We start from the raw sequence: 112,198 nt of genomic DNA, 5'->3' as shown, positions 1-112,198 counted from the left end.
CCGAGGCGTTTGATGGCCGCGCCAGCCCGCAGTCACTGTTCATGACCTTGCTGGGTGGCCTGATGTTCTTCTTCTTGCTGGAGAAGGCCGAGTTGTATCGCCATACCCATCACCATGAGGGCGACGGCCACCACCATCATCACCATTTCGACAGTGAGCAGGCGGGCAAGGGCGGCGTCAGCGTCCTGGTCGGCGACAGCATCCACAATTTTTGCGACGGCATCATCATCGCGGCGGCGTTCTTGACCGACCCTTATCTGGGCCTGGTGACCTCGCTGGCCATCATCGCGCATGAAATCCCGCAGGAGGTGGGTGACTACATCGTGCTGCTGAATGCCGGCTTCTCGCGCTCGAAGGCGCTGCTGTTCAACGCGCTGTCGGGCTTGGCTGCGGTGATAGGCGGCGTGGTCGGCTACTTTCTGGTCGGGCCCTGGGAGAGCCTGTTCCCCTATTTGCTGGTGGCCGCCAGCAGCAGTTTTATCTATGTGGCGGTGGCGGACTTGATTCCGCAATTGCAGCGCCGCCTGCCTTGGCGCGAGACGGCTGCGCAACTCGCCTGGCTGGGCGGCGGGCTGGGCCTGGTGGTGATGGTCGTGGCGGTTTCACACCACGGCCATTGAGTCACACCCGTTTGCGCTTAGCGGACCACCAGCACAGGCGTCGTGCAGTGCGTCAGCACTTTTTGGGTTTCGCTGCCGAGTAGCAGCGCCTGCACGCCGCGCCGGCCATGCGAGGCCATCACGACCAGATCGCATTGATTGCTGCTGGCATGTTCGATGATGGCTTCCCAGGCGTGCAAGGCCTCGATGGTGTGGCCTTCGCAGGCTACATCGGCGGCTTTGGCGGCGTCCATGGCTTCCTTGACGCGCGCCGAGGCAATCCGCTCTTGCACATCAAAGAACTCCTGCGGCGGGGTCGGCTGCATCTCGGATACCGCGCTGTAGGGGAAGGGCTCCTTGACGCTGAGCGCGTACAAGGTGGCGCCGTGGATGCGCGCCATGCCGATGGCGGTGTTGAGTGCCTTGGCGCTGATTTCAGAGCCGTCGGTCGGAACAAGAATTCGCTTGAACATGACAATCCTCCGTTGAAATAGCCTTCAGTGTCGTGCGGCGATGGCGGGTCGATCTTGCGCTATGTCAAGGGCGCGCGCCAGCCCCCGCTTTTGGTTTGCTAGCCTTTGGCGACAGGTCTGGCCGGGTCGGCCGACCATTCGCTCCACGAGCCGGGGTAGAGCATCGAGCCGTGCAAGCCCGCATGGGCCATGGCCAGCAGGTTGTGGCAGGCGGTGACCCCGGAGCCGCATTGGTGGATGACGTTTGTGGCGTCATGGGGTGCGATCAAGGCCTCAAAGTCGGCCCGCAAGTCCTGCGCGGGCTTGAAGCAGCCGTTGGCCTGCAGATTGTTTTTGAACAGGCGGTTGCTGGCGCCGGGGATATGGCCGGCCTTTTTGTCCAAGGGTTCGACCTCGCCGCGAAAGCGCTCGGGTGCGCGGGCATCGATCAACCTGAGTTGACCCAGACGCGGCAGCAGTTCATCCGCGCTCAGGCTGACGACCAGGCTATCGGTCGGCTTGAAGTTGCCCGCATGTACGGCAGGAAGCGCGTCGGTGAGGGTGAGGCCCGCGTCGAGCCAGGCTTGCTGCCCGCCGTCCAGTACGGCGACGTTGGCATGACCGAGCCAGCGCAACATCCACCAAAGCCTGGCCGCGTACATGCCGCCCTGCGCGTCGTAGCTGACCACTTGCCGCCCGGGGCTCAGCCCTAACTCGCTCATGCGACGGGCAAAGTCGGTGCGATCGGGCAAGGGGTGGCGGCCGCGAAATTGGCCATTCGCGTCGAGCTTGGGCCCACTCAGATCGCGGTCCAGATGCAGGTAATGGGCGCCGGGCAGGTGTGCCGCCTTGTAGGCGGTTTGGCCGGCGTCGGTGTTGGCCAGATCAAAGCTCGCGTCGATCAATAGCGGTGCTTGGCCGCTGCGATTCAACTCGTCGAGTTCGCTGGCACAGACAAGGGTTTGATAGCTGGTTTGCTTCATGATTCATTGACCTGATGTTGACTGTCGGGTGGTGTGCTGCTGGCGCGTAACAAGGTGGCGGCCAAGCCGGCGATGATGATCAAAAGCATACCGCCTGCCGCCCAAACCGTGATGGGGTCGCGAAACAGCCAGGCGCCGTAGATGAAAGAGAACACGATGCCCAGGTATTGCAGGCAGGCGATCGCCAGCGTCTTGCCCTGGCCATAGGCGCGCGTCATCAAGAGCTGCGCGGCGGTGGCCAGCAGGCCCACGGCCAGCAGCAGGCCCGCACCTTTGAGACTGTGGCCATGGGTGCCGCCCCAACCCGCCAGGCTTTGCGCACCGGTGCTGAGCGCGCCGGCCAAGGCGCCGCCGAGCGAAAAATAGAAGACGATGCGATCTTCCGGTTCGCCCGCCCGGCCCAGCGCCGTGACCTGCAAATAGGCCATGGCCGCCAACATACCCGAAAGCAGGCCGGCCAAGCCATGCCAGAGTTGTTGCTGATCGAGCGTGGGGCGCAACACCAGGGCCACGCCGACAAAGCCCAGCAAGACCGCCGCGACGAGCCTGCCGTCAATGCGGGCGCTGCCCAGCATCACCGCGCCACCGATCAGGAACAAGGCCATCCAGACCGAGGACATGTAGTTCAAGGTCATCGCGGTGGCCAGCGGCAACTTGCCGATCGCATAGAACCACAGCGAGAGCGCCGTCACGCCGGACAGGCTGCGCCAGAAATGCATGGCCGGCACGCGGGTGCGCAGGCTGCTCCTGCGCGCCATGGTCAGGCCGGCCAGCAACAGCGCACCGATGGCGCCGCGGTACATGACGATCTCGCCGGCGTCGTAAAACTCCGAGGCTAGCTTAACGCACACACCCATGGTGGCGAACAAGAACGTGGCGGCGATCATCAGCAAAGGTGCAGGCATGGCCGGCATTATGGCCAGCCCATGAAAAACGCCCCGATCGGCATTCACCGAGCGGGGCGTTGGGCTTCGAGCTTTGGCTCAGCCTTTGAAGTTCATTTCGCGCCGGTACCACTCATGGAAATGCTGCATGCCGTCTTCCATCGGACTCTGGTAAGGGCCGACCTCGTTGTCGCCGCGCTCCATCAAGGCGCGCCGGCCGGCATCCATGCGAAGGGCGATCTCATCGTCCTCGACACAGGTTTCCATATAGGCGGCCTGATGGGCCTCGACAAAGTCGCGCTCGAAGGCCGCGATTTCTTCCGGGTAGTAGAACTCGACGATATTGGCGGTCTGTTGCGGGCCCTTGGGGAAGAGCGTCGACACCACCAGCACATGCGGATACCACTCGACCATGATGTGCGGGTAATAGGTTAGCCAAATGGCGCCGGCCTTGGGGGTCTCGCCGTCGCGAAACTTCAGCAATTGATCATGCCAGCGCTGGTAGACGGCCGAGCCGGGCTTGGCCAGGTCCTTGTGGATACCGACCGTTTGCACCGAGTGGTTGCGACCCATCTCCCAAGCCAGATCGTCACAGCTTACAAATTGACCCAGGCCGGGATGGAAAGGCCCGACGTGATAGTCCTCCAGATAGACCTCGATAAAGGTCTTCCAGTTGTAGTCGCATTGATGGACGTGGACCTTGTCCAGCACATAGCCGGAAAAATCCAGCTCGGCGGCGACACCCAAATTGGCCAACTCGGCCGCGACGTCATGGCCGTTGTCTTCGAACAGCAGGCCGTTCCATTCCCGCAACTTGTAGCGATTCAGGTTCAGGCAGGGGTCTTGCTCGAAATGGGGTGCGCCCAGCAACTCGCCCTTGAGGTCATAGGTCCAGCGGTGTAGCGGGCAGACGATATTGCTACGCGTATTCCCGCGGCCGCGCAGCATCACGGCCTGGCGATGGCGGCAAACGTTGGAGATCAGCTCCAGCCCTTGAGGCGTACGAACCAAGGCGCGGCCTTCGCCTTCTTGCGGCAGGGCGTAAAAGTCGCCAACCTCTGGCACCGCCAAGGCGTGGCCGAGATAGCGGGGGCCGTTCTGAAAGAGCAAGGCCTGTTCTTGGCTGAACAAAGCCTCGTCAAAATAGGAACTTACCGGTAACTGCGTCTTGCTTCGTTCAAGCGCTGAGAGGGAAATACTCAGGTCGGACATGATCCAGTCGGTTCTCCGAGAATCCAGTCACCTTGTCACTCGCGCCTGCTTGGCTGAGTTTACGGTCGACCCGTTTGCGAAACGGAAGGATTCCTGTGCCGGCCTTGCGTCAATCAGGTGCCGGGTTCGCGAAAAAGAAACTGGAGACCCATCAAAGGTGAATCCAGAAAGGGCGCGATTGTACCCAGGAGGGCTATCCCTGTTCTGTCCTGTGTCAATACAGCCGTTCGGGCGAACGTGGCGGCCTTGTGACAGTGCCGATGGCCTCACTGACTACAATCGCCGCTTTCGCAGAATGTAATGACCAGAGCCAGCAGCCCCTCCAAAGCCGCGTTGAAAGATGCGGAACACGCAGTCGCCACCAGCTACGAGCATGCGCTCGGCGAGTTGGAGCGGCTTGTCGCCGATATGGAAGCCGGGCAGTTGCCGCTGGATCAATTGCTGGAAAGTTATCGACGGGGCGCAGAACTGCTGGGATTCTGCCGCTCGCGTCTTCAGGCCGTAGAACAACAAGTCAAGGTGCTGGAGGGCGAGGAATTGAAACAATGGGGAGAGTCCTAAGCGTGGATGCCGGTGTGTTTGAACAATGGATGCAGCGATCACTCGTTGCGTGTGAGGCGGCGCTTGATGGCTTCGTGCCGATTGATGCGCCGGTCGGTCTGGGTGTCGCGATGCGTTATGCGGTGCTTGACGGCGGCAAGCGATTGCGGCCGCTGCTGGTGCTGGCCACTTGCGAGGCGGTCGACGGCGACCCCGAGGCCGCCATGCGCGCTGCCTGCGCGGTCGAGTTGATTCATGCCTATTCGCTGGTGCATGACGATATGCCCTGCATGGATGACGATGTGCTGCGGCGCGGCAAGCCGACCGTGCATGTGCAGTTCGGCGAGGCGCAGGCGATGCTGGCCGGGGACGCGATGCAGGCCTTGGCCTTCGAAGTCTTGACGCCGGACAGTGGCGTGGTGCCTGAGCTGCAAGCGAGGCTTTGTGCGCTTTTGGCCCGTGCGGCCGGCCATGCCGGCATGGCCGGTGGCCAGGCCATCGATCTGGCCAGCATAGGACTGCTGTTGGATGAAGCGACCTTGCAAGATATGCATCGCCGCAAGACCGGCGTTTTGCTGCAAGCCAGCGTGATGATGGGTGCGGCTTGCGGCCCGACCTCTGCGACAGCCACGGCGGCATTGGCCGAGTACGGTGCGGCCTTGGGCCTGGCGTTTCAAGTGGTCGACGACATTCTGGATGTCACCCAGGATTCGGAGGTCTTGGGCAAAACGGCGGGCAAGGATCAGGACGCCAATAAGCCGACCTATGTCAGCGTTTTGGGTTTGGCTCCGGCTCGCGAATTGGCCCAACAATTGCGTTGCCAGGCTCAGCAGGCCTTGAGAGACAGCGGCTTGAACAACACCGCTTGGCTGAGCTTATTGGCCGATATGGTCGTCGAACGCGACAACTGAAAGCGGGCTCAGCGATGAATTACCCCCTCTTGCGAACCATAGACAGCCCGGCCGATTTACGCCGTTTGCCGCGCACCGAACTGGTCAAACTGGCCGGTGAGTTGCGCGCCTATGTGCTGGACACCTTGTCCAACTCCAAGGTCGGCGGGCATCTGGGCTCAAACTTGGGTACCGTCGAATTGACCGTCGCCCTGCACTACGTGTTCAACACGCCCGAAGACCGGCTGGTCTGGGATGTCGGTCATCAGACCTATCCGCACAAGGTGCTGACGGGGCGGCGCGAACAGTTGGCGACGATCCGGCATCTGGGCGGCATCAGCGGTTTTCCGCGCCGTGACGAGAGCCCTTACGACACCTTCGGCACCGGCCATTCCAGCACATCCATTTCGGCGGCGCATGGCATGGCGATGGCGGCCAAGATCAAGGGCGAAGACCGCCGCGCGGTGGCCATCATCGGCGACGGCTCGATGACGGCCGGCATGGCTTTTGAGGCGCTCAATAATGCCGGCGTGCCGCATGGCGGCCTGCTCGGCAATATGCTGGTGATCCTGAACGATAACGATATGTCGATCAGCCCGCCGGTCGGTGCTTTGAACAAATACCTGGCGCGCTTGATGAGCGGCAATTTCTATTCTTCGGCCCGCGAGGGTGCGAAGTCGGTGCTGAAGAACACGCCGCTGTATGAGTTTGCGCGCCGCTTCGAGGAGCACACCAAGGGCATGGTCGTGCCGGGGACGATCTTCGAGGAGTTTGGCTTCAACTATGTCGGCCCTATCGACGGCCATGACCTCGACGCCTTGATCCCGACCTTGGAGAATCTGCGTGCCAAAAAAGGTCCGCAATTCCTGCATGTGGTGACCAAAAAAGGCCAGGGCTACAAGCTGGCCGAGGCCGATCCGGTCAAATACCATGCGGCGCCGGGAAAATTTGACCCGGCGGTTGGTTTTGTCAAATCGACCACGCCGGCCAAGACCACCTTCACCCAGATTTTTGGCGAGTGGCTGTGCGATATGGCCGAGCAGGATTTGCGCTTGGTCGGCATCACGCCGGCGATGCGTGAAGGTTCGGGCATGGTGGATTTCCACAAGCGTTTCCCGACCCGCTATCACGATGTCGGCATTGCCGAGCAACATGCGGTGACCTTTGCCGCTGGCCTGGCCTGCGAGGGTTTGAAGCCGGTGGTGGCGATCTACTCGACCTTTTTGCAGCGCGCTTATGACCAGTTGATTCATGACGTGGCGCTGCAGAATCTGCCGGTCGTTTTCGCTTTGGACCGAGCCGGTCTGGTCGGTGCCGATGGCGCAACCCATGCCGGCAATTACGACATCGCCTTCACCCGCTGCATTCCGAATATGGCGCTGCTGACGCCGGCCGACGAGAACGAATGCCGGCAAGCCTTGTTCACCGCCTATCAGCACAAGGGGCCTGTGACGGTGCGTTATCCACGCGGCGCCGGCGCCGGTGTTGCGGTCGAGAAAGAAATGACGGCCTTGGCCTGGGGCAAGGGCGAAATACGCCGCGAGTCCGGCAAGCCGCAGGCGCGCTCGGCACAGGAGGCGCCGCGAATCGCGATTTTGAGCTTTGGCACCTTGCTCTATACGGCAATGCAGGCGGCCGAACAGTTGGATGCGACGGTTGCCAATATGCGTTTCGTCAAGCCGCTGGATCACGCGATGGTGGCCGAATTGGCGCGCACGCATGATGCGTTCGTGACGCTGGAGGATGGCTGCGTGATGGGCGGCGCGGGTTCGGCCGTGATGGAGGCTATGCAGGCAGCCGGTTTCAATTTGCCGGTCTTGCAGCTCGGTTTGCCGGATGAATATATCGAGCATGGCGATGTGCCTAGCTTGATGGCGTCGCTGGGTCTGGATGCATCGGGGATCGAGCAATCGATCTTGAAGCGTTTTGGCGCGCGGCCAAGTTTGGTGCGGCCGGCCGCCAATCAGTGAGCAGTGACAAGCCCTTGCCGGGACAAGGCCAGGCAGTTGCTGGCATGCTAGAAGCCCAGAATTAATCCAGTTTCCACGGGCCGCTTGGCCCGTTTCCAATCAGCATGAATCAAGTCACCAGCGCCCTGCATATCCCCGACACCCAAAGCGAACGCGATGAGCGCCACTTGATGATCCAACGCGTCGGCGTCAAGGATGTGCGCTACCCGCTGCAGCTCCAGGTCGGCAAGCAGGCTCAAACGACCGTCGGCTTGTGGAGTTTGGATGTGGCGCTGCCGGCGGAGAAGAAGGGCACCCATATGTCCCGCTTCGTCGCTTGGCTGGACGCCTTGAACGCGCCGATGACGGCGGATTCCTTGCGCGAGCTGCATGGCCAGATGTTGAGCAAGCTGGAGGCGCTTGACGGCCGCATCGAGGTGCGGTTTGCCTTCTTCCTGCGCAAGCGTGCGCCGGTGTCGGGCATCGAGAGTTTGTTGGACTATCAAGGCGCCTTGATCTCCGAGACCCGCGGAGGCCTCACCTCGGTGTGGGCCGAGGTGGCGGTGCCGGTGAAGAGCTTGTGCCCTTGCTCCAAGGAGATTTCCGACTATGGCGCGCACAACCAGCGTTCCTTGGTGACGATCCGGGTTGAGTTGACGGGCGCGCCCATCAGTTGGTTGGAGTTGGTCCGTTTTGCCGAAGAAAGTGCGTCGAGCGAACTCTGGCCGCTGCTCAAGCGCGCCGATGAGAAATGGGTCACCGAGCATGCTTACGAGAACCCCAAGTTCGTCGAAGATCTGGTGCGCGACGTAGCGCTGCGTTTGAATGCTGACGCGCGGATCGGGCGTTATGCGGTCGATGTCGAGAATTTTGAGTCGATTCACAACCATTCGGCCTACGCGCGCATTGAGCGCACGTAGGAGGCGCGTCGCGCCTGCGCCCCTTGGGCGCTCGAATGGTTGGGCAACGAACGCATCGCACTGCGATGCGTTCGTTGTCACAATCACAGCGCTTGCGCGCGCATAGAGCGCACATAGGCCCGCGCCTTGCGCGGCTTTGCGTGGGAACGCCAAGGCTGTGATTGGACAACGCCTATACCGCGCCCAGCCTGCTTTGCAATCGTAAGGCCTCGGCTTTCAAGCACTCGATCAAATGCTCCACCAAGGGTTGCGCCGGCCGGTACAAGGGCATCAGCGCATTGACGCAAAAGGGCACCGAGACCGTGAAGCGCCGCAAGTGCAGCTGCGGCCCGGCCATGCTCAAGGCGGTCAGCGGATTGATGATGGACAGGCCCATGCCGGCGCTGACCATCGCGCAGACCGCCACCGCGCTATGCGTTTCCAGGCGCAGCCGTCGATTCACCCCCTGCTGCGCAAAAATGGCGTCGAGCTGCGCCCGGTAAGGGTCCTCGGCCGACAGGCTGACAAAGTCCTGCGCTTCAAAATCAAGCGGCGTCAAGACAGACTTGCTCAACAGGCAGTGGCCGGCCGGCAATACGCAGACCTCATCCAGCGCCAAGAGCGGCAATAGCTCGGTGCCCGCCACCACTTGCTGGCCCTGCTCGGTCAGCCCCAGATCAAAGCGCTGGGCGCTCATCCACTCCTCCAAAAGCGGCGATTCCTGCGGCGTGATGGACAACTGCACGCCGCTGTGCCTGGCCATGAAATCGGCACAAGCACCGGGCAGCAAGGCATGACTCAAGGCCGGCAGGCATAGCACCGACAAGCGCACCGCCTGCTCGGCGCGGCCCAGCGCCCGCGCGTGCCCCGCGATGTGATCCAGACTCTGGTAGCTGCGCAGCACCTCGTCAAACAAGGCCAGCGCGCGGGCATTGGGCTTGAGGCGCCCGCGCAGGCGCTCGAACAAGGCGTAACCGAGCAGGTGCTCCAGCCTTGCCAACTCGCGGCTGATGGTCGGCTGCGAACTGTGCAGCAGGGCTGCGGCTTCGGTCACGCTGCCGGCCGTCATGACGGCGCGAAAGACTTCGATATGCCTGTGCGTGAGGCGCTGGCTCGGGCTGCCGATCGGATCATTGCTCATGCCAAACCATATCAGATATGAATTGACTCAACAAAACAAAGCATTTGTATGAATGCCTGGCGGCTGGCATGCTGCGAGGCTTGTTTGCATCACCTGTGCTGGAACCCGACCTATGCCCGCTGCCACCTTGACCCCCGCCCGCATCCAAGCTTTGGCCGCCACCTACGGCACGCCGCTCTGGGTCTATGACGCCGCCACCATCCGCGAGCGGATCGCTGCCTTGGCCGCTTTTGACACCATTCGCTTTGCCCAAAAAGCCTGCTCCAACACCCATATCCTGCGCTTGATGCGGGAGCAGGGCGTCAAGGTCGATGCGGTGTCGCGCGGCGAAATTCTGCGGGCGCTGGCGGCTGGCTTTGTGGCGGGTGGGGAGCCGTCCGAAATCGTCTTCACCGCCGACCTGTTCGACCACGCGACGCTGGCCACCGTCGTCGAGCATGGCATTCCGGTCAATGCCGGCTCGATCGACATGCTGCATCAATTGGGCAAGGCATCGCCCGGCCACAAGGTCTGGCTGCGCATCAACCCCGGTTTTGGCCATGGCCACAGCAACAAGACCAATACCGGCGGCGAGCACAGCAAGCATGGCATCTGGCATACCGAGTTGCTGGATGCCTTGGCCGCCGTGCGCGCGCATGGCTTGACGCTGGTCGGCCTGCATATGCATATCGGCTCCGGCGTCGACTATGGGCATCTGTCCGAGGTCTGCGGCGCGATGGTGGGCCTGGTCAAGCAGGCTCATGCGGCCGGCCATGATTTGCACGCCATCTCAAGCGGCGGCGGTTTGTCGACGCCGTACCGGGAGGGCGAGGCAAGCGTCGATACCGCCCATTACTTCGGCCTCTGGGACGCGGCCCGCAAGCAGGCCGAAGCGCTGCTTGGCCATGCGCTGGCGCTGGAGATCGAGCCTGGGCGCTATCTGGTCGCCGAGTCCGGCGTCTTGATCACCGAGGTGCGCGCCACCAAGGACGCCGGCAGCAATCATTTTGTGCTGGTGGATGCCGGCTTCAGCGAGTTGATGCGGCCGGCCATGTACGGCGCCTATCACGCGATGAGCCTGATTCCGTCCGACGACTCGGAGCGCCCTGTTCGCGCCTCGGTGGTGGCCGGGCCGCTGTGCGAGTCCGGTGATGTGTTCACCCAGGGCGATGGCGGCGTGGTCGAGCCGCGTGAATTGCCGCAGGCCAAGGTCGGTGATCTGCTCTTGATTCACGACAGCGGCGCTTACGGCGCCTCGATGTCCAGCAACTACAACAGTCGGCCCTTGACGGCCGAGGTGATTGTGGAGGGCGGCAGCGAGCGCCTGATCCGCCGCCGCCAGACGGTGGAAGAGTTGCTGGCCTTGGAAAACTTGTGAGGGTTTTGTGGCTATCGCCTGCGCGGGATGAATAGTCACCCTCAATAGGCTCAGGCAATGACGGCGATTTGAATTATCAAAACTGCGAACCGGCACTTGCTCTTATGATTCGTCCATAGCAAGTTTTCTACCGTGTCTTTCGTTCGTTAGTTTTGTTTTTCAACCCACAAGGAAATCGTCATGTCCCTGATCAATACGCAAGTCCAGCCCTTCAAGACCGAGGCCTTTCACAATGGCAATTTCGTTGAAGTTTCCGACGCCAGCCTGAAGGGCAAGTGGTCGGTGCTGGTGTTCATGCCCGCCGCATTCACCTTCAACTGCCCGACCGAAGTTGAAGACGCGGCCGACCTGTACGGCGAGTTCCAAAAGGTCGGCGCCGAGATCTATATCGTCACCACCGACACCCATTTCTCGCACAAGGTCTGGCACGAGACATCACCCGCCGTGGGCAAGGCCAAGTTCCCGCTGGTGGGTGACCCAACCCACAAGCTGACCCGCGCTTTCGGCGTGCATATCGAAGAAGAAGGCCTGGCGCTGCGCGGCACCTTCGTGATCAACCCGGAAGGCCAGATCAAGACCGCCGAAGTGCATGACAACGCGATCGCCCGCGACATGAAGGAAACCCTGCGCAAGCTCAAGGCTGCCCAGTATGTCGCGAGCCACCCAGGTCAGGTCTGCCCTGCCAAGTGGAACGAAGGCGCCAAGACCATTACGCCTTCGCTGGACCTGGTTGGCAAGATCTGATGACCCACCCCCGGAGCGCCTGCGGCGCTCCCCCTCAAGGGGGCGAGCCCTGTGGCCCGGCGAAGCCGGTTCCACGGGCTCTACTCGGTAAATACCTCCGAGCTACGCTGAAAGTGTCCTGATCCTCGCGGGCTTTTTCAGAGTGGCTTGACGCATCACGCCTGAATAAACCTACGAAAGGATCCGCCATGTTGGACAGCCATCTGAAGACCCAGCTCCACGCCTATCTGGAGCGCGTCACCCTCCCGTTTGAAATCGAAGTCAGCCTCGATCAGCGGCCCGAGTCGGCCGAGCTTCTGAGTCTGCTGCAGGACATCGCCTCGATGTCCGACAAGATCACGCTGAAGACCGACGGCCGGGATGCGCGCCGCCCGTCCTTCAGCCTGAACCGCACCGGCTCCGACATGAAGCTGCGCTTTGCCGCGATCCCGCTGGGCCATGAATTCACCTCGCTGGTGCTGGCCCTGCTGTGGGTCGGCGGCCACCCGCCCAAGGTCTCGGACGAGACGATTGCGCAGATCAAGAGCCTGGACGGCGAGTTCAGCTTCGAGGTCTATATGTCGCTGAGCTGCCATAACTGCCCGGATGTGGTGCAGGCACTCAGCCTGATGGCGGTGTTGAACCCCAAGATCAAGACGGTGGTTGTTGACGGCGGGCTGTTCCAGGCCGAGGTCAACGAGCGCGAGATCATGGCCGTGCCCAGCATCTATCTGAACGGCAAGGAATTTGCGTCCGGCAAGATGAGCGTGGAGGAAATCGTCGCCAAGCTCGATACCGGCGCGGCCGCGCGTGACGCCGCCAAGCTGAGCGAGAAAGCGCCCTTCGATATGTTGATCGTCGGCGGCGGCCCGGCCGGCGCGGCGGCGGCGGTGTATGCGGCGCGCAAAGGCATTCGCACCGGCATTGCCGCCGAGCGTTTTGGCGGCCAGGTCAATGACACGATGACGATAGAGAACTATGTCTCGGTGCTGGAAACCGATGGGCCGAAGTTCGCCGCCGCGCTGGAAGCTCACGTCAAGGAATATGAGGTCGAGATCATGAATCTGCAGCGCGCCGAGGCCTTGATTCCGGCCGCCACGCCCGGCGGCTTGGTTGAGATCAAGTTGGCCAATGGCGGCGCGCTGAAGGCCCGGACGGTGATTTTGTCGACCGGCGCGCGTTGGCGCCATGTCGGCGTGCCCGGTGAGCAGGAATACAAGAACAAGGGCGTTGCCTATTGCCCCCATTGCGACGGCCCGCTGTTCAAGGGCAAGCGGGTGGCGGTGATCGGTGGCGGCAATTCCGGTGTCGAGGCGGCAATCGATTTGGCCGGCATCGTCGCCCATGTCACGCTGGTCGAATTTGGCGATGCGCTGCGCGCCGATGCGGTCCTGGTCAACAAGCTGAAAAGCCTGCCTAACGTGACGATCCATGTGAATGCCCAAACGACCGAGTTCACCGGTGCCGCCGGCAAGCTCAATGGCCTGAGCTACACCGACCGGGTCAGCGGCGAGGCCAGGCATGTCGAACTGGAAGGCGTGTTCGTGCAGATCGGCCTGGTGCCCAATACCGAGTGGTTGAAGGGCGTGGTCGAGCTGAGCAAGCAGGGCGAGATCATCGTCGATGCCAAGGGTCAAACCTCGCTGCCCGGCGTGTTCGCGGCCGGCGACGCGACAACCGTGCCTTTCAAGCAGATCATCATCGCTACCGGCGACGGCGCCAAGGCGGCGCTCGGCGCCTTTGATTACATGATGAGGTTGCCGGCGCTGGCTTGAGCGGGTCAGGCTCGGTGGGTCAGGCAACTTGCCGGCCGACTCACTTTTCTAGCTCTCACTAAGCCACCCGCCGCCCCCGTACAAACACCTCGCGCACCACCGACTGGCCGGCGACCTCGCGCACGCGGACAAAGTCGCCGCGCAAGCCTAATCCGATTTCTCCACGGTCTTGCAGCCCGCAAGCCAAGGCCGGCCTTCGGCTGACGACGGCCAGCGCTTCGGGCAGGCTGAAACCCGCATCGCGCCGCAACAAGCAGGCCGATTTCAACAGGCTGGGCGGCACATCGTCGGAACTCAGCGCATCCAGCACCCCCGCGCGCAAGCCGTGAGGGTCAGGTTTCAAACATATAGGCAAGACCTGACGCCGAACCCGCTCCAAGTCCTCAAGATCCAGCTGCGCGCAGCTGATGCAATAGCGCGGTCGCGACATCATCACTTGGGTCGAGTTTCAGCGCATGTTGACAGTTGATGAGGGCCTCCGCCTGCTTGCCCGCCGCCAAATAGCCCTCGGCCAATCGAGCATAGGCTCTGGCCGATTGCGGATAGGCCTCAACGTTCAGGCGCAATATGCTGATGGCATCATCCAATCGATGATCGGCGCTCAGTTTCTTCGCCAATTTTCTCAGCTCACTTTGATCGAAGTTGTAGAGGGTTGGCGCCGAAGCCTTCAATTCATGATACTGAATGAGCGCTTGGTCGATGCCGCCGGAGAGCAGGGTGGCGGAAAGCGTGTCGGCGATAGAAATTCGCTGATCATGCATCGCCTTGACCGAAGGAATCCATGAAAACATCGAAACGCCGACGGTGCCAATACCGGCCAATGCAGCCGCAATAAACAAGGTGAATGCCATGATGAATTTGCGCTGAGCGGCCGCAGCCGGTTTTGTACGCAGGAAAAGCTCAAGCACGATCAAAGGAACAAGGTAGCAGCCAAACGACCAGAATATGACGACTGGTCCGTCGAAGTTGGCGCCCATGCCGACCGGCCCTTGATTGACGACAAGCCAGGCGAATAGGCCGACACGCGTGAACCACTGCGCGTTCGAAACCAGGTACAGGCGCAGCGCCCACCGGCGATGAGCTGCGATGTCATGCCCGATGGCCGAGCGTAGGGCGAGCCCGCTGAAACCGAGTATGAGCAAGGCATTCAGCGTGATGGCGATATTGGCAATCGACACATGGCTGCTGCCGCGAAACCAGATCATGTACAGCCCGGTGATGCTGAGGCAAAGCGCCGTCAACATAAACGCGCGTCCGTTCCATCGATGGAAGGCCGGCGCCGCCTTGCGTAGTTGAGGGATCAGTTGCAGCGCGCCGCCAAACGCGATGATGGCGGCCAGCAAAGCGTGTGCAGCAAAGGCTAGATTCCCTGCCGTGTCACCGGCCACATAGCCTTTTGTCAGCAAGGGATTCTTGGCCCAGAGCTGAAAATTCCCGCTCAGCGTTGATGGCGTGTAGAAGCCCAAGAGGTAGGTCAAAAACACCCACTGGCCGATCACGGCGACCACAAACCAGGTGCGTGTCGCCATGTTCAACACCTTGTCGGCGATCGACTTTGAACTTGCGGCGCCGTTTGATTTTGCGGCCCTTGCTGCTGACAGTGCTTTGCTGTTGATGGTCATTGCATCGACTCCGTATATGCCTATTGCTGCTGCCGCTGCTGCTGTTGCTGCAGCGTTTGACCGGCACTGTGCTGGAGGCCGGATGCGCCGGCCGCGCGACTCCGACGAACAACGGTGCCGGCGGGACGGGCGACGGTATGCGCCGATGTGCTTCCTTGGTTTTTTCGCATCGGATGCGAGCTTTCGACCTGGCTTGCGGCAATGCCGGCCTTTCCCTTGTGGCAGAGCATCTGCTGAAAAGCCCGGCTGATTTCTGTTTTGGCGAGCGGCGAAGAACCAAGCCGCAAGTCTCGCGGCTATTCGTCGTATGCCACTCGCCTGCACTGTGCAAGCACCTCGCATGTCACGGGTTGACCAGCCAATTTACGTTGCACAGGATGCGATTTCATTGCGGTGATGGGAAGATCAGGCCAAGTTGCCGGGACAGGCGACGCTGTCGTTAGGCGTTGAACGAATTGCGCTTGGGTAGCTAGCCTTCGGTTCATCTTGCTTGGCGCCACGATGCCGGGAGTTCGCCCCGGCGGGCGACCCTCTTTCTTGTGCGCACAAGAAAGAGGGCAAAGAAAGCGCCCCTGCCGCATGGCCCTGCGGGTTCGCTCGGATGCTCAAATTTACCGGGCCGCGCCCAACTCACTGCGCTACGCTCCGTTCAAACAAGGGGCGCGAAACCAGTTCTTGAAGTCGCTGCGCGACGCCCGGCAAATTCTCCGCTCCTCGCCCATGCAGAAGGGGGATTCCAAAGAACACGGCTCGCTGCGCGTCGCCTCGAAGGGTGCGTGCGCTGCGCGCTTGCACCTCGCGAGTCGATGCCGGTCACGTCTTGCCCATTTTCTTGGACTCCCGGCGTTTTCCGGAAATTAACGATTCAAGACTTGAACCCCGGAAGAGTTCGGCTACCACTTGGCTATAACGTTACGGCGACGCATTCTTTGTCAGCACTGAGGCAGGGCAGGGCTGGGGTCACAGTTCAGGCCTAACGCTTAAAAAGTGTGGCAACATCCCACAATTGTGACAACACAATTTCGTTTGGCTCTAATTGGCCATTTGTAACTAACCGCTTGAGTGGACCTCCGCCAGCTGGCCCCGGCCCCTCAGTTTCGTTAGGCGTCGGCATCATCACCCTAGATAAGCATCACTGAGATTTGTAGCGCTAGTCCCTGCCACCCTGGAGGGACTTTGATATCGCCACAGAGTTAATTCGGGAGTTCGCAGCGTGGAAGTTCGATGCAGCGGCTGCCCGTCAGTACCTATCTGACCTTGAAGAGCAGTTCACAGCCAAAAGTGTTCTCGAACCTTGGTAAAGAAACCTAACCCATATTTAAAACTGACTCGCTACGGCAAAAAGCCGAGCAAAAGCCGAGGGTCAAGTCTTTAATCGTTAATTTCCGGCAATCGCCGAGGTCCCAAGAGAATGGGCAAGACTTGACCGGCGCGGCATCGACATGCGAGGCGCATGCGCGCAGCGCAGCACCCATCGAGGCGACGCGCAGCGAGCCGAGTTCTTTGGAATCCCCCTTCTGCATGGGCGAGGAGCGCAGAATTTGTCGGGCGTCGCGCAGCGACTTCAAGAACTGGTTTCGCGCCCCTTGTTTGAACGGAGCGTAGCGCAGTGAGTTGGGCGCGGCCCGGCAAATTTGAGCACTGAGCGGACCCGCAGGGCCATGCGGCAGGGGCGCTTTCTTTGCCCTCTTTCTTGTGCGCACAAGAAAGAGGGTCGCCCGCCGGGGCGAACTCCCGGCAACTCACCGGCCATCATGCGTTTCGTAAACGGCCTAGCCGCGTGAAGTTCAGACAGGCTCCCGTCGCGGGCACCCGCCTGACTCAAGCCACCCGCCGCCCCTGCACAAACACCTCACAAACCACCGGCTGCCCCGCCACCTCCCGCACCCGCAGCAAATCCCCCCGCAGCCCTAACCCAATTTCCCCACGGTCGCTTAGCCCACAAGCCAAGGCCGGCCTCCGGCTGACGACCGCCAGTGCCTCGGGCAGGCTGAAACCCGCATCGCGCCGCAACAGCCAGGCCGATTGCAAAAGACTGGACGGCACATAGTCCGAACTTAGTGCATCCAGCACACCGGCGCGGGCCAGATCCAGCGCCGAGACATTGCCCGAATGCGAACCACCGCGCAGCACATTCGGCGCCCCCGCCACCGTGCACAGGCCGAGCCCATGCGCATGCTGCGCGGCGGCCAAGGTGGTCGGGAATTCGCTCATGCCGGCACCCAGCCCCAAAGCCTCGTCCACATGGGCCAGCGTCGTGTCGTCATGCGTGGCCAAGGCGACCGAATGGGTGCGCGCAAAGTCGGCAAACCAGGCGCGATTCGGCTCCGCATGCTCGGCCTGGCGCTGCGGCGCAATGCTCACCTCCCGGTCCCAGACCGCATCGCTCCAGCCTTTCTTGCCGGTGTAATAGGTCTTGGCATGGGCTAGATTGGTCCATTGGCGCTGGCCCGGCGTGTGGTCCATCAGCGAAATCAGGCGCAGACGCGGGTGCCTTGCAAAGGGCTCGAACAGCTCGCGCGCATTCGGTGCCGGCAGCTCGCAGCGCACATGGATCAGGTGATCGGCCTTCAACACACCGGCCGCCTGCATTTGATCCAGCACGTTCAACAAGGCACTTTGATCGCGGGCACGAAAGCCGTCGCCATAAGGGTCGCCGACGCCGATCGCGTCCAGCACCGTGGTGATGCCGGCCGAGGCGATCTCGGCGTCATGCGCTTGCACGGCACCCAGCATCGGAAAAAAAACCTTGGGCCTGGGCATCACATGCCGCTCAAGATTGTCGGTATGCACCTCGACCAGGCCCGGCAGCACAAAGTCGCCGCCCATGTCGATAGCGCCCGCCGCCGCGCTGCCGCCTTGACCGATCTCGGTGATCACGCCGTCCTGCACGCGCAGGTGGCCGACGATCACTTCCTTGCCCAGCACCAGCTGCGCATTCGTCAACAACAGGTCATTCTTCATACAAGGATTCTCTCTGGCTGAGCGGCGGGCGGCAGGGCGACGCAGCGGCTGGCCACCGCTTCGCGCACTTCTTCATCGTGGAAGATGCCGACGATGGCGGTGCCGGCCGCCTTGGCCGCCGCAATCATCTCAATCACGACGCGGCGGTTCATCGCATCCAGCGAGGCGGTCGGTTCGTCCAACAAGAGTAGGCGCGCCGGCTGCACAAAGCCGCGCGCGATATTGACGCGCTGCTGCTCGCCGCCGGAGAAGGTGGCCGGTGGCAAATCCCAAATCGCCTCTGGCAGATTCAGGCGCGCGAACAGCTCGGCAACCCGCGCCCGCGCGGTCAGTTGCGCGGCTTGCCAGCCGGCATCGTCGACTTGACCGGACAGCAGCAAGGGGTCGGCCTGCAGCAGCCGCTCAGCCACCACATCGAGCGCACCGACACGCGGCAGCGCACGCAAGAACTGGCTGACATAGGCCAGCTCGCGTCGGCGCAGATCCAGCACCTGCTGAGCCTGGGCCTGCGCCAGATCGACGGGCGCGCCGCCCTGTTCGCTGGCAAACAGGATGCGGCCGCTGTCGACACCGTAGCTGCCGTACAGGCATTTGATCAAGGTCGATTTGCCCTGGCCCGAGGCACCCACCAGGGCCACGCATTCGCCCGCATGAACGTCGAGCGAGACGCCGTGCAAGACCGGCAGGGCCTGGCCGCTGCGCAGATGCAGCGTGAAATGCTTGCGCACATCTTGCACGCTCAAAACCGGCATTATTGACTTCATCATCATCATGGCGCCACCACCGAGGCGACCAGCAGCTGGGTGTAGGGATGCTGAGGGTCATCGAGCACGCGGTCGGTCAGACCTTCTTCGACGATGCGGCCCTCGCGCATCACCAGCGTGCGGTGCGCGAGCAGGCGCGCCACGCCGAGGTCATGGGTGACGATAAGCGCCGACAGATGCATGCGCGCGACCAGCAGCCGGATCAGGTCCAGCAGCTTGGCCTGCACCGACACATCCAGCCCCGAGGTCGGCTCGTCCATCAGGACCAGGCGCGGCTTGGTGACCAGATTGCGGGCAATTTGCAGGCGCTGGCGCATGCCGCCGGAGAAGCCGCGCGGCGAGTCGTCGATGCGCAGCGGGTCGAGTTCGACCCGACTCATCCAGTCCTCGCCGGTGGTGCGCAGCTGACCGTAATGGCGCAGGCCGGCGCCCATCAGGCGCTCGCCGATATTGGCGCCGGCGCTGACATTCATGCGCAGGCCGTCGGCCGCATGCTGCTCGACAAAGCCCCATTCGGTGCGTGCCAGCAGGCGGCGCTGGCGCTCGCTGATGCGGTGCACATCGACCACTTCATCCGCGGCCGTGCGGTACAGCACTTGGCCGGCGGCCGGTTGCAGGCGGGCGGCAATGCAGTTCAGAAGCGTGCTTTTGCCCGAGCCGGACTCGCCCACAATCGCCACCACCTCACCGGGGAATAGGCTCAGCGAGGCCTCGCTGACGGCCGCACGGGTCTGCCCGGCGGCGTTGAATTGATGCGTTAGGCCGCTGACTTGCAGTAGCGGCTGAACTGGGGTCTGACTGATGCTCATGTCTTCATCTCAATCTGGAAACTCTTGCCATGCTGGGCAAAGCCGAGTTGCTCATAAAAGGCATGGGCTTGGGCGCGGCGCAAATTGGATGACAGCGCGAGTTTGTAGCAGCCGGCCGCCGCCGCCAGGGCCATGGCGTCTTCTACCAGCGCGCGGCCCAGGCCGAGACCCTGCAGATCCGCGGCGACGCCGACGCTCTCAATCACCGCCGAGGGTGTGCCCTGATGCGAAAGCATGGGCAGAATGAACAGCGTCAGCGTGCCGACCAGGCGTTCACCGGCTTGGGCCACGCGCACCCGCGCCAAGGGCATCGCCTGCAGTTGCAGCCAAGCCTGTTCAACCTGCGCCAGCGCCGTTGCCGACATCGGCTGCGGCTCGTCCAGGCCGCTGCTTTGATAGAGCGCCAACAAGGCCGGCAGGTCGCCGAGCTGCGCGTCGCGAATGGCTATCGGATGATCATTCATCGTTGTTCTTTCGCTCCAGTTGCGCGGCGCACCAGTCGCTGTCCGAGCAGGTCCACAGCGTTTGCCCGCCGCCTTGCACCACCTCGTCGAGAAAGCTGGTCGTGCAGCCGCAGAGTTCGCAGGCCTGGCTATGCGGCTTCACTTCAAAGGGATGGTCCTCAAAATCGAGGCTGCGCACCGAGGTGTAGGGCGGCACGGCATAGAGGCGCTTTTCGCGCCCGGCGCCAAACAGCTGCAGCGCGGGCATCCGGTCCATCTTGGGGTTGTCAAAGGCGGGGATCGGGCTGGGCGCCATCACATAACGGCCATTCACCAGGACCGGGTAGTCATAGGCCGTCTCGACCCGGCCCCATTGCGCGATGTCTTCGTACAGCTTCACATTCATCAGCCCATATTCCTCGGCCGCGTGCAGGCTCTCGCATTCGGCCCGGTTCGGCTCCAGCCGGTACAAGGGCTCGGGCTGCGGCACCTGGTAGACCAAGACCTGACCCTCGCGCAGCGGCGCCTCGGGGATGCGGTGGCGGGTCTGGATCAGCGTCGCGTCTACGGTGCGGGTGGTGGTGGCCACGCCGGTCGTGCGGGCGAAGAAGTCGCGGATATTGACGGCGTTGGTGGTGTCGTCGCTGCCTTGGTCGATGACCTTCAAGACATCGGCCGCGCCGATCACGGCGGCGGTGACCTGGATGCCGCCGGTGCCCCATCCATAGGCCAGCGGCATCTCGCGCGAGCCGAATGGCACCTGGTGGCCGGGGATGGCCACCGCCTTCAACAAGGCGCGGCGGATCATGCGCTTGCTGCGCTCATCCAGATAGGCGAAGTTATAGCCTTCGGCGGTTTGCGGCATGGATGGGCTCATGGCTGCTCCGTTTTGAGTCTGTCGCTGCGCTCCTGGCGCAGTTGGCGTATCAGCTGCAGCTCGGACTCGAAGGTCACGTAATGGGGCAATTTGAGATGCTGGACGAAGCCCGAGGCCTCGACGCTGTCGCCCTGCGGCAGCGCGAACTCTTGTTGCTGTGCCGGGCTGCTGATCTGCTCGCCGAATTCATCGGCGCGCAGCGCGCGGTCCAGCAGCGACATCGCCATCGCCTTGCGCTCGCCATGGCCGAACACCAGGCCGTAGCCGCGCGTGAACTGCGGCGGCGCGCCGTCGTTGCCGACAAACTGGTTCAGCATCTGGCATTCGGTCAGCTCGATCTCGCCGACCTCGATCTCGAAGTCCAGCTCGTCCGGCTGCAAGGACACGGCCACCGCGCCGAAGCGGATGTCGCCGGCAAAGGGGTGCGTAAAAGCGTAGCCGCGCTGGGTCGAATAGGCCAGGCCCAAGACCCAGCCCTCGTCGGCGCGTGCCAGCATTTGCAGGCGGCCGCAGCGCGGCAGCGGGTAGCGCGGCGGGTCGCGGGTGATGTCCAGTGGTTCGGGGTCGCCGTCGGGCGGCAAGGCGGGCTCGATCAGGCCTTGGGCAGATAGTTCGTCCAGCGCATTGACGATCAGGCTCGGCGCCTCGGCCAGCGCGTCGCAGGGCGGCGCGCTGGCAGGCGCATCGCCGCGCAGCAAGCCGAAGTCGAGCAGGCGCTGGGTGTAGTCATAGGTCGGCCCCAGGACTTGGCCGCCGGGCAGATCCTTGAAGATGGCCGAGATGCGGCGCTCTGGGCGCATCGCGTCGCAATTGAGCGGCGCGCTGAAGGCCAGGCGCGGCAAGGTGCTGCGGTAGGCGCGCAGCAAGAACGCCGCCTCGATCGCGTCGCCCTGCGCCTGCACCAAGGCCAAGGCGGCCAAATCGGGGTCGTAGAGCGAGGCTTCGGCCATCACCCGCCCGACCAGCAAAGCCATTTGCTCGCGCACCTGCGCCACGCCGATGGCGGGCAGATTCAGGTCGCCCCGGCGCGCGGCGGCCAGCAGGTCGCGCGAGGCTTTGATGGCTGGCTCGCCACCCTTGACTGCGATATACATGGCCTCAGCTCTCCAGCGTGATCAGGGTGGAACGGGGAATTGCCGCCAAGCGCGAGCCGCAGCAAAGCATCAGCTCGATGCCGCGCGGGAAGGCGGGCAACAAGGCTTGGCGCCAGCGCCAGAACTCGGGCGGCAGCCCTTGCACCGCCAGCGTCTGCTCGCTGGCAATGCCAGGCCCGCGCAGCGTCAGCAGGGCCGCGCCGGCCAGCGCTTGTTTTTCATCCAGCCCGCTAACTTCCAGCAAGAGCGTGCCGCCAAGCTGGGGCTGCTCATCGCTGCCCAGCGGCAGCGCCTGCCAGATTGGGGTGCCGAGATTTGGGGTGGCAAGATCGGCCGCCTGGACGGCGGTGAACTGGGCGAGCCCCGGCTCGGCCAGCTTGGCGCCGCAGTGAAAGCGGAAATAGGCCGCGGCGGCCTTGCTGCCTAACTCTGCGGCCAGATGGAGCGGGCTTTCCGCGTCCAGCAGCGTCAACAGGCTCAGCGTCATGGCCAGGCCGAAGGCCTTGGTGGGCAGTTGCACGCCGCTGTCGACCGCCGCCAGCTCATGCACCCGGCCGGGCAGCGCCATCGCATCGAGCAGCTGCCTGAACACCTGCTGCGCGCCGAACACCGGCTCGGTGAAGCCGCGCTTCATGGCGGCCAGGTCATGGTTGCCGTCTAAATGGTTGGCTAGGTTCATGGCATCGTCTCCGCCTGCAAGGTGTAGAACTGCACGCGGCTGGCCGCCGTTTGGCCTGCCTGCTGAGCGCGCCTTGCCTGCGTCACGGCCCGCAGCGGCGCAATCACTTCGGCCTGCAGGCGCTCGCCCCAAGCCGGCTGCTGCAACAAGGCATCGGCCTGCGCCACCCAGCTCGCGCGCTCGATGTCGCGGCCCAGCACATAAGCCACGCCGACGCTGGCGGCTTCCTCGCCCTTGAAGCGCAAGACGCAGCGGGTCAGCGTGGCCTCGCCCAGATTGAAGCGCTCGCCGCTGTTGCCGGCGCGCCCACGCAACATGGTCAGGCCGACCTCCGGCGTGCGCAGCGGCTCGAATTGCAAGCCTGTCATCAAGGGGCAAAGCAGTTGTTGCAGACTTTCGCGTGGCGCATGGGCCAGCACGGATAGCCATTGTTGGCGAGCGCTGGGCGGCAATTCGGCGGAGGAGTTCATGAGGATGTCATCTAGACGACTTTAAGATGCGCCCAGTATCACAGCGGCCGGTGACAGTTTCTTGACCAAATCAAATCATGTTGAATGAAGAGCCCGAGTTCTTGGCGCCCAGCCCGGCTGCCGCGCCGCTGAGCAAGCGTTGGGAAGCCATTGCGGCGGCGCTGCGCGCCGAGATTGTGCAAGGCGTTTTTGCGCCCGGCTCACGCTTGCCGAATGAATCCGCCTTGGCCGAGCGATTCCAGGTCAACCGTCACACGCTGCGCCAGGCGATGCAGGCGCTGGCACGCGAAGGTTTTGTGCAGGTGCGCCATGGCAGCGGCACCTTTGTGCGCGAGCTGGTGCTGGACTATGCCTTGCAGCGCCGCACCCGCATGAGTGAGAACCTGGCCGAGGCCGGCGAGCAGGGCAAGCGTGAACTGCTGGCTCAGCAAGAATGCGCCGCCGGCAGCCGCTGGGCCAGTGGGCTGCGAGTTAACCCGCGCACGCTGGTGCTGCAGATGAGCACACGCGCCTTGGTGCGCGGCCGCCCGGTCAGCCTGAGCTGCGCCGCCTACCCGCTGCCGCGCTTGGGGGCTATGGCCGAAGCCTTCGCAAGACTGGGCAGCATCACCGCCGCCCTGGCCGAACTGGGCGTGGCCGATTACACCCGCGCGCGCAGCGTCATCTCCGCCCGCCTGCCCAGCCAAGAAGAAGCCGATGCCTTGGCCCGCCCGGTCACTCAGCCGGTGCTGGTGGTGGACTACAGCAATGTGGACGCGGCCGGCCAGCCCGTCGAGGCGGGCCATACCTTGTTCGCGGCCGATGCGGTGCAGCTGACGGTCGGGCCGGACGGCTGGGAGCGGCCATGAACGCCGGACCCGCAAGCCCGCTTCGTTATGCCATTTATTGGGCGCCCGAGCCCGCGCATGCGCTGGCGCAGCTGGGCGAGCAATGGCTGTCACAGGACCCATCCGTCGCACCGATCAGCGAGCCGGCGCTGTATGGTTTTCACGCGACGCTGAAGCCGCCGTTCAGATTGGCGGAGGGTTGCAGCGAGGCCGAGTTGCTGCGGGCAACCCAGCGCCTGGCCTGGGCTCATCGCGCTTTCGACATGCCGGTCTTGCGGGTGGCGAGGCTGCAGGGCTTCGTGGCTTTGCGGCCGCAGCCCCAGATTGCGCCCGCGCATCCGCTGTGGCGCCTGGCGGATGCCTGCGTCAGCGAGCTGGACGGTTTTCGCCGGCCACCCGCCGAGGCCGAGCTGCTCAAGCGCAGATCGGTCGGGCTGGACGCTGAGCAAGAGGCTCTCATGCAGTGCTGGGGCTATCCGCATGTGCTACAGCGCTGGCGTTTTCACATGACGCTGACTAACTCTGTTTTTGAGCAGCAGGCACAACAAGGCCCGCAAGCAAGCCCGCAGGCCGAGGCGCTGCTGGCGCGCTTGCAGGCCCTGTTCGCGCCGGCGCTGGCGCAGCCGCTGCGCTGCGATTCGATCTGCATCTTTGAGCAGCGCGAGGCGGGCCAGGCATTTCGATTGAGCCATCGCTTTGACTTGGCGCCGTGAGCGGCTGTTTGAGAAGCCAGCGCACCCTAAAATTGAAAAGCAGATATTTACATCAGGAGCTGCTTATGTTGACAACGTTCGGGCGCTTGGCCCTGGCCCCATTGTTCGGTCTGTTGCTGACTTCCTGCGCGACCATGTCGCCCGAGGAATGCAAGGTCGCCGACTGGGGGCAGATTGGTCAGCGAGACGGCATGGACGGTCGAACCTTGGGGCAACTCAGTGACCGGGCCGCTGATTGCGCCAAGGTCGGCGTCAGCGTCGACACCCAGGCCTATCAAAAAGGGCGAGATCAAGGTTTGCTCAGCTACTGCCGCCCTGATAACGCCTTGCGTGTCGGCCTGAGTGGCGGCTTTTATGGCGGTGTTTGCCCGCCTGAAACACATGCCGAATTTTTGCAGCGTTATGAATCAGCACGCTATGTCTGGGATTTGCGCAACGAGGTGTCTAGCCTGGACGGGCGGATTGAAAACCTCGAGCGCCGGCTGCGCGATGTCAACCGCAGCGAGGAAAAGCGCCTGGCGGATGCGACGACCGATGAGCAGCGCAAGGCGATTCGCAAAGCGATCGACGACGAGCGCCGTGATATTCGCAACGACCTCAGCGAGACCGATCGCCGCCTGCGCCGCAAGCGCGACGAGCTGCGTTCGGCCGAGTTTTCGTTGAGTAATCTACGTTAAGGCCGTCGCAGCCAAACCCAGCGCCGCGCAGGCGCCCAGCAAGGGCAGCACGCCAAGCTTGAAGCGAAACAGTGCCAGCATGGCGGCCAACGCGATCAGCGCCGACATCGCGTCGAAGGGGCCGCTAAATCCCTTGGGCCAGAGCACATGGTAGGCAAAGAACAAGGCCAAGTTGACGATGACGCCGACCACCGCCGCCGTGATGGCCGACAGCGGCGCGGTAAAGCCGAGCTTGCCATGGGTGGCTTCGACCAACGGCCCGCCGGCAAGGATGAAAACGAAGGACGGCAAAAAGGTGAAGTAGGTGACGACGGTGGCCGCCACGGCGCCCGACAAAAACAAGCTGTCGGCGCCGAATACCGGCTGCAGCCAGGCGCCGACAAAGCCGACAAAAGCGAGCACCATGATCAGCGGGCCGGGCGTCGTCTCGCCCAGCGCCAGGCCGTCGATCATTTGCGTGGCGCTCAACCATTGGAATTGCTCAACCGCGCCCTGATAGACATAGGGCAGCACGGCGTAGGCGCCGCCAAAGGTCAGTAGCGCGGCCTTGGTAAAGAACCAGCCCATCTGCGTCAGCAAGCCGTCCAGACCTTGCGTCAGCAAAAGCCAGCCCATGCCGGTCAGCCATAGGCTCGCACCGATGGCTAACACCCGAATCAGGCGGCTGCCGGTGAATTGCGCATGCACCGGTGTAGGCGTGTCGTCGTCAATCAGCGCCGGGCCGTAGCCGGTCTTGGCGGCAGCATGGCCACCGCCGAGCGCAAATACCTGGGGCGCCCAGCGAGCCCCCGCGCCGCCGATCAGGGCGGCCACCAGCACGATGACCGGGAAGGGCGCGTCGAAGGCAAAGACCGCCACAAACGCCAGCGCGGCAATGCCCCACATCCAGCGGTTTTTCAGCGCTCGGCCGCCGATGCGGTGCGCTGCATGCAGCACCAGCGCGGTGACGGCGGGCTTGAGGCCGTAAAAGATGCCGGCCACGACAGGCAGCTCACCAAAGCGCATATAGATCCAGGACAGCGCGATCAGGATGAACAGCGAGGGCAGCACGAACAAGGCACCGGCGACGATGCCGCCGCGCGTGCGGTGCATCAGCCAGCCGATATAGGTGGCGAGTTGCTGTGCCTCTGGCCCAGGCAGCAGCATGCAGTAGTTCAGCGCATGCAGAAAGCGCTTTTCGCTGATCCAATGGCGCCGCTCGACTAACTCGGCATGCATGATGGCGATCTGCCCGGCCGGGCCGCCAAAGCTAATGAATCCCAGCTTGAGCCAGAAGGCGAAGGCTTGCCAGAAACTGACCGGTGCGGGTAGCGCGAGGGACTGGGTGTTTTGGGTCGTCATGGTGAGAGTTTCGCAGCAGCCTGGCCGGGGCTTGGCCGGACGCAAGCATTCACCGACAAGCCTGCCTCGCGCTTCGGTTATTCTGTCCGGCAAAGGAAGCGCAGCCGCCGATGTTGAACCGACCTTCATCATTTTCTCGAGAAGTCTGGCGATTGGTGGGCCTGCTCTTGGCTTTCGCCTTGGTCTTCGGCCTCTATGTGCGTGCGGAAAAGCAGATCGATCTGGCTAACGCGCGGCGCCAGCAGTCTTTCTTGCTTAGCGATGAGTTGCGCCGCTCCTCCGATGACCTGACCCGCATGGCGCGCTCCTATGTGGTCACCCGAGAAGCCAGATACCGGCAGTATTACCAGGAGATTCTGGACATCCGCAGCGGCAAGAAGGCCCGTCCGGCCCACTACGAGTTTGTCTATTGGGATCTGGTGCTGGCCAATGGGCCGCGCAGCGAGGGTGGCGAGGGTGTCGCAAGCGCCCTGCAGCAGCGCATGCTGCGGGCCGGTTTCACTGAACAAGAGTTGCAAAAGCTGGCACTGGCCGAGGCCAACTCGAACCGTCTGGCCGAAAGGGAAATCGCCGCGATGCGCCTGGCCGAGGCCGGCGGCGCCGAAGCCATCCCGATGTTGTTTGATCAAGCCTATGTGCAGGCCAAGGCGGCCATCATGCAGCCGATCCAGGACTTCCAGACCATGCTGGACGAGCGAACGCTGATTTCGGTGAGTTCGGCCGAACGCGTGGCGCTAGCCCTGCGCTTGCTGGCGATCACGGTCGGCCTGGGTCTTATCTTCATGCTGTGGCGGGCCGGCAGGGTTTTGCGCAGCACCCTGGGCGGGCCCGTCGAGGAAATCCACCGCCACCTCAGCCGCATCGGCAGCGGCGACTTTTCCGGCCGCATCGAGTTGCGCGATGAGAGTGAGAACAGTGTGCTCGGCTTGTTGGCGCAGACCCAAGGCGAACTGCAGCAGATCGATCTTGAGCGCAAACTGATCCGAAACGTCGAGCAGTTTCGCAGCCATATATTGGAATTGCTGGCGGGCAATCTGAGCTTGCCCGCCATGCTTGAGGCACTGGTGCGCGGGCTTGAACAGTTGCACCCCGAAATGCTTTGCAGCGTTTTGTTGCTGGACGAAGAGGGCCAACACCTGGGCCAGGTGGTGGCTCCCAGTCTGCCGGTGTTTTATAACGCCGCACTGGAGGGCGTTCAAATCGGCCCGGAGGTGGGCTCATGTGGCGCGGCGGCGTTCAGCGGCCGTTTGGTCGTGGTTGAGGACATCCAGAACCACCCGTATTGGGCGCCGTACAAGTCCCTCGCGGCCAGTGCCGGTCTGGCGGCTTGTTGGTCGCAGCCGATTCTTTCCTCGTCCGGCCTGGTGCTGGGCACGCTTGCCATGTACCACCGCCAAGTGCATAGACCCTTGCCGGCCGACCTGCTTTTGATTGAGCAATCCGCCCATTTGGCGAGCATTGCCATCGAGAAGCATCAGGTGGCGCAAAAGCTGCTCGAGAGCGAAGCGCATTACCGTCTATTGACCGAAGACGTCTCCGATGTGGCCTGGAAGCTCGACCGCAACAACGTCTTCACCTATATCAGCCCCGCCGATGAGCGTATGCGCGGCTTCCCCGCCGAAGAGGTGATTGGCCACCATGTGTTTGATCTGTACACGGAGGAAGGGATCGCGGCGGTCACCAAATTGTTTCGCCAGCGCGCGGATACAAAAGAAGCCAGGTCCAACACGATCAGCTTCGAGGTGCAGCAGCGCTGCAAAGACGGCAGCCTGATCTGGACGGAAATACTCAGCACGCCGACGCGCGACGAGCAGGGCTGCACCACCGGCTTTCACGGCATCACCCGCAATATCAGCGCCCGCAAGCTGGCCGAAGAGGCGCAACGGATTGCCGCCACCGCCTTCGAGTCGCAGGAGGGCATCTTCATCACCGACGCGGACAAGCGCATTCTTCGGGTCAATCGGGCCTTCACGGAAATTACCGGCTACAGCGCCGAGGAGGCGCTTGGACAAAACCCCCGGATGCTCAAGTCGGGCCGCCACGACGCTGCCTTCTACGCCGCCATGTGGGCAAGCCTGGGCGCCGATGGTTTCTGGCAAAGCGAAATTTGGAACCGGCGCAAAAGTGGCGAGATCTTCCCGCAGTTGATCACCATCACGGCGGTGAAGGGTGATACCGACCGGGTCACGCATTACGTCGCCACCTTTACCGACATCACCCTGCGCAAGGTGGCGGAGGAGCAGATTCGCAGCCTAGCCTACTTTGACCCGCTGACCAAATTGCCGAATCGCCGGCTGCTGTCGGACCGCATGACGCAGGCGCAAGCCCAAGCTGCCCGGCATGGCATGGAAGGAGCCTTGCTGCTGATCGACCTGGATCATTTCAAGACCCTCAATGACGCCCTCGGCCATGACAAGGGCGATTTGCTGCTGCAGCAGGTGGCGGCGCGGCTGCTCGGCTGCGTGCGTGAAAGTGACACGGTCGCGCGTTTGGGGGGTGACGAATTTGTGGTGATCCTGGCAGACCTGAGCGATTCGGAAAACACCGCTGTGGGCCAAAGTGAGCGCGTGGCCGAAAAGATCCTGAGCGCACTCGACTGGACCTTTTTGCTTGACGGCTTCGAGCATCACAGCAGTTCCAGCATCGGTATTGCGCTGTTTTCGGATCACAGCGAGAGCTTTGATGAGTTGCTGAAGCGGGCCGATCTGGCCATGTATCAGGCCAAGGCCGCCGGGCGCAACACACTGCGCTTTTTTGACCCGCAGATGCAGGCGGTGGCGAGCGCCCGCGCGGCGCTCGATGCCAGATTGCGCGAGGCCATCCGTGACGAGCAGTTCAGCCTGCACTATCAAGCGCAGGTCTGCGGCCTTGGTGCGGATGGCGCCGAGCAGGGCTGGCGCATCACCGGCGTGGAGGCCTTGCTGCGCTGGCTCGACCCCTTGCATGGCCCGGTGTCACCCGCCGTCTTCATCCCGCTGGCCGAGGAGACCGGGCTGATCCTGCCGCTCGGCGCCTGGGTGCTGGAGGCGGCTTGCGAGCAATTGGCAAGCTGGGCCAAAGAGCCGGACTTGGCGCATCTGACGGTGGCGGTGAATGTCAGCGCGCGGCAGTTTCATCAGCCCGATTTCGTGAGCCAGGTCTTGACCGTGCTGGCGCGCACCGGCGCCAATCCGCAACGGCTCAAGCTCGAGTTGACCGAGAGCATTCTGGTCGCCAATGTGGAAGACATCATCAGCAAGATGACGGCCTTGAAGGCGCAGGGTGTCGGTTTTTCGCTGGATGACTTCGGCACCGGCTATTCCTCCTTGTCTTATTTGAAGCGGCTGCCCTTGGACCAACTCAAGATCGACCAGAGTTTTATCCGCGATCTGCTGGTCGATGCCAATGACGCCGTGATCGCCAAGATGGTGATTGCGCTGGCCGGCAGCCTGGGTCTGTCGGTGATCGCCGAGGGCGTGGAAACCGAGGCGCAGCGCGACTTTCTGGCCGCACAGGGCTGTCATGCCTATCAGGGCTATTTGTTCGGCCGGCCCTTGCCGGTGGCCGAGTTCGAGCAGCTTGCGCTGCGGCAGGCTTGATTGCCTGCGCTTACGTCTACGTCTACGTCTACGCCCGCGTCAGGCTGTCAAAGTTCAGCAGCACCGCCCCGCGCTTGCGGCCGGTCTCCACATAGGCATGGGCCGCCGCCGCCTCTTCGAAGGCGAAGCTGCGGTCGATGACCGGCTGCAAGACGCCTTGTTCGGCCAGGCGAGCGAGTTGCTGAATGTCGGCCGGCAATTCCGCTGCCGGGCCACCGATCGAGCGCTTGCTGCCCCGAGGCCGCGCGAGCAGATCGGGCAGGCCACCGGCCACCGAGAGGTAGCGCCCGCCTTCGTTCAGGACCGGGCAGCAGGCGGCAAAGTTGCTAGCGCCTACCGTGTCGGCGATGACGTCGAAGCGTCCGGCTGATTGCGTGAAATCCTCGTTCCGGTAGTCGATCACCCGGGCCGCGCCCAAGGACCGCACCAGATCGACATTCGCGCCGCTGCACACACCCGTGACCTCGGCGCCCAAGTGGCGTGCCAACTGCACAAAGGCCGTGCCCACCGCGCCCGAAGCGCCTATCACCAAGATCTTCTCACCGGCCTTGAGTTCGGCCTTGCGCAAGTAGTGCAGCGCCGTCATGCCGCCGAACAAGAGGCTGGCGGCCTGCTCAAAGCCGAGCTTGGCCGGCTTCAAGACGAGCGGCTTTTTGCGCGGATCCAGGCACCGGTACTCGGCATGGCAGCCCATCGCCGCGCCGGCAAAGCCCATCACCGCATCGCCCGGCTTGAAGCTTGTTACCTCTCGGCCGACCGCCTCCACCACGCCTGCCAGGTCGGTGCCCAGCACCGGCTGGCGCGGGCCCGTGAAGCCCAATGCCAGGCGCCCGATCAGGCCAAAGCCGCGCGGCAGTTTCAGCGTGCGCACGCGCACATCGCCGGAAGCCACCGTGCTGGCGTGGATTCTGATCAGGACTTCATGATCGCCGGGCTGTGGCAGCGGTCGGGTTTGCAGGGCCAGCACTTCGGGGCCGCCATAGCGCTGGCAGACCCAGGCTTGCATCGTCAGCATGGGCTTCGTCGTTGTCTTGTTCATGGCTTGGTCTTTGCTGCGATACTTACGCTGTATGTATGAGGTTGCTATAGTCGCACTTACGGTGTAAGCATGTCAAGAGAAATCAAACCCGGCAAGACCTTGGGCTCGCCAGCTGCGAGCAAGTCCAAGCAGGGCGCCGAAGAAACTGCACGCCAGCCCCTGAGCCGCGAGCGCGTCTTGCTGGCCGCTGTTCGGCTGGCCGATGAGGCCGGCATCGAGGCGCTGTCGATGCGCAAGCTGGCGCAGTCCTTGGGCGTCGAGGCGATGTCGCTGTACAACCATGTGGCGAATAAAGAAGCGATGCTGGACGGCATGGTGGAGCTGGTGGTGGCCGAGATCGCGCTGGCTCAAAATGGTGGCGACTGGCGGGCGCAGATGCGCCTGCGCGCCGTGTCGGCCCACCGCGTGTTGATGAGTCACCCTTGGGCGACGATGTTGTTTGTGGCGCGCATGAATATCGGTCCGGCCATGTTGAGCAGCATTGACGCCACGCATGGCTGCCTGCGCGAGGCCGGCTTTTCGCATGCGCTGGCCGACCATGCGCGCAATGTCATCGACAGCCACATCTATGGCTTCACGCTGCAGGCGCTGCTGTTCCCGATCGCCGCCGGCACCTATGCCGAAGCGGCGCGGAGCTTTTTGCCGATGCTGCCGGCCGAGCGCTACCCGCATATGCGGGCCTTGGCCGAGCAGGTGATTGGCGGCCAGTACGACGGCCAGCAAAGCTTCGAGTTCGGCCTGGATTTGATTCTGGACGGCTTGAGCGCTCTGCTGGCCCGGACTTGACGCTATACCAACTGCCTCGCCAGCATGCGGCCCGCCAAAGCCCCCTGGCGGGCGAGTAGAAATTCTTGCAAACGCTGCGGGTAGTCTGGCTGCGCCGCAGCGACCACCGAGGGCCGGGCGGCCAATTGCCGGCGCCAGCGCTGCAGCTTTGGCAGGCCAGTCCAGAAGCCAAAGTCGGCCGCGCCGGCTATGTTGTCGAACACGTCGAAGTAACGCAGTATCGGTGCGAACACCGCGTCGACGATGTTGAAACTGGCTCCTGCGAAGTACGGTCCCTCGGTGAGCTGCGCCTCAAGCTGCTCAAGACGCAGCCTGATCTCGGCGGCACGGGCGGCCAGCGCGGCCTCGTCCTGCGCGCTGTAGAAGCCCGCAATCGTTTTCAGCAAGGCCGAGCCGAACTCCATCCAAGCCCGGTGCTGGGCGCGTAGCAAGGCATTGCTGGGGTGCAGGCGGGGCAGGGCGGTCTCGTCCAGGTATTCGCAAATCACTGCCGATTCGAAGATGGCCGCGTCGCCGTCCAGCAGCAGCGGCGTCTTGCCCAAGGGCGATAGCTTCAAAAACCAGTCGGGCTTGTGGGCCAGATCGATGTCGCGCCGCTCGAAGGCGAGGCCCTTCTCGGCCAAGACGATGGCCACGCGTTGCACATAGGGGCAGAGCAGGTGCGAGACCAGCAGCAAGGGGCCGCTCATTTCGTCGCATCCATTGCGTCACCGAAGATGAAAGCCGGCAGCAGCGCCGGGCTGCGTTTGAGCGCGGCGGCGCCGTCACCCAGCAAGTACAGCGCGACCGACGCGGCCATCAGAAAGACCGGGTACTCCCAGCCGCCGCCGGCGCTGGTGTGGACCCAGCCATTGGGCAGATGCACCCAGGCGGCCACCGCCATCACCGGCAGCAGGGCCAGCGCGACCTGGCGAGCGTAGAGGCCGAGCAGTAGCGCGACGCCGCCCAGCAACTCGAAGGCAAAGACCGGGTAGGCGAGCCAGCCGGCAAAGCCGATGCTGGCGAAGTATTGGGCGGTGCCGGGCAGCGTGAAGACCAGCAATTTGAGCAGCGCGTGCGAGATCCACATGGCGGCCAGGCTGAGGCGCAGGACGGTGATGCCGAGTTGTTGTGTGGCGTTTGATGTGTTCATGAAGAAACTCCGGGTGGGTAGACAGGGCTTCACTGTAGGATTGCGCAATTGAAATGTTAATAGGCAGGGTGGCAGTAAATGATTGCAAAGACGCAATACAAAATGACGCCGGCCGACTTGGCCGTGGTGCTGGCCTTGGTGCGCGGCAGTAGCCTGGCCGGTGCCGGCGAGCGCGTCGGCGCCGATGCTTCGACGGTGTTCCGCTCGCTGCAGCGCATCGAGCGCGGTTTGGGGCGGGCCTTGTTCGAGCGCTCGCGCGCCGGCTATATCGCGACCGAGTTGGCGGCGCAGTTGGCCGAACATGCCGAGCAATTGGAGGCGACGCTGGAGGCGGCGCGCAATGCCGTCGAGACGGCGCCGTCGCAAGTCTCCGGCCTCGTGCGTATCAGCAGCACCGACACCATCTTGCACGGCCTGGTGGCGCCGGCCTTGCGCAGCTTGCAGCTGCTTCATCCCTTGCTGGGCTTTGACTTGCACACCGGCAATGAGTTGGTCAGCCTGACCAGGCGCGACGCCGACATCGCCGTGCGCGCCACCAAGCGCCCGCCCCAGCATTTGGTGGGCAAACAGATCGGGCCGATCCGGGTCGCGCTGTATGCGGCCAAGGCCAAACAGGCCGCCAAGCCCAACATCAAACTCGCCGATGTCGAGGCCGGCCGGGTCGACTGGATCGCGCCCGACGAGGCGCTGCCCGAGCATCCGTCGGTGGTTTGGCGCAAAAGGAACTTCCCCAAGGTCCTGCCGCGCTACCGGGTCGGCAGCATTTTGTCGGTGCTGGAGTTGGTGGCGCTGGGCATGGGTGTGGGCATCGCTCCCTTGTTCCTGGCCGAAGGGCGCAGCGATGTGATCCGCTTGACCGAGCCGCTGGACGAATGCGAGACCGAGCTATGGTTGCTGACCCATCCCGAGTCCCGCCATCTGCGCCGCGTCTCAGCCGTCTATGGTCACTTGGCGCTGACCCTGCAGATGCCCTGACATAGATTCAAGGTTTGCCACTCAAGGCGCGGACCGGATTGAGGGTCGTTGCCTAAGCAAATAGTCGTTAGACCAAGGGTAAATACCAGAGTAAAAACCCGCACTCAACTTGAGGGGGTGACGTTTCACATGGGTGAATTAATTAAATATAGTCGGATGCCTGAATTGGGGAGCGGCAATGACTTGCCAATCCTTTCTGCCCAACCCCTAGCCCGACGGACTGCAAGCAAATGAAAAAAATCAACCTCCTGAACCTGATCGCGGCCGCCGCGGCCGTCGTGTGCATGGCACCGGCCGGCGCAGCCAATATCGTTTTGCACGACACCAGCAATAGCTTCGCCATCGCCCCGAATGGTGCGGATGCGCTGCTGGCGTTCCAGAAGGCCGCGAACTACTGGAACAAGACGCTGACCAACGACGCGACGATCAATATCAATATTTCTTTCGCCGCGCTGGACGCGGGTGTCCTGGGCCAAGCCGGTAGCGCAGGTCAGGCGGTGAATGTTGCCGATGTCTATGCCAGCCTGGCAGCCACCGGCAATAGTGCGCTGGACAGCATCGCCGTCAAGAACCTCTCCAAGCTCAACGAGTACGGCAGCCTGGCCATGCGCGTCAATGGTTATCTCGACCCGGCCAAGAGTTTCGGCGTCGATGTGGGCGGCGCGAGCCGACTATCAAACGGCAATAACGGCATCAATCAAGCGCTGTGGGTCAACCAATCGGTCGTCAAGGCGCTGGGTCTGCAGCTGGACCCCCGGGCCGAGCGTTATGACGCCAACATCACCTTCAGCTCGAGCTTTGGCTTCGATTTCAACCCGACCAACGGCATCGGCGCGGGCCTCTATGACTTCACCGCCGTGGCCGTGCATGAGTTGGGCCATGCGCTAGGCTTCGTCAGTGGCACCGATTCATTTGACGCGCTCGGCCGCAGCAAGAAGGGCCCAGGCCCGGCGGCCGACGCCTTCGAGGCCGGCGCCTTCGGCACCACCAATATCGATGACTTCGCGATCGGCAGCACCCTCGATCTGTTCCGTTATGGCAATGGCTTGAATGCCGATGGCAGCCGCCAGTTGCAATGGGGCGCCGACCGCACGGCCTTCTTCTCGATCGACGGCAATAAGGTCTTCAACCTGCCCGACAACGATCAAGAAGCCGCCTTCTTCTCGACCGGCCAGTTCAACGGCGACGGCAGCCAGGCCTCGCATTGGAAGGACAATCTGGGCGCGCTGGACGGCGACGGCATGTGCTTCCAGTCCTCCCGCGCGATCGGCATCATGGACCCCACGGCTTCACCTTGCCACACCGGCAATGTGACGCAGAACGATCTGGCGGCCTTTGACGCGATGGGCTGGAATCTCGATGGCGATGTGCTGCAGAAGAAGAACTACAGCATGGACACGGCGCAAATTTACGCGATGGACGGTGTGGCCACCGTGGTCGCCGTGCCCGAGCCAGCAACCTGGGCGCAATTGCTCTTGGGCTTTGGCATCATCGGTGGCTTTTTGAGCCGCCGGCGCGGCGCTCGCGCCTAACCGTAGAGCTTGCCATTGGGGCAAGCCGACCCGCCATTGCGGCGGGTCTTGCCGCCATCGAACTCAGCCCGCGCCGCTCCAAACTCCAGTGCGGCGGGGCGGGCAAGGCGTGATTGGTCTTGGCTCAAGCGCCGAGATTCAACTCCGCCAGTAGTTGGTAGGAACGCAGTCTGGCCTGCGCGTCATGCACCGCGCAGGCGACGATGAACTCGTCCACGCCGGTGCGCGCCTGCGTCGCCCGCAGGCCGGCGGCCACCGTGGCGGGTGAGCCAAGCAGCGACTCGGCCAACATGCGCTCAACGCCGGCCTGCTCCGCCGCGCTCCACAAGCCCGCCATGCTGTCTACCGGCCGCGGCAATAGGCCGCGTTTGCCGCGCTGCATGCCCAAGAAGCGCTGTTGCAGCGAGGTGTATAGGTAGCGGGCCTCGGCGTCGCTGTCGCCGACGATGATGTTGATGCCCATCATCGCGTAGGGCTTGGGGTGGCTCGGGCTGGGCCGGTATTGGCTGCGGTATAGCTCCAAGGCCTGCATCAGCATCTCCGGCGCGAAATGCGAGGCGAAGGCAAAGGGCAGGCCCAGATAGGCGGCCAGCTGCGCACTGTAAAGACTAGAGCCGAGCAGCCAGATCGGCACCTCGGTGCCCTGACCGGGCACCGCGCGCACGACCTGACCCTCGCGCTCCGGCGCCAGATAACTCTGCAACTCGATGACATCCTCGGGGAATCGATCTTCGCCCGCACGGTCCAGATGACGGCGCAGCGCCCGCATCGTCGGCCCGTCGGTGCCAGGCGCGCGGCCCAGGCCCAGATCGATACGGCCGGGGAAGAAGGTGGCCAGCGTGCCGAACTGCTCGGCAATCACCAGCGGCGCATGATTGGGCAGCATGATGCCGCCGGCACCGACCCGAATCTTCTGCGTCGCGGCCGCCAATTGACCGATCACCACCGCCGTGGCCGAACTGGCGATGCCGTCCATATTGTGGTGTTCGGCGACCCAGAAGCGCCGATAGCCTAAGGGCTCGGCATGGCAGACCAAGGCGATGCTATTGGCCAGGGCAGCGGCAGCGTTGCTGCCTTCGACGATGGGGGCAAGGTCAAGAATGGAGAGCGGCGTCATGGCGGCAGTCTAGGCGCTTCAGAATGATTTCGCTGGCGCTCTGAACATGCCATGCGGCAGAGCGCGGACTACAGCTCTTGCGTCGGGCTATCCGGCTCGATGCGCGGCCATAGCAGCGCCTGTGCAACGATGACGTCCTGGCCGTTGAAGGTGGCCGCAGGCGACCCATAGAGCTTGTAGCCGAGCGCGATGGCCTCACTGACGCGGCGACAAAAATTGGCGTCGTCTTTGCCGGTCAGCAGCCGGTAGATTGGAAGACCTTCGGGCGGTGTGTTCATTCTCTGCGCGGGGTTTGAGTATTCGGCTTGGCGCGCAGATTTTGAATAGTCCGCTCTGACGCCGAGCGTATTAAACCAGCTGCACATCCTTGGCTGCCAGGCGTTTGGCCAAACCGGTCGCCATCCTGGCGGCCTGCCCATAGACCGACAACTGTGGGTTGGCGCCTATGCTGGTGGGGAAGACCGAGCCGTCATGCACGGACAGGTTGTCGAGCTGCCAATGTTGGCCGTCCGGGCGCACCACGCCCCGCCCGGCGTCCGCCGCCATCCGGCAGCCGCCCATCACATGGGCGCTGCCTACGGTGGTGATGAAGGGTTTGTAGGGCAGTTGCCGGATGGCCTCCTTGGCCTCGGCCCATGAGCCATAGTCGCGTGCCAGTTCATGCACCGGCCGCACGGTTTTTGCCCCGGCGGCGAACTGGATCTCGGTCATGCTCAAATGCGCGCGCCGCGCGCCGTCGAGCAAATAGGCGTTCAGCGGGTAGTTCAGCTGCGGGCTGCCGTCGCTTTTCAAACTGACCGCGCCGCCGCTTGATTCCGCATGGAAGCCATCGCGCAGCAGCCCAATCATCACGTTGGCATAAGGCATCAGCTTGGCGCGCTCGGCCAGCGTCGGCCCCACACCGCCCAGATTGGTCATCGCAAAGCCGGGGTGAACGGGTGCTACTTCCAACTTGTAGCCGATCGGCCCATCAACCGGGCCCTGGTGCAGGAAATGGTCGGAGAAGACGCTCAGCGGCGCGCCGGCCCAGCCTTCAACCGGTGCTGGCATCTGGGCGTGATTGGCCACGGTCGGGTGCAGAAACGTCCGCTTGCCGAGCAGGCTGTGAGGGTCGGGTGCGTTCGAGCGCAGCAGCAGGGCGGGCGAGTTGATGGCGCCACCGGCGATGACGAAATGGCGGGCCGTGATGCGCAGTTCCGGGCCATTGGCCGAGCCATCCAGATCGATCGGCTGGCACAGCAAGGCTTGCACGCTGCTGCCCTGCAGAAGCAGGCGCTGGGCCCGCGTTTGGACCAAGAGCGTCGCGCCAAGATCCAGCGCCGCCGGTATGGTGGTCACCAGCATCGACTGTTTGGCATTGGTCGGGCAGCCCATGCCGCAGGAGCCCAGGTTCCAGCAACCCTTGACGTTACGCTGCACGACCTTGCTCGAAATGCCGAGCTTGAGCGTGCCCCGGCGCAAGGCGTCGTTATTGCCATTCGGCTCGGCGAGCCAGTCGCTGATATTGAGGCGCTTTTCGACCTGTTCGAACCAGGGGGCGAGCTTTTCCGGGCTGCAATCGCTCAAACCGAACTCCTTGACCCATTGCGCCAAAGCATCGGGCGGCGTGCGGAAGGAGCCGGTCCAGTTGACGGTGGTGCTGCCGCCGACGCAGCGGCCCTGCAGGATGTTCATCGCCTGGTCGGTGGTCTTGCGCCCGGCGCCTTCCTGGTAGAGCTCGGCGTAGGCGGTGGCTTCACGCTGTTTGAAGTCGGAGCTGGAGCGCAGCGGGCCTTCTTCAACGATGATGATCTTGAGGCCGGCCTTGGCGAGCAATTCGGCCGTTATGCCGGCGCCGGCGCCGCTGCCGATGATGACGACATCGCAGTCGAATGCGGGCGGCAAGGCAGCATGGCCCGCACCCATTACTTTCCAGCCGCGCTCCAGCCCTTGCTTGATGGGATCAACAATACTGCTCATGGAATTTGTCTCGGTCCGGGGTAGCCGGTCAGCGACCAATGGTCGGGCTCGGTGAAGAAGGCGATGGTGTTGAGATCGCGCAGCGCGTGGTAGATCTGCTGGCGTACATCTAGGCTTGAGAGGCGCAACTCATTCAAGGTTTTTTGAATCTCGGCCGCGCTGGCCTCTCGCCAATCCTGGCTCATGCCTATCAGGGCCAGTCGCCCGCCACTGCTGCCCAGCAAGGCGAAGAGCTGCGAGAGCTCGGCCCTTACGGCCGCAGGATAGCCGCCGATATTGGCGTCAACCCGGTCCAGATGGGCTTGCACGGCCGCGTCTCGGGCCGGCCCTTCGGTGGGCCAGAGTCCGTCCATGACGCTCAGCGCCACCGCACGCATCAGTTCGCGCGCGGACGGGCTCATTTGCTTGCCCACCAGGCCAGGGCGCAGCAAGGCCATGCCACCGCCGACCACACCGAGCAGCACGGCGCCGCCCAGACCCAATTTCAGCAGGCTTCTTCTCTTCATACGATCTTCTTCAGCAGGTTCAAGAGCGTGGCGAAGGTCTTGCCGTAGGGCGGGTAGAACAGCTGGGTGCCGGCAAAGCGGGCCTGCGTGAAAACCGGCTTCTCTTTGCTGAAGGTGCGAAAGCCCCATTCGCCGTGATAACTGCCCATGCCACTGGCGCCGACACCGCCGAAGGGTTGCTCCTCCTGGCCCAGATGCCAGATGCAATCATTGATGGTGACGCCGCCCGCATGGCTGTGCTCCAGCACATATTGCTGCGCCGCCGCATCCTGGCCAAACCAGTACAGCGCCAAAGGCCGCTCATGCTTGTTGATGTAGTCCAAGGCCTCCTCGACCCGCGTGTAGCCGACGATGGGCAGCAGCGGGCCAAAGATTTCTTCGCGCATCACGGCCATTTCGTCCGTGACGTCGAGCAATAGATGCGGCGTCAATTTGCGGCCGGACAGCGTCTCTTGATGTGTGGGCAGCAGGCGCGCGCCGCGCGTCTTGGCGTCGCTGAGCAGGCCTTGCAGACGCGTCAGGTGGCGCTCGGCGGCGATGCTGCTGTAGTCGGGGTTGCCTTCCAGCGTCGGGAACAGGCGCTGCATCGCGGCGATGATCTCTTGCGCCAGCGGCTCGACCATCTCCTTGGGCACCAGCAGATAGTCGGGGGCCACGCAGGTCTGGCCGGCGTTGAGCAGTTTGCCGTAGGCAAGACGCTCGGCCGTCAGCTTCAAATGGCAGCTGCGGTCGACGATGGCCGGGCTCTTGCCGCCCAGCTCCAGCGTGACCGGGGTCAGGTTTTGCGCGGCCGCTTGCGCCACATGGCGGCCGACGGCGGTGGAGCCGGTGAAGAAGAGGTGATCAAAAGGCAGCTGTGTGAAAGCACGGCCGACCTCGGCGTCGCCGGTGATGACCTGCATTTCGTCCGGCTTGAAGAATTCGGCCACCATCTTGGCCATCAGGGCCGAGGTCGCCGGGGTCAATTCAGACGGCTTGATCATCACCCGATTGCCAGCGGCCAAGGCGGCCAGCGCCGGCGCCATCGCCAGGTAATAGGGGTAGTTCCACGGCGAAACAACGCCGACCACGCCGAGCGGCTGGCGCATTAGCTTGTTGCTGGCGGGCAGGTAATGCAGGGCGGTTGGCATGCGGCGTGCACGCATCCAAGCTTTCAGATGCTTTTGCGCATGCTTGGCGCCCGATTCGACGGTGAAGATGTCGGCCAACAGCGTCTCTTGGCTGGCCCGGTGGCCGAAGTCGCTGGAAATGGCCGTCACCAGGGCCTCGCTGTATTTGGCGGTCATCGCTCGCAGGCGTTGCAGCCTGTCCAGGCGCACGCTCAGGCTGGGGCTCATTTCGGCCCGGAAAGCGCCTCGCTGCAACTCGAGCGTCAAGTGCAGTCGCTCATGCAAGGTCTGATTCATTGCGTCTCCTAATTGTTCTTGGCCTAGGCTAACCGCAAGTGCCGCGCAGGCCAAGCGTATTGGCCCTTGGCTAGAGAGCTGCGTCTAGTCCCCGAGGTGACAGCTTGCGCCGGGATGCTCAGGCCAAAAATGGCTTCACACGCGCCAGCAGCCGCTCGACATAGGCATCCTTCTCCCCCACCGGCGCGACGTAATGCAAGGCCTCGCGGGTGGCGGTTTCGCCGGCGCGCTTGAGCATGACCCAGGTGGCCAGGTATTGCGCTGCCAGGCAGCCGCCCGCCGTGGCGACCTCGCCGCGTGCATGGAAGGGCTCGTCCAGCACCCGCGCGCCGGCCTCCACCACCCAAGGCTTGGTGCTCAGGTCCGTGCAGGCCGGCATGTCGCCGAGCAGGCCCAGCCGCGCGAGCAGCAGCGTGCCCGAGCATTGCGCACCGATCAACTGGCGCACCGGATCGAGCTGCAGCCGGTCCAGCAGCGCGGAGTTCTCGGCGATGGCGCGCGTGTAAATGCCGGAGCCAAACAAGACCACATCGGCCTCGTTGGCCCATTCAAGCGGGCGCTGCAACTGCACGGTGACACCATTCATCGAGGTCACCGCGTGGCCGGGGCCGCACAACTCGGCCGTCCAGCCCAAGGGGCGCAGACGGTTCAACAGGCCCAGCGCGATGAAGCTATCCAGCTCATTGAAACCATCAAAGCTCAGTATGGCGACCGAAACCGAGGCAAAAGCAGGGGAGGGGGTGTCTTCACTCATGGTGGGATTGTGAACCGGCAGCTACAGTGCGCGCCATCCCCTTAAATATTCCCCGCCATGGCCGCTTCTCAGCAAGTTCAGCAAGTCCATCAAGACCCGTCAGAAGCAATGATCGACACCCGCCGCTGGGCCTGGTTGCCGCCGGTCGGCTCGGCCGGCTATTACGGTTTGTTGGGCGCGATCGGCATGTTGGTGCTCGGGCCGCTGGGCGGCGTCACCGCCGCTTTCATGAACTTCTCGATCGGCTTCTATGTCGGGGGGCAGGTCTTGGCCGGCATTCTGGGCTCCGTCGTCACCTTCGGTTACGGCAGCGAGGGCAAGCATGGCGCCAACTACATCCAGACCACCGCGGCCTCGGTGGCCGGCATGATGGCGATGAGCACCTTGATCCAGGCAATGACCTGGATGGGCATGCCGCAGCCGCCGGCCTGGCAACTGGTGACCTATATGTTGTGCATAGGCATGATGGCCGCCGGCATTGGCATGTTGTACACGCCCATCCTGGTCGAGCGCATGCAGCTGGTCTTTCCTTCGGGCCTGGCGGTCGCCAACATCCTGCGCGCGCTGACCGACCCGGTGCTGTTGCGCCAGTCGGTCTCGCGTTTGTTCGGCGGCATGGCGGCCGGTTTGGCCGGTGGCTTGGCCGGCGCCAAAATCGCGGCCTTGGGTGCCATCGAGTTGTCGACCTCGACCTTCGGCGCCGGCCTGATCGTCGGCGCCCGCGTCGGCATCCCGGCAATTGCCGGCGGCCTGGCTTTCTGGGCGCTGGCGCCTTACTTCATCAGCATCGGCTGGTTGAAGGACGGTGAGCCCTTCCGCAAGATTGCCTTCCTGATCGCGCTGGGCATGATTCTCGGCGCCGCCGTCATCGATATGAGCCTGATCATGTGGCGTGCCGTCGCGCGCCTGCGCGATCCGGGTGAGCGTACCGTCGTGCCCGAGGAGCAGCGCACCGGCCCGCGTGCCAGCCTGCCGCGCCTGCTGAGCTGGGTGGCGGTGTGGACGGTGGCTACGGTGGTGGCGGGCGTGCAGTTCTTCAATGAGCCGGTGCACTACATGCTGATCGCGGTGGCGCTGGTCTATGTGTTCGCCATCGTCAACGGCATCTCGCTCGGTCTGACCGATTCGAATCCGATCTCGTCGGCCTTTGTGGTGACGGTCTTGTTGCTGGCCGCCATCGGACTGAAGGACCCGGTCTTGGGCCTGATGGCCGCCAGCGTGGTGTTCATCTCAAGCAGCGTGGCCGGCGATATGCAGCAAGACCGCTCGACCGGTTGGCGCTTGGGCACGAATCGGACGATCCAATTCCGCTTTCAGGTCGCCGGCATCTTGCTAGGCGCGGTGCTGGCGGTGGCGATTGCCCATCTGTTCATGAGCGCCTATCCGGTGCTGAAGCTGGACCAGACGGTGATGTCGGCCGAGCAGGTGCCGGCCCAGTGGACCTCGGCGATGACCTATAAATTCGTCGGCGTGTTGAGCACCTTGACCGAGCCCAAGCCGTTTCAGACCACGGCGATCTTGATCGGAATGGCGATCGGCCTGGTCACCGAGGTCTTGCGCAAGCTGATCAAGTCTAACGCCGTCTATCGTCGGTTTGTGGCCCGTGGCAAGCTCGGTTTCAGCGTTGACTTCTGCCTCGATGCCTTGATTCTGCCCAGCCCCTATGCCTCGTCTTTTGGCGGCTTCGTCAACCTGCCGACCTCGGCCTGGTTTGCGGCCGGTGGGGTGGTCTCGAGCCTGATCAATACGCTCAAGCCCAAGCCTAAAGCGGGTGAGCAGGACTTGCCGGAGGACATGAGCAGCACCTCGCTGGTCGGTGGTGGTTTGATTGCCGGCGATGCCTTGGCCGCGCTTGGCCTCGGCCTAGCGGGCTTGATGGCCTTGGTTTGAGGCTTATCGAGCTGGCGGCGACGAGGCCTTAAAACAGCCTTGCCTTCCGCAGGGTCAGGCCCGCAGCGGTGTTGATGCCCCTGCCAAGCTTGAGGTCAAGAAAAGCGGCTCAATTTTCCTTCGGCGCCAACAACCATGATCTGACTTCATTGATAGCTGCGTAGGATCCGCTCGATCTGGCCGGCCTTTTGCAGCGCCTCCATGGCAGCTTGCAGCCGCCTTATCGACTCGCCGCTGACACTCTTGCTGGCGTAAAGCACGTAACTCTTTTCATTGACGGCAAACGGGCCGGCGAACTGGGTTGCGTCGACGCCGGATTGTTTCAACGCATAACTGAGCAGGTAGTCGGACGAAATCACCGCGTCGAGGCGGTCCAGCGCCAGCATGCGCACACCTTGAAAGGGGTCGGCGACGCCGAACTTGCGGATGCTCTCATCCTTGTTGATGCTGTCGTCATAGAAGGCGCCGCGCGCCACGCCCAGGAGCTTGCCCTTGAGCTGGGCGGCGTTCTGGATGCCAGAGCTCTTTTTCGTCAAAACGACGAATTTGAAGGCGTGAATGGCGGCGACGCGTTGCGCGATCGAATCCAGCTCGGGGCCTTCAACGCCAAGCACAAGGTCGGCGCTGCCGTCCTTCAGACTCAAGGCCAAACGCACATAGACGGCGGAGCCGATTGTTACGGGCAGCGCGGCTTCGCGTGCCAGGGCCAGCATGATTTCATGGTGCATGCCGGGCCGGCCCGCCTCACCGTGCAGTGTGTAAGGCGCTACATCGTTGAGCAAGATGCGCAGCGGCAAGCCAGTAGCAGGCGCAGCCCATTGAGCGGCAGGGGCCGGAGTTTGAGCTTGTGCTTGAGTGCCGGCCGCCAGCAGGGTGGCAAACAAGCTCAAGCAAAGAAGCGCCAAACAAAGTTTGGCCGCTCTGCGCGGGCTGAGCGGCCTTGATATTGGCTGGGTGGAATAGGGCATGGACGAAGTCTAGCGAATGGGCAGAGGGCCAAGGGTCAAAGCGCTGGCATTCTCACCAGGTCTTGATGTTTTTTAGGATTCTGGTCGGGCGGGTCTTTGCGATCAGCCATCAGGGCGGCGAGGAAATCCAGCAATTGCCGATCACCATGGATGAGATCACAAGGCAAGCCGCAAGATGGCGAGGGCGTCGGCATGATTGTCGCGGGCCGCTGAAATGGCTTGGCGCATGGCGCCATGGCGCAACAGCGAGTGATCCATTTGGCCTAGGAACCCGCATTCGATGTCATCACCGCATCACCGCGAGCGCCAAGAATGCCACCCCGAAGCGCGGACTTTCTGCGCATTGGGAGTAGTAAACATGATGAACAAGTCAAATTTGAAGAACAAGGCCAAGCCAGCCGTGCTGCGCTTGATCGCGGTCGCCAGCGGCTTGGCACTTGCCGCCCCGGCGTTCGCTGCCGGCGCCACGCTGGAAGGCTGGGCGTTGATGCCCGCCAATACCTTTTCTGAAGGTCCGACAACCGGCCAATTCGCCAACGGTGCGGGCGGCAATGCCTTGCCGTTGTTGAACAAGCAATCGGTGCAAGGCTTCTCGGCCGTGTTGAATGGCCCGGTCGCCGGCAGCTATTTGTTCATGCCCGATAACGGCTTCGGCACCAAGGGCAACTCGGCCGATGCCTTGCTGCGCATGTACGCGGTGACGCCTGATTTCAAGACCGCCATCGGTGGCAGCGGCACGGTCAAGGCCGCCAACTACAACAGCGGCGCGGTGATGTCTGGCTTCAATGCCGGCAGCTACATCAACCTGGCCGATCCGGACAAAAAGATCGGTTTTGCGATCCAGGCCGATTACACCAATTACTACAACAACGCCGCCAATCCGCTCGTCGATGCCAGCATCCGTTCGGGCCGCTTGCTGACCGGCGCCGATTTCGATATTGAGTCGGTGCGCAAAGACAAGAATGGCAATTTGTGGTTCGGCGATGAGTTTGGGCCCTTTTTGGTCAAGGCCGATGCCAGCGGCAAGGTGCTGCGCGGTGAGGTCGGCTTGCCCGGCGTGATGTCGCCACAAAACCCTTATTTGAATGGCGGCACGGCCAACTTGAACGGATCCAACGGCTTTGAGGGCATGGCCATCAACCGCGCCGGCGACAAGCTGTTCACGCTGCTGGAAGGCACGGTCGCCGGCGACGACGCCAGCCGCAAGACGCTGCGCATCAATGAGTTCAGCATCGACGCCGAGGCCTATACCGGCCAGCAGTGGAAGTACAAGCTCGACGTGGCCGGCACCAATATCGGCGACATGACCGCCCTCAATGACCATGAATTTCTGATCATCGAGCGCAACGGCGTGACCGCCACTTCGGCTTCGGGTACGCCCTTCAAGAAGATCTTCCGCATCGACATCAACAAGCTCGACGCTGAAGGCTATGTGGCCAAGTCGGAGGCGGTCGACCTGATGAATATCGCCGACCCGGATGACCTCAACGGCGACGGCAAAGCCACCTTCACCTTCCCCTTCGTGACGATCGAAAGCGTGTTGGTGCTGGATGAGAACACCTTGCTGGTGGCGAATGACAACAACTACCCCGGCGTCGGTGGCCGTGATCTGGGTTCGGACAATACCGAGTTCCTGAAGATCCGCCTGACCAGCGCGGTACCGGAGCCCAGCACCTATGCGCTGCTGCTGGCGGGTCTGGGCGCGATCGGCTTCTTTGTGGCCGGGCGTCGCAAGCAGGACCGATAAGCGGCTAGCGTAGAAATAGTCGGACATGACTTGCCGCCCGGCTAGCTGAAGATCGAGGTTTTTTTCAAGACAGCTTGGGCGGACGGCTACGATGCAAGGTCACCCAACTCAAGTCTGATTGTGAAACCTATCCTCCCTTTGCAATTGCTGTTTGCCCCTTCTCCGAATGACCCGCAGCCGCTGATTCTTTATCACGGCAAAGGCTGCTCCGACGGCTTTGCTGCGGCACTCGCAGCCTGGATCTTCTACCAGGGGCAGGCCGAATTCATCGGGCTGGATCATGGCCAAGTTCAGGCTTTGGCCGACTTGCCGCCTGTGGCTGGCCGTGCGGTCTATATCCTCGACTTCTCGTTTCCGGCAGAAATTTTGCGAGGCATTGAAGAATCCGCTGCCAAGTTGGTGCTGCTGGATCACCACAAGAGCGCGGCCGAAAAGCTGTCGGGCTTCAATTGCCGCTGCGGGGTGGTGCACTTCGACATGAGCAAGTCCGGCGCGCGGCTTGCCTGGGAGTTCTTTCAGCCCGAACAGCCCTTGCCCGATCTGGTGCGTTTCATCGAAGACCGGGACATCTGGGCCTGGCAATACGCAGAGAGTGGCGCTTTCCTGTCGGCGCTGGACATGGAGGCCAAGGAGTTTGTTCGCTGGCAAGAAATCGCGAACTTTGGCACCGATCAGGTCGCCAACTTCATGGCCCGTGGCGCGGCGATGGACGAAAAATATCGCAAGCTGTGCGCCGACTTGGCGGAGGGCGCTCAGCCGCTCACATTCAATGGCGTCGAGGGTTTGATGGTCAATGCGCCGGGCATGTTCCACAGCCTCGTCGGAGATCTGCTGTCGGCCAAGTCCGGCACCTTTGCCTTGATGTGGAGCGCCGGGCAGGGCGGGGCGGTGAAATGTGGGCTGCGCTCACAGCGCAACTTTGATTGCATTGTGCTGGCCGAAAGCATGGGCGGAGGTGGGCATGCACAGGCTTGTGGTTTCAGGATGGGGGTGGAACGCTTGCCTGAGTTGCTTGGCGGTGTATTTGCTGCACGAAGCGGCGGAGATGCCAGGCCCGCAGGCTGAAAAATCATAGGGAGCGGATTCAAAGCCTGCCCGCTCCCCACTCGAAGATCATCTACAGTCGCTCAAGCCATGGCTTGATGTCCATGTCAAGCAGCCTGCACCATGAGAACACCATGATCACTGCCCCGACTCCCGCGAATGAAGACGATAGGCTGAACGCCTTGCGCCAGTTGTTGATTCTGGATACGCCGCTAGAGGAGCGTTTTGATCGCATCGCCGCCTTTGCTGCCGATGAGTTCGATGTGCCGATTGCCGTCGTGTCGCTGGTTGATTCGGAACGAACTTGGTTCAAGTCCCATTGCGGACTGGATATCTGCGAAGCGCCCCGCGATATTTCCTTTTGTGGCCACGCCATCATGAGCGATGAACCTTTCATCATTCCAGATGCCTTGCTGGACGCGCGTTTTGCAGACAACCCTAACGTGGCGCAAGAGCCGCATGTCCGTTTTTACGCCGGGGCACCCTTGAAACTCCCGAGCGGAGAGAACGTGGGCACGCTGTGCCTTTTTGACTTCAAGCCAAGGGAGATGGACAGGGTTGCTTTGGCGATTCTGGGCACGCTGAGAGACTTGGTGCTTGAGCAATTGTTGATCAAGTCGGCGCAGCCATGACTGGCCAGGAAAAGCCACGTGGCGGCGTCAATAGCCCTGAGATATTGATCATTGAGCACAGCGCCATGGTCGGCAACATCATCGTGTCGACGGCGCGGCAGTTGGGCTTGCACACCTTGAGGCTGGTCAGCAATGCCCGTAGCGCTCACCACTTCATGGAACACCAAGCCTTTGTTGGCTTGATTGCCGCGTTGGATGATGAAGAAGAAGCGCTCGCGCTAATCCAAAAACTACGCACAGGCAAGTTCAGAAGTCCCGAGAACATGCCGGTGGCGATCACCACCGGGTTTTGCGGCACGGATCTGGCCCTTCGCCTCAAGGCCTTGGGTCCCCGCCGAATACTGATCAAGCCGTTCAAAATTCGTGATCTCGTGACAACCATTGAAGCGCTGACTGATCAGCCCTAGATCATTTTTTCCCTTTGGTTAGCAACTGAAAGCTCGCCTTCCCTGCCTGCAAGTTGCCGCCGCACCCTTTACCGACACCCGCGCCTAAACCATCTCCACTGCTGTGCCCCATGGTGTTCGCAAGGTGAAGATGCGCGGCGATCTGGTCGGCTGGGTGATGGCGGGCCATAAGCGGTTGGTGACGCCGGCCGGTGAGGTTGACTATGCGGCAGGCAGGGTGTTTGTGATCCCGCGCTTGATGCAGTGAACATGGTCAACGAGATCAGAGCGGGAGGGCGTCATGAGGCGCGGTTGATCGCGTTTGCGCCGGCGCTGAGCGGGCGCTTTCATGAGCAGTTCGGCCAGTTTGCCGGCACGCCGCCGGTGCAGGGCTGCGCCAGCTCTGCCGTCGATGAGAACTTCACCGCGGCCTTTGGTCTTGCCATGTCGGCGCTCTTGGCAAGGGCCGCCCGTAGAGTTGGATCAGGTGCTGAAAAAGCTGGCGCCCAGCCCGCTTGAAGCGCCGCCGAGTCCGCAACAGCGTGCGCCGCTGCGCTGGATCAATGCCTCGGTCGGGCAGACCTTGCGCCTGCTGACCGTTGACGAGACTTTGTATTTTCAGGCCGACACCAAATACACCCGCGTGGTGACACGCGACGCCGAGGCCTTGATTCGCAAGCCGCTCAAAGAGCTGGCGGAGGAACTCGATGCCCATCAGTTCTGGCAAATCCATCGCTCGACGCTGGTCAATGTCGCGGCCATCGCCGGCGCCAGCCGAGACTTTCGCGGGCGCTTGCAATTGAAGTTAAAAGATCGGCCCGAGTCGCTGCTGGTGGCAGAGAGCTATACGCATCTGTTCAAGCAGATGTGAGTGCGGCCTCAAGTGCGTCCTTATGCGCAGACTGGCTGCTCCAACATCCTGCCCGCGGACAAGCTGATCTGGCGTCCGCAGCGCGCCGCCAGCCCCTGATCATGCGTGACCATCACCAGGGTCGAGCGATGCTCGCGGGTCAGGTCGAACATCAATTGCATCACGGCCGCGCCGGTGGCTGCGTCCAGACTGCCGGTCGGCTCATCGGCCATCAACAGCGCCGGCGCGGTGACAAAAGCGCGCGCCAGCGCAACCCGTTGCTGCTCACCGCCCGACAGGTATTTGGGGTAGTGGCGCAGGCGGGTAGCCAGACCCACCCGGTCCAGCATCGCGCGCGCCTTCTCGCCGGCCAACTTGTCGCCGCGCAGCTCCAGCGGCAGCGACACGTTTTCCAGCGCGTTGAGATGGGGCAAGAGCTGGAAAGACTGAAACACGAAGCCGAGCTTGTGCTTGCGCAAAATTGCGCGGCCGTCTTCATCCAAGGCAAAGATGTCCTGACCCTCCAGCCAGACGCTGCCTTGGCTGGGGCTGTCCAGGCCGGCCAGCAGGCCCAGCAAGGTGGACTTGCCGGAGCCCGACGCCCCGAGCAAGGCCAATGTTTCGCCTTGCTGCACCGTGAATGAGATGTCTTGCAGAATCGTCAGCGCGCCACCGGCATCGGGGACTTGTTTGCCCAGGTTTTTGACGCTGATGGCCGCAGGCTGCGCTGTTGCCGGCTGAGAATCTGTGTTCGAGTTGTTCATGTTGAGGGTCTGTAGGTAAGGAGTTATGGCCTAGACGCCACGCAAGCTGAGCAGTGGTGCTTGTGTGAGGATCTTGCGCAGGCCCAGCCAGCCGCCCAGCACCGCGCAAACGGCGCCCAGGGCCAGGCCGGCCAGCCAGAGCTGCGGCGAAAGGCTCCATGCGAGGTGGAAGACAAACTTGGCCAGCGCCCAGCTGATGGCCGCTGCGCCGCTCGCGGCGAGCAGGCCGGCCAGGCCGCCCATCAGCAGGTATTCGAGCCACTGTGCGCTGCGCAGCTGCTGGCGCGTGGCACCCAGGGTTCGCAGCAGCGCCGCTTCTTGCATGCGCAGGTCTTGCGAGCCGGCCAGCGCCGCGTACAGCACCGCCACGCCGGCGGCCAGCGTGAAGGCAAACAAGAACTCCACCGCCATCGCGACCTGATCCAGCATCTCGCGCGCTTGTTGGAGCAGGGTGCCAAAGTCGAGCACGCTGAGATTGGGGAAATCGTGCAGCAGCTCGGTGATCAGCCGCTGCTCGCCGGCCGGCAAGAAGAAGTTCGTCAGATAGGTGCGCGGCAGATCGACGCTGCTGTCGGGCTTGAGCAAAAAGCTGAAGCTCAGGCGCTGGAGCTGCACTTCGTCACTGCGCAGGCTGGTGATGCTGGCGCTGTAGGTCTGGCCGGCCAAGGCAAAGCTCAGGCGGTCACCCAGTTTCAGCCCCAGCCGCTTGGCGACTTGCGCGTCGACCGATACCTCGGCCTTGCTCGACTCATTGGGGCCTCGCTGCTGCTGGTGCTGCTGCTGCTTGTGCCAGCGACCGGCCGTGATTTTGCTTTTCGGCGGCAGTCGGTCGGTGTCGGACAGCTCGAACTCCCGCTCGGCCAGCGCCTGTGCCTTGGCGTCGCTGAACTTGATGTCGGCGACATTTTTGCCGTTGATTTGCGCCAAGTGGCCGCGCATCTGGCTTTGCATTTCGGGCGCGCCAAACTTGGCCAAGCGGGCGCCGATCACGGCGGCTTGCTGCGGCATGATGTTGAAGATCACATGGTTGGGGGCGTCGGCCGGCGCGCTGTCTTGCCAGGACTTCATCAAGTCATTGCGCACCAGGGTCAAGAGCAGCAAGGCCATCAATCCGATGGACAAGGCGACGATCTGGGTCACGGTGGCGGCCGGTCGGCGTTGCAGCGCGGTGACGGCGAAGCGCCAAGTGGGCAGGGTGGGGAAGGCCCCCGCTGTCAGCTTGAGCGCCCGCAGGCTCACGACCGCAGCAGCAGCGAAAAGCGCAAAGCCGAGCAGGAAGCCGACTACGCTCAAGCCGGCCAGGCGCACATCACCGGTCTGCCACAGCAGCAGGCCGACAAAGGCCAGCAGGCCCAGGCCGTAGCTGGCCAGGGTCAAACCCTTCATCGGCAGCGGTTCTTGGCGCATGACGCTGACCAGCGGCACATGGCGCAACTGCAGCAAGGGCGGTAGCGCAAAACCCAGCAGCAAGACCAGGCCGCTGGCCAGACATTGCAAGGCCGGCAACCAGCTTGCAGCAGGCAGCTCCTTGCCGAGCAGGTTTCCCAGCCATTCCAACAACACGAAATGGCCGGCGTAACCGATGGCCACGCCGGCCGCGCTGCCGAGCAGACAGACCAGCAGGAACTCGATAAAGAAGACCGCACCGAGCTGGTTTTGCGTCAGCCCCAGCACGCGCAGCATCGCGCTCGCGTTCAGGTGACGCAGCATGAAGCGGCGCGCCGCCATCGCCACCGCCACCGCGGCCAACAGCGCCGAGAGCAGGCTCACCAGGGCTAAAAATTGCTCACCCCGCTGCAGCACTGCGCCCAGTTGCGCGCGGCTGGAGGCCAGCGAATCGACTTGCAGGTTCTTCAGCTTGCGTGCCTCGGCCTTGGCTTGCAGCTCGGTCTTGAACGCCTCCACCGACGCGGGCGCACCGGCCAGCAAGAGCCGGTAGATCGCCAGCGAGGCCGGCCCGATCAACTGGGTGGCGGCCAGATCGGCCTGCGCAATCATCACCCGGGGCGCGAACCTGCGCATGGCGCCGCTGCTGTCGGGCTCACTGCTGATGATGTGCGTGACCCGAAAGGTCTTGTCGCCGAGTTGCAGCGGCTCACCCAGCTTGAGCTTGAGCTCGCTCAATACCAGCTCGTCGACCCAGGCGCTGCCCGGTGGCGGCGTTGAAGGCGTGCCCTGCGCGGCCACGGCGAACTCCCCAAGCTTCAAACGGAGCTCGCCGCGCAGCGGGTAGCCGGCGCTGACCGCCTTGACCCCGACCAGGTGCGAGCGGGTGTCGATACCTTGGCCGGCCATGGCCACACTGAGGGTTTCAATCGTTTCGGCCGTCTGCAGGCCGCGCTGCAGGGCGGCGGCCTGCCAATCTTGGCCGAGCGGCGTGTCACTGGCGACGCGCAAGTCGGCGGCCAGCATCTGGCCCGCATCGCGGTTCATGCCGGCGCGGATGCGGTCGACAAAAAAACTCACCGAAGCGATCGCCGCGACCGACAGCGTCAACGCGATCAACAGGAACTGCAATTCACCGGCACGCCAATCGCGCAGCGTCATCGACAGGGAAAACTTTGGGGTGTTCATGGGCCTCCACCGGAACTGGGTGGCCCAATGTAGAAGTCCAGGCGTGGCCTGGCAGGGGGCTTGCGACCAAGCGCGCTTTGCGTAGGATCAAATCAGCCAGGACGGCATGAAATTTACCCAGGCCCGAATGGCAAGACCCTGTGCCGGGCGTTTCAGCTGGCGCTGGTGGACAATCTGGCTCCATGGATTTACCTCTCAATGCAGGCGACGCACTCGACAACGACCCCATGCCGCAGCCGCCCGAAGCTGCGGACCTCGATGCCTGTTGCGGCAATGGTTGCGAGCCTTGCATCTTCGATTTGCACGACCTGGCGATGGACCAATACCGCCAAGACTTGCGCGCCTGGCAGGCGCGGCAGGCCGGGCAGGGTATTGCGTGCAAGCGCCAAGCCTGAATCCCTCTGCACCACCCAGAAAGCCGGCACGATGATCACCTTGTATGACTGCGCCACCGCGCCAAGCCCCCGCCGCGCCCGCATCCTGCTGGCCGAGAAGGGCGTCGCGCATCGGACGCTGGCGATTGATCTGCGCAGCGGCGAGCAGCTGAGCGAAGCGTTCCGGCGGGTGAATCCGCAATGCACGGTGCCGGTGCTGCGCATTGAAAACGATGATGACGATGACAAGGCGCTGCTGTTGACCGACAACGCGGCCATCGCCGCCTATCTGGAGGCGCGCTTTCCTCAGCCGCCCTTGCTGGGCAATTCGCCGGCGGAAAAGGCCGAGATCGCCAGTTGGAACTGGCGCATCGAGTTCGAGGGGCTGATGGCGGTCGCGGAGGCGCTGCGCAATAGCGCGCCGGCCATGGCCCAGCGGGCGCTGCCTGGGCCGGTGGACTATGCGCAAATTCCCGAGTTGGCGGAGCGCGGCTTGGCGCGGGTTCAACAGTTCTTCACGACTTTGAACGAACGCCTGGACGGGCGTGATTTCATCGCCGCCGATCATTTCAGCATTGCCGACATCAGTGCGGTGGTGACGGTGGACTTCGCGCGCGTGCTGCGACTCAAACCGTCCGAGCTTGCTCACCCCCATTTGCAACGCTGGCGGTTAGCGATGGCCCAGCGGCCGGCAATGGCGCTCTAGACATCCTGCCCCCCGGTCTTGGTATCACTTGGTCTCAGACCGGAGCTTCGCGCAGGCGCACGCTCAGGCAGGTCACGCAGCCCTCAAGCTTGATGTACTCGCCAATGTCGACGAGCACCGGCTCATAGCCGCGGGCGCGGAAGATCTCGGCACTGCGCGGTGCGTCCGTCGACATCAGCAGTCGCTTGTCGTCGAGCAGCACGACATGGGCGCCGGCTTCTTCCGGCATCGACAGGTAGTTGGGGAACAGCGCGCTGTCATCAAGCCCGGCATCCCAACCGATGATTGAGCCATCGGGCAGCGCCGTCACCGCCGACTTGAGGTGCAAGACCTTGCTGAGCGGGACCGTCACCACGCTTGCGCCCAAGGCTCCGAATGCCGCCGTCAACTGGGCGATGCCTTCGTCGTTGGTGCGGCCTCCGCGGCCGACATAGATGGTGTTGCCGACCTTCAGTACGTCGCCACCATCGAGCGTGCCAGGGGCTTCGATCGCCACCGTCCGGTAGCCAAGCCGTCGGACCGCATCGGCCGCGGCCGCCACTTCCGGCTTGCGTGCATCGGCCCCAGGGTTGGCGAGCAGCGCCACATCCCGGTACACCACCAGCGTGTCTTCGACGAAGACCGAGTCGGGGCAGTCCGGCGCGGCCGCTACTTCATGCGTGCTCCATCCGTGAGCCTGCAACGCCCCGACGTAGGCCTCCCATTGCCGAAGCGCCAGTGGGTAATCGACCGGCGAACGGTCGATATGCGTGACGATGCCCTCGGCAAGCCGGGGGCTGGGACGCCGGATTAATGCAATCTTGCTCATCTGCGTTTTCCGATCAATTTGTCGGGGAGGGCAGCGCTAGACGCACACCCGAGCGTACCGAAGAGGCCTACTTCTCGAACTTCAACAAGTCACTTGGCAAGACCCTGATCGTGCTCAGGCACTTGCCTTTGGACTCGGTGAACTTGTTCAACTCACCCATTTCGCAGCGGTCGGCGCCGGTCACTTGCAGCTTGGCGATTTCGGTGCAGGCAATGCCGGCGAACTGAATCGAGCGGTTGCGCGACTCACCCGGCTTGACCGCCGCAAAACTGCTCAAGGTGCTGCCGTAGACCGCCCCGTTGCTGCGCAGCGCAATGAAGTCGGGCACCAGATTCTTGACCTCATGCGGCAAGTTGTTGGCCAGACTGAGGTCAAACCGGCAGCCGCCCGGCGCATCAAAGCGGCGCAGCAACTGCAACTCGATCAGGTTGTCGGTGTTGAGCTCGACCTTCGCCTCCGGGGCCGACGCGGCACCATCTTTGGGCTCAATAAAGCGCCAGGTACCGTTGTCTTTCAAGAGCACGCGGCGGCCTTTTTTGTCGGTCAATTCAAAATCGGCGCGCGCAATGCTGATGGCCCCAAGCGTCAGGGTGAGCATCAACAAACTGGTCTTTAAAACGTGGGATCGACGCATGCTCAAAATCTCTCGGAAATGCTGCTGGGTGTGAGGGGCAAATGCTGTGCCAAGTGCCGGTATTGTGCCGTCGAAATCCGGTTTGAAAGCTGGGCTCGGCTAGGCTCTTGGCGTCGGTAGCCTGGCCTGTTGTGGAGCGCCAGCTTGGCCGTCGCGAGCTCGCTCAGGTCAGCATGAAGCTGAGGCGGGCGTCGCCATGGGCGCCCATGCTGTTGAGTCGTAAATTGAAGTCGGAACGGCCCGAGTTTGCTTCGATCAAGCCGACGAGTTTGTCCGGCGGCTGGCTGCTCAGACGTGCGGCGTTCAAGCTCGGGGTGTCGCTGGGGGAGCGTTTTTTGAGCAGCGGCGCCACCGCGCGCATGAAGCGGGAGGCCTGCTCGATCTGTTTGGCGCTGGGCTTGCCTTGATCGCGACTGGTCTTGATTTCTTGTGGGCTGCAACCGGCTGCGAGCCCGCCTATCAAGCAGCAAGCCGATAGGTCGAGCAAACCGATTGCGTAGGCGCCCCTGCGGCCGTGGCTGCCGTAAAGGGCGATCAGCTGCGGTGTGTCTTCAATGAAGCGACCCCGGCCCTCGCTGCGCGTCAAGTCAAACCCACGCATGCCCAGATGGGCAAACAGCGCCTGCTGGGTCAGCGCCAGGGATTCGATGGCTTGCGTTTCGGTGTTCGGCCCCGGCCTGGCTTTGGCGCTGCTCTCGCCGGGAGCCGATGCCGATGCTGTTGTTCTGGCTGGGCTTGGCCCGAAGGAGCTGCGGCCCAGGCCCAGCGCCACGGCGCTGCGCAGGGTGCGGTCGTCAAAAGGCTTGTTGAGCACAAACAAGGCGCCGTTGCTGCGCGCTTGCGTCCTGCATTCGGCCGCGGTGTCGGTGGTGATGAAACCCACGGCAATATCGTCGTGGCCGGTTTGCCGGAGTGTTTGCAGCATCTCTATGCCCGAGACACCCGGCATATGCCAGTCCGACAAAACCAGGTCCGGCTTGAAGGACTGCACCTTGTCGAGTGCTTCGGCGCCGTCATGGGCGGTTTGGAAAAGCAAGCTGCCTAGCTCTTCGCACTCAAGCGTGCGGCGAATGATGGCCTGGATGGCCCGGCTGTCGTCGACGATCAAGATGCGCTTACTGCTGGCGTTAGCAAAGGCAGACATCGGTTTCCCTCGCGGCCCTGTATTGACGTCGGGCCTGTTCCTACTGGTATTGCTGAGCTCCCCGTGACCATGCCGCATTTTTTTTGGCGTGCTGGCTGATTGCCCTTGACTGCAGGGCTTGTTCGGAGCGGAGTTTCAGTGTTTCAAGTTGATGCGTTCACCGGAATACCGGTCTGAATACCTGCCAGATTCGCCGTTAGGACTGGCGGAGGTCCGAGGCCGCGACATAGTGCGCAGATTGCCCGGTGTCGGCCTAGGTGTTTACGCGGAAAGGGGTCTTGCACCGCACAATCATGCGATGGAACAGATAGCCGAAAAAGTCGATGCGGTAGTGATTGGGGCCGGTGTGGTGGGGCTGGCGGTCGCGCGGGCCTTGGCCCAGCGTGGGCTTGAAACCATGGTGCTGGAGCGGGCCGAACGCATCGGCAGCGGAGTCAGCTCGCGCAGCAGCGAGGTCATTCACGCCGGGCTGTATTACCCGCCCGGCTCGCTGAAGGCGCGCCTGTGCGTGCAGGGCCGCGACATGCTGTACGCCTATTGCGAAGCCCGGCAGGTGGATCTGCGGCGTTGCGGAAAGCTGGTGGTGGCCACCGATGCCGCTCAAATGAGCGGTTTGCAGGCCTTGGCGGCGCGAGCGCGGAGTAATGGCGTCAACGATCTGAGCTGGCTCGACGGCGCACAGGCCAGGGCATTGGAGCCTGCCTTGACTTGCGTGGCTGCGCTGTTGTCACCAATGACCGGCATCATCGACAGCCATGGCCTGATGCGCTCGCTGCTGGGCGATCTGGAGTCGGCCGGCGGCGCCTTGGCCTTGTGTTCGACCGTCAGCAAGCTGCGGCAGCACGCCGAGGGTTGGCGGCTGCAGGTCTTGGCCGATGGCACCGAGATGGAACTGCAAGCCGCCATTGTCGTCAACGCGGCCGGCCTGTGGGCGCCGGGGCTGACGCAGGAAACCGACGGTCTGCCGCCTGAGCGGCGGGCTTGCGCTTTTTACAGCAAGGGCAGCTATTTCGCCCTGGCCGGCAAGGCGCCATTCAGCCGGCTGATCTACCCACTGCCGCAGGATGCCTGGTTGGGCGTGCATCTGAGCCTGGACTTGGGTGGGCAGGCCCGTTTTGGCCCCGATGCCGAATGGCTGCAAGGCCTTGCCGGCCCGGAACAGATCGATTACCGGGTTGATGCCGGCCGAGCCGACGCTTTCTATGCCGATGTGCGGCGCTACTGGCCGGCCTTGCCGGACGGCGCCTTGCAGCCGGCCTATAGCGGCGTGCGGCCCAAGATCCACGGCCCGCAAGAGCCGGCTCCGGATTTCCGCATCGACGGCCCGGCCCAGCATGGCTTGCCGGGCCTGGTCAACCTGCTGGGAATAGAGTCGCCTGGGCTGACCAGCAGTCTGGCGCTGGCGCAAGAGGTCTTGGCGCGGCTGGAGCTAGTTAAAGCTTAGTCAAACCTCGGCGCTCGCCCATACCCCGTCTCGCAAGAGCTGATAGGGCTTGAAGTCGGTCTTGTAGGCCATCTTGGGGCTCTCGGCGATCCAGTAGCCCAGATACAGATGGGTCAGCTGCAGATCGCGGGTTTGTTGAATCTGCCAGAGCACGTTGTAGGTGCCATAACTGGTCTTTGCCTCGGGCTCATAGAAGGTGTAGACGGCGGACAGGCCGTCGCTGAGGATGTCCAGAATAGACACCATCTTGAGCGCCAAGCTGCCATCGGCCTGCGGCTCGCGGAACTCCACCATGCGCGAGTTGATGCGGCTTTGCAGCAGGAATTGGGTGTACTGATCGACGCTGTCGTGATCCATGCCGCCGCCCGAATGGCGGCCGGTCTGGTAGCGCAGATAGAGCTCGTAATGCTCCTGGCTATAGCCCAGGCGCATCACCTTGGCTTGCAAGTTACGGTGTTGATGCCAAGCACGGCGCTGGCTGCGCGTGGGCGAGAAGCCGGCCGCCGGTACACGCATGGGCACGCAGGCCTTGCAGCCGTCGCAATAGGGTCGGTAGGTGAACAAGCCGCTGCGCCGAAAGCCCGCCGCCACCAATTTCGAATAGGCATCAGCGTGAATCAGATGGCTGGGCGTGGCCACCTGCGAGCGCGCCTGCCGGTCGGGCAAGTAACTGCAAGGGTAGGCGGCGGTCGCATAAAACTGCAACTCGGCCAGCGGAAGCTCTTTCGGGTGTGTCACGTTTGGCTTCGGATTTAGTCTTGATCCAGCAAGGCCCAAAGCGCTGGATGATAGGACCAGTCACTCGGGCCGGGCTCGGTTACCGCCAGATGCACATGGGCCTCAAACGCTTTGCGCGGCACTTCCGCCGCGCCCAGCGAGGCCAGATGGCCGGTATTTTGCTGGCAGTCTATCCATGTGATGCCATGCTTGCGGCACAGGCAGACCAGGGCGGCCAGCGCGATCTTGGAGGCATCCGTGCGGCGCATGAACATCGACTCGCCGAAGAACATGCGGCCGATATTCACACCGTAGAGTCCGCCGACCAACTCGCCGTCCATCCAGGTCTCGATGCTGTGGACCGCGCCCGGCTTGCCCTCCGACGGTGCGGCCCAGGCCAGATAGGCCGCCTGCATCTCGGGCAATATCCAGGTGCCGGCTTGGCCCTCGCGCGGGGCGCCAGCGCAGGCGCTCAGCACCTCGGGCAGGGCGCTGTCAACGCGGATCTCGCAATTGGCCGAGCGCCTGAAATGGGCGACGGTTTTGCGTAGCGAGCGAGCGAGTTTGAAGTCCTTGGTTTGCAGCACCATGCGCGGGTCGGGCGCCCACCAAAGCGGCGGCTGGCCGGCCCCATACCAGGGGAAAATGCCGCGTGAATAAGCCGCTTGCAGCCGCGCCGGTGTCAGGTCACCGCCGGCGGCCAGCAGGCCGGGGGCATCCGAATCCGCACCCAAGGCTTGCGCGCTGGGCGGGAATTCCAAGTTATTGTCATCAAGCCAATCGATCATGCCCGCCATGGTAGCGTGTGGGCCATGATTACCGTTTATGGCATTCCCAACTGCGACAGCGTCAAACGCGCGCGCGCCTGGCTGACCGAGCAGGGTCTGGCCTACCAATTCCATGATTTCAAGAAGGCCGGTGTGCCGCCCGAGGCCTTGGCCGCCTGGTGCGAGCAACTCGGCTGGGAGCGGGTCTTGAACCGGGCCGGCACGACCTGGCGCAAGCTCGATGAAGCCACCCGCAACGGCGTGGTCGACAAGGCTTCGGCGCAGGCGCTGCTGCTGACTCAAGCCAGCGCCATCAAGCGGCCGGTGCTGCAATGGGCGGATGGGCGGCTGAGCATAGGATTCTCGGCTGAACTGTTTTCCAGCCACCTCTGACCTGTTTTGGTGCGCGGCGGTATGGGCGTGCGCACCTGAATAGGGTGTTGCCGCCGCTCTCTGGGGCGATTTTGTGAGCGACGGGGTTTTTCGCTCGCCCCAAAGCGGGCATATTTCTTGCTGAACTGGTGCATCTATTCCCGAATCGGTGCGCCGAAGTCGGGGCTCGCTTAATCGATCATTGCCAGAGCATTGAAACGCCCACCAGGACGCCCGATGGATAACTTCAAACAAAGCGCCGATGCGCTCTTTATTTTGCTGGGCGCCATCATGGTGCTGGCCATGCATGCCGGCTTTGCCTTTTTGGAGCTGGGCACGGTGCGCAAGAAGAACCAGGTCAATGCGCTGGTGAAGATATTGGTGGACTTTTGCGTGTCCACCATCGCTTACTTTTTGCTCGGCTACACGGTCGCTTATGGTGCGAATTTCTTCACCGGCGCCGAGACGCTGGCGCTGAAAAATGGCTATGAGTTGGTCAAGTTCTTCTTCTTGCTGACCTTCGCGGCGGCGATTCCCGCCATCATCTCCGGCGGCATTGCCGAGCGCGCTCGTTTCGGCCCGCAGTTGGCCGCCACCGCCGTCATTGTTGGCCTGATCTACCCCTTGTTCGAGGGCGTGGCCTGGAACCAGGCCTTTGGCCTGCAGGCTTGGTTGAAGGCCAGTTTCGGCGCCGAGTTTCACGACTTCGCCGGCAGCGTGGTCGTGCATGCGGTGGGCGGCTGGATTGGTTTGGCCGCCGTGCTGCTGCTGGGCCCGCGCTTGAACCGCTACCGCAAAGACGGCGCCATCAGCGCCCATCCTCCGTCGAGCATTCCCTTTTTGGCCCTGGGCGCCTGGATTTTGACGGTGGGCTGGTTCGGCTTCAATGTGATGAGCGCGCAGACCTTGGACAAGATGAGCGGCCTGGTGGCGGTGAATTCGCTGATGGCGATGGCCGGCGGCACCCTGGTGGCCGTCTTGATGGGGCGTAACGACCCCGGTTTCGCCTATAACGGCCCCTTGGCCGGTTTGGTGGCGGTATGCGCCGGGTCTGATCTGATGCATCCGCTGGGTGCCTTGATCGTCGGCGGCGTGGCCGGTGCCATCTTCGTCAAGATGTTCACGCTGACGCAAAACCGCTGGAAGATCGACGATGTGCTGGGCGTGTGGCCGCTGCACGGCCTGTGTGGCGCCTGGGGCGGCATCGCGGCCGGCATCTTCGGCCAGCAGATCTTCGGTGGCTTGGGCGGCGTCAGCCTCGCGTCGCAGTTGATCGGGACCTTGGCCGGCGTCGCTTGGGCCTTGCTCGGCGGCTTCACGGTCTATGGTCTGCTGCGGCGCTTTGTCGGCCTGCGCCTCTCACGCGAGGAAGAGTTCGACGGCGCCGACCTCTCCATTCACAAGATCGGCTCGACGCCCGAGCGCGAGGTCAGCTGGTAAGCTGCCGCCTTTGCGCAGCTTCAGACTCCAGCGTCCATGTTCACAGGCATTGTTCAAGCCGTCGCCCGCGTGGCGTCCATCACCGATAGGCCCGGCCTGCGCAGCTTCACGCTGCAGTTTCCGCCCGGCTTTTGCGCCGGGCTTGAGGTCGGCGCCAGCGTGGCTTGCGACGGCGTTTGCCTGACCGTAACGGCCTTGGGGCCCGAGGATCGGGCCGACTTCGATGTGATGCAGCAAAGCCTGAGTCTGACCACGCTGGCCGGGCTCACGCAGGGCAGCTTGCTGAATGTCGAGCGCGCCGCCCGCGACGGGGCCGAGATCGGCGGCCACCCGCTGTCCGGGCATATCGACTTCATGGCCACCGTGGTGGCGATCCGCCGGCCCGAGAACAATGTTTGTGTCCGCATCCAGGTGCCGGCGCCCTGGATGCGCTACATCTTCGCCAAGGGCTATATCGCCATCAATGGCGCCAGCCTGACCGTTGCCGAGGCGGAGCGCTCGCGTGATGGCAGCGGCTGCTTCGAGGTCTGGCTGATCCCCGAAACGCTGCGCATGACGACCTTTGGCGCCAAGGCCGAGGGCGCTTTGCTGAATATCGAAATCGAGCGCCAGACGCAGGTCTTTGTGGACACCGTGCGCGCGGCCATCGACGAGCGGCTTGGCCCGCTATTGCCGGCCTTGGAAAAGCTGCTGGCCGCGCAGGGGCAAAGCCTTGACGAGTTGGCCAAACCGCCGGCCGGGCTTGGCTAGCAAGCTCCTGAGCACTCTTGCTGAGCTGGATCAAGACTGCTCGGGAAAAAACCGCGAGTTTTGAAGGGAATAGTTTTCCCCAGGGTTATCCCTCCTAAACTGCGTGCCAGTCGAGCGGCCATGGTGTTGCCGGCTTGATAGGGACACTATGAAACAGCCGTTGACTCCGATTGAAGCCTTGCAGCTCTGGCTGGCCGCGCAAAGCCCGGGGGCGGCGCTGGCTGCGGTGCCTGTTGCGGTCTTGCTTGAGCATTTCTTGCAAGCGAGGGCCCAGGGTCTGCCATCGGCCGGCCATGAGTTGCAGGTGCTGGGCGTTCTGGTTGATCACTGGCTCAAGCGCATGCGAAGCGATATCGACAGCTTTCCGCTTGAAGCCGTGCCGGTGCTGCAAGAACAGAAGAAGTCCTTGCAAGCCATGCACTTCGCCTTGACCGAGCTTCAATCTTGCTTGCAGTCCTTGCAACCGAGTCAAGCCCATCCCTTGCCGGGGGCCAAGCGGGTCCGGCAAAGGCCGGCCTCATGGCAGGCCAGGGCGCCTATTCTGCAGGCCAAGCCACAGCAAGTTTGAATCACGCGCGGCCATGCAATTTGGCATGCACGCGCCTTGTCGCTCGCCACACCGCCCACAGCACCAGCGGTATCAGCGCTCCCACCGAAATCTCGGGGTTCACGGCTAGGCCGGCCGACTTCAAGGCCTTGGCGCCATAGAGCAAGAGGCTCACCACATAGTAGGAAATTGCCGCAATCGAGAGTCCTTCCACGGTGGTTTGGAGGCTCAGTTGCAGATCTTGGCCGCGGGTCAATTTGGCCAGCAATTGCTGGTTCTGCTGCTCGGTGGCGATATCGACCCTGGTGCGCAAGAGTGCACTGACCCGCTCGATCCGCTGTGACAGCGAGGCCAGTCGCTGGGCGGTGGCGGCGACGGTGGCGATCGCCGGCGAGAGCCGGCGCTGCATGAATTCACCCAAGGTTTGCGTGCCCGGAATCGGTTTTTCGCGCAGCTCGGCAATGCGCTGGCGCACCAGCGTGTCGTAGGCCTGGGTGGCGGCGAAGCGGTAGGCATGCTGGGCGGTGGCGCGCTCGACTCTTGCCGCCACATGAATCAAGGTGTCGAGCAGCTCACTCTCGGAGGCCTGCCTGCCTTCGAGTTTGAGCGTGACCTCGGCCAAGCCGGCTTCCGCCTGCGCCAGCACCGGCGCGATGTCTTTGGCCACCGGCAGGCCGCGCAAGGCCATCAAGCGGTAGACCTCCAACTCCACCAGGCGCTGCGAGATTCGGCCGACCCGCGTCGGGCTGCTGCCGGGAGGGGCGATCACCAGCATGCGCTCGAAGCCGCTCGCCAGCAGGCGGAAGTTGGTCACCACCATCGAATGGCTGCCATGCTCGGCATTGCCCATCATCGAGGCAACGACCGTGCGGCCACCGAACCATTGCTGGCCGAGGGCCAGCGCCGCATCGGGGCGGCTGATGTCATGTTCAAGCATGACCAGCTTGACCGCGGCGACGGTGCGACCCGGCAGCATGCGCAGCCATTCGGCATCGACCATCAGGGCCGACAGCAACTCCGGTTCGGTGGCGCCCAAGAGCGCCCGCTCGGGCAGCGGCTGGACGATGGCATAACGCGTGAACTCGCTGTGGCGCTCCCATTTGACCGTATGGCCGGGGCAGCGCAGGCGCAAGAAGTTGCCCAGCATTGCATCCACCTGCAAATCCTGGTGGCCGGGCAGCAGGCGCAGGTGCTCGCACTCGGTCTCGCGGCTGATGCCTTCGTTGAGCAAGGCCACCGAGACGACCAGGGCCGGCAGGCGGATGCGTGCGGAAGGGCGGGCATGGACCTCGTTGTGCAGCACATAACGCAAGGCGTCATCGGGCGGCAGGATCGAGTGGGGCAGGGCTTCGGACAAGTTCGGCATGGCTTGAGGCATAGGAGAAGGAGGGGAGCAGGTGGCGCGGCGCCGATGAACGCATGCAGAAAACATGCCATCGACGGTGCCCGAACATGAGCGCGCCGGCTGGATAAGCCGGCGCGCGAGTTCAGGTGGCTTGCTCCGCCCCTCGTCTTGCAGGGGGCCGAACTGTTGAGCAGCTTAGCTCAAGTAACTAACTCAAGCCAAATTGCGCAGTTCCCGCAGCGCGACCGACAGCATCGCCAGATCCACACCCTTGGCGTCGCTCAATTCGCCCAGCAGCTTGTGGGCGCGCTCGAGTGCATCATGGTTGCGCGACTGCCAACCGGCGAGCAAGTCGGCCGAAGTTTGGGTTCCGCCTTGGCCCAGCACATCCAGCGCAATCGAGCGCTGCAGACCGGACAGGTCATCGCCCAGCGCGGCCTTGGCCTGGGTCTGCCAATAGCTGTCGGCCGGCAGCGCATCGATCTGCTGGCGCAGCCGCTCCAGACCCAAGCTCTGACCCAGCTTGGCATGAACCTCGCAGACGACTTCCAGCGGGTGCTGGGTGGCATCGGCGATCTCGGCAATATCGAGCGCCGCAAACAGCTCCTCGGCATGGCTGACGGCCTGCGCGATTTCGATCGGCACACCCGCCGCGACCCTTGCCGCGGCCCGCGCCGACAGATCGTTCTGCTGGGTCAAGGTGGCGCGCAGGGTCTCGACCGCCGGCACGAAGCGTTTGATCACCTGATCCATAGGCTCGGCCAAGCGGCGCGAGCGCAGGAACCAGTTGGTGGCATGCGCGCCCAAACGGCCCAGCTCGTCGATCATGTCGGCCTGCACCGCGTCCGGCACCAGATTGTCCAGCGCCTCGATCTTCAGCCACAGCGGCACATAACCGAAGACCTCGCGGGTGGCCAAGTAGGCGCGCACGATCTGCGCCGGTTTGGCCCCGCTGGACTCACTCAGCCGGTGCACAAAGGTCGAGCCGACCCGGTTCAACATGCTGTTCAGCACATGGGTGACGATGATCTCGCGCTTGAGCGGGTGGCGCGGGATGTAGGACGCGAACTTCTCGCGCAGCAAGGCGGGGAAGTAACGCTCCACCGCCGTGCCAATCCAGCCGTCTTCGGGCAGATCGGAAGCCATCAACTCATCCGACAACCACATCTTGCTATAGGCCAGCAAGACCGCCATTTCCGGCGTCGTCAGGCCCACGCCGCGAGCCTTGCGCTCCTTGATCTGGTCATCGGTGGGCAAGAACTCGATTGCTCGGTTCAAACGCCCACCGCGTTCCAGGAAGCGGATGAAGCGCGCTTGCTGGTCGATCAGCGCCGCAGCCTGGCGGTTGGCAATCGACAAGGCCTGGGTCTGGAAATAGTTGTCGCGCAGAACCAGCGAGGCGACCTCGTCGGTCATCTGCGGCAGCAAGATATTGCGCTGCTTCAGCGTCATCTCGCCGTCGCCCATGGCCAGACCCAGCAAGATCTTGATGTTGACCTCATGGTCGGAGGTGTCGACGCCGGCCGAGTTGTCGATCGCGTCGGTGTAGATGCGCACACCGGCAAGCGCCGCCTCGACCCGCCCGCGCTGGGTGCAGCCGAGGTTGCCGCCTTCGCCGACGACCTTGCAGCGCAGCTCGGCGCCGTTGATGCGCAAGGCGTCATTGGCACGGTCGCCGACATCCGCATGCACCTCGCTGCTCGACTTGATGTAGGTGCCGATGCCGCCGTTGTAGAGCAGATCGACGGGCGCCTTCAGGATCGCACTGAGCAACTCGTTAGGGGGCAGTCGGTCGGCGGTGATGCCGAGCACGGCCTGCGCTTGCGGCGAGATCGGGATCGACTTCTCCGAGCGGGCCCAGACGCCGCCGCCGGCCGAAATCAGCTTTTCGTCATAGTCGGTCCAGGCCGAACGAGGCAGCTTGAACAGGCGCTCGCGCTCGGCGAAAGAAACGGCCGCATCCGGGTTCGGGTCGATGAAGACATGGCGGTGGTCAAAAGCGGCCAGCAGGCGGATATGCGGTGACAAGAGCATGCCGTTGCCGAACACATCGCCGGACATATCGCCGACGCCGACGACGCTGAAGTCTTCGCTCTGCGTGTTGATGCCGATCTCGCGGAAATGCCGCTTGACCGACTCCCAGGCACCGCGCGCGGTGATGCCCATCGCCTTGTGGTCATAGCCGACGCTGCCGCCCGAAGCAAAGGCGTCGCCCAGCCAATGGCCATATTCCAGACTGACCGCGTTCGCGTAGTCGGAGAAGGTGGCGGTGCCCTTGTCGGCCGCGACCACCAGATAGGGGTCGTCCTCGTCGATGCGCACGACCTGTGGCGGAGGCACGACCTGACCCCCGGCATAGTTGTCGGTCAGGTCCAGCAGCGCGCGCAGATAGTCCTGGTAGCAGCTGATGCCTTCCTTCATGAAGGCTTCGCGATCGGATTGCGGCGGCGCCTTCTTCAAGACAAAACCACCCTTGCTGCCGACGGGGACGATGACGGTGTTCTTGACCATCTGCGCCTTCACCAGGCCCAGCACCTCGGTGCGGAAGTCTTCCGGCCGATCCGACCAGCGCAGGCCGCCGCGCGCGACCTTGCCGCCGCGCAAATGGATGCCTTCGAAGCGTGGCGAATAGACCGAAATCTCGTACAGCGGCCGCGGCTCGGGCAGGCCGGGGATCTTGGCGGAATCGAGCTTGAAGCTTAAGTAACTGCGGCGCGGGCCGGCAGCACCCGTGTGGCCGACGCCGGTGCGCCAGAAGTTGGTGCGCAGCGTGGCCTGAATCAGCGCCAGCAGCTGACGCAAGACGCGGTCTTCCTGCAGATTGCTGACCTTCTCCAGCGCCTTCTCGATCCCGTTGACTTGCGCGTTAGCACCGAGTGGGTCATGGGCGGCCGGATCAAAGCGCAGCTTGAACAGCGTCACCAGCATGCGGGCGATGCGCGGGTGCGCCGCCAGCGTGGTTTCGATGGTCGCTTGCGAGAGCGCAAAGCCGATCTGGCGCAGATATTTGGCATAGGCGCGCAGCACGACGATCTCGTCATTGGCCAAGCCGGCGCGCAGCACCAGGCGGTTGAAGTCGTCGTTCTCGACCTCGCCGCGGAACACGCGCGCAAAGCTGTCCTCGAACAAGCGCGCCAGGGCCTCGGGCTCGATGTCGTCGGACACCGTGGCCTGCAACTCAAAGTCATGCAGCGAGACGCTGCTGCTCTGGTCGTCGGCGTCAAGAATGCGGTGGTTGTGCTCGCCCAGCACGCGCACGCCCATATGTTCGAGCATGGGCAGGCTGTCGGACAGCACCACCGCTTGACCCAGGCGGTAGACCTTGAAGCCCAGCGTGCCGGGCTCGGCGCCGAAGGGGCGGTACAGCGCCAGCGCCAGTGGCGACTCCGGCGTCAGGCTGGCCAGCTTGACGACATCGGGCACCGCGGCGCGCGCGCTGACGCGCTCGCGGTAACCGGCGGGGAAGCCCGCCGCCCAGCGCTTGAACATCTCCAGGCCGCGCGCCTCGCCCTCGGCGTCGACCAAGGCGTCGCGCAAGTCATCGTCCCAGCGGCGCGCGGCGGCCGTCAGCCGGGCTTCCACTTCCTTGCGATCAAACACCGGCACCTGGCCCGGCGTGGTGCGCACGGTGAAGTGGATGCGCGCCAACACCGCGTCGCTCAGCTGCACATCAAACTCGGCGCTGGTGCCGCTGAAGACCTGCATCAGGATGGCCTGGAACTTGATCCGCATATCGGTCGAGTAGGCCTCGCGCGGCACATAGACCAGGCAGGAGAAGAAGCGGTCAAACGGGTCGCGGCAGACAAACAGGCGCAGCCGCTGGCGCTCGCCCAGACCCAGGATGCCCAAAGCGGTTTCGAACAGCTCGTCGTTGGAGATCTGGTAGAGATCGTCGCGCGGATAGGTCTCCAGAATATGCTGCAGCGCCTTGGCCAAATGGCCGCCCGGCGGCAGGCCGGCACGCTGGGTGATGGCGTCCACGCGGCCGCGCAAGAGCGGCGTCTCGGAGACGCGCGCGCTGTAGGCGGTGGAGGTGAACAGGCCGATGAAACGGTGCTCGCCGGTCACTTCGCCGGCGGCGTTATAACGCTTGACGCCGACGTAGTCGGTATAACCGGCGCGGTGCACGGTCGAGCGGGTGTTGGCCTTGGTGATGACCAGCAGCGGCGAGGGCGCACGGGCCAGCGCGCGGGCGTTGGCCGGCAGCACCGAGAAGCTGCTGGAGAGCTTTTCTTCCGAGCTCTCGCGCAGCAGACCCAGGCCGCTGCCCGACACCAGGCGCAGCGCGTCGGCATCGCCCTCGGTGACCAGCTCATGGCAGCGGTAGCCCAGGAGCGTCATATGGTCATCGGCCAGCCATTGCAAGAAGGCCAGGCTTTCTTGCACCTCGGCCTTGTCCAAGGCGGCCGGCGCTTGCTCCAGCTCGGTGATGGCGGCGCGCAGTTGCCCGACCATCGGTTTCCAATCTTGCACGGCGGCCCGCACATCGCCGAGCACGCGCTCGATGCCGGCCAGCAGCTCCTGGCGCTGCCCAGCATCGATGATGCGGTCCACCTCGATATGCATCCAGGATTCGCGTTTGAGTTCGGCGGCGTCGCCGGTCTCGCTGCGCGGGCGGATCGACAGCAACTGGCCGTCGGCGTCGCGCTCGACGCCGTAAATCGGGTGCACGATCAGGTGCAGGGTCAGGCCTTGACGGTTGATTTCTATCGTGGTCGTGTCGACCAGAAAGGGCATGTCGTCATTGATGATGTCGATCACCGAATGGCGCGAGGCCCAGCCATTGTCGGCAACGCTGGGGCTCAAGACCCGCGCCAGGGTTTGGCCGGGCTGGCGCTTGGCGCCAAATTGCAGGTGCGAGAGCAGCGCGCCGAGCAGGTCTTCCGGCGTGCGCGCCAGCAGATCCTCGGCGTCAACGCGGCGGAAATACTCGCGCCCGAAGCTTTCAATCATCGCCCGTTGTTCGGGTGTTTGTTGACGGGCGGCCGCCAGGGCCAGTACCGCGTCGATCCGTTCGCGCTGTAACGCGTTGAGAGGGTCAGTCATTGCTTGTCTCCTTGGAATCATGAACGCCATCGGGCTTGTTGCCTCGCTGCGTGCGTCGCCCAGCAGTGTGCCTTAGCCAAGTCGGGGCAATTGCCTTGGCTGTCTGAAAAACCCGTCTATATGCATTTTCTGCATCACCTAGGTACTTTGGCTAAGTCGCTCGGCAATCCAGCGCTCGACCTTGCTGTCCAGCAGATCCAGCGGCAGCGCGCCGCCGTCCAGCAGCATGTCGTGATAGGCCCGCAGATCGAAATCCTTGCCCAAGCTGGTTTCTGCGCGTTTGCGCATCGCCAGCACGCGGATCTGGCCAATCTTGTAGGACAGCGCCTGACCCGGCCAGCCGATGTAACGGTCTACCTCATTGACGATGTCGACCTCGGTCTTGGCGGCGTTGGCGCGGAAATAATCAATCGCCTGCTCGCGCGTCCAGCGTTTGGCGTGCAGGCCGGTGTCCACCACCAAGCGCACCGCCCGCCACATGTCATAGGTCAGCTGACCGAAGTGTGAGTAGGGGTCCTGGTAGAGCCCCAACTCAAAGCCGAGCTTTTCGGCATACAAGGCCCAGCCTTCCAGGTAGGCGTTGTAGCCGGCAAAGCGGCGGAACTTGGGCAGGTCTTGCTGCTCTTGCGCCAAGGCGATTTGCAGATGGTGGCCGGGCACGGCTTCGTGGGCGGTCAAGACCTCGATCTCGTAGATCGGCCGCATCTCGGGCCGGTAGAGGTTGACGTAATAGAAGCCGGCGCGTTTGCCGTCATCGGACGGGCCGCTGTAATAGGCGGCGGTGGTGTTGGGCGCGCTGGTGGCGGGAATGGCGCGCACACCGTAGGGCGTGCGCGGTAGCTTGCCGAAGAGCTTGGGCAACTCGGGCTCGATCTTCTTGGCCGCCAGCACATAGGCGGCGAACAGCTCCTGCTCGCTCTTGCAATAGAACTTGGGGTCACTGCGGAGATGCTCGAAGAACTCGCTCTTGCTGCCGCCGAACTTGAGCTGATCCATCACCGCCTGCATCTCGCCGTGGATGCGAGCCACTTCATCAAGACCGATCTGGTGGATCTGCTCGGCGCTCAGCGTGGTGGTGGTGTGAAAGGCGATGCGGTTGGCGTAATAGGCGGCACCGTCCGGGCTGTCCCAGATGCCGACAGTCTCGCGGCAGGCGGACAGATAGGTCTCGGCAAAAAAGCGCCGGAACTGCCGGTAGGCCGGCAGCAAATGCTCGACGATGACTTGTCGGGCGGACGCGCGCAGCCGCGCTGCGTCGGCGTCGCCGATGCGGGGCGGCATGTGCCGGAAGGCGCTGAAGAAGGGGCTTTGCTCCGGGTCCTCAACGATTTGCAGATCAAGCTGTGGCAAGACCCGGGCCATCAACAACCGTGGCTGGGTGCGCCCGCTATGGGCCGCGTCGTTCAACAGGGCCGTGTATTGCAAGAGATAGTCGGGCAGACCGCGCAGGCGCTGCAGCCAGACCTCGAAATCAGCCGCCGTTTCCAGCGGCATCAATTCGGCCAGTTCGTTGAGCGCCTGCGGACCCTCGCGTGCGGAGATCGCCCAGGCCAAGGGTTGGAACGGCGCGACGTCCAAGCGGGCCTGCATTTCATGCCTGAAGAGTTGCGCATTCAATGCTTCGTCTTCGGGCAGGCCGAGCCGCAGCAGCGACTCCAATTCGGTGAGCGCGTTTTGATTGGCCTGCAAGGCACGGGCCTGTGCGGCAGGGCTCAGGTCGGGCCATAGCGCGTTGAAGCGCGGGTCGCCGATATAGCTCGCATTGAGAGGGTTTTCCGCCAGCTCGCGTTCCCAGCAAGCATCAAAGAGGGCGTGCAGGCGCTGCACCAACTGGGCTGAGGTCTCTGGCATGGCGGCTGGGTTCTCGTGCTTTGTTTGCTGGGTATTTTGCCCACTTGCCGCGACCTCTCCTTGCAAGTTCCAACAAAAGTTTGCAATGCGTACATATCGGCGAGCCAGGCAGGGCCCATCATCGCAAGACTTGACCCTCATGACGAAGACCCGGAGCGCAGAAAGTGATTATTTCGAGACGCCAAACCTTGGCCATGCTGGCTGCGCCGGGCCTGTCGCCGCAGCAGCGAGTCTGTGCTGCTGCGGCATTGCCCCAGAGCCTGGCGGGCGAGCAGCGCGCGCTGCACGCGCTGAATCGGCTCGGGTTTGGCCCGCGTCCGGCCGACGCGGCCGCCATCCAGCGCCTGGGTGCAGATGCCTGGCTGACCCAATTCCTGGCGCAGCAGATGCAGGCGGGTCAGCCCTTGGCGCCGCCCTGGGCCGCCAGGCTGCAAGGAATGGCGATGCAAACGCTGAGCCAGGCCGAGTTGCTCGGGCGTTACCGCGAAGCTCAACGGGCCGGACGCGAGGAAAAGAGGTCGCCGGCGGGTGGCGCCGAGCCCGAAGGCGGCAAGGCCCGCCGCGAGCTGTTGCGCCCGCTGCTGCTCGAAGCCTCCGAGCAGCGCCTGCTGCGGGCCTTGCACAGCCCCGGTCAATTGGAGGAGGTGCTGGTGGACTTCTGGTTCAACCATTTCAATGTCTTCGCCGGCAAAGGGCCGGTCGGGGTGCTGATCGGCAACTACGAGCGCGAGGCGATCCGACCCCATGTGTTTGGCAAGTTCCGCAGCATGCTCGGTGCGACGGCCAAGCATCCGGCGATGTTGATCTATCTGGACAATGTGCAGAGCGTGGCACCGGGCTATCAGCCGCCGCGAAGGTTTGGACAAGAAGGCGGCAAAGCTCCGAAAGCTCCGACCGGCCTGAACGAAAACTATGCCCGCGAGCTGATGGAGCTGCACAGCTTGGGCGTGGACGGCGGCTACACGCAGCGCGATGTCACCGAGCTGGCGCGCATGCTGACCGGCTGGACGGTCGATTACCGTGCAGCAATGCGAGGCGCCGCCGGGCCGCTGTTCCATTTCGACGCCGGCCGCCATGATGGGGGTGTCAAGCAATGGATGGGCCGCCGCGTCGAGCCCGCCGGGCAGCGTGAGGGCGAGTGGGCGCTGGACATGCTGGCCGCTCACCCCGCCACCGCGCGCCATATCGCTTTCAAGCTGGCGCAAGCCTTTGTCAGCGACGCGCCGGCGCCGGCGCTGGTCCAGCGTTTGAGCGACAACTTCCTCGCCACGCAGGGTGATTTGCGGGCCTTGATGCAGTGCCTGATCAAGGATGAGGAGTTCTGGCGTCAAGCGCATTGGGGCGCCAAGTTCAAGACGCCGTATCAATATCTATTGTCCAGCTTGCGCGCCCTGGATATCAGTCCGGCCGAGCCCCAGGCGATGCTGGGCGCGCTGGCCCAGGCCGGTATGCCGCTGTATGGCGCGCAGACCCCCGACGGTTATAAGAATGTGGCGGGTGCCTGGATGAATGCGGAGGCCTTGGCGCAGCGCGTGCAGTGGGCGAGCCGAATCGGCGGCGGGCCAGGGCGCGGCAGTGAAACCAGCTCGCAAGCGCTGGCGAGCACGCTGGGTGCGATCCTTCAAGACGGCACGCGGCAGATGGTCGCGGCCGAACCCGCCGACTCGCGCATGGCCTTGCTGTTGGCCAGCGCCGAATTCATGCACCGGTAGCCAGAGAGTTAGCTCATGCAAAGAAGACAGTTGATTTTGAACAGCGCGGCTTGGGCCGGCTGGACGCTGGCTGCTCTGCCGACGGCGCAAGCGGCCGCGCCCGAGCTGCGCCATCGCAAGCTCATCGTCGTGATGTTGCGCGGCGCGGTGGATGGACTCAGCGTGCTTGCCCCCTATGGAGAGCATGAATACGCGGCCTCACGGGGCAGCATTGCCTTGGCTGCGCCGGGTGCCGCCGGCGGCGTCTTGCGCTTGAACAGCCTGTTTGGTTTGCATCCGGCGCTGAGCCGCTTGATGCCGATGTGGGAAGGCGGCAGCATGAGCTTTGTGCACGCCAGCGGCTTGCCCGACGCGACCCGCTCGCACTTTGATGCGCAAGACTTTCTGGAGAGTGGCACGCCCGGCCGCAAGAGCACGCCGGACGGCTGGATGAACCGCTTGCTGAGCAGCTTGCCCGGCCCTGCAGGCCCGACGCGGGGCGTCAATCTGGGCAACACCCCGCCGCGCATATGGGCCGGTAGCGCCGCTGTCGCGAGCTTGGGGCTCGGCCCCCGTGCGCTCGACAACAAGGCCATCGACAGCCCCCGCCTGCAGACCGCTCTGGCTCGCCTTTACGCACAAGACCCGGCGCTGGCAAAGGCACTCGCCGAGAGCAAGGAGGGCAGGGCGGAGATACAGCGCAGCATGGAGGGCGCCGCAGTCGCGGGCGACAGATCGATGGACGGCGATCGCGGTGCGCCATCGGCTCGCTCGTTTGCCGCCGATGCCAGGCGCTTGGGGCAATTGATTCGCCGCGATCCGAACACCCAACTGGCCTTCACGTCGGTCGGCGGCTGGGACACCCATGTCAATCAGGGCGGGGCCGAGGGGCAATTGGCCAACAAGCTGAGCAGCCTCGCCGAGGGTTTGGAGGCGCTGGCGCTGGGCCTTGGCGACGCGATGCGGGGCACCGTCATCGTGGTCTGCAGTGAGTTTGGCCGAACCTTGAGCCAGAACGGTACCGGTGGCACCGACCATGGTCGCGCCAATGTGATGTGGCTGCTGGGCGGGCCGGTGGCGGGCGGGCAGGTGCTGGGCGACTGGCCGGGGCTGAACAGCCGGGCCTTGGCCGATGGCCGCGATTTGGCCGTGACGACCGATTTCCGGCAGGTGTTTGCGCCGCTCTTGCAGAGGCATTTGGGGCTGTCGGATGCGGGATTGGCGCAGGTCTTTCCGAACTTCGATAGGCCGTGGCGGGAAAACGCTGCGCTATTGAGGGCCTGAGCTGTTCTAGACTCCGGTCATGATTGACATGACCCAGCCTGAACCACTGACGCGCCGCAAGCTTCTCGCCGCTGCAGCTACCGCTGCCTCCTTTGCCTTCACCATGCCTGCACGGGCCAGCAGCAGCGGCGCGCCGCAGATCGTCAAGCACGATATGCAGCCGCTGCAAGGCGAGAGTGAGTCGTTCGCGCTGGTGGTGCTGCGTCTGCTGATGGACAAGACCATCGCCAGCCACGGCCCCTATCAATTCGATCCGCTGTCACCGCGCGACAGCGTCACCCAAAGCCGCACCATGATAGAGCTGCGTGCCGGTGCCCTGGATGTGGTGGCCAGCATGAACTCGCTGGCGCGCGAGGACGATGGCATCCAAGTGCGCGCTTGTCTACGCCGTGGCTTGAACGGTCTGCGGCTGCCGGTGTGCCTGGCCAGCCGACAGGCCGAAATGGAAGGCATTCTGAATCTGCAGCAGGCGAAGCAATTGAGCCTGGGTCAGGTCGCGCATTGGCCCGATGCCATGGTGCTGGAGAAGAATGGTCTGAAGGTGCAGCGAGTTCAGCGCCTGGCCAACTTCGACGCCATGCTGGAGCGCGGCCGCTTCGATATTTTCCCGCTCGCCTCCGACGAGGCTTTCGGCATCGTCGAGGCCTTGCCAAAGCTGGTGGTGCTGAAGCAATGGCTGTTCGCCTATCCGTCGACCTTCGCCTTTATGGTCAACCATGCCAGGCCCGAATTGGCCGAGCGCCTGCGGCATGGCTGGAAGTTAGTTCAGGCCGATGGCAGCTTTGAGGCCATCCATGACAAGGCGGTCGGCGGGCAGGTCAGGCAAGCCCATCTGGCAGAGCGCCGCTGGTTGACCTTGAGCAACCCGGACCAGCCGCCGCAAGCGCTGCGGCAGGATGCCAAGCTTTGGCATCCGCTGGTCAGGCAAAGGCTGATCGAGCCCTTGTTAAAGGCTTAGGCGTTCAGAGCAGGTCCAAGACCGCGCCCGAGCTGGCGCTCGACGCATTCTTGGCGAACTTGGCCATCACGCCGCGGGTGTAGCGCGGTGCCGGCGCCACCCAGGCCGCTCGGCGGCGCGCCAACTCTTCGTCGCTAACGTGCAGTTCCAGCAGCAGCTTGTGCGCGTCGATGGTGATGCGGTCGCCTTCCTGCACCAGCGCGATCACGCCGCCCGCATAGGCTTCGGGTGCCACATGGCCGACCACCATGCCCCAGGTGCCACCGGAGAAGCGCCCGTCGGTGATCAGGCCGACGCTTTCGCCCAGACCTTGGCCGATCAAGGCGCCGGTCGGAGCCAGCATTTCAGGCATGCCGGGGCCGCCCTTGGGGCCCAGATAGCGCAAGACCATCACGTCGCCGGCGACGATCTTCTCGGCCATGATGGCGGCCAGCGCCGACTGCTCGTCCTCGAATACCCGCGCCGGCCCGCTCATCACCGGGTTCTTCAGTCCGGTGATCTTGGCGACACAGCCTTCGGGCGACAGATTGCCCTTCAAAATAGCCAGATGGCCTTCGGCATAGACTGGGTTCGTGACCGGGCGAATCACCTGCTGGTCGGCGCTCAGATCGGGCACATCGGCCAGGTTCTCGGCCACCGTCTTGCCGGTGATCGTCATCGCGTCGCCATGCAGCAGACCATGCTTGAGCAGCTCTTTCATCACCGCCGGGATGCCTCCGGCATGGTGCAAATCAATCGCGAGGAACTGGCCGCTGGGCTTCAAATCGCATAACACCGGCGTCTTGCGGCGCATGCGCTCGAAATCATCGATGCTCCACTCGACCTCGGCCGCATGCGCAATCGCCAGGAAGTGCAGCACCGCATTGGTCGAGCCACCGGTCGCCATGATCACTGCCACGGCGTTTTCGATCGCCTGCTTGGTGACGATGTCGCGTGGCTTCAAGTCCTTCTTGACCGCCTCGACCAGCACGGCAGCGGCCTTTTTGACGCTCTCGGTCACTTCGTCCTCGACGTTAGCCATCGTCGACGAATAGGGCAGGCTCATGCCCAGCGCCTCAAACGACGAACTCATCGTGTTGGCGGTGTACATGCCGCCGCAGGAACCGCTGCCGGGGATGGCGCGCTTCTCGATCTGCACGAAGTCTTCTTCGCTCATCTTGCCGGCGCTGAATTGGCCGACCGCCTCAAACACCGAAACGATATTGAGGTCTTGCCCCTTGTACTTGCCTGGCAGAATCGTGCCGCCGTAGACGTACAGCGCCGGCACATTGGCGCGCAACATGCCCATCATGCCGCCGGGCATATTCTTGTCGCAGCCGCCGATGACCATCACGCCGTCCATCCATTGGCCGCCGACGCAGGTCTCCACGCAGTCCGAAATCACCTCGCGCGAAACCAGGCTGTACTTCATGCCCTCGGTGCCCATGGCCATGCCGTCCGAGATCGTCGGTGTGCCGAAAACCTGCGGATTGGCGCCGGCTTCCTTCAGGCCAATGATGGCCGCGTCGGCGAGCTTTTGCAGGCCGGAGTTGCAGGGCGTGATCGTCGAATGGCCATTGGCCACGCCAATCATCGGCTTGCCGAAGTCGCTCTCCTGATAGCCCATGCCGTAGTACATGGATCGGTTCGGCGCGCGGGCAACGCCTTCGGTGATGTTTTTGGAACGGCGGTTGGCAGCGGTCATGAGAAGGGTCTCCTGGTGATATGGGCGCAGTATCTACGTGTCCTGCCGCCTGTTCAAATATATTATTCGCTTTGAATTAATAGATTTTGCATATCAATGATCGAATTGCGAACGTTGCGCCAGTTCCTCGCGGTGGCCGAAGAACTGCATTTCGGCCGAGCCGCCGAGCGCCTGCACATGACGCAGCCACCGTTGACGCAGGCGATCCAGAAGCTGGAGGCCAGCCTAGGCGCGCCGCTGTTCGAGCGCAGCAGCCGCTCGGTCGCGCTGAGTGCGGCCGGTCTGGCCTTGTTGCCGCAGGCGCGCGCCTTGCTGGCGCAGGCCGATGCGCTACCGGCCTTGGCGCAAGCGGCGGCGCGCGGCCGTCGTGGCCGGCTGCGCCTGGGTTTTGTGTCGACCGTCGGTTATGGCGAACTGCCGCGCTGGTTGCGGCTGTTCCGCGAGGCCTTTGCCGATATCGAGTTAACGCTGCGCGAGGCGACGCTGGACGTGCAGCTGCGCGAATTCGAGCAGAACGAGTTGGACGCCGGCTTCATCATTCACGCGCCCGGCGCGCATCCGCCCGGCTTTGAGCGTCTGAAGATTTCCAGCGAGGCGATGGTGTTGGCGCTCAGCGCCGAAGATGCTCTGGCCGGCGCGCCCGGCTTGGACGCGGCGGCCGTGTTGACGCAGCCGCTGGTGATCTTCCCGCGTGATATTGCGCCGTCCTTGTTTGACGCGCTGCTGGCTTTCTACCGTCAGCATGGGCAGGAGCCGCAAATCGTCCAGCAGGCGATCCAGATGCAGACCATCGTCAATCTGGTCTCGGCCGGCATAGGCGTGGCCTGGGTGCCGGCCAGCGTGATGGCGTTTCAGCGCGCCGGGGTGGTTTACAAGCCGCTGGCCGGGGCCGCGCCGCTGTGTGAAACCAGCCTGATCTGGCGCCAGGACGCCGCGCCGACGGTCTTGCGCTTTGTCGAACATATCGAGCAGCTGATGAGGCGTTGAACCCGTGCCGAGACTGCTCAGAGGGGCGGCCGGGCCTGCCGACCGCAATTGGGGAATTTGCTTTTGCAGTTCGTCGCAGAACTTGGTTTTCTGCATCAACCATGTGGACAATCGATACTTCAGCATTCAATGTTCATTCTCTGCCCATGCCCATCAAGTTGTTGTTGCGCTCCATCATGGCTGCTATTGGCCTGACGACCATGCTCGGAATCTGCACGGCTGCGCAGGCCGCGCTGTTCAAGGACGCGCAGTATCAGTCGCTGTTGGACGCAGGGCGCTACGAGGACTTGGAGCGTGCCGCCAAGGCCCGTTTGAAACTGCAGCCAGATGACGCTCAGGCCCTGGCTGCGGCCGCGATGGCCGGCAGCGATGCCTATGACGCGCCGCGCTTGGAGGCCGCCGCCAAATTCGCGCAGCAATGCCGCGAGCGCGAGCCCAAGGAAGCCATGTGTTTGTACGCGGCGGCCGAGGTGATGGGCCATCAGGTGCAGATGCTCGGCCCTTTGAAGGCCGTGGCCATGGCGGGCCGCCTCAAGGACGCCTTGCACAAAGCGCTTGAACTTGACCCGACGCTGTACGCCGCACGTAGCAAACTGGTGCAGCTCTACTTGTTCACGCCGCAGATGTTGGGCGGCAGTGCGGCCAAGGCGAAGGCGCTGGAGGCTGAGATTCGCGCGAACCAGCCCGAACAGGCTCGCTTGCTGCGGGCCTTGGTGGCAGCCGCCGCCGAGAAATGGCCCGAGGCCGAGCGCGAGCTTTTGGCCGTGCGGGCAGGCAACGACGGGGCGTTGCAGGCCGATGTGCGCGAGGCCTATTCACAACTGGGCAAGCATTGGATGAGGGCGCAGCAGTTCGACAAGGCGCGGGCCCTGTACGAGCAGTTGCAGCGCGATCAACCGAGCCAAGCCATGGCCGCCTATTGCCTGGCTCGTCTGGCTCTGGACCAAGGGCATAGCGAAGAGGCGCTGCGCCATCTGGAACGCGCCAAGACCTTGGCTGGCGCGCAGCAATTGCCCGTCGACCACAGAATGGGCGAGGCCTTGTTGGCCCAGGGAGACAAGGCGGCGGCCAAGGCTGCTTTTGCGCGGGCTGCGGTCGATAAGCATGTCCGGCCCAGCTACGCGAAAGATGCGCGCAAGAGCTTGGCCGACTTGGGTTGAGGCGAGGTGCAAGCGCTGGTTTGTGGCCGGCGCACTATGATGCGCGGCTGATTTCCCAAGCGGCAGTTTTCAAGCGCAGTTTCAAAGGACGACGCGATGTGGGTGCACCCCCAGTTTGACCCAATAGCCATCAAGCTCGGCCCCTTGGCCGTGCATTGGTATGGCCTGACCTATTTGGCCGCCTTCGGCCTGTTCCTGTTTCTGGCCAACCGCCGGGTCGCGCAGCCTCAGTTCGCGCAGGCGGGTTGGAGTCGCCGCGATGTCGATGACCTCTTGTTCTTCGGCGTGCTTGGCGTGGTGCTGGGCGGGCGGCTGGGCTTTGTGCTGTTCTACAAGCCCGATTACTACCTGCACAATCTGGGCGAGGTGCTGGCGGTCTGGAAGGGCGGCATGGCTTTTCACGGCGGTCTGCTGGGCGTGATTGCCGCGATGGCCTTGTTTGCCAAGCTGCGCGGGCGCAAGTTCTTCGAGGTCACCGATCTGATCGCGCCCTGCGTGCCGACGGGGCTGGCGATGGGTCGGCTCGGCAACTTCATCAATGGCGAGTTGTGGGGCCGCGTGGCTGATCCGAGCCTGCCTTGGGCGATGGTGTTTCCGCAGTCGCCGACGCTGGAGCCGCGCCACCCTTCGCAGCTCTATCAGTTCTTCGGTGAGGGGCTGCTCTTGTTCGTCTGGCTATGGATGTATGCGCGCAAGCCGCGCCAGACCGGCCAAGTGTCTGGCATGTTCTTGATCGGCTATGGCATCTTCCGCTTCATGGCCGAGTATTTCCGCCAGCCCGATGATTACCTTGGCCTGCGTTGGCTGAACCTGAGCCAGGGTCAGTGGTTGTGCGTGCCCATGGTGGCCACCGGGCTGCTGATCTGGGTTTTGTCCAGCCGCCGCAAGACCTGACCTTTTATTTTTAGCTCCCATGCGTCAAATCTTCTTCGACACCGAAACCACCGGCCTAGCCGCCGAGGGCGGCGACCGCATCATCGAAATCGGCTGCGTCGAGATGATCAACCGCCAGCTGACCGGCAACAATCTGCATCTCTACGTCAATCCGCAGCGCGCCAGCCATGAAGACGCGCTGCGTGTGCACGGCCTGACCGAAGCATTTTTGTCCGACAAGCCCTTGTTCGCGCAGATTGCCGATCAGTTGCTTGATTTTCTGGCCGGCGCCGAGTTGGTGATCCACAACGCACCGTTCGATATTGGCTTCGTCAACGCCGAGATGAAGCGCCTCGGTCGCTCGCCCATCACCGACACGGTCGGCAGCGTGCGCGACACCTTGTTGATGGCGCGCGATTTGTTCCCCGGCAAGGCCAACTCGCTGGACGCGCTATGCCGCAGGCTTGAGGTCGATAACTCGAACCGCAAGCTGCACGGCGCTTTGCTCGACGCGGAGTTGCTGGCCGAGGTATTCATCCGCTTGACGCGAGGGCAGGATTCCTTGGTGATGGATGACTCGGGCGACAGCGCCCAGTCGGCCGAATTCAAGCTGGCCGCGTTGGACCTGAGTAGCTTTGCATTGCCCATTTTGCAGGCCAGCGAGGCCGAGTTGCTGGCGCATGAGCGGGTGCTGGGCGAGCTGGACAAGGCCAGCGGTGGAAAAAGAATTTGGCAGGCTGCTTGAACTGTCAAAAAATTCCGTGGCATAATAGTGGGCTTCGCAGTTAGCGAAGACTGATGTAAAAGTCGGGCGGTTAGCTCAGGGGTAGAGCACCACATTCACACTGTGGGGGTCGCAGGTTCGAAACCTGCACCGCCCACCAGAATTCTCGATCGGCGGCAGCTAGGTATCGAGCAAACTGGTGGAATTGACTAAATGGATTCAGGGCGGTTAGCTCAGGGGTAGAGCACCACATTCACACTGTGGGGGTCGCAGGTTCGAAACCTGCACCGCCCACCAGACAAACCTCGCCAAGTCGCTAGACTTCGCGAGGTTTTTTCTTGTCCGAACGTTTTTGTCGAGCGGCAAGCCCGAATTAGCGTCGACACTTGAGCCTTCGCCTTGAAACAAGGGAGTCAGCCAGCATGAGTCGCCAAATCCGCCAAAGCCCCGCCTGGTTCGATCAGCAATACGACAACCGGGTCCGTGTGGCCGACAGCGCCGTGTTTTTGGATCGCTGGGCTCGGGCCTCGCAATTGGTGCGTGAACAGGCGCGGTGTCTGCTTGACATCCCTTACGGCGAAGCAGTAACGGAACGCCTCGACGTGTTCCCCTCCGACGTGCCCAATGCGCCGGTGATGGTGTTTTTGCACGGCGGCTATTGGCGCGCGCTGGACAAGTCGGACTGCTCCTTTGTGGCCAGCTCCTTCACCGACGAGGGAGCGATGGTGGTGATACCGAACTATTCGCTCTGCCCGGATGTCGGCATGGAGCGCATTCCGTTGCAGCTGGTGCAAGCGCTGGCTTGGGTCTGGCGCCATGCGGCCGAGCATGGTGGCGACCCGATGCGGGTGGTGCTGGTCGGACATTCGGCCGGTGCTCATTTGGCCAGCATGCTGAACTGCTGTGACTGGAAGGCGGTGGCGCCGGATCTGCCGCATCACCTCGTCAAGGGGGTGCTGGCGATCTCGGGCGTGTATGACCTGGGGCCAATCCGCCAGGCGCCGTTTTTGCAAAACGATTTGAAGCTGGACGCCGACACCGTGCGCCGGCTCAGCCCGGTGCAATTCCCCGCACCCGAGGCGCCGGTCTATGCCATCGTGGGTGAGCAAGAAAGCGAGGAGTTCCGGCGCCAGAATCGATTGATTCGCCAGGCCTGGGGCCGCCGCGTGGTGCCGATTTGCGAAGAAATCAAAGGCTGCAATCATTTCGATATCCTGCATGACTTGGCCGACCCGCAGAGTCGCAGTCATCAGCTGGCGCGCCGGCTGCTGGAACTGCGCTGGTATAGCGCGCTGTTGTAGTCACGGCCCCGACAGGCCTGCTGTTGCGGCACTCCGTTTTTCAATCACATCACCGAGTCGCGGCGCCATTGGCGCGCTGACCAGGAGCCTATTTCATGACCATCAAAGCCTTGCGGCGAGCTTTGCTCTGCCTGTTGAGCGGGGTCGCCGCGGCCGCCTCCGTTGGCGCCCAGTCGGTGCCGACCCAGCCGGCGCGGAGTGCCTTGTCGACGACTGAATTGGCGCCGCCGCAGGCCGAGCGTCGCCCCAAGGATGTCAGCGTCCACGGCGATGCCCGCATCGATGACTACTTCTGGCTGCGTGAGGGCGACAAGCCCGATGTGCTGCAGCATCTGAACGCCGAAAGCGCCTATAGCGCGGCCTGGTTCAAACCGCTGGCTGCGCAGCAAGAGATGCTGTATCAGGAGTTGGTCGGCCGCATCAAGCAGGCGGACGAAGCGGTACCGGTGCGCGAGGGCGCTTGGTGGTATTCAAGCCGCACATTGGCGGGCGCGCAATACCCGCAACACATCCGCAGGCCGGCTCAAGGCCGGCAGCGCGGCTTTGACGCGAGCGCGCCGGAGCAAATCCTGCTGGATCTGAATGAGCTGGCCAAGGGGCGTAAATTCCTCGCCCTGGGCGGTCTGCAAGTCAGCCCGGATGCCAAGTTGCTGGCCTATTCCATCGATGAAACCGGCGCGCTTGATTTCGAGTTGAAGCTGCGTGATCTGGCCAGCGGCGAAGACTTGGCCTGGGCGCAGAAAAACGTCTCGGGCTTCGCCTGGGCCGCCGACAAGCGCAGCATCTTCTATCTCACCCACAACGCGGCCAAGCGCAGCAACAAACTCTGGCGCCATCGTTTGAATGCCACCGGCCCGGACGCGCTGATTTATGAAGACGCCGACGAGTTGTTCAATCTACAACTCTCGCGCAGCGCCGATGGCCGCTATCTGCAACTGCTCAGCAGCTCGAAAGACAGCAGCGAGCTGCGTTTGCTGCCGAGCGATCGGCCGCTGGGGAATTGGCTCACCGTGCTGCCGCGTCGCGCCGGACAGGAATACAGCGTCGAGCATCGCGATGGGCAGCTCTATGTCTTGATCAATGACCGCGGCCCTAACTTCAGACTCGTTCGCACGCCGCTCAAGGGCCTGCCTCTGTCGGCGACAAGGCTAAGCCAGGCGCAGGAGCTGCTGGCGCACCGCGAGGATGCGATGCTGGAGGAGCTGACGATGTTCAAGCGCCAGCTGGTGCTGCAGGTGCGCGAGGCGGGCGCCGTCAAGTTGCGGGTTTATGGCCTGGCCACTGAGCCGAGCATCGACTTCAAGCCGCAAGAGCTCAAGTTTGAGCAATCCGTTTACACCGCCAATAGCGGCGGCCGCCTGCTCAACCGGGAATACGACAGCGAGTACCTGCGGCTGAACTTTCAGTCGATGACGACGCCCGCCTCGGTCTATGACTATGACTTTGCCAGCAAGCGGCTGATGCTGCGCAAGGTGCAGCCGGTGCTGGGTGGTTTTGATCCCCAGCGCTATGAGTCAAAGCGCATCTGGAGCGTGGCCAAGGATGGCACGCGGGTGCCGGTGTCCCTGGTCTATGCCAAAGACCTGCGTCGCGGCGGCCCGCAGCCGCTGTTGTTGCAGGCTTATGGCAGTTATGGCGTTTCCTCCGACCCGCGCTTTTCGTCGGTCGGCCTGTCATTGCTGAATCGCGGCGTGATCTTGGCCATTGCCCATGTGCGCGGCGGCGGCGATCTGGGGCGGCGCTGGTATCTGGAGGGCAAGCTGGCCAAGAAGATGAACACCTTCACCGACTTCATCGGCGCCAGCGAGGCCTTGATCGAGCAAGGCTATACCTCGCCGCAGCAGCTCATCATCACCGGCGGCAGCGCCGGCGGCTTGCTGATGGGCGCGGTGGTGAATTTACGGCCCGACTTGTTCAAGGCGGTGGTCGCCGAGGTGCCGTTTGTCGACGTCATCAACACCATGCTGGACGAGACCCTGCCGCTGACGACCGAGGAGTTCATCGAGTGGGGCAATCCCAAGATCGCCGAGCAATACGCCTGGATGCGGGCCTACAGCCCTTATGACAATCTCAAGGCCGGTGTCTATCCGGCAATGTTGTTGCGCACCGGCCTGAATGACAGCCAGGTGCCGTATTGGGAGCCGGCCAAATATGTGGCCAAGCTGCGCACGCTGAAGGCTGCGGCCGACCAGAGCCCGCTGTTGTTCGACATCAATATGTCGGCCGGCCATGGCGGTGCGTCCGGCCGTTTTGACGCGCTGAGGGAGCGCGCCAAGGTCTACACCTTTATGTTGCAGCAATGGGGCTTGCTCGGTGGCGCCGCGCCTTGATTCACCTTGATTGGCCTTGCAGTCGGGCTCAAACCGCCATATAGCGACCGGGCCTATGGTTGATGGCGAGCGCGGCGTTGATGGCCAGCATGCCCAGCAGCGAGAGCCCGACGCGCTCGGGCGGCACATAGGCCAGGCCGCAGAGCAGGATCACCAGGTCCAGCCCGGCCTGCACATAACCGGCACGCCAACCGTACTTCTCTTGCAGATAGAGCACCACCACATTGAGGCCTCCGAGCGAGGCGCGGTGGCGGAACAGGATCAACATGCCGGCGCCGATCAAGAGCCCGCCGGCAATTGCGCCGAACCAGGGGTTCAGCTCGGCAAATTGCAGCCAGCGCGGCAACACCTCGGCCAATACCGCCATCAAGCTGACCGCGGTGATGGTCTTGAGCGTGAAGGGCAGGCCCATGCGCTTGTAGGCGAGCCAGTAGAACGGCAAATTGATGCAAAAGAACAGCAGGCCAAAGGGTAGACCGATTGCGTAATGCAGCAAGAAGGCAATGCCGACCGTGCCGCCGGTCAGCATGCCGACCTGCTTGAACAGCGCCACGCCCAGCGCCACGAACAGCGTGCCGGTGACGATGGCTTGCACATCCTCGAGCGTGGAATGCTTGAAGCTGCGGGTAATGGTGTCGCGCAAACTCATCCGAAAATCCTCATCCCACGCCAGTCATGAACCACTTGATCACGCCCTTGGCCAAATAGCCCACCATGCCGAAACCCAGGCCCAGCAGCAGCACAAAAGTGCCGAAGCGGCCGGCCTTTGATTCGCGCGCCAGCTGCAAGATGATGAACACCATATAGACCATGAAGGCGCCGACGCCCCAGCTGAGGCCGAACTGGGCGATTTGCTGCTCGCTGTATCCGAACATGGTGATTGCCGCCCTTGCCGTCAGTCGCTGTGGGAAACAAGGTCGCGGTAGGCATGCCAACTGGCATGACCCAGCCAAGGCAGGACCACGATGAAACCCAGCATCAGGCTGGCCATGCCGACCAAGGTCAGCAGCATGATCAAAGCCGCCCACAGCGCGACGGGCGCCGGGTAGGCCATCACCACACGCCAGCTGGTGAAGACGGCGCCGAGCACGCCGACATCGTCACGGTCCAGCAGCAGTGGCACGGCGATCAAGGTGGATGCGAACAGCGGCGCCGCGAGCACGGCGCCAAGCGCCAACCAGGCTTCGAACAGATGCGACTCTTCGTTCAGCACCACATGGCGGACGAAGTCGATCGGTTCAAGAATGGGCGCGGCCGCGAAACCGGTGATCAACGAGGCCGAGGTCAGCACCCAGCCAGTGCCCGCAAAGGCCAGCAGCACACCGAATACCACCATGCGTCCGTCGCGTGGCCGCCAAGCCTTCAAGATTGCCCCGAAGCTTGGGGTGCGGCCATGCTCGATGTCGCGGCTGATCACATACAGGCCGGTGGCCAGAATCGGCGCGACCAATAGAAAGCCGCTGAAGGCGCCGGCCAGCAACCAGAAATGATGGCGCGCCAGGATGAAGATCAAGGCGCCCAAGGCGGCCAGCAACAGACCATGGGCGAGCGAAGGGCCGGGGCAGCGCATCAAATCTTGCCAACCCCTGGCCAACCAGCCCAGCGGCCGCAGCACGGGCACCGGCTTGACGCCAAATTGGCGTGATTGGCGCAGCGCCGTTTCGGTTTCTAAAAAATGCATCGGGTCTCACTTTGAAGAGGGGCATCTTGCCATGCGCGGCGGGGTCAGGTCTTGATGGTCATCAAGTTCTGCGCGAGGTCAGCCAGACTGCGCGCCGAACCATCGGCCAGCTGGATACGAAGGGCCCGTTCAAGCTGCGGGTAATGCCCGGCCAATGAACGCTCGTAGCCGGGGTCGTAATGCTCGCGCATCAGTTCGCCGAACACCTCAGCCCAAGCGCCGCTGAGGGCCTGGGCTTGCCAGCCTTGTACGCGTTCGCGTCCACGCATGCTGATCAAGGCGTCGAGCTTGGCGCAAAACAGCTCAGGCGTCTGGAAGAAATGCTCATAGTCCTCAAGCAGCAACTCGACGCGAGCCGCCTCGGGCATCTCCAGCCAGTAGATATGCTCACTGGCACGCATCGCCTCGTACATCGACTCGGGCATGCGCACCTGGCCTATCTTGCGGCTCTCGCTCTCGACAAAGACCGGCCGGCTCGGGTCCAACTTGCAGAGTTGCTGCCACAGCAGGGTATCAAAACCCTTTTGGCTGGGCTGCGGCTTGTCAGGCAAGGCGCCCAGGATAGAGCCACGATGAGCGGCCAAACTCTCCAGGTCGAGCACCTGCGCGCCCAGGCCGGCAAGCGTCTGCAGCAGCCTGGTCTTGCCGGTGCCGGTGCGGCCGCACAGCACATGGAAATCAAAGGCCGCCGGCTGGGCCTGCAAGGCCTCGCGCACCTGCGCCCGGTAGGCCTTGTAGCCGCCCTGCAACTGGCGTGACTTGAAACCGATCTGGCCCAAAAACCAGGTCATCGCGCCCGAGCGCTGACCCCCGCGCCAGCAATAGACCAGCGGCCGCCAATTGCGATTCAGCGGCTCGGCATGGGCCTCGATGTGGCGGGCGATATTGCGCGCCACCAGGGCCGCACCGATCTTGCGGGCCTCAAACGGCGAACTCTTGTAGAGCAGACCGACCCGGTGACGTTCCTCGTTATCCAGGACCGGCCAGTTGAGTGCGCCGGGCAGATGGTCCTCGGCATATTCGGCCGGGGAGCGCACATCGATGATGGCGTCAAAGGCGCTCAGCGACTGGATCGCCTCATCGGCGGCGATCAGCGGTGACGGCGGCGCGTATTTTTGGCTAGCTTGGTTCATTTTTGCAGCGCCACTGCATCGAGCAGCTCGCTCTCGATTTGTAGTTGAGCCTTGTTGTGCTGCAGCGCGGCGCCGTCGACCAGGAAGGTGTCTTCGACCCGTTCACCCAGCGTCGAGATCTTGGCCAATTGCAGATTGATGCCGTGGCGCGCCAGCACGCGTGCGATCGCGTAGAGCAGGCCGGCGCGGTCACTGGTGCTGATGGTCAGCAGCCAATGCTGCGCGCGCTCGTCCGGGCGCAAGGTGATGCGCGGCGTGTAGGGGAAGGACTTGACCCGGCGCGACAAACGCCCGCGCCGCGGCTCGGGCAAGGGGCCGGCGGTCAGCAATGCGTGCGTCAGCTTGGTCTCGACCAAGGAGACCAGGTCGCGGTGATGCAAACCCAGGTCGGGACTGAGCACCTGAAAGGTATCGAGCGCGTAGCCGGTGCGAGTGGTGTGGACCTTGGCGTCCAGGATGTTGAAGCCGGCACCGTCAAAGTAACCGCATATGCGGGCGAACAGGTCCTGCGCGTCGGGAGAGTAGACCAGCACCTGCAGACCTTCGCCGATCGGCGATGGGCGCGCTTGCACGACCGGCACCGGGCTTTGCACATGGCGCCAGAGCGAGCGCGCATGCCAGGCCAGGTCGCCCGCCTCGTGGCGCGCGAAGTAGCTGACCTCGAGCGTCTGCCAAAGCGGCACTTCGGTGCCGGGCAGCATCGAATGCAGCGCCAGCGCTTGCCGGGCCTCTTGTTTGCGCGCCTCGATGTCGGCGGCCAGATCGGGTTGCGCGCCGCCTAATGCGCGCAGGCTGACCCGGTACAAGTCTTCCAGCAGCTTGCCCTTCCAGGCATTCCAGACCTTGGGGCTGGTGCCGCGGATGTCGGCCACGGTCAATAAATACAAGCCGGTCAGATGCCGCGCATCGATCATCTTCTGGGTGAAGCGGGCTATCACATCGGGGTCGGACAGGTCCTCCTTCTGCGCCACCCTTGAGAGGGTCAGGTGTTGCTGCACGAGGAATACGACCAGGTCGGTGTCGGTCTTGTCCAGTTCATGGTCACGGCAGAAGCGTTTGGCCTCGACGGCCCCCAGATCCGAGTGGTCGCCGCCACGTCCTTTGGCTACATCGTGGAAGAGGGCCGCGATATAGAGCAGCTCAGGCTTGGCCCATTGCGAGGCCAGTTGCGAGCAAAAGCTGTACTCATGCGCATGCTCGGGGATGAAGAAACGCCGCACATTGCGCAGCACCATCAGAATGTGCTGATCGACCGTGTAGACATGGAACAGGTCATGCTGCATCTGGCCCACGATGCCGCGGAACACCCACAGGTAACGGCCCAGCACCGAGGTCTGGTTCATCAGGCGCATCGCGTGGGTCTGGCCCTCGGGCTGGCGCAGGATCTGCATAAAGGTCGCGCGATTGGCGGGGTCGCGCCGGAACGCGCTATCCATCAGCTGGCGCGCGTTGTAGAGCGCGCGCAGGGTGCGGGCCGACAGGCCTTTGATGCCACGGGTCTGCTGGTAGACCAGGAAGGTGCGCAAAATGGCATGCGGCTCGCGCTGATAGAGGTCGTCGCTGGCGACCTCCAGCATGCCGGCACGGTCGAGAAAATGCGTGTCAATAGGCCGCATCAATTCCTGTTGCGAACCGTTGACCTGCTCTTCCAGATTCAGCAACAGGATCTGGTTCAACTGCGTGACCGCCTTCGCGGCCCAGTAGTAGCGCCGCATCAGCACTTCGGAGGCGCGCTGGCCGGTGCGGCTTTGATAACCGAAGCTCTCGGCCACGGCGGTTTGCTGATCGAACACCAGCCGGTCTTCGCGCCGGCCCGCCACGCAGTGCAGGCGCGCCCGGATCAGCTTGAGCAGGCCTTCGTTGTGTTGCAGTTGGCGGCTCTCGAAGGCGGTGATCAGCCCACGCTCGGCCAAGCTCTTCCAGGTGTGCCCCAGGCCAGCGGCGCGGGCAATCCAGATCAGCACCTGCAAGTCACGCAGGCCGCCCGGGCTTTCCTTGCAATTGGGCTCAAGCGAGTAGGGCGTGTCGTCGTATTTGGTGTGGCGCTGGCTCATCTCCAGGGTCTTGGCGCGCAGGAACGCACTCGCGTCCATATCCTGCGCCAGCAATTGCTCGAGCTGGCCCACCAAAGGCCGGTCACCGGCAATCCAGCGCGCCTCCAGCAGGGCCGTCTGAATAGTTACATCGCCGGCGGCCTCCTGCCGGCATTCTCCCAAGGTGCGAACCGAGGAGCCGATCTCCAGGCCGATATCCCAGCAGGCGGTGATGAAGGACTCGATCGCCGTCTTGATCGCGCCGTTCTGGTGCGTCTCGACGCCATCGGGCAGCAGCAGCAGCACGTCGACGTCGGAATAAGGAAACAGCTCGGCTCGCCCATAGCCGCCCACGGCCAGCAGGCTCGCGCCGGCGGGCATATAGCCGCGCTCCCACAGCGTCTGCAGGCTCGCATCGACATGCTTGGCCAAGGCGCGCAGCAGGCCGGCGGCGGCGGCGGCCGTGGGCCGGCCATTGCGGAAGTGATCGATCAGCGCCTGCTTGCCGGTCTTGAAGCGCTGGCGCAGCTCGGCCAGACTTTCCGGCGCGGCCGTGGGCGGCAGACTGGGCACAAGCTCGCCCATCCGATCAGCCGGTGATGAAGGCGGGCGGCGGCGGGCTGCCGGCCGACAGCGTGAACACCTCGTAGCCGGTTTCGGTCACGATCAAGGTGTGCTCCCATTGCGCCGACAGGGACCGATCCTTGGTCTTGATGGTCCAGCCGTCATTGCCTTCCTTGATCTCGCGCCTGCCGGCGTTGATCATCGGCTCGATCGTGAACACCATGCCTTCGACCAATTGCACCAGGGTGCCGGGCCGGCCGTAATGCAAGACCTGCGGCTCCTCGTGGAAGACCTGGCCGATGCCGTGGCCGCAGAACTCGCGCACGATGCTGAAGCCGGCGTTTTCGGCGTAGGTCTGGATCGCGTGGCCGATGTCGCCCAGGTAGGCGCCCGGCTTGACCTTGGCAATGCCCTTCCACATCGCCTCGTAGGTGAAGGCGCATAAGCGCTTGGCCGCGATCGAGCCTTCGCCGACGACAAACATTCGGCTGGTGTCGCCGTGCCAGCCGTCCTTGATGACGGTGACGTCGATATTGACGATGTCGCCGTTCTTCAAGGCGCGGTCGTTCGGAATGCCGTGGCAGATCTGGTCATTGACCGAGGTGCAGATCGACTTGGGGTAGGGGATGTAACCCTGCGGCGTGTAGTTCAGCGGGGCCGGAATCGCCTGCTGCACATTGACGATGTAGTCATGCGCGAGCTTGTCCAATTGGTCGGTGGTGATGCCCGGTTTGACATGCGGGGCCAGCATGTCCAGGACCTCGGAGGCCAAGCGCCCGGCAATGCGCAAAGCGGGAATATCGGCGCCGGATTTGATCGTGATCGTCATGGCTGCAGTTTAACTGGCTGGCTCGGCGGGTTTGTTGGCCGCGCTGAGGGAATCACCCCAGAGGATTGCCGGGCCGGCAACCCTAATATCCGGCTTTCATATTCCATTTCCTTTTCGCACTGCGCCACGACGTGAACCACCCCGTAAAACCTGCTCAGGCACAGCGACTCCTATCGATTGATTTGCTGCGCGGCATCGTGATCGTCTTGATGGCTCTGGACCACACCCGCGACTTCTTTGCGCCGACTCCGTTCAACCCGCTGGACTTGGCGCTGGGCTCGCCGGCCTGGTTCTGGACGCGCTGGATCACCCACCTTTGTGCGCCCATCTTTGTCTTGCTGGCGGGTATGTCGGCCTATTTGCGCTCCAGGCGCCGTAACCGAGCCGAGATGATGCGTTACTTGCTCGGGCGCGGTGCCCTGCTGGTTTTGCTTGAGCTCACCTGGGTCAGCTTCAGCTGGCAGTTCGGCTACAGCGTACTGATCTTGCAGGTGATCTGGGCGATCGGCATGTCGATGATGGCGCTGGGCCTGCTGCTATGGCTGCCGTCTTGGGCCATAGCGCTTGTGGCGGCGGGTTTGATCTTGCCGCATAACCTGCTGGATGGCTGGCATGGCAAGGACGCCTCCTGGCTGATGATGGCCTGGCATCAGGGCGGCTACAAACAGCTGTGGCCGGGCCTGGGCGCGGTGTTCGCCTACCCGCTGATGCCCTGGGTCGGACTGATCGCCGCCGGCTATGCGCTGGGGCCGCTGCTGACTTGGACGCCCCCCCGCCGACAGCGTTTCTTGCTCGCGGCCAGCTTGCTTTTGTTGCTGAGTTTTGTGGTCTTGCGCAGCGGTAATTTCTACGGTGACCCGCACGACTGGGTAGCGCAGGGCAGGGGCTTTGGGTTTGAGCTGATGGCTTTAGTCGATGTGCACAAATACCCACCCTCACTGCTCTATTTGTGTATCACCTTGTCGATCGGCTTGGCCGCCTTGGCGCTGATCGAGCGCTGGGTGCATCGTCCGCCCCATGCGCTGATGCTGTTCGGCAGCCGACCGATGTTCTTCTACTTGGTGCATATCGCCTTGATCCATGCCTTGGCCTGGGTCTATATGCAGTGGCGCTTTGGCGGCCAAGTGCTGGAACAAGGCGGCTGGCAGGCGCCGCCGGGCTATGTGCCTTCTTTGCTGATCTGCTATCTGGCTTGGTTGACGGTGCTGGTCTTGATGTTTGGGCTGACCCGGTTCTGGGTGCGGCTGAGCCGTGCCAGGATCAAACCGGTTTAGAGGAGGCTGTCGAATCGACTCAATCGGGCCCAATTGGGCAAAACAAGGGCCGCCGATGCGTCACGCCGGCGACACAATCGCTGGATCGAATTTTTAATCGGTGGAGCCTCATGAAAAAACTGTCCTTGCTCGACTTGGGTTTCTTCGTCGCCGAGTCGCAGGCCAGCCCCAAGCATGTCGGGGGCTTGCTGATGTTTAAGCGGCCGCCCAAGTCCACGCCTGCCTTCGCCAAGAATCTATACCGCGAATACCTGGGCTTTACCGAGGTGGCGCCACCGTTCAATCGGGTGATCCGTTTCTCGCTGACGGCGATGCCGCATTGGCAGGACGCCGAGGTCGACCTGACACAGCATATTTTTTATCACAAGCTGCCCCGCGGCGCGAACGACCGCGAGGCGCTGTACGCCTTTGTGGCCAGCCTGCATGAGCCGATGCTGGACCGCTCGCGCCCCTTGTGGGAACTGCATGTGATCGACGGCCTGAGCGAAGGCCGCTTCGCGCTTTACCAAAAAATGCACCATGCCTATGCCGACGGTGTGACGATGGCGCGCTGGACCGCCGATGGCCTGGCCGATACGCCGGATGAACTTGAGCTGACGCCGGTCTGGACGCTCAAACACAGCGGCCATGGTGCCAAACGCGGGCTCGGCCACAAGCGCAAGGAGGAAATGCTGCAGTCGGTCTGGAAAGAGATCAGCGGTACCAGCTTGCGGATTCTGGGCATCAGCCGTCTGGCCGCCATGCTGTTTCTGGAGAGCGTCAAGCTGACCAAGAACGCGATCGCCTTGCCCTTTGTGTCGAGCGCCAAGACGCCGCTGACGGGGCAAGTTACGTCGGGGCGGCAGTTCACGACCGCCGGCGTTTCGATGGCGCGGGTCAACCGCATCCGCGAGCGCACCCGCTCGACCATCAATCATGTCGCCCTGACCTGTCTGGACGGGGCCTTGCGCCGCTACCTCTTGGATCAGGGGGTGGAGTTGCGCCGGCCGATCACGATACAGATGCCGGTCAATCTGCGCAAAGAAGGTGAAAAAACCGCCGGCAACAAAATCGGCATCATCCAGGTGGAGTTGTCGGCGCCGACCGAAGACCCCTATGTGCGGCTGCGCAATATCGGCTTCTCGCTGCGCAATGTGCGCACGATGATTGACAGCGTGTCGGCCGAGGCGATCGAGTCCTACACCCTGATCACCGGCCTGGTAGCGCAGATCGCCGAGATGCTCGGCCTGAGCAACACGCTGCCGCCGATGGGCAACACGCTGGTGTCCAACGTACCCGGGCCGAAATCGCATCTGTACGTCAAAGGCGCGCGGATGGAGGAGATGCATCCGATCAGCACCTTGCCGCCCAGCAACCTGCTCAACATCACGCTGTTCAGTTATGCGGGTGATCTGTTCTTCGGCCTGATCGCGACCGACGAGCTGCCCAACTTGCCGCTGCTGGGCCGCTATGTGCAGGACGCCTTCACCGAGCTGGAGGCCTCGGTGAGCGAGGCGCATGCGGCTTGACCAACCCGCAGGGGCGCCGAGGAAAAATATCGAGCTAGGCGTGATGTCAGACCTGGCCCAGCGCTTGAAAGCCTTGCGGTGCAATCATGCGTGGCGGCCACCGGTCTGTAGCCGAACTTGGTCCAATTCGACCGCTGTCACAGCTTGAGCGGCACCCCGTACAGCACAAACGAGGCCCAGATGCGCGGGTCGCGGAAGGCCTCACCAAAGAGGCCGGCGCTGAATTCACGCTTGGTGACGTTCAATGCGGTGACCACGTCCAGGCCGGACCGCAGCTTGGTCATGAAGGCCGGAATGAAGGCGGCTGTGCCGCGGTCGTCCACCGACCACAGCGACATCAGGGTGTCGGTATTGCCGGCCAGCATGAAGGCATAGGGCAGGCCCATCACCCCTTCGCCGGACTGGCTGCGGCCAAGGCCGGTGTCGCAGGCGGACAGCAGCACGAGCTCGGAGCGCAGCGAAAGCCTGGCGATGGTGCCGTCCTGCAGGTATGCGTTCTCCATGCCTTCGCTCATTGACAGCACCAAGGCGCTGCGCTGGTCATCGACATAGCCATGGGTGGCGAAATGCAGCACGCGAAAGGCGCCCAGTTCACCGCTCTTTTGCAGCGTCAGCAAGGCGGACTGGGTGGCGGCGCTGCCAACGATCTGACGCGGCTGCTTGAACAGCGCCAGCAAGGCCTCGGATTCCTGGCGCGTGCCGGGCAGGGCTTGCCATTCCAGCTCAGCCATCCATTCGGGCGTGCTCGCCTGCTTGGCTTGCTCGCCTTGGTCGACTTTGGGTAGCGTGTAGCTCGGGTCGGCCAGCGTCAGCAAGCGCAGCGGCGATCCCAATGGCTTGGTCCGCTCTGCGCGGCGCTTCAGCTCGGCATGGACGGCCAGCGACTGCACATAGCTGATGTCCATGCTCGCCAGCAAGGGCTGTCCGCCTTGCCACAGGGTCTCGAAGGGCAATTGGGCCAGGCCGCCGTCCGGGCTGATGATCAGGCGCCTGGCCTGCTGCCAGCGCGACTGGGTCGGAGCAAGCAGCAGGGCATACAGCTCGCGGCCAATGTCTTCGACCTGCTGAACCTGCTTGGCCCCGGCGGGTGCTTCGGTGCTGACGCTGTAGCTGCCGTCGGGCTTGCGCCAGACCGGCCGGCCGCGCAGGCTCAAGCCCGCCGTCTTGCTGGGTTTTGCAGCGCCGCTGCGCAACAGGTCGCGATACAGCTTCAAGCTCGCTTGCTGCGCGGCGGAGACGGCGATCCAATGATTGCTGAGTTGGCGGTCTTTGCCATTGACGACGCTGGCGACGTAGCCACCTGGCACTTGCAGCCAGGATAGGTAGGCTTCATCGGGCGCGACGCTGTCGGCTTCGCCGGCGAGCGGGTCTACATCCTGGTCGGCCAGGCGGGCGGCGGCACTCAAGCCGATCGCGCGGTCCAGCCAGCTGCCAATCCGACTGTCGCCCTGCTGCTTCAGTTTGCGCGCCGCCAAGGCCTCGATGTGCTGCTGCTCGGCCATGGCCATGAAGTCGTCGGCCATCCGCTGCAGCCAGCCCCCGATGGCCGCGCCGCTAATTTGCGCGCTCATCGATTTCAACTGCTGCGCGCGCGCCAAGTCTGTTTGGTAGCGTGCGTCGGCCGGCTCTTCGCGGGTGTCGGCGAGTTGCGTTTTCAGCCGCTCCAGGCGCAGGCGTCGCAACAGCGTTTGGGCTCGCAAGGTCTCGGTGCGGGAGATTGCCAAAGTTTGCGCTTGCTGGACGGCAGCAGCCGCGATCAGTCGGTGCAGGCCGTCATAGCGTGACAGATCGCGCTGGTCTTCGAAGGACGCCGATTGCGTCGTCGAGGAACGCAGCAGCAGTTCGCGTTGCGTCGCCAGCAGCAGGCTCAGGCCATCTTGTTTGAAGGTTGGACTTCGCAGCAGATCGGCCCCCAGCGCCCAGTTCAGTCGCAGATCTGATTCGGGCCGGCTTCCCAGCTGAGCAAGGCCGTCTAGGCGGGTCCTTGGCAGGGCCGGCGTCGGCTCTTGCAAGGCGCTCAGCAGCGCTTGCATTTGCGCCAGGCGGTAGGTGGCGCATTGGCTGGACTTGCATGCCCTCAAGGCCTGGCCCATTGCAGCGGCGGCTTCGCTGCGGTGAGCGGAGCCATTCAACAACAATGCATCAGCACCCAGCTCGACCATGGCCTGGGTGAAGCCGCAGCTGCCCTGAATGATGGCTGCTAACTTGTCGGCCGGTCGAGCCGGCCACTGGCCCGTAGCATTGGACCGCGCAATCTCCACCCGCCATGCCAGGGCCAATTCGGGGCAACCGTTGGTCTTGAATTGCTGGCTGTGCAGGTGCTCAAACTCCTGTGCCAGCTCCTGCTCGCCGAGCAGCCAGGACAGGCGGGCCATCTGCAAGGCTGCCTGCGGCAGCAGGGCGGCGAGTGGGCTGTTTGGAGGTTGCTGGCTGGCGATTGCATAACTTGTAAACCAGGCGGACCGTGCCGCACCGAAATTGCCGGTGAATTCCAGCTGCTGGGCGCGCACCCAGGGCGGCATATCGGGCAGGGCGGCCAGCGTGGAAGCGCTTGCTGCCTGGCCCTGGCTTTGCAGCCAGTCGAGGTATTGCGTGCGCTGCATGTCGTAGCGCCTCAGGTAGGCGAGGAACAGCAACTCGTTGCCCTCATCCAGCCAACGCAATGCGGCCTCGTGCAGGCGCAGGTTCAGGCGGCAGATGTCGATGGGACGGTCAGCATTCGGAAAACCCTGACACAAGTCGGCGATGGCGCTGAGGGTGGAAGCTGCGGCTTGGCCGCCTTCGCTGACAGGGGCGACGCGCAATGATTGGTCCAGTACTTTTAGCTCGCGGTGCAGCAGCGGCGTGCAGTCCTCGGCCTGTTGACGGCAGGCGACGAGGAATTGCTGCGTCGCTTCGTTCCAACTGCGCTCCGTATTGCTCGTGCTTTGCAGGTCCAGCCATTGGAGCTTGCGTACCTCGGGCAGGCGAGTTTGATACTCCTGCAGCGCCTCCTTCAGCAGCTTGGGCAGCTCCGCCGATCTGGCGCTTGCCGCAAACAGCAGCGTCAAGCCAAGCGACGCGAGCAGCTTTAGCAGCTTCAAGGCGCCACCGTCCTTGCCCCGTCGGCGCCTATGTCGAAACTGCAAACAAGCACGCGGCCGCTTTTCTCGGCCAAGCGCGGGACCAGGGATTGGCCGCTCAGCAAGGTATCGACGCGAAAATGCCCGCTACCGACGCCCCTCTCCATCAGCGCAGGGTCAACGCGCTTGCGCTGCGTCTCTTCAAACGCCAGTCGCGCCTGTACCCGATCCGACGCCACCGCCACCGCGTCGCGCAGCCGCTCGATGGCAGCCAGAGGCAGTTTCAATGCGGCCTCCAATGCAATGGTCGAGCGGTTGCGGATGGTCAGGGTCAGATGCTTTTCGGCAAACGGGCCATTCACCTCGGCCTCGACCTTGAGCCATGACCGGCGGACCGCCGCTGTCGCTGCGACGCTGACTGCGGCGGTGAGCGACATCAGCAAGAGCATCGCCAGTCGGAAAGTGCGCGGAATCGGTGTGAAAATCACAGTTGGCATTTTGCTCAGCGCACAGTTGATTGACGATAAGCTGCATCCTAGCCCGCAACAGGGTCAGGTCTTGCTCTCAAACTGCGCCATCCCAAACGAAAGCGATCAAAGCCCCATGAATTCAGCCAGGATCCGCGGTGCGCTGACGCGCCTTTTGACCCTCAGCCTGCCAATGCTGCTGAGCACCCCCAGGCAGACGACCTACGTCGTCCGCCCCCCGAGGGGGTCAAGAAAGCTCGGGGCGACCCTTCTCTTTCTTGTAAGCACCGCTGGCTTGCTCGGGGTGTCGCCTGCCCAGGCGCTTGATCTGGTCAGCAGCGCCGAGGCTGCGTTGCCGGACGATGTGACACGTGGCATCACCCGTTCGGCCAGCATCGTGCAGGAGCAGCCGCCGCCCAAGAGTGGCCCGGTACGCTCGCCATTCCAGCTGAAGATTGCGCTCAAAGCCCATGGTGGCTCGCGTATCGATGTCAAGAGCGTGCAGTTGATTTATATGAAAACCCCGATGGTGGATTTGACCGAGCGTGTGCGTGCAGGCATCAGCGAGAGCGGCATTCTGATGGAGGGTTTGAGCTTGCCTCCGGGCCAACATCGCATCCAGGTTCGGGTGGCTGACAGCGAGGGCCGCGAGTCTGAGGCCATGGTGCAGTTGGACGTCGCCCGATGAAATGTCCCTATTGCGTCAGCGTTATCGACGACGAGGCGCTGGCCTGTCCGCATTGCGCCCGTGATCTCTATCTGTTCAAGCCCTTGCTGGCGCGAATCCAAGCGTTGGAAACGGCGCTGGGCGAGGCCGGCAGCCGCATTGACACGCTTGAACTTGGACCTGCCGCCCCTCCGTCGGCGGCCCTGCCTTCCACGGTGCAGGAAGAACCCACGTCTTGGCCTGCCTGGGCCTTGCTGCTGCCGGCATTGCTGCTCTTGCTGTCGGCTCATGCATTGATCGTCATTGCCCTCGATTTGCCGACCTTGTGGCTGCGACTGGCTTCGCTGTTGATCCCGCTGCCCTTTGGCTATTTGCTGGTGTGCGGCAATGCGCGCAGCGTCTTCATCAATCTGCTGCTTGCGGGCGCCGTTGCCTTGCTCAGCGTCATCGGCATGAGTGCGCTGGTGGCTCTCATCGACGGTACGCCCGTGCTGCCGGCCAATAGTCGTGAATGGCGCGAGTTTGCGTATTACGCCGTCAGTATTTTGCTGAGCTTCAGCACCGGCATGATCGTCAGCCGCCTGCGCCAGCGTGGGGTGAGCTTGGCTCAGTTGGGCAAGAACGCCTTGCTGCTGCGCCTGGTGGGCACCGTCTGGGGCGCCGCGCGCGACCCGGCCAAGATGCAAAAGCAGTTAGAGGCGATGCGCAACTTGCTCGGTACCATTACCGCCACCGCGACCGCCGTGGCCTCGCTGGCCAGCGGCCTGACTGGGGTGGTCGGCGGTTAAGGTCAATCCGGTTTTCGCCTTGATGAACGCGGCAAGCCAACACCAGCTTGGCAGTCGTCGCCACCGGGCGAGTCTGCTGCCTCGCTGAATGCTGCGTGCCTGGAGTGAGCATCCAAGGTCACACCCGTCAAGCAATTTGAAGCCAGCTCGAATGCTCCCCGCGCTCGGCGTACTGCGGATCTGGGTCCGGATCGATCGCACGCCGGCTCCTGCTGCCAAGCAACTCCATGCGGCCGTGCCGCAGAAAAAATTGCTCAGTCTTTCCAGACGATGCTGCCGGTGTAAGCCGTCACCAGAATCAGAATACCGAAGCCGATCCGGTACCAGGCGAAGGGCGTGAAGCTGTGGCTGGAGATGTAGCGCAGCAGCCAGCGCACGCAGACCCAGGCGCTCAGGAAGGAGAACAGCAGGCCGACGCCAAACATCGGCACATCGGCCATGCTCAGCAGCGCACGCTCCTTGAACAGGCTGTAGAGACCGGCGCCGATCAGCGTCGGGATGGCCAGGAAGAAGGAGAAATCGGTCGCCGCCTTGCGTGACAAGCCCATCAGCATGCCGCCGATGATGGTCGAGCCGGAGCGGCTGGTGCCAGGAATCATCGCCAGGCATTGAATCAAGCCCACCTTGAGCGCGTCCAGTGGCGTCATGTCGTCGACCGACTGCACGCGTACTTGCCCGCCCGCGCCGGCCTGTTGACGCCGCTCGGCCCACAGAATAATGAAGCCGCCGAGGATGAAGGTACTGGCCACCACCGTCGGCGTGAACAGATGTGCCTTGATGGCTTTGCCGAACAAGAGGCCCAGCACAACGGCCGGCAAGAAACCGATTGCAACATTGAGGACAAAGCGGCGCGCGCGCGCGTCATGGCCCAAGCCGGCCGCCACTTCGCGCAAGCGCTGCGAGTAGACCAGGATGACGGCGAAGATCGCGCCGGTCTGAATGGCGATGTCGAAGACCTTGCTTTTGGCGTCATCAAACCCCAGCAAGGAGCCGGCCAGAATCAAATGCCCGGTGCTCGAAATCGGCAAGAACTCGGTCAGGCCTTCGACGATGCCCATGATGGCGGCCTTGATCAGCAAAATGGCGTCCACGCGGGGCTCCCTTGTTTTTTGAATGGCCGCGATGATAACAAGTGACCATGTCGATCTCGGTTGGTTGGGGCCAGCGCATCAGGCCTTTCACATGGGCTGATAGCGGGTGATAGGCGACAGGCAATGCACTGCTAGGCAGGCGCTGCCCCCATACCCGAGAAGAGATTGCGTGGGTGGTGTTGGGGGCGCTTGGTCTGTTCTATCCGCCCCCATGCGGCAGGGCGAACTCCTTGCATCGTGAGGGGGCAGCAGTTCAAACGACGCAGGCCGACCGCGTATTTTTGTACGCGATCGCAGCGGCCAATCCTTGCCTCAACCTATTCCATGCGCCAGGCATCAGCGCCGGGTCTCGCCGCCAAGAGGTCGCAGTTTGCCTCTGGCAACCCGCTCGCGCCAGCTAGGATCGCCCGCCGACCTGCCCATTCTTGGAATCGACGGGCAAACAGCCAGTCAACCCATCACTGCAACTCCACCTTGCTCAAGTTGTCATCCGAGTTGCGGTCAATGCGCATGTTGTAGGGATCAACACCGACATAGGCCGGGGCCTTGTCCAGCAGCAAGGTGATCTGCTGCTTGCCCGACTTCAGCTGTCGGCGTTCCATCAATAACACCGAGTCCCTTGTGAAGCCTTTCTTGCCCGGCTCGCTGCTAAAGGCGCCGATGTCCATGGCCTCGTTCAGCGGGCTCTCGGTCTCCTTGCCCTTGCCATCGGCATACATCTTCTTGGCGTTGACGGTGAAGGTGACTTCGAACTTGCCGTCGGCGCGCTGCTTGGCCTTGGCGTCCGTCGCCTTCAGGTCAAGCAAGGTGATTTTCTCGAACAGATCGACGATCAAGGCCTCATGCTGCGCGCCGGCTTCGGCGCGCAAGAGGCGCAGGAAGTCGCGCGTATCGGCATAGGGAGCGGGCTTGAAGGCATGCTCGGCCAGCAGCTTTTGCATGGCCCGGTTGACCACCGCTTCGCCGACGATTTCCTTCAGCGAGTACATCACCACCGCGCCCTTGCGGTAATGGATATAGGCCTGATTTTCGACCCGGGCCAGCGGCAGCTCTTCCACCAGCTCGCCCGCGCGGCTGCTCAGGTAACGATCCAGTTCGTACTTCAAGAATTTGCGGATCTGGTCCTTGCCGTAGAGCTTCTCCATCACCAAAAGGGCCGAGTATTGGGCGAAGGATTCGCTCAGCATCGTCATGCCTTGCTTGTCGGCGCCATTGACCTGGTGGCCCCACCATTGGTGCGCGATCTCATGCGCGGTGACAAAGGTGACCAGATCAACCTTCTCGGCCGCGTCCTCGTCCTTGAAATCCTGGATGAAACCGATGGCCTCGGAGAAGGGCACGGTGGCCGCAAATGCCTGGGCAAAGCGCTCATAAGCCGGGAACTCGATGATGCGGGCCTGCTTGAATTGGTAGGGCGAGAACTGCTCGCTGTACAAATCCAGGGAGGCCTTCATCGCGGAGAACATGCGCTGCACATTGCTGTTATGGGCCGGGTGATGGAAGATCTGCAAGGCCACGGCCTTGCCATCTTTGCCGACCCAGCTGTCGCTGGCGATCTGGTAGCGGGCCGATTGCATCGAGAAGAAGTTGGCGGTCGGCGCATCACTGCGGGTGACGATGGTGCGGCGGCCATTGGCTGTGGTGTCGCTGATGGTCGAGCCGGGGGCGATCGGGGTTTGATCGGCATCGGTGCTCAGCGTGATTTCGGCGTTGACCAAATCGCTGTCGCGGCGCAGATAGTTGTGCGCGTTGGCGCTGTCGTCCTCCAGCTTGGCCACACGCACCTCGGGCGGCAGCCCAGCCTTGCGGCGTTTGGCGCGGTCCTGCAGCAGCAGTCCTTGGGGCACACCCAGCATTGGCGCAAATTGCTGGTTGCTGATGAAGCTGCCGTTGGGCACGATTTGCGTCTGCGGCCGGCTGTTGACGAAGCCCTGCTGCTCCATGCGCACCGCAAAGTCCAAGCCAAGCGTCTCGCCCGGCTGCAGCGGCTTGCCCAACCGAAAGACGCTGTGCGACAAGTTCTTGTAGTCCTTCTCCAGCAAGGCACCGTCCAGCGTCAGTGATTGAACCTTCAGCCCCGGAGCCCATTGCACATGCACCTGGCTGACGGCCGAGCCGCTGCGATTCTCCATTTGGTAATGGCCTTGGATGTCGGCACGGGCCTGATGCGGGTAGAGCTCGACCTTGAGCTTGACGTCGGTGATGGTCGGCTGCGGCAGCTTGGCAAAAGCCCACAATGTCTTCTCGTAGTCGGCCTGCAGCTGTTCTCTGATGGGGCCGGTTTCATAGTCATTCAGCACATTGCTGTTGTAGAACACATAGGCGCCGCTGCCCAGCCAAACCATGCCGGCCGCGCCCAAGAGCAGGCCGGGCGTGCCGGCCAGACGGTGGCGCAACTGGGCAATGCGCGGCTGCAAGCGGGTCTCGACACCGCGCCTCCACATCAGATGGGTGGCGACCATCAGCATCGCGCCAAAGGCCAGCCAATAAACCTGATGCCAGGCTCTGCCGATCCAGAAATTGCCCATGCCGTTCATATCGGACAGCGGCACTTGCGCGGTGCCGGCGAAGCTGTAGAGTTTGTGCTCCCAGCCCATGCCGTCCATCACCGTGGACATCACCATGAAGACCATCATCAGCGCCCAGCCGACGAATTTATGCGGCACCATGGCCTGCACGAAGATGGCCAGAATGGCCAGCAAGACGGCGCTGATCAGACCCGGCAAGACCAGCCACAGCAGATAGGCCGTCGGCTGAATCTGCGTGAAGCCATGGGCGAGCTGGAACAGGATGCCGGTGACCATGGCGGTAAGGTAACAAGCCAGCAGCACGCCCGTGATGGCAATTATTTTTGGCGTTAGAAAGGCCCAATTCGGCGCGGCGCTGGCATCCACGATCTCATGCATGCGGCGCTCACGGTCACGCCAGACCAGCTCGCCCGCATAGTAGACCGCGATCAGCAGCGGGATGATGCCGAAGCTGCCTTCCAGTGCGTCAATCACCGAACGCGTGACCGGCAGATAGGCGACGCCTCGCTCCGAGGTGGTCAAGAGCAGCGAGGCCAGCGCATTGAGCACACCGATGGCCAGCAGCACAAAAAAGGCCGGGCTCTTGAACACGAAGCGCATGTCGAAACGGGTCAAGGCGCGCAATTGCAGCCAGGCGGTGCTGCCGCCATGGCTGGGCTTGGCCAAGGGTTTGAGGCTTGGCATCGCATCGCTCTTGCCGACTTTCTCGGCCTTTGCCGCCGCCGTGGCCTGCGTCTCGAAATGGAACAAGCGGTAGGCCAGGCCAAACAGCGCGGCGGCCACGCCCAGCCAGATCAGCCGGTTGTAGAGCAACATGCCGCTCAAACTCGGCAGCAGGCTGTTGCGGTCGGCCGCGGTCCAGTATTTGGTCACTCGATTCAAGGCGCCGATGGCGAAGGGGTCGGCCAGGCCCGAGGCCATGTCCAGCGAGGGGTCCTTCAGCAAGACCCGCGAGGCTCCGAACAAGACCATGAAGGCGACCGCGCCGACATAGGTCCACATCATCGAGCGCGTGATCGTTGCCACGGCAAAGAAGCCCGCGCCCAGCACCAGCAGGGTCGGCACGCTGAACACCAGTTGCGCGAAGACATAATGGTTGAGCACCAGCGGGCCGAGCTGCTCGGCGTCCAGCCAGGGCATCAGCGAGCCGATCAGAATCGCCAAGGGCACGGCGCTGGTGACCAAGAAGGCCACGAATATCGCACCCAAGAAACGGCCGAGCAGATAGTCGAACTTGGTTACCCGGGTCGAGCGCAGAATGGCCGCGAAGCCGAACTCCTCATCGCGAATCACCACATTGGCCACAAAGGCGGTGACGACGAAGATCGCCATCACGTTCATGGTGGCGATCAACTCCAGGATGGCGTAAGGCGAGTTCAGATGGCTGCTGCCCTTGGGGCCGCCGATCACGATGTCGCTTGAAGTGACGGCGCCGAAGGCCATCAGGAAAAAGATCACAAAGCTGATCAGGAACAGCGGCGAGCGCAGCTGGTAGCGTGCCTCGAAGGCGAATATTTTGCTGAGCATTTTTTTGAATCCTCAGGCTGCGACGGTCGTGGTGTTTGCCTTGCGCGCCTGCACCAGCGTGGCGAAGTAGAGGTCTTCCAGGTCGCCGTCTACCGCCTCGAAGCCTGCCTCGGGCGCGCTGTCGGCCAGCACATGGATGACGGTCTGGCCGCCGCGCAGGCGGTTCGAAATCACATTCAACTCGACCTGATAGCGTGGCAGCGAGGCGCTGTCGACGGTGCGCCGCCAGACCCGGCCCTGCAGCTCGCGGCTCAGGGCCTGCGGTGCGCCGGTCTGCACAATTTTTCCGTTATTGATGATGGCCATGCGTGGGCAGAGATCGGCCACGTCTTCGACGATATGGGTGGACAAAATCACCACCACGTTCTCGCCGATCTCGGCCAGCAGATTATTGAAGCGGTTGCGCTCCTCGGGGTCGAGGCCGGCGGTCGGCTCGTCGACGATGACCAGGCTGGGGTTGCCGATCAAGGCTTGTGCGACGCCGAAGCGCTGGCGCATGCCGCCGGAGTAGCCGGCCACCGCCTTCTTGCGCACGCCCCAGAGATTGACCTGCGCCAGCAGCGTCTCGACGGTGTCCTTGCGCTCGCCCTTGTTGGCGATGCCTTTCAAAACGGCGAGATGGTCGAGCAGGTCGTAGGCGGAGACGCGCGGGTAGACGCCGAAGTCCTGCGGCAGATAGCCCAGCGTGGCGCGAAGGGCTTCGGGCTGCTTGATCACGTCGATGGCGCCGAACTTGATGCCGCCTGAACTGGGGGTTTGCAGCGTCGCGATGCAGCGCATCAGCGAGGACTTGCCCGCGCCGTTCGGCCCCAGCAGGCCGAACATGCCCTTGGGTATTTCGAGGTTGACATTGTCCAGGGCCTTGGTGCCGTTGGGGTAGACATGGGTGAGGTTTGAGAGTTTCAGCATGGGGTGAGCGTCGGGTGGGTTGGCTTGATCAGCGAAGACTGCCGCCAGTTTGATCGACTTGCGAGGGCGAAGCGATAGCGGTGCGACACACTGCAAAAAGTTTGGCCCGAGTTGCATCTGCTGCAACACGGGCCAAAGGGCTTGAACTACAAGGGCGTACGGATTAACGCTTGCCTACATGCCCTTGAACAAATGCGTATAGCTGCGGCTGACTTCGAGCTTCTCGCTGAGGCCTTTGACGCCGACCATCTGGCGGCCACGGAAGTCGCGCGTGATGCCGTCGATCGCGCGGGCATTGACCAGGGTCGAACGGTGCACCTGCCAAAACAGCGCGGGGTCCAACTCATCCACCAGCTCCTTGATCGGCTTGCGAATCAAGGCCTCGACGCGCGCCGTTTGAACCCGCGTGTACTTTTCGTCGCTGATGAAGAACAGCACGTCTTCGACCGGGATCATCTGGATCGCCTGGCCGACGGTGGCCTGAATCCATTGCAGATACTTGGGCGCGGCGCCGGGGTTGATCTGGGCCGAGAGCTTGTGCAGCAATTGCTGCAGCGGTGCGGCAGCGCCGCCTTCCGGAACTGCTGTTGATGCTTCTTCGGCGTTGCCGCCGCCATCACGCAGGGCCAAACGCTTCTTGATGCGCTGTACCGTCAGCGCCAGGCGCTCACGTTCGGCGGGTTTGAGCACATAGTCGGCGACGCCTTGCTCGAACGCTTCGACCGCGTATTGGTCATAAGCTGTGATGAAGACGATCTCGGGCACCAGCCAGTCTTCGCCTTCGGGCACATCATCGCCGCCGCCCATCTGGGCAATCTGGCGCGCGGCGTCGACGCCGGTCAGGCCTGGCATGCGAATGTCCAAGAACACCAGATCGGGGCGATGCTGTCGCACCAGCTCGACGGCTTCCAAGCCATTCTTGGCCTCGGCCACGATCTCCAGATCGGGCCAGACCTCGGTCAATCTGGCGCGCAATTGCTCGCGCATCAGGCGCTCATCGTCGGCCAAGACGGCGCGCACGCGTGGGGAATTTTGGGTGCTGTTCATCCGGCAATGCTAGCTTGTGTCGGCTCACTTGTGCGGCGCGGCGGGCGTGGGCGCTTGTTTCTCAGCACCAACCACAGCAACAAGCCGATGATGATGACCGGCGAGAACAGCATCGCGCCGAGGCTGAGCAAGCCCACCGCGACAAAGCCCAAGACCATCAAGGTCAGCAGAATCGGCAGGCCGACGCTGAAGAGCAGAACCAGCGGAATCACCAGGCAGACCACCGCGCCGGCCGCCAGCATGCCAAAGATGCCACCGAACCAGGGCAGCGACTGCAAGCCCTCGAAGTCCCAGTCTTCGCCATTGATGCTGATGCTGACATCGGGCTGGGCGATGAATTCATGCCACAAGGTGCCGCCCGCCCACAAACCCAGCAGGGCAGTCCCCAGGCTCAATATCAGCAGCCATTTGAAAGCCGTTTTCATGTTGAAACTCCTTGTGTTTGCTCATCGGAATCATTGCCGCGACTGCGGTAGGGCACGGTGATCATCACCTTGGTGCCGCTGGGTTGGTTCTCGCTCACCGTGACGCTGGCCTTGGCGCCGTACAAGAGCATCAAACGCTCGCGGATATTGGCCAGGCCGACACCGGTGCCTGCGGTGGCTGCGCGGCCAAAACCCAGGCCGGTGTCGGCCACGGTCACCGCCAGTTTGCCGTGGCTGACTTCGGCCTTGACGGTCAACATGCCGCCCTCGGCCTTGGGTTCCAGTCCATGCTTGATGGCGTTCTCGACCAAGCTCTGAATCATCATCGGCGGGAACTCGGCCGACAGCAGACCCTCAGGCACATTGATCTCGGTCTGCAGCCGCTCTTCCATGCGCACCTTGAGGATCTCCAGGTAGGGCTTGATGACGGCCAGCTCACGGCCCAGGTCTCGCACGCCGCTGGCATTGGCCTCGCGCATGGTCGGCATCGAGGCGCGCAAGAGTGCAATCAAGTTCTTCTGCATCTGCGAGGCGCGCGGCGGGTCGGTCTCGATCAAATGGTCGATCGAGGCCAGCGTGTTGAAGAGGAAATGCGGTTCCACCTGCGCCTGCATCGCGGCCATGCGGGCCTCGATCACCTGGCGCTTGAGCGATTCGGCCTCGGCCGTTTCGGTCGCTTGAGCGGCTTTCACTTCGGCCTGCAGGCGGCCTTTGTAGGTGACCTTGATGACGGCCGAGCCGAGCACAAAGAAGAAGGCCAGCTTGACCAGGAAGTCGCCCAGATGAACGGTGGTGGTGTGGCGGCGTGGCTGGCGCTGCGCCTCGCGGGCGGCGCGGCGGGCGTCCGCTGCGGCTTCCTGCGCGCTGACCTTGGCCGCTTCGGCGGCGGCTTGCAGGGCCAATTCGATGCCATGGCGGGCCTCTTCAATGGCCCGCTTGACCTCGGCCTGCTTGGCCTCTTTGGGCAGATTGATCTCGATCGAGGGCAGGTCGGGGTCGACTTCGTCGCCATCGGCGGCTTCGCTGGCGCTGGCCGAGGCAGCATCGCCGGGGGCAGACGCGCTGGACTTGGCCTTGCGCGGTTGGACCTTCACGCCGTTTTCGTCGATGGTGATTTCGTAGCGAATCGGCTTGTCGGACTTGAGCAGCGGCTTGGCCGCGCGGCGGGCTTCGGCCGAGGGCTCGGGCATGGCTGGCGACTCGGGCTCGGCCGCTGGTTCGGCGATCTCGTCGGGCGTGATGGTGGAGCTGATGCGCCAGGTGAAAGGAGGCAAATCCTGCAGGATGTTGACGCCAATCATCAGCGCGATCGCGTAGATGGTGAAGCGCTTCCAGCTGATGCTGACCAGCCAGCCGGCGTAGACATGAAAAATCCTCAGCGCCGCGGCGGAAAGACTTTGCCAGCGCTGGTACAGCGTGGGAGGCAGGGTGGAGGGACCTTGTTGCATAGGACGCACTGTACTGAAGGCTTTGACCGTTCGCGCTGCGCTCGCGATGCGGTGCGCAGCGATACCGACGAACTGCAGCAAAACACGACAGTCTGCAAGCCCTAAAAGCGAAAAAACCGCCGGCCGGCGAGGGCGGGCGGTTTTTTGGGGGGCGGATCTATTGGAGCTGTTTGTCCGGCAGGAACCCGCTCCATCAGTTGTTGCCAGAGCTACTCGCTTCGCTCGGGCGGTCTGGCACACAAAGCCCTCTTGCTTTATTGTTTGACCGCTTCGACCTGAATGATCAGCTTGACGTTCTTCGGGAAGCCCCAGGCCAGACCGTAGTCGACGCCCCATTGGCTGCGGTCGATGGTGGCTTCGAAGTCGCCGCCGCAGACTTCGCGCTTGAGCATAGGGTTGTCATAGCAGTTGAAGTTGGTGGCTTTGAGCGTGACCGGGTTGGTCTTGCCCATCAAGGTCAGCTGACCCTGCACTTCGCCGACCTTGTCGCCGTTGAAGACAAACTTGTCGCCGACAAACTTGGCGGTCGGGAACTTCTCGGCATTCAGCAATTCGGCGCTGAGCAAATGGCTGTTCATCGGCGCAAAGCCGGTGCTGACCGAGGCGATATCAAAACTCACTTCGACGCGACCGGTCTTGGCCGCGCGATCGAACTGCACCGATCCTTCTTTTTTGTCGAAGCGGCCGCGATTGGTCGAGGTGCCGAAATGGCCGATTTCGTAGGTGACGAAGGTATGACTGGGGTCGATGGCGTAGCTGGCGGGGGCGGCTTGGCTCAGAGTGGCTGCGACGGAGAGGGCGGCGGTCAAGATGAAATGCTTCATGGGTCAAAGAGTCTTGTGGTGGGTGAAGGATTGAATAGGGAGATTGAAAAGGGGGAAAGTCAGAGCGGAGCGATGCCGCTGAAGGCCAGTTTGAATTTGACCTGCACCTCGTTGGCGACCAAGGCCGGGTCGGCCCATTCGCCGTCGCCGATCTTGAACTCAAGCCGTTTCAGCACGAAGGCGCCGGTTGCGCCGGTGATGCCGCCGGCCTGGTTGAGGCTGATGGGCACGACGATATCGCGGCTCTGGCCCTTGATCGTCAGCCTGCCGGCGACCTCGAAGCGATTGGCGCCCGTGGCTTTGATCGCACTGCTCTGAAAGCTCGCTTGCGGCAGTTTTTTGCTGTCAAACCAGGGCGCTTTGGCCAACTCGGCCTCCAGCTCCGGCGCGCCCAGCGCGACGCTGCCCAGGTCGATCGTGAACGAGACTTGGCCGGTCTCGGGCTTTTTGGGGTCGAAATTCAGCTTCGCATCGAAGCGCTTGAAGCGGCCATCGACCGGCACGCCCATTTGGCGGCTGGTGAAGACAAGCTCGCTTTGTGCCGCCAGTAAATCGGCCGCGCTGGCGGGCCCGGTGGCACAGGCCAGGGGGATCAAAAGAAGTTGGAGCAGGGTTTTCATATTGAAGCGGTGGTCTTTGTTTTGAATGGCAACATGCGCTGAAGCAGGCCGTCACGGTCGATGAAATGATGTTTGAGGGCGGCGCCAAGATGCGCCAAGATCAGCGCCGTCAAGCCATAGGCGAGCAGCTTGTGGGCAAGCTTGAAGGCTTCCGCCAAGGCCTTGTCGACCGGCACAAAATCCGGCAGCGGCAGTACGCCGAACCACACAATCGGAAAGCCCGCCGCCGAGCTGTAGGCCCAGCCGGCCAAGGGCACGGCGAAGAAGAGGGCGTACAGCAGCGCGTGCGTCAAATGGGCCGCTCTTGCTTGAAGGGCAGGCATCGGCAAGTCGGCGGGCGGGCGATGCGTGAGGCGCCAAAGCAGGCGCAAGGCCGATAGCAACAGAATGCTCACGCCGGCCCATTTATGCCAGTTGTAGAGCTTCAGCCGGCTCGGTGAAAAGGGCAGATCGCTCATATACAAACCCAGGCCGAGTGAGCCGACGATGGCCAGGGCGAGTAACCAATGCAAGGCCATCGCGACGGCACTGTAACGCAGCGGCAGGGCGTTAGCGTCGGGTGGAGGGTTCAGGTATTTTTCCATGAATGGAGTGTGCGCGATGCATCGACGCCTAGGGTTCAGCAGGCTTGTGTTTACTGTTCACGGTTTTTGAATGATCGAATTTGGCAGCATTCACCTTCACTGCGGATTCATGGTTCCGTCATGGTGCGGTCATCGCCCACAGAGCAAGATGCCGGCATTGGCTTTCAAGGGTGACCGAGATGGATGTTGTACACAAGATCGAAGCCTTGTTCGAGCGTCGTGGCGCGACGATTTACACCGGGCGACGCCTGGAGCCGCGTGAGAGCGTGTCCGCGTTGGAACATGCGCTGCAATGCGCGCAATTGGCCGAATGGGCCTATGCCGACAACACCTTGGTAGCGGCAGCCTTGTTGCATGATCTGGGGGAGTTGATCGATGGCCCGGCCAAAGCGAGTTTGAATCGCGAAGAGCATGAGTTGCGTGCGCTGACGATGTTGGCGTCCGGCGGCTTTGGCCCAGAGGTGCTGGAACCCATCCGCCTGCACGTACAGGCCAAGCGTTACCTGGTTTCTACCGATGAGCGCTATGCAGTGGGTTTGTCGGCCGCCTCACAACATTCACTGGGCCTCCAAGGGGGCCGTATGAACGCCGAGGAGCGCATGCTCTTTCTCGCGCAAGCGCAATCCAGCCGGGCGCTGCAACTGCGTCGCTGGGATGATTTGGCCAAACAACCGGGCAAGCGAACGCCGCCGCTGGCCTACTACCTGAATTTGCTTGACGATGTGTTGCGAGAGGCGCGCCAACCGGCGCGGGTCGCCCTGGTTTGAGGCTATTTAGGGTTTCCATAGGGGGGGGGCATCCCTCTTGAGGGGGATGGCGGGCAGTCACTGCAAGCAAGATACTAGGCACTGATCGATACGCCGCCTGGACCTCGGCGTGTTGGTTGAAGGGGGAGGAAGACGACGCCGACAAGCAATGCCCGCAAGGGTGGCGCTTGTCGGCTTAGTTTTTTGTGCCATCGATCCTGGCGGCTGCCGGGGGGATACTCAACAGGGCTTTCCCGTGGGAGTTTTGATGGCGCGTGGGTCCTTGGCCGAACAGGCCGCCGTGGACGAGGAATTGCTGCGTTTGCTGGCGCGGCAGAGCCGACGTCTGCCTTACCCGGTCGGTGTCAGTGCGCTGGTGATTGCGGCAATGGCCTGGGGCAGCGTTCCGCATGGATGGGTATTGGGCTGGATTTCGCTGGTTTTCTCGGTGCTGGCCTTTCGGCGTTGGGCCTTGCAGCGCTTGGCTGTGCCGCAGCACAGGCCGGCCCGGAAGCGGCTGCGCTGGGCCAGTGGCTTGAGCGCCCTCAATGGCATCGTCTACAGCGCTTCGGTTGCGTTTGTGCCTTTCTTGAGCGACTACGAACGGATGGTGCAGACCATTCTTTTGCTTGGACTGTGCGCCGGTTCGGTGGCGACGACGGCCGGTTATTGGCCGGTGCTGTTGAGCTTCTTATTGCCGCTGAGTCTGTCCAATAGTCTGGCTTGGAGCCTTGGCGGCGGTGGGCAAAGGCCGGTCACCTGGTTGGAGCTGGCGCTGGCCGGTTTGATATTGGCCTTCGCCTGGATTCTGGCCGGCATGGCTCGCGATGCTTACCGCATCTTTGTCGACTCTGTCTTGATTCGCCACCAGCAGGCCAGCAGCAATCAGCAACTGAGCTTGGCACTTGAACGGGCCGAGTCGGCCATATCGGCCAAGACCCGTTTTCTGGCTGCGGCCAGCCATGACCTGCGCCAACCCATGCACACGCTGTCCTTGTTTGGTGCGGCCCTGATGCGGCGGCCGCTGGACGATGTCAGCACCGGCATCGTGCGCAGCATGAATCTGGCGGTGCAGTCGCTGGCCGCGCAAATGGACGTGCTGCTGGATATTTCCAAGCTCGACGCCGGCGTGGTGCAGGTCAAGCCGCGGGTCTTCGGCCTGCAACTGTGGTTGGCCCGGCTTTGTCAGGAAATGCAGGCGGCAGCCAATGGCAAGGGCTTGGCCTTGGAGTTGGGCTGCCCGGCCGATGCTTTTGTGGAAACAGACCCGGTGCTGTTGGAGCGAGTGCTGCGAAACTTGATCGACAACGCAATCAAGTACACCGACCAAGGGCATATCTCCGTCATGGTCGAGCGCGACGAGGCGGTCTGGCGGGTCTGCATTTGCGATACCGGCCGGGGCATCGCGGCCGATGAACAAGCGCGGATTTTTGAAGAGTTCTATCAAGTCGGCAACCCCGAGCGCGACCGCGCCAACGGCCTCGGCCTGGGTTTGTCAATCGTTGCTCGCCTGGTTGATTTATTGGATCTGCATCTGGGCTTGTCTTCGGTGCTTGGCCAGGGTTGCCGGTTCAGCTTGGGGCTAGAAGCTGCCGAATTGGGCTTGGCCCCGGATGAGGCCGGCGAGCCGAGTGCGGGGCAGTTGCCTCATTTGCATGTGCTGGTGCTGGACGACGAAGCACCGGTGCGCGAAGCGATGGCGGCCTTGTTGCAAGGCTACGGCTGTGATGTCACGGCGGTTGGCAGCACGCGGGAGGCCATTCTGCAAAGCCTGATGCGGCGGCCCGATATCGTCTTGAGCGATTTGCGACTGCGTGGCGCCGACGATGGCATCTCCGCGCTGCGCTCGCTGAGGAGTGCCCTACCCGGTTTGCCGGCGGTGCTGATCACCGGCGACACGGCGCCCGAACGCTTGCGCGAAGCCCACGCGGCCGGTTTGGTGTTGTTGCACAAACCCGTGCTTGAGGCGCAGTTGTTGGGGGCGATCAGAACCGCCTTGGCGGAGCAAACAAAGTCTGCTTCCCCTGATTCGCAATTGAATATTTAGCCACCGGGGTAACGCGTCAGCAATACGGGCTCTTGACCGGCTTGAAGATTGGCGCGACCCAGATCGCTTTCCTGCTAGCGCAGCAAATGGCGCCAGACCTTGGCGCAGGTCGGCAAGCCGACCTCTCGGTGGAGTCAAGCTCAGCCGCAGAGCCCCAATATGCGTTCTTCGGCCGAGCATTTTTTGACCTTCTTGACCACGCAGTTGCGCAATTGGTAGGTCGTCGGTGGGTAATAGGTCCAGCCCGGTGCCAACTTGGGCAGGCTCAAATCGACCTCGCGCCACTTCGGGTGGCCTTCGGCTTGCAAGCGCGAAAAGTTCTGGCACAGCGACTTGCCCAGGCGCCCGAAGCTTTCGACGGTGTCCTTCAAGTTGTAGTCATAGGTGACCAAGAAGGCGCCGACCGAGATGGTGGTGAAGTCCTCGGTCAGCAAATTGGGATAGTTGCTGGTCAGCACTTTTGCGGGGGCGTACACATTCAGCGCCGCTTGGGCCGAAGCATGGGTCGGGTCAAACTTGAGCAGCTTGATGAACTTCTGCGCTTCGGGCTTCATATTGGCGATCAAGGGCGCCGGTTGACCGGCCGCCACCACCACCACATCGACCGACTTGTCGCCAATCAGCTTGACCAAGGCCTCTTCGTTGGACAAGAAGCTGGCCTTGTCTTCGGCCATCGGGCCGTTGAACATCATCCGGTACAGGGTATGGGTGATCAAGGCCGCGCCGCTGCCGACCAGGCCACCGTTGATGCGGGCGTCTTTGATGTCGTGTAAATAATTCAGCTCGGAATCGGCGCGAACAATGTAGTGAATCTCGGTGTTGTAGAGCGGCAAAATAACCCGCAACGGCTTGATGATCGCGGCCGCCTCCGGGTTGCCTCCGGCCGCCTTGTCCAAAAACGCCTGGTAGACATCGGCCTGCACGACCGCCATTTTTACGCCCGGCTCGTAACGCATTAGCTTGACGTTGGCGGCCGAGCCCGAGGTCGGCAACACCTCCAGTGAAAATCCTGCGTCGGGCGCGACGAACTTGGCGAGGTCGCGGCCGATGGCGAAGTAGGTACCCTTCTCCGAGGCCGTCACTATCTTGTATTCGGGCATGGCCGCGGCCCAGCTGCAAGGAGCCAGCAAAGCGGC

General features: G+C 63.1%; 102 protein-coding genes and 2 tRNA genes (2 of these 104 running past the window's edge). 47 read left to right on the top strand and 57 right to left on the bottom strand.

The window, feature by feature from the left end; translation table 11 throughout:
- Positions 1-620, top strand: the 3' portion of a protein-coding gene (locus LNV07_RS05850; protein ID WP_263570227.1) for a ZIP family metal transporter. 160 nt of this gene lie to the left of the window's left edge; 620 of the gene's 780 nt are visible here — the last part of the coding sequence; the start codon falls outside the window, past its left edge; it ends in the stop codon at positions 618-620.
- A 17-nt stretch (positions 621-637) separates the two neighbouring features.
- Here LNV07_RS05850 and LNV07_RS05845 read toward each other — a convergent pair whose 3' ends face one another.
- The 4 genes from LNV07_RS05845 to LNV07_RS05830 form a co-directional block, all read right to left on the bottom strand.
- Complete coding sequence (locus LNV07_RS05845) at positions 638-1,072, bottom strand: universal stress protein (protein WP_263570226.1); 435 nt, start codon at positions 1,070-1,072, stop codon at positions 638-640.
- Between the two features lie 98 nt (positions 1,073-1,170).
- Positions 1,171-2,034, bottom strand: coding sequence for a sulfurtransferase (locus LNV07_RS05840; RefSeq protein WP_263570225.1), 864 nt, complete (start codon positions 2,032-2,034; stop codon positions 1,171-1,173).
- The gene (locus LNV07_RS05835; protein ID WP_263570224.1) at positions 2,031-2,939 is read right to left on the bottom strand and encodes a DMT family transporter; all 909 of its coding nucleotides are present in this window, start codon (positions 2,937-2,939) and stop codon (positions 2,031-2,033) included. Before LNV07_RS05835 ends, LNV07_RS05840 begins: the two co-directional genes overlap by 4 nt.
- Before the next feature lie 78 nt (positions 2,940-3,017).
- Complete coding sequence (locus LNV07_RS05830) at positions 3,018-4,130, bottom strand: aromatic ring-hydroxylating oxygenase subunit alpha (protein ID WP_263570223.1); 1,113 nt, start codon at positions 4,128-4,130, stop codon at positions 3,018-3,020.
- A 300-nt stretch (positions 4,131-4,430) separates the two neighbouring features.
- On the opposite strand from LNV07_RS05830, the gene LNV07_RS05825 reads away from it, so the two are divergent.
- The 4 genes from LNV07_RS05825 to folE2 all read left to right on the top strand — a co-directional run bounded on the left by LNV07_RS05825 (position 4,431) and on the right by folE2 (position 8,429).
- On the top strand, positions 4,431-4,691 hold the full coding sequence (locus LNV07_RS05825) for an exodeoxyribonuclease VII small subunit (protein WP_263570222.1): 261 nt from the start codon (positions 4,431-4,433) through the stop codon (positions 4,689-4,691).
- Positions 4,676-5,581, top strand: a complete 906-nt coding sequence (locus LNV07_RS05820; RefSeq protein WP_397545528.1) for a polyprenyl synthetase family protein — start codon at positions 4,676-4,678, stop codon at positions 5,579-5,581. Before LNV07_RS05825 ends, LNV07_RS05820 begins: the two co-directional genes overlap by 16 nt.
- A gap of 14 nt (positions 5,582-5,595) precedes the next feature.
- On the top strand, positions 5,596-7,530 hold the full coding sequence (dxs, locus tag LNV07_RS05815) for a 1-deoxy-D-xylulose-5-phosphate synthase (RefSeq protein ID WP_263570221.1): 1,935 nt from the start codon (positions 5,596-5,598) through the stop codon (positions 7,528-7,530).
- A 104-nt stretch (positions 7,531-7,634) separates the two neighbouring features.
- A complete protein-coding gene (gene folE2 / locus LNV07_RS05810; RefSeq protein ID WP_263570220.1) occupies positions 7,635-8,429 on the top strand; it encodes a GTP cyclohydrolase FolE2 in 795 nt (264 codons plus the stop codon).
- A 172-nt stretch (positions 8,430-8,601) separates the two neighbouring features.
- Here folE2 and LNV07_RS05805 read toward each other — a convergent pair whose 3' ends face one another.
- On the bottom strand, positions 8,602-9,549 hold the full coding sequence (locus tag LNV07_RS05805; RefSeq protein ID WP_263570219.1) for a LysR family transcriptional regulator: 948 nt from the start codon (positions 9,547-9,549) through the stop codon (positions 8,602-8,604).
- Between the two features lie 112 nt (positions 9,550-9,661).
- Here LNV07_RS05805 and lysA point away from each other — a divergent pair, with 112 nt between their 5' ends.
- The 3 genes from lysA to ahpF all read left to right on the top strand — a co-directional run bounded on the left by lysA (position 9,662) and on the right by ahpF (position 13,404).
- Positions 9,662-10,906: a diaminopimelate decarboxylase gene (gene lysA / locus LNV07_RS05800; RefSeq protein WP_263570218.1), complete on the top strand. Its 1,245-nt coding sequence runs from the start codon at positions 9,662-9,664 to the stop codon at positions 10,904-10,906.
- A gap of 180 nt (positions 10,907-11,086) precedes the next feature.
- A complete protein-coding gene (gene ahpC / locus LNV07_RS05795; RefSeq protein WP_263570217.1) occupies positions 11,087-11,650 on the top strand; it encodes an alkyl hydroperoxide reductase subunit C in 564 nt (187 codons plus the stop codon).
- Positions 11,651-11,838: 188 nt separating this feature from the next.
- Entirely contained in the window at positions 11,839-13,404 is a 1,566-nt protein-coding gene (ahpF, locus tag LNV07_RS05790; protein ID WP_263570216.1) for an alkyl hydroperoxide reductase subunit F, read from the top strand.
- A gap of 58 nt (positions 13,405-13,462) precedes the next feature.
- On the opposite strand, the gene LNV07_RS05785 is transcribed toward ahpF, so the two are convergent.
- The 11 genes from LNV07_RS05785 to phnG form a co-directional block, all read right to left on the bottom strand.
- Positions 13,463-13,747: an amidohydrolase family protein gene (locus LNV07_RS05785; RefSeq protein ID WP_263570215.1), complete on the bottom strand. Its 285-nt coding sequence runs from the start codon at positions 13,745-13,747 to the stop codon at positions 13,463-13,465.
- Between the two features lie 40 nt (positions 13,748-13,787).
- Positions 13,788-15,026 (bottom strand): DUF2306 domain-containing protein, encoded by a 1,239-nt coding sequence (locus LNV07_RS05780; RefSeq protein WP_263570214.1) that lies wholly within the window; start codon positions 15,024-15,026, stop codon positions 13,788-13,790.
- Between the two features lie 1,307 nt (positions 15,027-16,333).
- Positions 16,334-16,594: a hypothetical protein gene (locus LNV07_RS05775; protein ID WP_263570213.1), complete on the bottom strand. Its 261-nt coding sequence runs from the start codon at positions 16,592-16,594 to the stop codon at positions 16,334-16,336.
- A gap of 253 nt (positions 16,595-16,847) precedes the next feature.
- Positions 16,848-17,990 carry an alpha-D-ribose 1-methylphosphonate 5-triphosphate diphosphatase gene (locus LNV07_RS05770; protein ID WP_263570212.1) on the bottom strand — a complete coding sequence of 381 codons (1,143 nt, stop codon included), beginning with the start codon at positions 17,988-17,990 and terminating at the stop codon, positions 16,848-16,850.
- Positions 17,987-18,754 (bottom strand): phosphonate C-P lyase system protein PhnL, encoded by a 768-nt coding sequence (gene phnL, locus LNV07_RS05765; RefSeq protein ID WP_458296241.1) that lies wholly within the window; start codon positions 18,752-18,754, stop codon positions 17,987-17,989. The genes LNV07_RS05770 and phnL overlap by 4 nt, the downstream gene beginning before the upstream one ends.
- A 5-nt stretch (positions 18,755-18,759) precedes the next feature.
- Complete coding sequence (gene phnK / locus LNV07_RS05760) at positions 18,760-19,563, bottom strand: phosphonate C-P lyase system protein PhnK (protein ID WP_263570210.1); 804 nt, start codon at positions 19,561-19,563, stop codon at positions 18,760-18,762.
- Positions 19,560-20,027 carry a GNAT family N-acetyltransferase gene (locus LNV07_RS05755; RefSeq protein ID WP_263570209.1) on the bottom strand — a complete coding sequence of 156 codons (468 nt, stop codon included), beginning with the start codon at positions 20,025-20,027 and terminating at the stop codon, positions 19,560-19,562. Before LNV07_RS05755 ends, phnK begins: the two co-directional genes overlap by 4 nt.
- Positions 20,020-20,883 carry an alpha-D-ribose 1-methylphosphonate 5-phosphate C-P-lyase PhnJ gene (locus tag LNV07_RS05750; RefSeq protein ID WP_263570208.1) on the bottom strand — a complete coding sequence of 288 codons (864 nt, stop codon included), beginning with the start codon at positions 20,881-20,883 and terminating at the stop codon, positions 20,020-20,022. Before LNV07_RS05750 ends, LNV07_RS05755 begins: the two co-directional genes overlap by 8 nt.
- Entirely contained in the window at positions 20,880-21,977 is a 1,098-nt protein-coding gene (locus tag LNV07_RS05745; RefSeq protein WP_263570207.1) for a carbon-phosphorus lyase complex subunit PhnI, read from the bottom strand. Before LNV07_RS05745 ends, LNV07_RS05750 begins: the two co-directional genes overlap by 4 nt.
- A gap of 4 nt (positions 21,978-21,981) precedes the next feature.
- Positions 21,982-22,656: a phosphonate C-P lyase system protein PhnH gene (phnH, locus tag LNV07_RS05740; protein ID WP_263570206.1), complete on the bottom strand. Its 675-nt coding sequence runs from the start codon at positions 22,654-22,656 to the stop codon at positions 21,982-21,984.
- Positions 22,653-23,126 (bottom strand): phosphonate C-P lyase system protein PhnG, encoded by a 474-nt coding sequence (phnG, locus tag LNV07_RS05735; RefSeq protein ID WP_263570205.1) that lies wholly within the window; start codon positions 23,124-23,126, stop codon positions 22,653-22,655. The genes phnH and phnG overlap by 4 nt, the downstream gene beginning before the upstream one ends.
- Positions 23,127-23,203: 77 nt before the next feature.
- Between phnG and phnF the strand changes: the two genes are divergently transcribed.
- The 3 genes from phnF to LNV07_RS05720 all read left to right on the top strand — a co-directional run bounded on the left by phnF (position 23,204) and on the right by LNV07_RS05720 (position 25,343).
- A complete protein-coding gene (phnF, locus tag LNV07_RS05730) occupies positions 23,204-23,974 on the top strand; it encodes a phosphonate metabolism transcriptional regulator PhnF (RefSeq protein ID WP_263570204.1) in 771 nt (256 codons plus the stop codon).
- Positions 23,971-24,666 (top strand): DUF1045 domain-containing protein, encoded by a 696-nt coding sequence (locus LNV07_RS05725; protein ID WP_263570203.1) that lies wholly within the window; start codon positions 23,971-23,973, stop codon positions 24,664-24,666. Before phnF ends, LNV07_RS05725 begins: the two co-directional genes overlap by 4 nt.
- 65 nt (positions 24,667-24,731) lie before the next feature.
- Entirely contained in the window at positions 24,732-25,343 is a 612-nt protein-coding gene (locus tag LNV07_RS05720; RefSeq protein WP_263570202.1) for a DUF2799 domain-containing protein, read from the top strand.
- Here LNV07_RS05720 and chrA read toward each other — a convergent pair.
- Complete coding sequence (gene chrA / locus LNV07_RS05715) at positions 25,335-26,684, bottom strand: chromate efflux transporter (RefSeq protein WP_263570201.1); 1,350 nt, start codon at positions 26,682-26,684, stop codon at positions 25,335-25,337. The genes LNV07_RS05720 and chrA overlap by 9 nt on opposite strands.
- A 110-nt stretch (positions 26,685-26,794) precedes the next feature.
- On the opposite strand from chrA, the gene LNV07_RS05710 reads away from it, so the two are divergent.
- Positions 26,795-30,262, top strand: a complete 3,468-nt coding sequence (locus LNV07_RS05710) for a sensor domain-containing phosphodiesterase (protein ID WP_263570200.1) — start codon at positions 26,795-26,797, stop codon at positions 30,260-30,262.
- A 28-nt stretch (positions 30,263-30,290) separates the two neighbouring features.
- Here LNV07_RS05710 and LNV07_RS05705 read toward each other — a convergent pair whose 3' ends face one another.
- Positions 30,291-31,301, bottom strand: a complete 1,011-nt coding sequence (locus LNV07_RS05705) for an NAD(P)-dependent alcohol dehydrogenase (protein ID WP_263570199.1) — start codon at positions 31,299-31,301, stop codon at positions 30,291-30,293.
- A gap of 69 nt (positions 31,302-31,370) precedes the next feature.
- On the opposite strand from LNV07_RS05705, the gene LNV07_RS05700 reads away from it, so the two are divergent.
- Positions 31,371-32,087 (top strand): TetR/AcrR family transcriptional regulator C-terminal domain-containing protein, encoded by a 717-nt coding sequence (locus LNV07_RS05700; protein WP_263570198.1) that lies wholly within the window; start codon positions 31,371-31,373, stop codon positions 32,085-32,087.
- Positions 32,088-32,089: 2 nt separating this feature from the next.
- Here the strand turns inward: LNV07_RS05700 and LNV07_RS05695 are convergent, their stop codons facing one another.
- The gene (locus LNV07_RS05695; RefSeq protein WP_263570197.1) at positions 32,090-32,776 is read right to left on the bottom strand and encodes a glutathione S-transferase family protein; all 687 of its coding nucleotides are present in this window, start codon (positions 32,774-32,776) and stop codon (positions 32,090-32,092) included.
- Positions 32,773-33,219 carry a DoxX family protein gene (locus LNV07_RS05690; protein ID WP_263570196.1) on the bottom strand — a complete coding sequence of 149 codons (447 nt, stop codon included), beginning with the start codon at positions 33,217-33,219 and terminating at the stop codon, positions 32,773-32,775. Before LNV07_RS05690 ends, LNV07_RS05695 begins: the two co-directional genes overlap by 4 nt.
- A 78-nt stretch (positions 33,220-33,297) precedes the next feature.
- On the opposite strand from LNV07_RS05690, the gene LNV07_RS05685 reads away from it, so the two are divergent.
- Together LNV07_RS05685 and LNV07_RS05680 are read left to right on the top strand one after the other, a co-directional pair.
- The gene (locus tag LNV07_RS05685) at positions 33,298-34,194 is read left to right on the top strand and encodes a LysR family transcriptional regulator (RefSeq protein WP_263570195.1); all 897 of its coding nucleotides are present in this window, start codon (positions 33,298-33,300) and stop codon (positions 34,192-34,194) included.
- 230 nt (positions 34,195-34,424) lie between these two features.
- Positions 34,425-35,726 (top strand): NF038122 family metalloprotease, encoded by a 1,302-nt coding sequence (locus LNV07_RS05680; protein ID WP_263570194.1) that lies wholly within the window; start codon positions 34,425-34,427, stop codon positions 35,724-35,726.
- On the opposite strand, the gene LNV07_RS05675 is transcribed toward LNV07_RS05680, so the two are convergent.
- From LNV07_RS05675 to LNV07_RS05645, 7 genes are all read right to left on the bottom strand, one after another.
- A complete protein-coding gene (locus tag LNV07_RS05675; protein ID WP_263570193.1) occupies positions 35,723-35,854 on the bottom strand; it encodes a hypothetical protein in 132 nt (43 codons plus the stop codon). The genes LNV07_RS05680 and LNV07_RS05675 overlap by 4 nt on opposite strands.
- Positions 35,851-36,843 (bottom strand): LLM class flavin-dependent oxidoreductase, encoded by a 993-nt coding sequence (locus LNV07_RS05670; protein WP_263570192.1) that lies wholly within the window; start codon positions 36,841-36,843, stop codon positions 35,851-35,853. The genes LNV07_RS05675 and LNV07_RS05670 overlap by 4 nt, the downstream gene beginning before the upstream one ends.
- A gap of 68 nt (positions 36,844-36,911) precedes the next feature.
- Positions 36,912-37,121: a DUF1737 domain-containing protein gene (locus tag LNV07_RS05665; RefSeq protein ID WP_263570191.1), complete on the bottom strand. Its 210-nt coding sequence runs from the start codon at positions 37,119-37,121 to the stop codon at positions 36,912-36,914.
- Between the two features lie 70 nt (positions 37,122-37,191).
- Positions 37,192-38,802 carry a GMC family oxidoreductase gene (locus tag LNV07_RS05660; protein WP_263570190.1) on the bottom strand — a complete coding sequence of 537 codons (1,611 nt, stop codon included), beginning with the start codon at positions 38,800-38,802 and terminating at the stop codon, positions 37,192-37,194.
- Positions 38,799-39,308, bottom strand: a complete 510-nt coding sequence (locus LNV07_RS05655; RefSeq protein ID WP_263570189.1) for a hypothetical protein — start codon at positions 39,306-39,308, stop codon at positions 38,799-38,801. Before LNV07_RS05655 ends, LNV07_RS05660 begins: the two co-directional genes overlap by 4 nt.
- Positions 39,305-40,714, bottom strand: coding sequence for a coniferyl aldehyde dehydrogenase (locus LNV07_RS05650; protein ID WP_263570188.1), 1,410 nt, complete (start codon positions 40,712-40,714; stop codon positions 39,305-39,307). The genes LNV07_RS05655 and LNV07_RS05650 overlap by 4 nt, the downstream gene beginning before the upstream one ends.
- A 118-nt stretch (positions 40,715-40,832) precedes the next feature.
- Positions 40,833-41,468 carry a DJ-1/PfpI family protein gene (locus LNV07_RS05645; protein ID WP_263570187.1) on the bottom strand — a complete coding sequence of 212 codons (636 nt, stop codon included), beginning with the start codon at positions 41,466-41,468 and terminating at the stop codon, positions 40,833-40,835.
- Between the two features lie 57 nt (positions 41,469-41,525).
- Between LNV07_RS05645 and LNV07_RS05640 the strand changes: the two genes are divergently transcribed.
- Complete coding sequence (locus LNV07_RS05640; RefSeq protein ID WP_397545526.1) at positions 41,526-43,358, top strand: OPT/YSL family transporter; 1,833 nt, start codon at positions 41,526-41,528, stop codon at positions 43,356-43,358.
- Between the two features lie 146 nt (positions 43,359-43,504).
- Here LNV07_RS05640 and LNV07_RS05635 read toward each other — a convergent pair whose 3' ends face one another.
- Positions 43,505-44,248 carry a substrate-binding periplasmic protein gene (locus tag LNV07_RS05635; RefSeq protein ID WP_263570186.1) on the bottom strand — a complete coding sequence of 248 codons (744 nt, stop codon included), beginning with the start codon at positions 44,246-44,248 and terminating at the stop codon, positions 43,505-43,507.
- A 436-nt stretch (positions 44,249-44,684) separates the two neighbouring features.
- On the opposite strand from LNV07_RS05635, the gene LNV07_RS05630 reads away from it, so the two are divergent.
- From LNV07_RS05630 to LNV07_RS05600, 7 genes are all read left to right on the top strand, one after another.
- Positions 44,685-46,073: an esterase-like activity of phytase family protein gene (locus LNV07_RS05630; RefSeq protein WP_263570185.1), complete on the top strand. Its 1,389-nt coding sequence runs from the start codon at positions 44,685-44,687 to the stop codon at positions 46,071-46,073.
- Positions 46,074-46,187: 114 nt separating this feature from the next.
- The gene (locus tag LNV07_RS05625; RefSeq protein ID WP_263570291.1) at positions 46,188-47,138 is read left to right on the top strand and encodes a DHH family phosphoesterase; all 951 of its coding nucleotides are present in this window, start codon (positions 46,188-46,190) and stop codon (positions 47,136-47,138) included.
- 113 nt (positions 47,139-47,251) lie between these two features.
- Complete coding sequence (locus tag LNV07_RS05620; RefSeq protein WP_263570184.1) at positions 47,252-47,749, top strand: GAF domain-containing protein; 498 nt, start codon at positions 47,252-47,254, stop codon at positions 47,747-47,749.
- On the top strand, positions 47,746-48,156 hold the full coding sequence (locus tag LNV07_RS05615; RefSeq protein WP_263570183.1) for a DNA-binding transcriptional response regulator: 411 nt from the start codon (positions 47,746-47,748) through the stop codon (positions 48,154-48,156). The genes LNV07_RS05620 and LNV07_RS05615 overlap by 4 nt, the downstream gene beginning before the upstream one ends.
- A gap of 103 nt (positions 48,157-48,259) precedes the next feature.
- The gene (locus LNV07_RS05610) at positions 48,260-48,403 is read left to right on the top strand and encodes a hypothetical protein (protein WP_263570182.1); all 144 of its coding nucleotides are present in this window, start codon (positions 48,260-48,262) and stop codon (positions 48,401-48,403) included.
- A gap of 2 nt (positions 48,404-48,405) precedes the next feature.
- On the top strand, positions 48,406-48,654 hold the full coding sequence (locus LNV07_RS05605; protein WP_263570181.1) for a hypothetical protein: 249 nt from the start codon (positions 48,406-48,408) through the stop codon (positions 48,652-48,654).
- Complete coding sequence (locus LNV07_RS05600; protein WP_263570180.1) at positions 48,623-49,006, top strand: LytR/AlgR family response regulator transcription factor; 384 nt, start codon at positions 48,623-48,625, stop codon at positions 49,004-49,006. Before LNV07_RS05605 ends, LNV07_RS05600 begins: the two co-directional genes overlap by 32 nt.
- Before the next feature lie 20 nt (positions 49,007-49,026).
- On the opposite strand, the gene LNV07_RS05595 is transcribed toward LNV07_RS05600, so the two are convergent.
- Together LNV07_RS05595 and LNV07_RS05590 are read right to left on the bottom strand one after the other, a co-directional pair.
- A complete protein-coding gene (locus LNV07_RS05595; protein WP_263570179.1) occupies positions 49,027-49,749 on the bottom strand; it encodes an ABC transporter ATP-binding protein in 723 nt (240 codons plus the stop codon).
- A 30-nt stretch (positions 49,750-49,779) separates the two neighbouring features.
- Positions 49,780-52,323 carry an ABC transporter permease gene (locus LNV07_RS05590; protein ID WP_263570178.1) on the bottom strand — a complete coding sequence of 848 codons (2,544 nt, stop codon included), beginning with the start codon at positions 52,321-52,323 and terminating at the stop codon, positions 49,780-49,782.
- 182 nt (positions 52,324-52,505) lie between these two features.
- Here LNV07_RS05590 and LNV07_RS05585 point away from each other — a divergent pair, with 182 nt between their 5' ends.
- A complete protein-coding gene (locus tag LNV07_RS05585) occupies positions 52,506-52,718 on the top strand; it encodes an oxidoreductase-like domain-containing protein (protein ID WP_263570177.1) in 213 nt (70 codons plus the stop codon).
- 31 nt (positions 52,719-52,749) lie between these two features.
- Positions 52,750-53,403: a glutathione S-transferase family protein gene (locus LNV07_RS05580; protein WP_263570176.1), complete on the top strand. Its 654-nt coding sequence runs from the start codon at positions 52,750-52,752 to the stop codon at positions 53,401-53,403.
- A gap of 34 nt (positions 53,404-53,437) precedes the next feature.
- Here the strand turns inward: LNV07_RS05580 and ddaH are convergent, their stop codons facing one another.
- The 3 genes from ddaH to LNV07_RS05565 form a co-directional block, all read right to left on the bottom strand.
- Positions 53,438-54,211: a dimethylargininase gene (ddaH, locus tag LNV07_RS05575; protein ID WP_263570175.1), complete on the bottom strand. Its 774-nt coding sequence runs from the start codon at positions 54,209-54,211 to the stop codon at positions 53,438-53,440.
- A gap of 67 nt (positions 54,212-54,278) precedes the next feature.
- Complete coding sequence (locus LNV07_RS05570) at positions 54,279-54,845, bottom strand: hypothetical protein (protein ID WP_263570174.1); 567 nt, start codon at positions 54,843-54,845, stop codon at positions 54,279-54,281.
- A gap of 163 nt (positions 54,846-55,008) precedes the next feature.
- Positions 55,009-55,989 carry a response regulator gene (locus LNV07_RS05565; RefSeq protein WP_263570173.1) on the bottom strand — a complete coding sequence of 327 codons (981 nt, stop codon included), beginning with the start codon at positions 55,987-55,989 and terminating at the stop codon, positions 55,009-55,011.
- 298 nt (positions 55,990-56,287) lie between these two features.
- On the opposite strand from LNV07_RS05565, the gene LNV07_RS05560 reads away from it, so the two are divergent.
- A complete protein-coding gene (locus tag LNV07_RS05560) occupies positions 56,288-57,433 on the top strand; it encodes an NAD(P)/FAD-dependent oxidoreductase (RefSeq protein WP_397545525.1) in 1,146 nt (381 codons plus the stop codon).
- Here the strand turns inward: LNV07_RS05560 and LNV07_RS05555 are convergent, their stop codons facing one another.
- Together LNV07_RS05555 and aat are read right to left on the bottom strand one after the other, a co-directional pair.
- Positions 57,434-58,171: an arginyltransferase gene (locus tag LNV07_RS05555; protein WP_263570172.1), complete on the bottom strand. Its 738-nt coding sequence runs from the start codon at positions 58,169-58,171 to the stop codon at positions 57,434-57,436.
- A gap of 14 nt (positions 58,172-58,185) precedes the next feature.
- On the bottom strand, positions 58,186-58,947 hold the full coding sequence (aat, locus tag LNV07_RS05550; RefSeq protein WP_397545524.1) for a leucyl/phenylalanyl-tRNA--protein transferase: 762 nt from the start codon (positions 58,945-58,947) through the stop codon (positions 58,186-58,188).
- Positions 58,948-58,962: 15 nt separating this feature from the next.
- Between aat and LNV07_RS05545 the strand changes: the two genes are divergently transcribed.
- From LNV07_RS05545 to LNV07_RS05530, 4 genes are all read left to right on the top strand, one after another.
- A complete protein-coding gene (locus LNV07_RS05545) occupies positions 58,963-59,310 on the top strand; it encodes an ArsC family reductase (RefSeq protein ID WP_263570170.1) in 348 nt (115 codons plus the stop codon).
- Positions 59,311-59,526: 216 nt separating this feature from the next.
- A complete protein-coding gene (locus LNV07_RS05540) occupies positions 59,527-60,729 on the top strand; it encodes an ammonium transporter (protein ID WP_263570169.1) in 1,203 nt (400 codons plus the stop codon).
- A 36-nt stretch (positions 60,730-60,765) separates the two neighbouring features.
- Positions 60,766-61,479, top strand: coding sequence for a riboflavin synthase subunit alpha (locus LNV07_RS05535; protein ID WP_263570168.1), 714 nt, complete (start codon positions 60,766-60,768; stop codon positions 61,477-61,479).
- 148 nt (positions 61,480-61,627) lie between these two features.
- On the top strand, positions 61,628-62,047 hold the full coding sequence (locus LNV07_RS05530; RefSeq protein ID WP_263570167.1) for a hypothetical protein: 420 nt from the start codon (positions 61,628-61,630) through the stop codon (positions 62,045-62,047).
- 1 nt (position 62,048) lies between these two features.
- On the opposite strand, the gene LNV07_RS05525 is transcribed toward LNV07_RS05530, so the two are convergent.
- From LNV07_RS05525 to LNV07_RS05515, 3 genes are all read right to left on the bottom strand, one after another.
- Positions 62,049-63,392: a DUF3422 family protein gene (locus LNV07_RS05525; RefSeq protein ID WP_263570166.1), complete on the bottom strand. Its 1,344-nt coding sequence runs from the start codon at positions 63,390-63,392 to the stop codon at positions 62,049-62,051.
- A 192-nt stretch (positions 63,393-63,584) separates the two neighbouring features.
- A complete protein-coding gene (locus LNV07_RS05520) occupies positions 63,585-68,417 on the bottom strand; it encodes an NAD-glutamate dehydrogenase (RefSeq protein WP_263570165.1) in 4,833 nt (1,610 codons plus the stop codon).
- A gap of 138 nt (positions 68,418-68,555) precedes the next feature.
- Positions 68,556-70,268, bottom strand: coding sequence for a DUF885 domain-containing protein (locus LNV07_RS05515; RefSeq protein ID WP_263570164.1), 1,713 nt, complete (start codon positions 70,266-70,268; stop codon positions 68,556-68,558).
- Positions 70,269-70,432: 164 nt separating this feature from the next.
- Here LNV07_RS05515 and LNV07_RS05510 point away from each other — a divergent pair, with 164 nt between their 5' ends.
- The 3 genes from LNV07_RS05510 to LNV07_RS05500 are packed head-to-tail and all read left to right on the top strand — an operon-like array spanning position 70,433 to position 74,201.
- Complete coding sequence (locus tag LNV07_RS05510) at positions 70,433-71,980, top strand: DUF1800 domain-containing protein (protein WP_263570163.1); 1,548 nt, start codon at positions 70,433-70,435, stop codon at positions 71,978-71,980.
- A gap of 15 nt (positions 71,981-71,995) precedes the next feature.
- A complete protein-coding gene (locus LNV07_RS05505) occupies positions 71,996-73,243 on the top strand; it encodes a DUF1501 domain-containing protein (protein ID WP_263570162.1) in 1,248 nt (415 codons plus the stop codon).
- 19 nt (positions 73,244-73,262) lie between these two features.
- Positions 73,263-74,201, top strand: a complete 939-nt coding sequence (locus LNV07_RS05500; protein ID WP_263570161.1) for a type 2 periplasmic-binding domain-containing protein — start codon at positions 73,263-73,265, stop codon at positions 74,199-74,201.
- A gap of 4 nt (positions 74,202-74,205) precedes the next feature.
- On the opposite strand, the gene ilvD is transcribed toward LNV07_RS05500, so the two are convergent.
- A complete protein-coding gene (gene ilvD / locus LNV07_RS05495) occupies positions 74,206-75,885 on the bottom strand; it encodes a dihydroxy-acid dehydratase (RefSeq protein ID WP_263570160.1) in 1,680 nt (559 codons plus the stop codon).
- 96 nt (positions 75,886-75,981) lie between these two features.
- Here ilvD and LNV07_RS05490 point away from each other — a divergent pair, with 96 nt between their 5' ends.
- The 8 genes from LNV07_RS05490 (at position 75,982) to LNV07_RS05455 (ending at position 83,260) form a co-directional block, all read left to right on the top strand.
- Positions 75,982-76,872 (top strand): LysR family transcriptional regulator, encoded by an 891-nt coding sequence (locus tag LNV07_RS05490; RefSeq protein WP_263570159.1) that lies wholly within the window; start codon positions 75,982-75,984, stop codon positions 76,870-76,872.
- A 146-nt stretch (positions 76,873-77,018) separates the two neighbouring features.
- Positions 77,019-78,032 (top strand): tetratricopeptide repeat protein, encoded by a 1,014-nt coding sequence (locus LNV07_RS05485; protein ID WP_263570158.1) that lies wholly within the window; start codon positions 77,019-77,021, stop codon positions 78,030-78,032.
- Positions 78,033-78,128: 96 nt separating this feature from the next.
- Positions 78,129-78,926 carry a prolipoprotein diacylglyceryl transferase gene (gene lgt, locus LNV07_RS05480; RefSeq protein WP_263570157.1) on the top strand — a complete coding sequence of 266 codons (798 nt, stop codon included), beginning with the start codon at positions 78,129-78,131 and terminating at the stop codon, positions 78,924-78,926.
- Between the two features lie 19 nt (positions 78,927-78,945).
- A complete protein-coding gene (dnaQ, locus tag LNV07_RS05475; RefSeq protein ID WP_263570156.1) occupies positions 78,946-79,650 on the top strand; it encodes a DNA polymerase III subunit epsilon in 705 nt (234 codons plus the stop codon).
- Positions 79,651-79,714: 64 nt separating this feature from the next.
- Positions 79,715-79,789 (top strand) — tRNA-Val (locus tag LNV07_RS05470).
- 62 nt (positions 79,790-79,851) lie between these two features.
- Positions 79,852-79,926 (top strand) — tRNA-Val (locus tag LNV07_RS05465).
- A gap of 125 nt (positions 79,927-80,051) precedes the next feature.
- Positions 80,052-80,930 carry an alpha/beta hydrolase gene (locus LNV07_RS05460; protein WP_263570155.1) on the top strand — a complete coding sequence of 293 codons (879 nt, stop codon included), beginning with the start codon at positions 80,052-80,054 and terminating at the stop codon, positions 80,928-80,930.
- Positions 80,931-81,025: 95 nt separating this feature from the next.
- Positions 81,026-83,260 carry a S9 family peptidase gene (locus LNV07_RS05455; protein ID WP_263570154.1) on the top strand — a complete coding sequence of 745 codons (2,235 nt, stop codon included), beginning with the start codon at positions 81,026-81,028 and terminating at the stop codon, positions 83,258-83,260.
- Positions 83,261-83,288: 28 nt separating this feature from the next.
- Here the strand turns inward: LNV07_RS05455 and LNV07_RS05450 are convergent, their stop codons facing one another.
- The 6 genes from LNV07_RS05450 to map are packed head-to-tail and all read right to left on the bottom strand — an operon-like array spanning position 83,289 to position 89,500.
- The gene (locus tag LNV07_RS05450; RefSeq protein WP_263570153.1) at positions 83,289-83,909 is read right to left on the bottom strand and encodes a YitT family protein; all 621 of its coding nucleotides are present in this window, start codon (positions 83,907-83,909) and stop codon (positions 83,289-83,291) included.
- Between the two features lie 10 nt (positions 83,910-83,919).
- Positions 83,920-84,135 (bottom strand): DUF2788 domain-containing protein, encoded by a 216-nt coding sequence (locus LNV07_RS05445; RefSeq protein ID WP_263570152.1) that lies wholly within the window; start codon positions 84,133-84,135, stop codon positions 83,920-83,922.
- 20 nt (positions 84,136-84,155) lie between these two features.
- Positions 84,156-84,941, bottom strand: coding sequence for a DUF2189 domain-containing protein (locus LNV07_RS05440; RefSeq protein WP_263570151.1), 786 nt, complete (start codon positions 84,939-84,941; stop codon positions 84,156-84,158).
- Positions 84,942-84,985: 44 nt separating this feature from the next.
- The gene (mnmH, locus tag LNV07_RS05435; protein WP_263570150.1) at positions 84,986-86,074 is read right to left on the bottom strand and encodes a tRNA 2-selenouridine(34) synthase MnmH; all 1,089 of its coding nucleotides are present in this window, start codon (positions 86,072-86,074) and stop codon (positions 84,986-84,988) included.
- A complete protein-coding gene (locus LNV07_RS05430; protein ID WP_263570149.1) occupies positions 86,071-88,692 on the bottom strand; it encodes a [protein-PII] uridylyltransferase in 2,622 nt (873 codons plus the stop codon). Before LNV07_RS05430 ends, mnmH begins: the two co-directional genes overlap by 4 nt.
- A 4-nt stretch (positions 88,693-88,696) precedes the next feature.
- Complete coding sequence (map, locus tag LNV07_RS05425; RefSeq protein WP_263570148.1) at positions 88,697-89,500, bottom strand: type I methionyl aminopeptidase; 804 nt, start codon at positions 89,498-89,500, stop codon at positions 88,697-88,699.
- Between the two features lie 131 nt (positions 89,501-89,631).
- Here map and LNV07_RS05420 point away from each other — a divergent pair, with 131 nt between their 5' ends.
- The gene (locus LNV07_RS05420; RefSeq protein WP_263570147.1) at positions 89,632-90,774 is read left to right on the top strand and encodes a DUF1624 domain-containing protein; all 1,143 of its coding nucleotides are present in this window, start codon (positions 89,632-89,634) and stop codon (positions 90,772-90,774) included.
- Positions 90,775-90,884: 110 nt separating this feature from the next.
- Entirely contained in the window at positions 90,885-92,282 is a 1,398-nt protein-coding gene (locus LNV07_RS05415) for a wax ester/triacylglycerol synthase family O-acyltransferase (RefSeq protein ID WP_263570146.1), read from the top strand.
- Positions 92,283-92,419: 137 nt separating this feature from the next.
- Here the strand turns inward: LNV07_RS05415 and LNV07_RS05410 are convergent, their stop codons facing one another.
- The gene (locus tag LNV07_RS05410; RefSeq protein ID WP_263570145.1) at positions 92,420-95,365 is read right to left on the bottom strand and encodes a CHAT domain-containing protein; all 2,946 of its coding nucleotides are present in this window, start codon (positions 95,363-95,365) and stop codon (positions 92,420-92,422) included.
- Positions 95,362-95,841 (bottom strand): hypothetical protein, encoded by a 480-nt coding sequence (locus LNV07_RS05405; RefSeq protein WP_263570144.1) that lies wholly within the window; start codon positions 95,839-95,841, stop codon positions 95,362-95,364. Before LNV07_RS05405 ends, LNV07_RS05410 begins: the two co-directional genes overlap by 4 nt.
- 265 nt (positions 95,842-96,106) lie before the next feature.
- On the opposite strand from LNV07_RS05405, the gene LNV07_RS05400 reads away from it, so the two are divergent.
- Together LNV07_RS05400 and LNV07_RS05395 are read left to right on the top strand one after the other, a co-directional pair.
- Positions 96,107-96,499 carry a hypothetical protein gene (locus LNV07_RS05400; RefSeq protein WP_263570143.1) on the top strand — a complete coding sequence of 131 codons (393 nt, stop codon included), beginning with the start codon at positions 96,107-96,109 and terminating at the stop codon, positions 96,497-96,499.
- Positions 96,496-97,266 carry a zinc ribbon domain-containing protein gene (locus tag LNV07_RS05395; protein WP_263570142.1) on the top strand — a complete coding sequence of 257 codons (771 nt, stop codon included), beginning with the start codon at positions 96,496-96,498 and terminating at the stop codon, positions 97,264-97,266. Before LNV07_RS05400 ends, LNV07_RS05395 begins: the two co-directional genes overlap by 4 nt.
- Before the next feature lie 254 nt (positions 97,267-97,520).
- Here LNV07_RS05395 and LNV07_RS05390 read toward each other — a convergent pair whose 3' ends face one another.
- The 9 genes from LNV07_RS05390 to LNV07_RS05350 form a co-directional block, all read right to left on the bottom strand.
- Complete coding sequence (locus LNV07_RS05390; RefSeq protein WP_263570141.1) at positions 97,521-98,357, bottom strand: undecaprenyl-diphosphate phosphatase; 837 nt, start codon at positions 98,355-98,357, stop codon at positions 97,521-97,523.
- Positions 98,358-98,815: 458 nt separating this feature from the next.
- Positions 98,816-102,412, bottom strand: a complete 3,597-nt coding sequence (locus LNV07_RS05385; protein WP_263570140.1) for an ABC transporter permease/M1 family aminopeptidase — start codon at positions 102,410-102,412, stop codon at positions 98,816-98,818.
- Positions 102,413-102,424: 12 nt separating this feature from the next.
- Positions 102,425-103,321, bottom strand: a complete 897-nt coding sequence (locus tag LNV07_RS05380) for an ABC transporter ATP-binding protein (protein WP_263570139.1) — start codon at positions 103,319-103,321, stop codon at positions 102,425-102,427.
- A 174-nt stretch (positions 103,322-103,495) separates the two neighbouring features.
- Positions 103,496-104,368 (bottom strand): LytR/AlgR family response regulator transcription factor, encoded by an 873-nt coding sequence (locus LNV07_RS05375; protein WP_263570138.1) that lies wholly within the window; start codon positions 104,366-104,368, stop codon positions 103,496-103,498.
- Complete coding sequence (locus LNV07_RS05370) at positions 104,365-104,793, bottom strand: hypothetical protein (protein WP_263570137.1); 429 nt, start codon at positions 104,791-104,793, stop codon at positions 104,365-104,367. Before LNV07_RS05370 ends, LNV07_RS05375 begins: the two co-directional genes overlap by 4 nt.
- On the bottom strand, positions 104,790-106,241 hold the full coding sequence (locus LNV07_RS05365; RefSeq protein ID WP_263570136.1) for a sensor histidine kinase: 1,452 nt from the start codon (positions 106,239-106,241) through the stop codon (positions 104,790-104,792). The genes LNV07_RS05370 and LNV07_RS05365 overlap by 4 nt, the downstream gene beginning before the upstream one ends.
- Positions 106,242-106,495: 254 nt before the next feature.
- Positions 106,496-107,065: a YceI family protein gene (locus LNV07_RS05360; RefSeq protein WP_263570135.1), complete on the bottom strand. Its 570-nt coding sequence runs from the start codon at positions 107,063-107,065 to the stop codon at positions 106,496-106,498.
- Between the two features lie 59 nt (positions 107,066-107,124).
- Complete coding sequence (locus LNV07_RS05355; protein WP_263570134.1) at positions 107,125-107,685, bottom strand: YceI family protein; 561 nt, start codon at positions 107,683-107,685, stop codon at positions 107,125-107,127.
- Positions 107,682-108,269, bottom strand: a complete 588-nt coding sequence (locus LNV07_RS05350; protein ID WP_263570133.1) for a cytochrome b — start codon at positions 108,267-108,269, stop codon at positions 107,682-107,684. Before LNV07_RS05350 ends, LNV07_RS05355 begins: the two co-directional genes overlap by 4 nt.
- A 179-nt stretch (positions 108,270-108,448) precedes the next feature.
- On the opposite strand from LNV07_RS05350, the gene LNV07_RS05345 reads away from it, so the two are divergent.
- Both LNV07_RS05345 and LNV07_RS05340 read left to right on the top strand, forming a co-directional pair.
- Positions 108,449-109,036: an HD domain-containing protein gene (locus LNV07_RS05345; RefSeq protein ID WP_263570132.1), complete on the top strand. Its 588-nt coding sequence runs from the start codon at positions 108,449-108,451 to the stop codon at positions 109,034-109,036.
- Between the two features lie 247 nt (positions 109,037-109,283).
- A complete protein-coding gene (locus LNV07_RS05340; protein ID WP_263570131.1) occupies positions 109,284-111,062 on the top strand; it encodes a hybrid sensor histidine kinase/response regulator in 1,779 nt (592 codons plus the stop codon).
- 140 nt (positions 111,063-111,202) lie between these two features.
- On the opposite strand, the gene LNV07_RS05335 is transcribed toward LNV07_RS05340, so the two are convergent.
- A protein-coding gene (locus tag LNV07_RS05335; protein WP_263570130.1) for a TAXI family TRAP transporter solute-binding subunit crosses the window boundary here: on the bottom strand, positions 111,203-112,198 show its 3' portion. Its footprint extends 39 nt past the window's final position; only the last 996 of its 1,035 coding nucleotides appear in the window; its start codon lies off the right edge, out of view — the gene reads right to left on this strand; it ends in the stop codon at positions 111,203-111,205.

The organism is Roseateles oligotrophus (genome assembly GCF_025717515.1).
GTDB classification, from domain to species: Bacteria; Pseudomonadota; Gammaproteobacteria; order Burkholderiales; family Burkholderiaceae_C; genus Paucibacter_A; species Paucibacter_A oligotrophus.
Note: the sequence above shows the minus strand (reverse complement) of the source record. Positions and strands in the feature narration are given on the sequence as shown.

Excerpts from the sequence above, each read along its gene's own strand:
- LNV07_RS05845 (WP_263570226.1), bottom strand. The coding sequence starts at position 1,072 with ATGTTCAAGCGAATTCTTGTTCCGACCGACGGCTCTGAAATCAGCGCC.
- LNV07_RS05840 (WP_263570225.1), bottom strand. The coding sequence starts at position 2,034 with ATGAAGCAAACCAGCTATCAAACCCTTGTCTGTGCCAGCGAACTCGAC.
- LNV07_RS05835 (WP_263570224.1), bottom strand. The coding sequence starts at position 2,939 with ATGCCTGCACCTTTGCTGATGATCGCCGCCACGTTCTTGTTCGCCACC.
- LNV07_RS05830 (WP_263570223.1), bottom strand. The coding sequence starts at position 4,130 with ATGTCCGACCTGAGTATTTCCCTCTCAGCGCTTGAACGAAGCAAGACG.
- LNV07_RS05825 (WP_263570222.1), top strand. The coding sequence starts at position 4,431 with ATGACCAGAGCCAGCAGCCCCTCCAAAGCCGCGTTGAAAGATGCGGAA.
- LNV07_RS05820 (WP_397545528.1), top strand. The coding sequence starts at position 4,676 with ATGGGGAGAGTCCTAAGCGTGGATGCCGGTGTGTTTGAACAATGGATG.
- dxs (WP_263570221.1), top strand. The coding sequence starts at position 5,596 with ATGAATTACCCCCTCTTGCGAACCATAGACAGCCCGGCCGATTTACGC.
- folE2 (WP_263570220.1), top strand. The coding sequence starts at position 7,635 with ATGAATCAAGTCACCAGCGCCCTGCATATCCCCGACACCCAAAGCGAA.
- LNV07_RS05805 (WP_263570219.1), bottom strand. The coding sequence starts at position 9,549 with ATGAGCAATGATCCGATCGGCAGCCCGAGCCAGCGCCTCACGCACAGG.
- lysA (WP_263570218.1), top strand. The coding sequence starts at position 9,662 with ATGCCCGCTGCCACCTTGACCCCCGCCCGCATCCAAGCTTTGGCCGCC.
- ahpC (WP_263570217.1), top strand. The coding sequence starts at position 11,087 with ATGTCCCTGATCAATACGCAAGTCCAGCCCTTCAAGACCGAGGCCTTT.
- ahpF (WP_263570216.1), top strand. The coding sequence starts at position 11,839 with ATGTTGGACAGCCATCTGAAGACCCAGCTCCACGCCTATCTGGAGCGC.
- LNV07_RS05780 (WP_263570214.1), bottom strand. The coding sequence starts at position 15,026 with ATGACCATCAACAGCAAAGCACTGTCAGCAGCAAGGGCCGCAAAATCA.
- LNV07_RS05770 (WP_263570212.1), bottom strand. The coding sequence starts at position 17,990 with ATGAAGAATGACCTGTTGTTGACGAATGCGCAGCTGGTGCTGGGCAAG.
- phnL (WP_458296241.1), bottom strand. The coding sequence starts at position 18,754 with ATGAAGTCAATAATGCCGGTTTTGAGCGTGCAAGATGTGCGCAAGCAT.
- phnK (WP_263570210.1), bottom strand. The coding sequence starts at position 19,563 with ATGAGCATCAGTCAGACCCCAGTTCAGCCGCTACTGCAAGTCAGCGGC.
- LNV07_RS05755 (WP_263570209.1), bottom strand. The coding sequence starts at position 20,027 with ATGAATGATCATCCGATAGCCATTCGCGACGCGCAGCTCGGCGACCTG.
- LNV07_RS05750 (WP_263570208.1), bottom strand. The coding sequence starts at position 20,883 with ATGAGCCCATCCATGCCGCAAACCGCCGAAGGCTATAACTTCGCCTAT.
- LNV07_RS05745 (WP_263570207.1), bottom strand. The coding sequence starts at position 21,977 with ATGTATATCGCAGTCAAGGGTGGCGAGCCAGCCATCAAAGCCTCGCGC.
- phnH (WP_263570206.1), bottom strand. The coding sequence starts at position 22,656 with ATGAACCTAGCCAACCATTTAGACGGCAACCATGACCTGGCCGCCATG.
- phnG (WP_263570205.1), bottom strand. The coding sequence starts at position 23,126 with ATGAACTCCTCCGCCGAATTGCCGCCCAGCGCTCGCCAACAATGGCTA.
- phnF (WP_263570204.1), top strand. The coding sequence starts at position 23,204 with ATGTTGAATGAAGAGCCCGAGTTCTTGGCGCCCAGCCCGGCTGCCGCG.
- LNV07_RS05725 (WP_263570203.1), top strand. The coding sequence starts at position 23,971 with ATGAACGCCGGACCCGCAAGCCCGCTTCGTTATGCCATTTATTGGGCG.
- LNV07_RS05720 (WP_263570202.1), top strand. The coding sequence starts at position 24,732 with ATGTTGACAACGTTCGGGCGCTTGGCCCTGGCCCCATTGTTCGGTCTG.
- chrA (WP_263570201.1), bottom strand. The coding sequence starts at position 26,684 with ATGACGACCCAAAACACCCAGTCCCTCGCGCTACCCGCACCGGTCAGT.
- LNV07_RS05710 (WP_263570200.1), top strand. The coding sequence starts at position 26,795 with ATGTTGAACCGACCTTCATCATTTTCTCGAGAAGTCTGGCGATTGGTG.
- LNV07_RS05705 (WP_263570199.1), bottom strand. The coding sequence starts at position 31,301 with ATGAACAAGACAACGACGAAGCCCATGCTGACGATGCAAGCCTGGGTC.
- LNV07_RS05700 (WP_263570198.1), top strand. The coding sequence starts at position 31,371 with ATGTCAAGAGAAATCAAACCCGGCAAGACCTTGGGCTCGCCAGCTGCG.
- LNV07_RS05695 (WP_263570197.1), bottom strand. The coding sequence starts at position 32,776 with ATGAGCGGCCCCTTGCTGCTGGTCTCGCACCTGCTCTGCCCCTATGTG.
- LNV07_RS05690 (WP_263570196.1), bottom strand. The coding sequence starts at position 33,219 with ATGAACACATCAAACGCCACACAACAACTCGGCATCACCGTCCTGCGC.
- LNV07_RS05685 (WP_263570195.1), top strand. The coding sequence starts at position 33,298 with ATGATTGCAAAGACGCAATACAAAATGACGCCGGCCGACTTGGCCGTG.
- LNV07_RS05680 (WP_263570194.1), top strand. The coding sequence starts at position 34,425 with ATGAAAAAAATCAACCTCCTGAACCTGATCGCGGCCGCCGCGGCCGTC.
- LNV07_RS05670 (WP_263570192.1), bottom strand. The coding sequence starts at position 36,843 with ATGACGCCGCTCTCCATTCTTGACCTTGCCCCCATCGTCGAAGGCAGC.
- LNV07_RS05665 (WP_263570191.1), bottom strand. The coding sequence starts at position 37,121 with ATGAACACACCGCCCGAAGGTCTTCCAATCTACCGGCTGCTGACCGGC.
- LNV07_RS05660 (WP_263570190.1), bottom strand. The coding sequence starts at position 38,802 with ATGAGCAGTATTGTTGATCCCATCAAGCAAGGGCTGGAGCGCGGCTGG.
- LNV07_RS05655 (WP_263570189.1), bottom strand. The coding sequence starts at position 39,308 with ATGAAGAGAAGAAGCCTGCTGAAATTGGGTCTGGGCGGCGCCGTGCTG.
- LNV07_RS05650 (WP_263570188.1), bottom strand. The coding sequence starts at position 40,714 with ATGAATCAGACCTTGCATGAGCGACTGCACTTGACGCTCGAGTTGCAG.
- LNV07_RS05645 (WP_263570187.1), bottom strand. The coding sequence starts at position 41,468 with ATGAGTGAAGACACCCCCTCCCCTGCTTTTGCCTCGGTTTCGGTCGCC.
- LNV07_RS05640 (WP_397545526.1), top strand. The coding sequence starts at position 41,526 with ATGGCCGCTTCTCAGCAAGTTCAGCAAGTCCATCAAGACCCGTCAGAA.
- LNV07_RS05630 (WP_263570185.1), top strand. The coding sequence starts at position 44,685 with ATGATGAACAAGTCAAATTTGAAGAACAAGGCCAAGCCAGCCGTGCTG.
- LNV07_RS05620 (WP_263570184.1), top strand. The coding sequence starts at position 47,252 with ATGATCACTGCCCCGACTCCCGCGAATGAAGACGATAGGCTGAACGCC.
- LNV07_RS05615 (WP_263570183.1), top strand. The coding sequence starts at position 47,746 with ATGACTGGCCAGGAAAAGCCACGTGGCGGCGTCAATAGCCCTGAGATA.
- LNV07_RS05605 (WP_263570181.1), top strand. The coding sequence starts at position 48,406 with ATGGTCAACGAGATCAGAGCGGGAGGGCGTCATGAGGCGCGGTTGATC.
- LNV07_RS05595 (WP_263570179.1), bottom strand. The coding sequence starts at position 49,749 with ATGAACAACTCGAACACAGATTCTCAGCCGGCAACAGCGCAGCCTGCG.
- LNV07_RS05590 (WP_263570178.1), bottom strand. The coding sequence starts at position 52,323 with ATGAACACCCCAAAGTTTTCCCTGTCGATGACGCTGCGCGATTGGCGT.
- LNV07_RS05585 (WP_263570177.1), top strand. The coding sequence starts at position 52,506 with ATGGATTTACCTCTCAATGCAGGCGACGCACTCGACAACGACCCCATG.
- LNV07_RS05580 (WP_263570176.1), top strand. The coding sequence starts at position 52,750 with ATGATCACCTTGTATGACTGCGCCACCGCGCCAAGCCCCCGCCGCGCC.
- ddaH (WP_263570175.1), bottom strand. The coding sequence starts at position 54,211 with ATGAGCAAGATTGCATTAATCCGGCGTCCCAGCCCCCGGCTTGCCGAG.
- LNV07_RS05570 (WP_263570174.1), bottom strand. The coding sequence starts at position 54,845 with ATGCGTCGATCCCACGTTTTAAAGACCAGTTTGTTGATGCTCACCCTG.
- LNV07_RS05565 (WP_263570173.1), bottom strand. The coding sequence starts at position 55,989 with ATGTCTGCCTTTGCTAACGCCAGCAGTAAGCGCATCTTGATCGTCGAC.
- LNV07_RS05560 (WP_397545525.1), top strand. The coding sequence starts at position 56,288 with ATGGAACAGATAGCCGAAAAAGTCGATGCGGTAGTGATTGGGGCCGGT.
- aat (WP_397545524.1), bottom strand. The coding sequence starts at position 58,947 with ATGGCGGGCATGATCGATTGGCTTGATGACAATAACTTGGAATTCCCG.
- LNV07_RS05545 (WP_263570170.1), top strand. The coding sequence starts at position 58,963 with ATGATTACCGTTTATGGCATTCCCAACTGCGACAGCGTCAAACGCGCG.
- LNV07_RS05540 (WP_263570169.1), top strand. The coding sequence starts at position 59,527 with ATGGATAACTTCAAACAAAGCGCCGATGCGCTCTTTATTTTGCTGGGC.
- LNV07_RS05535 (WP_263570168.1), top strand. The coding sequence starts at position 60,766 with ATGTTCACAGGCATTGTTCAAGCCGTCGCCCGCGTGGCGTCCATCACC.
- LNV07_RS05530 (WP_263570167.1), top strand. The coding sequence starts at position 61,628 with ATGAAACAGCCGTTGACTCCGATTGAAGCCTTGCAGCTCTGGCTGGCC.
- LNV07_RS05525 (WP_263570166.1), bottom strand. The coding sequence starts at position 63,392 with ATGCCGAACTTGTCCGAAGCCCTGCCCCACTCGATCCTGCCGCCCGAT.
- LNV07_RS05520 (WP_263570165.1), bottom strand. The coding sequence starts at position 68,417 with ATGACTGACCCTCTCAACGCGTTACAGCGCGAACGGATCGACGCGGTA.
- LNV07_RS05515 (WP_263570164.1), bottom strand. The coding sequence starts at position 70,268 with ATGCCAGAGACCTCAGCCCAGTTGGTGCAGCGCCTGCACGCCCTCTTT.
- LNV07_RS05505 (WP_263570162.1), top strand. The coding sequence starts at position 71,996 with ATGCAAAGAAGACAGTTGATTTTGAACAGCGCGGCTTGGGCCGGCTGG.
- LNV07_RS05500 (WP_263570161.1), top strand. The coding sequence starts at position 73,263 with ATGATTGACATGACCCAGCCTGAACCACTGACGCGCCGCAAGCTTCTC.
- ilvD (WP_263570160.1), bottom strand. The coding sequence starts at position 75,885 with ATGACCGCTGCCAACCGCCGTTCCAAAAACATCACCGAAGGCGTTGCC.
- LNV07_RS05490 (WP_263570159.1), top strand. The coding sequence starts at position 75,982 with ATGATCGAATTGCGAACGTTGCGCCAGTTCCTCGCGGTGGCCGAAGAA.
- LNV07_RS05485 (WP_263570158.1), top strand. The coding sequence starts at position 77,019 with ATGCCCATCAAGTTGTTGTTGCGCTCCATCATGGCTGCTATTGGCCTG.
- lgt (WP_263570157.1), top strand. The coding sequence starts at position 78,129 with ATGTGGGTGCACCCCCAGTTTGACCCAATAGCCATCAAGCTCGGCCCC.
- dnaQ (WP_263570156.1), top strand. The coding sequence starts at position 78,946 with ATGCGTCAAATCTTCTTCGACACCGAAACCACCGGCCTAGCCGCCGAG.
- LNV07_RS05460 (WP_263570155.1), top strand. The coding sequence starts at position 80,052 with ATGAGTCGCCAAATCCGCCAAAGCCCCGCCTGGTTCGATCAGCAATAC.
- LNV07_RS05455 (WP_263570154.1), top strand. The coding sequence starts at position 81,026 with ATGACCATCAAAGCCTTGCGGCGAGCTTTGCTCTGCCTGTTGAGCGGG.
- LNV07_RS05450 (WP_263570153.1), bottom strand. The coding sequence starts at position 83,909 with ATGAGTTTGCGCGACACCATTACCCGCAGCTTCAAGCATTCCACGCTC.
- LNV07_RS05445 (WP_263570152.1), bottom strand. The coding sequence starts at position 84,135 with ATGTTCGGATACAGCGAGCAGCAAATCGCCCAGTTCGGCCTCAGCTGG.
- LNV07_RS05440 (WP_263570151.1), bottom strand. The coding sequence starts at position 84,941 with ATGCATTTTTTAGAAACCGAAACGGCGCTGCGCCAATCACGCCAATTT.
- mnmH (WP_263570150.1), bottom strand. The coding sequence starts at position 86,074 with ATGAACCAAGCTAGCCAAAAATACGCGCCGCCGTCACCGCTGATCGCC.
- LNV07_RS05430 (WP_263570149.1), bottom strand. The coding sequence starts at position 88,692 with ATGGGCGAGCTTGTGCCCAGTCTGCCGCCCACGGCCGCGCCGGAAAGT.
- map (WP_263570148.1), bottom strand. The coding sequence starts at position 89,500 with ATGACGATCACGATCAAATCCGGCGCCGATATTCCCGCTTTGCGCATT.
- LNV07_RS05415 (WP_263570146.1), top strand. The coding sequence starts at position 90,885 with ATGAAAAAACTGTCCTTGCTCGACTTGGGTTTCTTCGTCGCCGAGTCG.
- LNV07_RS05405 (WP_263570144.1), bottom strand. The coding sequence starts at position 95,841 with ATGCCAACTGTGATTTTCACACCGATTCCGCGCACTTTCCGACTGGCG.
- LNV07_RS05395 (WP_263570142.1), top strand. The coding sequence starts at position 96,496 with ATGAAATGTCCCTATTGCGTCAGCGTTATCGACGACGAGGCGCTGGCC.
- LNV07_RS05385 (WP_263570140.1), bottom strand. The coding sequence starts at position 102,412 with ATGCTCAGCAAAATATTCGCCTTCGAGGCACGCTACCAGCTGCGCTCG.
- LNV07_RS05380 (WP_263570139.1), bottom strand. The coding sequence starts at position 103,321 with ATGCTGAAACTCTCAAACCTCACCCATGTCTACCCCAACGGCACCAAG.
- LNV07_RS05375 (WP_263570138.1), bottom strand. The coding sequence starts at position 104,368 with ATGAACAGCACCCAAAATTCCCCACGCGTGCGCGCCGTCTTGGCCGAC.
- LNV07_RS05370 (WP_263570137.1), bottom strand. The coding sequence starts at position 104,793 with ATGAAAACGGCTTTCAAATGGCTGCTGATATTGAGCCTGGGGACTGCC.
- LNV07_RS05365 (WP_263570136.1), bottom strand. The coding sequence starts at position 106,241 with ATGCAACAAGGTCCCTCCACCCTGCCTCCCACGCTGTACCAGCGCTGG.
- LNV07_RS05360 (WP_263570135.1), bottom strand. The coding sequence starts at position 107,065 with ATGAAGCATTTCATCTTGACCGCCGCCCTCTCCGTCGCAGCCACTCTG.
- LNV07_RS05355 (WP_263570134.1), bottom strand. The coding sequence starts at position 107,685 with ATGAAAACCCTGCTCCAACTTCTTTTGATCCCCCTGGCCTGTGCCACC.
- LNV07_RS05350 (WP_263570133.1), bottom strand. The coding sequence starts at position 108,269 with ATGGAAAAATACCTGAACCCTCCACCCGACGCTAACGCCCTGCCGCTG.
- LNV07_RS05345 (WP_263570132.1), top strand. The coding sequence starts at position 108,449 with ATGGATGTTGTACACAAGATCGAAGCCTTGTTCGAGCGTCGTGGCGCG.
- LNV07_RS05340 (WP_263570131.1), top strand. The coding sequence starts at position 109,284 with ATGGCGCGTGGGTCCTTGGCCGAACAGGCCGCCGTGGACGAGGAATTG.